The sequence below is a fragment of the Leyella lascolaii genome (assembly GCF_900079775.1).
Taxonomy (GTDB): Bacteria; Bacteroidota; Bacteroidia; order Bacteroidales; family Bacteroidaceae; genus Prevotella; species Prevotella lascolaii.
Genome location: NZ_LT556036.1, coordinates 187,007 through 302,349 on the forward strand (window position 1 = coordinate 187,007; position 115,343 = coordinate 302,349).

Sequence of the window (115,343 nt, forward strand, 5' to 3'; positions counted from 1 at the left end):
TCTCACATTTAGGACAGCGTACTCTCTTCATTATTTTTCTGTTATGCTTGTAATCCAGGCGTCTGAAAAGTCTATGTCGGTATTCAGCATGTTAAGAATTCTGTTGGCGTCTTTTCGTGTCGCGAATTTGTCATATATTACTTTGGAGCCGCTGGATGTGGTGTAAACTTCAGCTTTTTCAAATCCTTTCTTGTGCAGAAGCCTTACATAGGCTTCCGCGTTTTTCTTCGAAACCTTACTTGCAAGCACAATGCTGAAATAAGTGCTGCCAGTTTTGTTTGAATCCGAGATGGCTGTGGCTTTACAATCCTTTTTAATGCCGTCTGCACATTTTGCCGGTTCTTTTGCCGGTTTGAATTTCGGTGTGCCCAAAGTGATGTCTTTAGGCATTATGTTCAAAAGCATGTTTGTGTCTATCCTGCTTTTGGTTATGCCTGATGTGCTGTTTTCTCCTACGGGTGAGGGTATGAGGAAAAACAGCACGAAGATGATGCATGCGGCGGCAATTTCCTTTATTGACGCAATCGGGATATTCAGCGTTATGGTCTTTTCTTTTGAAATCTTTTTGCCTTTTTCTTCTGATTCAGGAGCAACCGCAATTGTCTTTATCTCGCTCTCTGCGTGGCTTATGCTGTCTTTGTGTCTTTTTTCAACAGTGTTTTTGTGACTGTTGCTGATAATGTCAGCCGAAAATGTACTCAGGCCATAGTAGTCCGGGGTAAGGATCCCTGCCTCGCATGGCTTGAAATCATAGCTGCCGTCATCTTGTATGTATATCACTCCAAGACCATACAACTCATACTCGCCATTCTTTGCGAGAATGCCTTTCAGCCGCGTCACGTCGTTCTCTATGCGCGTGAGTGCCTCCGGATAGCTTATATCGTATACCTCAACGTATGATTGAACAAGCAGCGAGTCGTTTATTTTCAGTTGAGGATTAAATCCGAGCGTTCTTAACGGGGGATAGAATGTCTTCGCGTCATGATCATATATAGAATCTATATGATGAGTCATGAAGCCTCCGAAATCCGGTACGATTACACAATCGTTGGTGAGTAATAGTTTTGTAATATGTCTTTCTAATTCAATCACGAGTGCAAATTTAAATAAAACGGATGACTTTTCCAACTAAATAATTCAAAAAAATCAGCTTGGTAATTAAATAGTATTTTTTGTTTTGGTAATCGGCATAAATGTATTATCTTTGCGTTTGTAGGACAGATATGTCCTTTTATTATGAAGATAATTTCATCATATTTTGAAGATAAAATATCTATATGGAATACATAAAAACCTGTATTGACGGAGTTTGGATTATCGAACCGAAAGTATTTAACGATGCCCGCGGATATTTCTTTGAGGCATGGAAGAAAGATGAGTTCGAGGAACATGTAGGAAAGGTTTCTTTCGTGCAGGATAATGAATCCAAATCAAGTTATGGCGTATTGCGCGGCCTTCATTATCAGAAAGGAGACTTCTCACAGGCGAAGCTGGTGCGCGTAATAAAAGGACGGGTGGTGGATGTCGCTGTGGACATACGTAAATCGTCTGCCACATTCGGAAAATATGTCATGGTGGAGCTAAGCGGGGAAAACAAACGCCAGCTGTTTATTCCGCGCGGTTTCGCGCATGGCTTTCTTGTGCTTAGCGATGAGGCTGTTTTCACATATAAGGTTGACAACGTATATGCTCCTCAGCATGAGGCGAGCATAAGATGGAATGACGAAACCATAGATATAAAATGGCCTATAGACATTAATGATATAAAGACGAGCGAGAAGGACCTTAACGGCAAGTCGCTTGGCGAGGCTGATTTGTTCGACTGATGCAAATTAGTTTGTAAGAAGACCACTGATTAGTGATTGTATGATGAGACATTATGCATTATCCGCTTTTATTCTAATATGTGTCTCGTTTCTGTGTGGCTGTTCAAAGGGCAAGAAGACAGAGACGGTCGAGGAAGATGCCTTGGCAAAAAAAGAATTGCAGGGCATCTGGATAAATGAGGACGATGAGGACGTTGCCTTCAGAATAAAAGGTGACACCGTTTATTTCCCCGACACAATCAGTGTACCTGTATATTTCCGAATAGAAAGAGACTCGTTTGTCCTGTATGGGGCAAACAAGACAAAATATCCCGTAATCAAAAGGACACCTCATCTCTTCGAGTTTGTCAGTCAGAACGGCGAGCATATGAGGCTTGTCAAAAGCAGCGATTCCAGTTATCTCAAACTGTTTAATAAGACATCGATAGTCTCCGTCAACCAGAACAGGCTGATAAAAAAGGATACTGTCGTATATTATAATGATAAGAAGTATCATTGTTATGTTCAGATAAACCCCACAACATACAAGGTTCCAAAGGCGGCATACAACGACGATGGGGTGGAGGTGTACACCAACTACTATGACAACATAATCCATTTCAGCCTTTTCTGTGGTGCCGAAAGGGTTTATTCAAGCAACATAACAAAGGATGATTTCTCTGCGCAGGTGTCATCCCAATATCTCAGGCAGTCTGTCTTCAGCGATATGGTGTATTACAAGATTGACGATGAGGGCGTGCATTATTTCGCAGTGCTGGGAATACCCAATTCTTCAAGCAGCTTTATGGTTGAGATGATATTCTCGTTCGACGGTAAGCTTATAAAGCGTATAAAGGGCGATTAGAATCTGTTCATTGACATCACTGACTTGGCGTAATCGTGTCAGTTTATCACAATCTGTCTGTATCCCACAAGCCTGTCTGTCCTGTCTCCGGCTGCCCTGTAATACACCAGACACTGGTATTTGTTTTCGGTATAGCAGAAATTGCCTTCGCTTTGAAGTGGCTTGAGACTGCCGTCGTCTGTTCTTATAAGATATTGATATGAGTAATATCCCTGTTTAAGCATAATCACATTTTCGTATAATCCGCTTTCCGGGTTATAGCTCATGCGGTATTCCGGTGTGAGACTGCCGTTTGTCCATACACCGTTTATAAATATGTCGTTGTCGGTAGTTGCTGTTTTAAGAGCAAAGTGGACATATACATATTCTGACATGCAGTCGTTCTCTATGTTGTCACTGTTTCTTATGTAGAAAGCTCCGTTTGCGTCTTCATCATACACATAGCTGTTGCGCGGCTCGTCAGTCCACACATAGGCGTGATAATCCCTGCCGTCCCACTTCACTGACTCAAGTCCCATGGTTGTGTGCGAAACGTCGAGTGTCTCAAATTTCCTGTATTCGTTTCCTCCGTCAAATATCAGCTGTCTGTTGTGAGTCCATTGCAGACCGTCTGGCATGATGTATTGCGGCTCGGCATTTACAACGGCATTGTCCCATCTTCCGTTCTGCATGACCACAGTCTTTATTTCCTGTCCGGGATTGTTCACTTTAAGTCCTGCATAGTTTATCTTCATTCCTATCTGCTGATGCGCCCCGTTCGTGTCAATATCGGTATTGGTGGTCGCTTCCAGTTGTATGCCTGCACGTTGCTCTGCTACCATGAAGCATGCTGTGGCTACCTCCTCAGACGTGTTGTCGTCATATATTGTCACGCGATAGTTGCCGCTCATTTTGATGTTGCATCTTTCATTCGGTATCCTCAGTCTGTAATGTGTATAAAGGACATTGGTGTTTAGTGATTTCCTGACATCGTCGATGGTATTCCCGTCTGTGAATCCTTCACAGTAATCGCTTGTGAACAGTGCGTCAGATGTTGTCCAGTCAGCTTCGCAGTGCTCAATCCTGTAGGCATACCTGTGATATTCATGCGTCATGTCGTCAAACGAAATGGTGATGGGTTCGTCAACTCCGAGTATCATTACCGGTGGCGACAGCCAGTCGTCTCCGGCTACAACCTGCAGTGAGGCTATCCTGTCCGACTTTATTTCGTTGTTCTGTCCGTTAGCTGTCAGTGTGCAAACAGACAGCATTACGGCAGCCATAAGATTGCGTGTATTTGTTATCATCTTTATATGTTTTACAGATCTACGGAAACTCGGAAATTTATCTGCCTGCCGGTCAGATAGTTAGGCACGGCATATTGCTGGTTTGTTACGTCAGTAATCCAGTAATAAGAGTTCACGTTGTTTATTCCGAAAAGATTCAGACATTCCAGTCCGAGCCACACATTCTTGAAGAACCGCCCGTTCTGCCTGTTCTCGTTGTTAACCAGACGGTAGTTCAGTCCGATGTCCGCGCGTTTGTATGCCGGAGCCCTGAATACGTTGCTCTCAAGCTCCTGATGCGGTGCCGAGAACGGGAGACCGTCGGCATAGGCAAGTTTGAGAAACATTCTCCACCTCTCTGTTCCAGGGAAATAGTCCGTGAAGTAAAGGCTCACGGCATATCTCTGGTCTGTTGGCAGAGGTATGTTCTTCCCGTTCAGTTTCATGTTTGTGTCCATGAGTGACAGGCTTATCCACGAGTCGTATCCCGGAACGAACTCTCCGTAAAGCTTCATGTCGAGTCCGGCGGCATGTCCGCTGCACTCGTTATTTCCGTAATAGACAACCTTCACATTGTTTACACTGTAAGGCACAAGGTCGCTCAAAGCCTTATAGTAAGCCTCAGCGGTGAATTTGTATGGACGCTTGCTTATTTTGAAACGATAGTCCATGCCTGCTATGAAGTGTATGGAACGCTGGCTTTTTGTCTTTTTGTTGAGTGTGGCGTATGTCACTCCGTCAATTGCTGTTGTGTCACGTATTTCCTTATAGAAAGGTGCCTGATAGTAAAGACCGGTGGCGAATCTCATCGTTACGTTATGGTTGAAGGCAGGTATGACTCCGAGCGACATCCTCGGACTCACCGTTGTCTCACCGTTGAAGCTCCAGTGACTGAGCCTTACTCCATAGTTAAGGGTAAAAAGCGTATGCTCTCCCGGACTTGTGAATCTGTAAGTGTCCTGGGCGTAAGCCTCAATGCGGTTGGCTTTCAGTGTGTTCCGCGCACGCATTGAGTATATCATGTGGAGGCTTTCGCCGGTGTGGGGTATGCTGTATCCGCTCGAGTCCCGCATTTCATATTCAACCGAATTCTCTTTTATACGCTCGCTTTTGAATGTTAAAGCCGTCTCTATGGTATGCTTTTTGGTTTTTGTCTTCAGCAGAAGCTTCACGCTCTGCACGTTTGCCTTCATGTAGTTTCGGGCATGCTGGAAGTAGGTTCCCACTCCAAGGTTCTCGCTCGTCTCTGTCTGTGTGAGCCAGTACTGCCCTTGTATGTCATAAGTTTCCTGTTCTTTTGTGTGGAATGCCGAGGCGATGAGCGACAGAGATGTGTTTTTCCCGAAATTGCGCGTTATGTCGAGAGAACCGAAATAAGTGCGGAATACGTCCTTCTCCTGCCCGTCGAAGTATACTCTGAACGATTTCACGTCTTCCATAGTGCCGAAACTTGTCTCGCGGTCTTCAGGATAGAAGTTGTAGTGATTGTCTGATATGTTACCCAGAAAACTTATTCTCCACCTGTCGTTGGGCGTATAGTTGAGGAACGCCTGATAGTCGATGAAGTTCGGGCGGTATTCTCCTTTTGTGTCCATTGTGCCCAACAGATATTGGGTTGTCTTATATCTTATGCCGTTGCTTATCGAGAATTTTTTGTTCCCATAGCCCACATATGCGCTCGCTCCGAGCAGACTTGCCGTGGCGGATGCTTCCAGCTTTTTTGGAAATCTGTATGTAATGTCAAGTGCCGACGACATCTTGTCGCCATATTTGGCTTCGAATCCTCCGGTGGAGAAGCCTATTTTCTCAACCATGTCAGGATTGATGATAGACAATCCTTCCTGCTGTCCGCTTCTTACCAGCAGAGGACGGTATATCTCTATATTGTTGATATATACGCTGTTCTCGTCGAACGACCCTCCGCGCACGTTATATTGTGAGGACAGCTCATTGTGTGTTGACACTCCTGCCTGTCCCTGTATGAGTTCCTCTACGGCATTTCCTGTTGTTGAAGGCATGTGCCGGAGGTCTTCTTTGTTGATGTCCTGTGTCTGTCCGGTCTGTTGTTTTGTTCCCGTCACAACAACGTCCGAGAGCACGTTGTTGCTGTAGAGTACAACCTGAAGGGTCTGCTTGCCGCGCGGGTTGCGCAGCACACGTGTCTTTGTCTTGTATCCTACCATCGAGAAACGTACGACTACCGAGTCGGCGGACTGCAAGGTCATGCTGAATTCGCCTTTTAGCGATGTCATCGTTACCTTGCCCTGTTGGAGGCACGACACAGACGCAAGCTCGATAGGGTTCATCTGTTCGTCGGTCACCCTTCCTTGGAGAACAAACGATTGGGAATGAGCCGCAACGGCGCAAAGCAGCAGTATATATATAAAGAGTACTGTCTTTTTCATATTGAATATAACGTTCTTCTTCCGTCATTATTGTATATTACGGCTAATATGTTTTATTTACGGCTTTGGAGCGGGTAAGTGTCGCTTTAGCGCAATGGCTGTAAACTGTTTTCCGGCAGGTCGTTACGCCATACAACCTGCGTTTTGTGATTACCGCGTATTGTGCCGGCATGCGTGCACTGTCCTTCTTACGGCTACATTGTCTTGTATGATAATAACATGCAGGGATGCTTTCGCGTTAAGCTTTTTAACTTAAAAAGAACCCCTGTTTAACATATGTAGACAAGCCGCTTCTGTAATGCGATACGCCGGAAAAAGTCGTGTCAGGATGTCGTTAAGGTTCTTGCAGACAGCTGTCCTTGCATGTGGATTCGGCGGAAGAGGCTTTATCGCGCTCCCGTAAAGGCATTCTGACTCTACGGAACAGTGCGTTACGCAGTACGGAACAGTATCTTTCGCCCGACGGAAAAGCCCGTTTCGGAGAGCGGATGAAACATGATTATGCCGTCGTTTTGCGCAAATGACTGATATACATACGGTTGTCTGACATCTCCATTTTCGGCGTATTTTGATTCAAAACCGATGTCGTCGCAGAATAATCCGAATATGATGACATATGCGCAGGCATGTGGCTGATTATGATTGATTATATTCAATTAAGCTGACTCTTGTTGTTCCCCTGTTAATGCCGTGTCTTGTTGTCGGTCATCAGCGGCTCTTCAACCAAACTCGGTCGTCAGACTTCATTCCTATCTCATGCTGCTGCCGGATATGGTGCCTTACGTTTTAGTAAAAGACCTCGTGCATGCTGCGTAGGGAAAAAGGGGAGACAAGGCGGTCGCAGCAGAGCGAAGGAGGAATGGGCAACCGTCATTCAATGGTAAATCTGCGACAAGTGTTCCAGCCTCCGATTCGGGTTGAAGGTTTCAGAATGTTATAATATATTTACAGCATCTTTCATACCGTAATCTTTCCATCCTATTTTTTGGCTGTAAAATATATTTTTTTTACCTTTGCAGCCATATATTAAATTACAAAAAAGAAGACATGGTAAAGAAGTTCACAGAGCATAACGGGCTCAATTTGACGGCAACTAATGACGAGGTGCTGGCAGAGTGGAATAAGAAAGATATTTTCCATAAATCGATAGACGAACGTGAGGGATGTCCTCAGTTTGTTTTCTTTGAGGGTCCGCCTTCGGCAAACGGTCACCCGGGAATCCATCATGTCCTTGCAAGAAGCATAAAAGATACATTCAACAGATATAAGACGATGAAGGGCTTCCAGGTTCATCGTAAGGCAGGATGGGACACACACGGACTTCCTGTGGAACTTGGAGTGGAGAAGGAACTCGGAATCACAAAGGCGGATATAGACAACAAGGATTCCGAAAAGTACATCTCCGTGCGCGACTATAACAACAAGTGCCGCGAGAACGTGATGAAATTCACGGCGGAGTGGCGCTCGCTCACGGAGAAAATGGGATATTTCGTCGATCTCGACAATCCTTACATCACATACGACAACAAATATATCGAGACGTTGTGGTGGCTGCTTAAGCAACTCTACAACAAAGACCTGTTGTACAAAGGATACACAATACAGCCTTACAGCCCTGCCGCAGGAACCGGACTCAGCTCTCATGAGCTTAACCAGCCTGGGTGTTACAGGGACGTGAAGGACACCACTGTTACGGCACAGTTTAAGATAAAGAATCCGCGTCAGGAGATGACCGGATGGGGAGAGGCTTATTTCCTTGCATGGACAACAACCCCATGGACGCTTGCGGCAAACTCCGCTCTTTGCGTGGGACCTAAAATCAATTATGTGGCAGTGCGCACCTACAATCCTTACACGGGTGAGGCTGAGACGGTGGTGCTTGCCGAGGAAAGGCTTTCGGCTTACTTCAGCGAGGCTGGTCGTGATGCCGACCTTGAGTCATACAGTAAGGGTGACAAGGTTATTCCGTGGAAAGTCGTGGGACGTTATCTCGGTCCTGAACTCGTCGGGATGGAGTATGAGCAGCTCCTTCCGTTCATATCTCCGCTGACCGGTGGCGCTTTCCGTGTGATTTCCGGTGATTATGTTACTACCGAAGACGGTACGGGCATTGTGCATATCGCTCCGAACTTCGGTGCCGACGACGCATTCGTGGCAAAGAAAGCGGGTGTGCCGCCAATTGTCGTGGTTGACAAGAAGGGACAGGAACGTCCTGTTGTCGACCTGCAAGGCAAATATTTCCTTACGGAGGAGCTTGATGAGAAGTTCGTTGCGGAGCACGTCAATGTGGAGTTGTGGAACGAGTATGCGGGCAGGTATGTGAAGAACGCTTATGACGAGACACTGACAGATAAGGACGAGACGCTTGATGTGTCAATCTGTATGGACCTTAAAGCATCCAACAAAGCATTCAAGATAGAAAAGCATGTGCACAATTATCCGCACTGCTGGCGTACCGACAAGCCTATACTTTACTATCCGCTTGACAGCTGGTTCATCCGTTCTACAGCAAAGAAGGACAGAATGGTGGAGCTGAACCGGACAATCAACTGGCAGCCTGAGTCTACCGGTACAGGACGGTTCGGCAACTGGCTCGAGAATCTTAACGACTGGAACCTGTCCCGCAGCCGCTTTTGGGGCACTCCGCTGCCGATATGGCGCGATGAGGATGGAAACGAGATATGCATCGGTTCGGTGCACGAGCTGTATGATGAGATAGAAAAGAGCGTGGCGGCAGGGTTCATGCAGTCCAACACATTGAAGGACCTCGGATTCGTGCCGGATGATTACAGTAAGGAGAATTATGACCGCATAGACCTTCACCGTCCGTTTGTCGATGAGATTACGCTTGTCAGCAAGGCGGGCAAACCCATGAAACGTGAGTCCGACCTCATCGATGTGTGGTTTGACAGCGGTTCCATGCCTTACGCACAGATTCATTATCCGTTTGAGAACAGGGATAAGATTGACGACCGTACGGCATTCCCTGCCGACTTCATCAACGAGGGTGTGGACCAGACACGTGGCTGGTTCTTTACGCTTCATGCCATCGCCACCATGGTGTTCGACAGTGTGGCATTCAAGAATGTCATATCCACCGGACTTGTGCTCGACGCTAAAGGCAACAAGATGAGCAAGCATGTGGGCAATGTTACGGATCCTTTTGAGATGATCGGGAAGTACGGAGCCGATGCGGTGAGATTCTACATGATGACGAACTCGGAGCCGTGGGATAACCTGAAGTTCAATCCTGAGGGAGTGGACGAGGTGCGCCGTAAGTTCTTCGGAACATTATACAACACATATTCCTTCTTCGCTCTGTATGCCAATGTGGACGGATTCGATTATAGCGAAGAGGACGTGAAGATGGAGGAAAGACCGGAGATAGACCGCTGGATACTCTCCGTGCTTCATTCCCTTATAAGAGATGTGGACGCGGAAATGAACGGGTATAATCCGACAAAGGCTGGACGCCTTATTGAGTCGTTTGTGAACAACGACCTGAGCAACTGGTATGTGCGCCTTAACAGGAAACGCTTCTGGGGTAAGGAAATGAGTGCTGACAAGCTGAGCGCTTATCAGACGCTGTATACATGTCTTGAGGTGGTTGCCAAACTGCTCGCTCCGTTTGCGCCGTTCTATGCGGACCAGCTGTTCATGGACCTGATAAGCGTGACCGGAAAAGAACATGTCGAGTCGGTACACCTCTCTGACTATCCTGTTGCTGACGATAAACTCATCGACAAAGAGCTGGAAGCAAGAATGAGTATGGCTCAGAAGATTACTTCCATGATTCTCGCTTTGCGCCGCAAGGTGAACATTAAGGTGCGCCAGCCGCTGCAGGCTATCATGATTCCGGCTGTCGACGCAGAGCAGAAAAGACACATCGAGGCTGTCGAGACACTTATATTGAACGAGGTGAATGTTAAGAGTCTCAAGTTTGTGGAGGGCTCGGATGTCCTAGTAAAGAAAGTGAAGTGCAACTTCCGCACTATGGGCAAGAAGTTCGGCAGACTTATGAAGGGCATCGCCGCACAGATTGATGCGCTCACCCAAGCTCAAATCTCTGATTTTGAACGCAACGGATATGTTGACCTGAATGTGGAGGACGCCAATGTGAAAGTGGAGCTTGCGGATGTGGAGATAATAAGTGAGGACATTCCGGGATGGCTCGTTTCAAATGAAGGCAATCTCACTGTGGCGTTGGAAATAGAACTTACGGAGGAACTGAGAAGAGAAGGCATTGCCCGTGAGCTGGTCAACAGAATACAGAATATGCGTAAGGACAATGCTTATGAGATAACTGACAGAATCAATGTCGTGGTGTCACCGGACGGAAAGACGGACGCTGCCATATCTCAGTATGCTGATTACATCAAGAGCCAGATATTGGCAGACAGCATTGAGATAGCCGACAATGATGGCGTATGCGTTGACTTTGATGATTATAAATTGAATATCAAGATAGAAAAAAATCAAAACTAAGTTGGACTGAAACCTATTCTAAATTTTAAAACTATTGATTTATGGCAGAAAAGACACGTTATACGGACAGTGAACTTGAGGAGTTCCGCGAGATTATAAATGAGAAGTTGCGTCTTGCCCGTCGCGATCAGAGTGCTATGATGAGACAGCTTATGAACGCTGACGGCAACGATGTGGATGATACGTCGCCTACATATAAGGCGCTTGAAGAAGGCAGTGCGTCTCAGTCTAAGGAGGATCTGGTGCAGATGGCGAACCGTCAGCAGAAATTCATACAGGGACTTGAGGCTGCCTTGGTAAGGATAGAAAACAAGACTTACGGTATAGATCGTATAACAGGAGAATTGATACCCAAGGAGCGTTTGCGCGCTGTTCCGCATGCAACACTCAGTGTGGCATCAAAGAACGCTCGTAAGAAATGAAAAGAAAGAGTGTTTTTCTTTCTGACGGACGATTATCCGTATTGCTTATTGCCGTGATTTTGATTATCGACCAGATAATCAAGGTCACGGTAAAGACTAACATGTGTCTGGGTGAGTCAATTCGGGTCACAGACTGGTTTTTTATTGAGTTCATCGAGAACAACGGTATGGCATATGGCATCACGTTCTTCAACAAACTGGTATTGAGTCTGTTCCGTATAGCCCTGATAGGTGTCATAGCTTATTACATATGCAAGCTGGTGAGACGGGAGCATTCTACAGGATACGTCGTTTGCCTTTCGGTGATTCTCGCCGGTGCTGCGGGAAATATATTCGACTCGATGTTTTACGGTTTGATATTCGAAGCGTCGACACCGTTCGATGTGGCTGGGCTAGTGCCATTCGGTAGCGGTTATGCGTCATTCCTGCATGGAAAGGTGGTTGATATGTTCTATTTCCCCCTCATAGTGACTACATGGCCCGACTGGATGCCGTTCTGGGGAGGCAGGGAATTCATATTCTTCTCTCCTGTTTTCAATTTTGCTGACGCATGCATAAGTGTGGGTGCCGTTGTGTTGTTTATTTTCTACCGTAAAGAACTGGAAAGTATAAATGAAGTGCTGTTGCATTCTCGCAAGGCAGACTCCGGAAATCCGGACAGGGATGTCACCGAAGAATGACAGGCAAAAAAGTGTGAATATGAAAAACCGTCTGACGTTTCGTCTTGCAAAATGGCAAGTGTCTCTCATGCTGATTATGGTTTGCGTTTTGTCATGCAAACCTTCTGTCGACAGAGATTATATCCAGCCGGATGATATGGAGGATATTCTTTATGAATATCATCTTGCGGAAGAGATTGTCAGACAGAACGGCGGCGACACGCTGACAATGCGTTCGTTTAGGGCAAACATACTGAAAAAGTATGGTGTTACGCAGATGGAACTGGACAGTTCTCTGCTTTATTATAGCAGACATACGAAGTTACTGCATGATATATACAAGCATCTTGCCGAGCGATTTACGAATGAGGCTGCGGCACAAGGGGCGTCGGTAAGTGAGATTAGCAAGTTCGGCAATCTCTCATCAAGTAATGACACGACTGATATATGGAACCGTAGAAGGATGCTGGTGCTTTATCCGCAGGAGGCGTCAAATGTTTATATGTATAAAATCAAGGCTGATACGGCTTTCTATAAAGGTGATAAGATTATCCTTGATTTTGATACCCGGTTTATATATCAGGACGGAATGAGGAATGCGGTGGCGGTTTTGGCACTGAAATTCAATAATGACAGCGTCGCCTCGCGCACAATAAACATAACTTCTACATCGCGTTATCATTTGCAGGTTGAAGATACAGAAAATCTCGGTATAAAGGAAATAACCGGGTATTTCCTCGTAAATGACAACGACAGGGCAGCGTCCTCATCTACAACTCTCAGATTGTTGGTGTTGTATAATATACGTATGGTAAGGATGCATCAGCCGAAACTGCCGCCGGTACAGAAGAATGATACTGTAAGAGTGGGCAAGGTGGATTCTGTTCCGGTAGTTAGGACAGGGTCACATTCTGAAAGTCAGGTGAAATCGGTGGCTCCAAAACGTTTCGAAAGAACTGTGGTAAGACCTTTGGATGAGAAAATGCTGCCGGCAGAAATGACGAAAAGGAAATAGTAATGAATGAAAAAAGACGGTTTGCCGCTAATCGTGTCATCTTCGGAAATACTACGATTGTAAATGGTGTCGTGGAGGTTGAAGGACATAATGTTGTCGGTTTATATGAATTTAAGAAGGAACCGGCTCGCACTGAATGGGTAGGAGGAACAATCGTCGTGGTCAATACGGATGGCACGCTTGTAGCTTATAAGGATAATAAAATATTAAACAGCGAGTATTAAAATTAAATTTCAAGTAATATGTTAAGTGTAAACGAATTGGAGGAACGTCTTATAGATCTTGCTTTTGCAGAAGACATAGGTGACGGAGATCATACCACATTGTGTTGCATACCGGAAGATGCGATGGGTAAATCGCATCTTCTTATAAAGGAGAACGGTATCCTGGCTGGTGTCGAGGTGGCAAAAAAGGTGTTTGACAGGTTTGATTCTACAATGTCGGTCGAGGTGCTTATCAATGACGGTGAACCCGTAAAAGCCGGTGATATAGCTATGGTTGTGAGCGGAAAAGTGCGTTCGCTGTTGCAGACGGAGCGTCTCATGCTTAATATAATGCAGCGTATGAGCGGCATTGCGACAATGACCAATAAATATGTGAAACGTATAGAAGGCACCAAAACACATATTCTTGACACGCGCAAGACAACGCCCGGAATGCGTATCCTCGAAAAGCAGGCTGTTTTGATAGGCGGAGGCATGAATCATAGAATAGGATTGTTTGATATGATTTTGCTGAAGGATAATCACATTGATTTTGCCGGGGGCATAGAAAACGCCATTAACCGTTGTCATGAATATCTGAAGAAAAAGAACCTTGACCTCAAAATCGAGATAGAGGTACGTTCTTTCGACGAGCTGGATAAGGTTCTTTCTCACGGCGGAGTTGACAGGATTATGTTGGATAATTTTTCTGTAGAAGATACTAAAAAGGCTGTTCAGATAATAAACGGACGCTATGAAACTGAATCGAGTGGAGGTATCACTTATGACACGATACGCGATTATGCGGAGTGCGGGGTTGACTTCATTTCGGTCGGAGCACTTACTCATTCGGTCAAAGGTCTGGACATGAGCTTTAAAGCCTGCTGATGTTTATCGGTATATTACTATCAATCATAAGCTTTTTACCGCCGGTGAATTATGAGATGTCATTTGCGGGGAACTTTGGTGAGCCGCGTGCTCATCATTTTCACGGCGGTATAGACATAAAAACAGAACGTGTTGAGAATAAGCCGGTGTTCTCGGTGGGGTCCGGATACGTGTCAAGGGTTGTGATAGGCAAGTATGGCTATGGAAAGGCTGTCTATGTAAAGCATCCCGAGGGATACACCAGCATGTTCTGTCATTTGAATGCTTTCTGTCCGAAGATTGAGAATATCGTAAGAGAGAGACAGCGTGCGAGCAAGAATTACAATGTGGACATTGCTTTGGCTCCATACGAATGTCCTGTGGCAAAAGGACAGGTTATTGCGATAAGTGGAAATACCGGCTCAAGCACTGCACCGCACATACATATGGAAATGTATGAGTCTGAAAGCGGTGACATGATGGATCCGCTCATGTTTTTCGGTAAATATATAAAAGACACCACACCACCGTTGGCGCACGGAATTATGGTCTATCCTCAGGCGGGGGGTGGGGTGTTCTGCGGCTCGACAAGAAAGCAGAGCTTTTCATTGTCTGCTTTAAACATCGCCGGCAAATACACGGCATGGGGTAAAATAGGTTTCGGCATATGGGCGAATGATTATATGGATAACACATATAACAGATTGGGAGTCCGTAAAACACAACTGATTGTCGACGGCAGGCTTGTCTTTGAAAGTGATGTAGCCAGGATTCCGGGTCGTATGACACGTGTGATGGATTATTGTGGCGACTATGAACATTTTATAAAAACCGGTACATGGTATATGAAGTCATTCGTGGAACCGGGAAATCACCTGCCTATATATAATACGGACGCCAATAAAGGATATGTTGTCTTTGATGAAGAGAGGGATTATCACATAACTTACGTCCTGACGGATGCCAGTGGAAACAATACCAAGTATAATTTCACAGTGGAAGGAAAGGCTGAAAGAAATCCTTTTGCAGTGTCTCCTCCAAGGCATACAAACTTATTCCGTCGTGTTTTATGGGACAGACTGACATGTATTTCCCTTCCCAATGTACAATTGACAGTAAAACCCAACTCATTGACTCAGGACAGGATAATATCTCCAACAATATACAGACAGCCGGAGAAATTGTCAGACAGATATTCTTTCAACAGCGTTTCATTACCGCTTGTCAGATATGCCAGAATATCTATTAAATGTAATAAATATGTAAAAGACACATCCAAGTTGTATATTTCTAACAGTTATGGCGTGTCACGATATTGTGGCGGAATGTACAAGAAAGGCTGGCTGACAGGTTATATACGTGATATAGGAGACACTTATGAAATAAAGTATGATGATAAGCCACCGGTAATAGAGCCTTTGAAAACGGGCTTGGGAGCGTCATCTCATTATCTGAGGTCCAGCATTTATGACGATGGCAGTGGACTGAAGCAATGTTACGGATATATTGACAACAGACAATTGGTTTTGGATGGAGTCTCGAGAAAAGGTGTCTACACGTGTGATTTAAGAAAGTACTTGAATAAAAACGGAACATTACACAGGCTTGAAGTCATCGCTATAGATAATAAAAACAATAAGGAAACATATACGGCACATATAAAATATTAGGACTATGAGAAGATATGCAGTTTTATTAATGTTGATTATAAGTGCATCGGCAGCTTTCGGTTGCACAAGTTTTATTGTAGGTAAGAAAGCAAGTACTGATGGTTCGGTAATCTGTACGTATAATGCCGATGACTATGGTATGTTTATAGGATTATGTCATTATCCTGCCGCGAAGCACGCAAAAGGAGAGATGCGTAAGATATTTGATTGGGACACGAAGGAATATCATGGAGAGATACCTGAGGCGGAAGAGACCTATAATGTCATTGGAAACATAAATGAATATCAGGTCACCATTGCTGAAACCACGTACGGAGGACGTGCGGAGATGGTTGACACAACGGGAATCCTTGATTACGGTTCTTTGATATACGTGGCATTGCAGCGTAGCAAGACAGCAAGAGAAGCCATACATGTCATGACAACTCTTGTGAATAAATACGGATATTGCTCGGAAGGTGAGACGTTTACCATTTGCGACCCTAACGAAGCGTGGATAATGGAGATGATGGGAATGGGTCCGGGTTCCAAGAAAGCCGTATGGGTAGCGCTTCGGGTGCCGGACAACGCAATATGCGCGCATGCCAATCAAAGCCGTATCGGTAAGTTTGATATGAACGACAAGGAGAATGTCTTATATTCAAAGGATGTGATAAAATACGCAAGGAAACAAGGATGGTTCACCGGTCGGGATGAGGATTTCTCATGGAAGATGGCGTATGCCAAGCCCGATTTTCAGGGAAGACGTTTTTGCGAGGCGCGCGTATGGAGCTTTTTCAGACATTTCAATGACGGTTTCGACAGATACTTGCCGTGGGCAATGGGAGTTGATCCGGATGCTGAGGATATGCCATTATGGATTGTCCCCAACAGAAAAGTCAGCGTACAGGATATCGAAAGATGTATGAGAGACCACTACGAAGGCACTCCGCTGGCGATAGACTCGACGGACATAGGCGGAGGAATATGGCAGATGCCATACAGACCGACTCCGTTAACATATACAGTTGATGGCAATACATATTTTAATGAACGCCCTATAAGTACGCAGCAAAGTGGTTTTTCATTTGTATCACAGATGAGGTCGTGGCTGCCACGTGAGATTGGAGGAGTGCTGTGGTTCGGTAACGATGATGCGAATATGATAGCCTACACTCCAATATATTGCGGTAACAAAGTCCAGCCGGAATGTTATAACACTCCGGGAGCGGATGCTGTCACTTTCTCCGATAGGAATGCGTTCTGGGTATGCAATTGGGTCAGCAACATGATTTATCCCAGATACAGTATGATGTTCCCTTCATTAAAAGAGGTGAGAGACAGTCTGGAAGCTGATTATTTTGACAATCAGAGAACCGTTGAAGCCAAGGCGATGGAATTGTATGGTTCCGACAAGAATGCTGCGATAGAATATCTTAATAAATACAGTAATGATAAAGCGCAGGAGATGTTGGCAAGATGGAAGTCTCTTGCAATATATCTGATTGTAAAATATAATGACATGGCTCTAAAGCCTGAGGAAAACGGAGTATTCAAAAGAACAAAGACGGGCAATGGCGAAAGAGTCGTGCGTCCCGGATTCCCGGAAAGTTATGCAAGAGAATTAGTTAAGGCAACGGGAGACAAGTATAAGTTGCCGGAATGAATATCGGCAGGTAAGGAAAAATTCCACAATTTTTCTTTACCTGTTTTTAATCATATTGAATGTGCGCGGTCTTTTTCTGAGTATATCAATAATTTTTATTATATTTGCAATATTAAATGTTTTATTCTGCTTCCGTGGTTAATATTATAGTAACAGATGGGAATATTCGGACTCTTTAATAAGAAAAAGAAGGACATATTGAATGATGGTCTTGAGAAGACCAAGTTCAGTGTGTTCGATAAGTTGGCGAGAGCAATAACGGGAAAGTCAACAATTGACGATGATGTGCTTGACAATCTGGAGGAGGTTCTTATAACTTCAGACATTGGCGTTGACACGACATTAAAGATAATACATCGTATTGAGGAGCGTGTGGCACGCGACAAATATGTCTCCACTTCGGAATTGAACGAGATTCTAAGAAGCGAGATCACTAATCTGTTGACAGAAAACAACAGTGGAGACAATGACGATTGGGACTTGCCTCAGGACCACAAGCCGTATGTCATACTGGTTGTAGGAGTGAACGGAGTGGGCAAGACCACCACAATCGGTAAATTGGCTTATCAGTTCAAAAAGGCGGGGAAGAAGGTTTATATAGGTGCCGCCGACACTTTCAGGGCTGCTGCCGTGGAGCAGATTTGCATTTGGGGCGAGCGTGTCGGAGTGCCGGTCATCAAGCAGCAGATGGGTTCCGATCCAGCTTCTGTGGCGTTTGACACCCTTTCCTCGGCAAAGGCAAACGGAGCTGATGTCGTTCTGATTGATACTGCGGGACGCCTTCACAATAAGATTGGTCTGATGAATGAGCTGAAGAAAATAAAAGATGTCATGAAGAAGGTGTTGCCCGAAGCGCCTGACGAGGTGCTGCTCGTGTTGGACGGAAGCACCGGACAAAACGCGTTTGAGCAGGCAAAACAGTTTTCTTCAGTGACTCCAATCAGCTCACTTGCAATAACCAAGCTTGACGGCACTGCCAAGGGAGGTGTTGTGATAGGAATCAGTGACCAGCTGAAGGTTCCAGTCAAATACATCGGATTAGGTGAGTCGATGGACGCTCTTCAGTTATTTAACAAACGACAGTTCGTAGATTCACTTTTTAACAGGCAATGAGAAAAGGTCAGATTGATTTTATTACGATGGGCTGCTCAAAGAATCTTGTAGACAGCGAGATTCTCATGAGGCAGTTTGAAGCCAATGGTTATCATTGCACACACGATTCCGAGAAGATAGAAGGCGAGATAGTTGTAATCAATACCTGCGGGTTTATCGAGGATGCGAAGCAGGAAAGCATCGACACAATATTAGAACTCGTCAAAGCCAAGGAAGAAGGGAGAATACGGAAGCTGTTTGTCATGGGATGTCTTTCGCAGAGATATAAGAAGGAACTGGAAGAGGAAATACCTCAGGTAGATAAATATTATGGCAAGTTCAATTACAGACAGCTGCTGACAGACCTTGGTAAGAGCGAGGTCGCAACCTGTTCCGGACAGCGTCATCTCACCACTCCTTCACATTACGCATACCTTAAAATAAGTGAGGGTTGTGACCGGAGATGTGCTTATTGCGCCATTCCTTTAATCACGGGACGTCATGTAAGCAGACCGGAGGAAGATATCTTGCAGGAGGTCAGAACGCTTGTAGCCGAAGGAGTGAAGGAGTTTCAGATTATAGCTCAGGAACTCACATATTACGGTGTTGATATAGATGGGAAGCAGCACATTGCCGATCTCATACGCAAAATGTCAGACATAGAGGGCGTGGAATGGATAAGGTTGCATTACGCATACCCGAACAAGTTTCCAAAAGAGTTGCTCACAGTCATGAATGAAAGGAAAAACGTATGCAAATATCTTGACATCGCGCTTCAGCATATATCTGATAACATGCTTTCCCGAATGCATAGGAACGTGACAAAAAGCGAAACCATGGACCTCATTTCCGAGATAAGAAAGAGCGTTCCCGGCATTTATCTGCGTACGACACTTATGGTCGGATTCCCAGGTGAGACCGAAAAAGATTTTCAGGAGCTTATGGATTTCGTCAGATGGGCGAGATTCGAGAGGATGGGAGCGTTTGCATATTCAGAGGAAGAGGGGACATACAGTGCCTTGCATTATAAGGACGACGTCCCTTCTGACGTAAAGCAACAGCGTCTTGACGCTCTTATGGCTTTGCAGCAGGACATAAGTGCGGAGATGGAAGCTGAGAAGATAGGCAGCTCTGTGCGTGTGATAGTCGACAGAAAAGAACAGGACTATTACATAGGACGTTCGGAATTCAGTTCACCGGAGGTCGATCCTGAGATTCTTATCAAATCAGACGAAAATCTGAAAATAGGTTCTTTCTATAATGTCAGAATAACAGACAGCAGTGAGTTCGATTTATATGGAGAGGTAATTTAGCAACTTCTTACGCAATGAATAATAAGGAATATATATACGAATTGTCCCAGCGGTGCGGATATACACAGGAAAATACCCAGAAATATGTACGCAGCGTGATTGAGGTGATGGCTTCCAGATTTGATGAGGGAGAAAATGTGTCGGTTCCTAATTTCGGTACTTTTGAGCTGAAAAATCGTATGGAGCGTATCGTTGTGAACCCTTCTACCGGTCAGAGAATGATGGTTCCACCAAAGATAGTATTAAATTTTAAGCCTGTAGCGTCAATAAAAGAAAAACTAAGAAAATCAGAAAATGAATAAAATATCAGAACTGTCTTCTGTTCTTGTTGCGAAATACGGACTTTCTCAAAAGGAAGCCGACGCCTTTGTCGTGCAGATGTTTGACGTCATTAACTCCGGTCTGCAGAGTAGTGACAAGCAAGTCAAGGTGAAAGGACTCGGCACGTTTAAGATTCAGAGTGTCAATGCGCGTGAGAGTATTGATGTAAATACCGGTGAACGTATAGTTATAGAGGGACGTAACAAGATTTCGTTCACACCGGAAACTTCGCTTAAGAACAGAGTCAACCTTCCGTTTTCACAGTTTGAGACTGTGATAATCAACGACGGGGTTGATTTTTCTGATATTGAAAACAATGATGACAGTGACAACGCGGAGGTGAGTGACGGTGTTGACAATGATGAGAACGGCATCGCGGATGAGAGTTCCGTCCTGCCTGAAGAGAGCCGGACAAAGGATGAGGATGCGGAAGCTCCTTCTGATATAACGTCGGACACGGGAGACGATAATAATGCACTTGATGAAAGTCCGGTCGTTTCTGTCGGACAGGACGTTGAAGAACCGGAGCATCACGACGAAAGCGAAAAGACTCCGGATGAGACCGATTCTTACGAAGATGACATCCCTTCCGTTCCTGATGTTTCCCGGAATGAAGCGCAAGTAGCTGCGCACGATGTGCAGCCGCAGACAAGCGTAGAACACTGCCACGCTTCAGGCAGGAGCAATAAAATCATTATCTCATTGTTGGCTTTCATAGTACTGTTGTGCGGATTGGGCATATACGGTATGTTTTATTACCAGAATAAGCTGTCGCATTGTGAGGACCGGATATTGGAACTGGAAATTGTGATAGATAATTTTCAGGAAAAAGTAAAGAAGGAAAACGTGCCTTCAGCCGACAGCAATAAACATCTTGTGACACACGACAGCATTGACCGTAAAGCAAACGAATCTGTTAAGGACAGTGTTGCAAGGAAACAAAGCGTGCCGGACGATAGCAATGAAATCAATCCGGACAAATACAACAAAGACCCGAGGATAAGAACAGGAGCTTACAGGATAGTAGGCATTGCCAAGATCATTACCCTGAAAGAGGACAGGTCGTTGTCGTATATAAGTAAAAGATATCTCGGTCCTGGAATGGAATGCTACGTAGAGGCGGTCAATGAAGGCAAAACATTTAAAAAAGGAGAGACGGTTAATATCCCGAAATTGAAATTAAAGAAAATCAGAAAGAATTGAGGTCTGTCTTTGATAAGCTGATTGCGGTACCGCGTTTCTTCTCTGTGACTTTACAAACTTCAGTCGTCCGTTATACCGGCAGTCTTGGAATGACGTCAGACCAAAACTGATTGTTCTGATGTCCTATCGTAATCGGTCTATGACTCGGGGCTTATGTATCATTACGAACAGGTAATTATGCCCCATCCGTATACTGCCATGCCGTCATGCTCATTTATTTCCTGTCTTGCCGAAGCCTTAGCGGGACACATCTGGAAAAACATGGAGGCAAAATGGCGAGAGCTATGCGGATGGGATGTGAACATCTGACAAACAGGTGCAAAAAACAGTTTATACAGTCTGATGACCGATTACAGACAAATGGGATATGCTCTCTGTACGTCTGATTCGGCATTCCATAATCTCCTGTTCATAAATAACGGGCAGTAAAAAATCTTTACATTTTTATTTTGTAAAACAGAAACGGTGTAAGGATTTAGACACGTTTCCACGCACGTTACCTCCTTTCCGCAAACGGTCCTAACCCGTATATTCCCCTGTAGCTACCTTAATTGTTACCCCGTTTTTGCTCTTTTCATGCATTGTTTCAGACATTCCGTACTCTTGCTAAGTCCGTCCTATATTCCGGTTATGCCCGTTTTGTAATCCAGAACGGGCTTTATCGCATCGTCATATGGGCTTTCCTGCAAGTCGGAAAAGCCTTTTCCGTAAGTCAGACAAGTGCATATGACGATGCCGTTTGTGCTTCGTGTTGATATTCAACAGCTTATGCATGGTTGTCAAAACTGGCGTGTACGCATGCGGTTCGTTTGCTGAAATATTTTACGGGAATCTCAGCGACTTGACGTTGTCTTTATTTTCACCATTACTCAACTTATCGTACGAATATCGGTTTCTGTTCATGCATATTGTTCCAGCCTTAATGCAATGCCTGATGTTTGGCTTTTTCATAGAACGTTTCATAACCTGTCTGGGTTGAAAACCTCAATTATGACACCGGAAGAAATATTGTGACCGTCTGTAACGCTGTTGTAAAACAATTGTCGTAATGCTTTAATTTATTTGTTTTTCTTTAGTAATTGTTCAGGAATACCTTTGCATCCGTAAATCAATTTATTAAAAATTATATGGAAAAGGTTAAAAGATTGTTGTTTATCGCGGCTTTGTTCGGTGCCGGTTGTATAGGTGTCACGGCTGCAAACGATGTCAGTGAACTTGCTGTGGTGGGAAGTGTGACCGGACGTATAACAGATGCGGAACACCGTGTACTGCCCGGAGCCACCATCATGATTGAGGAACTGCATACCGGAGTCACAAGCGACATGAACGGTTTTTACAAATTGCCCAACCTTAAACCGGGAACATATGAAGTGAAAATATCATATGTGGGATTCCAGCCCATAGTCGCAAAGATTGTGATAGAAGGCAACAAGTCAAAGGAAAGCAACTTTGTCCTTACCGAAGGCATCGCCTTGCAGGAGGTGGTTGTCGACGGCGCGTTTTCCGGTCAGCGTCGTGCTATGCAGATGCAGAAGAACAGTATGGGTATAACAAATATTGTATCGGCTGATCAGGTGGGTAAGTTCCCCGATTCGAACATAGGCGACGCGCTTAAACGCATAAACGGAATAAACGTACAGTATGACCAGGGAGAGGCGCGTTTCGGTCAGGTGCGTGGAACGAGTGCGGACCTCACGTCTGTCACCGTCAACGGAAACAGACTTCCTTCGGCTGAGGGCGACACACGTAACGTGCAGCTCGACCTCATTCCTTCAGATATGGTTCAGACCATAGAGGTGAACAAGGTGGTGACAGCGGATATGGACGGAGATGCCATCGGAGGCGCTATAAATCTTGTGACAAAGAACACTCCGTCGCGCCGTGTGCTTAATTTCACCGTCGGAACAGGCCATACATGGATAAGCGACAAGCAGCAGTGGAACCTCGGAGCCACATGGGGCGACCGCTTCTTCAACGACAGGCTGGGTGTGATGGCGTCCGCCTCGTATCAGTATGCGCCCGGAGGCTCTGACAATACGGAGTTTGAGTATGAGATGGGAGATGATGGTGTGGAGCTCAAGGAGGCTCAGGCACGCCAGTACTATGTCACCCGCGAGCGTCAGAGCTATTCGCTTGCTCTCGACTATAAGTTCAATCCGTTGAACAAGATTTCTTTCAAGGGTATATACAACCGCCGTAACGACTGGGAGAACCGTTACCGCATAAGTTACAAGAAGCTCAACTCTTCCGCCTCAAAGCAGTCTGTCGTGCTTGAGACAAAGGCAGGAGCCTACGATACGAAGAACGCGCGTCTGGAGCGTCAGCAGACTATGGACTTCACGCTTGACGGTGAGCATTACATCGGCAATCTCAAAATAGACTGGGCGGGAAGCTACTCTCGTGCCACAGAAGAGCGTCCCAATGAGCGTTATGCCTCATTCGAGTATGAGGGAATTGACTTCGGTTCGGGCTTCAAGGATGTGTTCGGACGCCAGCCCTACTGTACTGTTCCTCTGCCAGATCTGGATGATGACGGCTGGAGCATAGACGAACTGACCAATCAGGATGAGGATATTGTGGAGAATGAATATAAGGCACGCCTCAATTTCGAGCTGCCTCTTGTAAGCGGACTCTATGGAAACAAACTGAAGTTCGGAGCAAAATATACAAGCAAGGACAAAAAACGTGACGTCAGCTTTTATGAATATGACGAGGAACTGCTCGGAAACTGGCGCACACAGACTTATCCGCAGATACGCAGCGGGTTCATGCCTGGCGAGTTCTATCCGCTCCATACTCCTTTCATCAGAAAAGAATTCCTCGGCGGAATAGCTTTTGACAAGTCTTATGGTGAGGAGGTTCTTGAGGAAGAGGCAGGCAACTACAAAGTGAAAGAGTCAATACTCGCCGGATATATACGCTTCGACCAGAAACTCGGCAAGAACTTCGACGCTACCGTAGGACTGCGTGTGGAGCGCACGTCCCTGCGCACAAACGGTTTCAACTATGAGGCTGGTGAGAACGAAGTGATTGGTGCTGACGGCCAGCCGGTTATCGACGAGGACGGTGAGGTGGAAATGGAAGAGTTTGAGAAACTCACGCCTACAGGTGAATACAAGCATGATTATACGGACTTGTTGCCAAGCCTTCTCCTGAAATATAAACTGGGAGACAGCGGAAACATCCGTGCTTCGTTCACGAAGACACTCTCACGCCCCAAATATTCGGCTCTCATAGCCAACAAGAGTTTCAATCTGGTTGACCAGGAGGCTACTATAGGCGATCCTGACACCAAGCCGACAACATCTCTCAATTATGATCTTTCTGCCGACTACTACTTCAAGAGCGTAGGTCTTGTCAGTCTCGGACTGTTCTATAAGGACGTGCACAACGTGAATGTGGAGACACTCGGATATTACACAGGTGCGGAGCTCGGTCTCGCGGGCAATAACGAGACATTCGAGGTTACACAGAACATGAATGCGTATGACGCGAGAATATTCGGCGTTGAGGCTGCATGGCAGCGCGATTTCGGATTTATCGCACCTTCGCTGAAATGTCTCGGTCTCTATGCCAACTACACATACACCCACAGCTCCACAAGGAACTATAACGAACGGCTTGGAATAAAGGATGGCGACGATGTGAAGATGGCGGGCTCTCCGGAACATACAGCCAACGCTTCCCTATACTATGAGAAATCAGGAGTGAACGTGCGTCTGTCCTACAACTTCGCATCCAGCTTCATAGACCAGATGAATACCGGTGACCGTGCGCTCGACCGCTATTATGACAGTGTGAGCTATATGGACCTCAACGCAAGCTATACATGGGGCAAGAAAACCAAGTTCACGGTTTATGCGGAGGCAAACAATCTGCTTAACCAGCCGCTCCGTTACTATCAGGGAGAGAAAGACCGCACAATGCAGGTTGAATATTATGGTGTGAAAGTGAATGCCGGCATAAAGATAAACCTTTAATACATAGTGCTTTGAGTTTCCGCCGTCCGCGTGACATGCGCCAAACGGCGGGAACTTGACGTGTGTATCGGAATATTGTATAAAACAGATAAAAATATGAAAAGTAGTATGACAGATTTCAGAAAAGGGCTGCATACAGTGTTTGCAGCCGTGATATTATCATTCTTAGGGTGTCTGGCAGTATATGCGCAGACTCCCGCCGACTGGGAAAAACTAAAAGGAGACGTCGTGTTGTATATGGCTAACGACCTTGGAAGAAACGGATATTATGACCAGAAACCCATAGCCGAGCTTATGGGTGTCATGGCAGAGACACTCGGACCTGAGTGCGTGATTGCGGCAGGCGATGTACATCATTTTGAGGGTGTGGCTTCCGTAGACGACCCTTTATGGATGACAAACTACGAGCAGATATATTCCCATCCTGAGCTCATGCTTGCGTGGTATCCTATATTGGGAAACCATGAGTATCGTGGCAATACACAGGCTGTGCTGGATTATGGAAAGGTGAGCCGCAGATGGGAGATGGGAGGACGCTATTACACCCGCACTTTCAATGAGGACGGAACGACTCTCCGCATCGTATTTGTCGACACTACGCCGCTTATTTCGAAATACCGCGAGGAAAGCGACAAATATCCGGACGCGTGCAAGCAGGACAATGACGGACAGTTGAAATGGCTTGACGCCACACTCAGTCAGGCGAAAGAAGACTGGGTGATAGTTGTCGGCCATCATCCGATATATGCCGAGACGCCAAAGGATGATGTTGAGCGGACTGATTTGCAACGTACTCTTCTTCCGATACTTAAGAAATATAATAACGTATCACTGTATGCATGCGGTCACATACATAATTTCCAACATATAAAGATGAAGGGAGACAGCATAGATTACGTTGTCAATTCAGCAGGTTCGCTTGCCCGTAGCGTGAAACCTGTTGAAGGTACGGTGTTCTGTTCGTCCGAACCGGGCTTTTCTGTAATATCCGCTACAAAGAAATCATTGAGAATGTATATGATAGACAAGACCGGAAAAGTGCTGCACACAATCACAAAGACAAAATAAGCGCACATATATTTGTAACCGATAATGTATGCGCCTCCGCAGGAAAACAGACTGCCTGCGGAGGCGTTGGCGTTTAATCTGTACATATGCGGCTGCAATGGGTATGTCCATTATAGGTTAAGGACATTTATGGGGTCAGTAGATTTTTAGTGGGGATAGGCATACAGTTTAGCAATACGGAATAAGAAAAACTTCTTGTCAACAACTCCCCTGAGATTCGCTCTGAAGAGTTTGATTTTAGCGTTGAATGATTCAGCGAGCGCATTTGATGAACGGTTGTTGTAGAAGTTGAGGATTTCATCATAATGCTCATAGAAGGTGGCTGCGATAACATCAAATGAGTGGANAAACCTTTGGACTCAAAGTGCGCGTCATTGCCTAGTTCCGGATTCATCTTCTCGTCCAGGCTGATGTGTATCTCTCCGGTGGTTTGCTCAATGCCAACTATCGAAAAGTAATCCAATATCTGTGTGGGCAGTACGATACCGGCCAACATATTCAAATAATCTTTTTCCATACTGCAAAGTAAAGGACTTTTCGATTTTCTTACAAATTTATCCCCACTAAATTTCTACTGACCCCATTTATGGGATTATAAAGATAAAAAAATAACCCGTTGTGTTGGCTATTCTCACATATAATCACTATCTTTGTAGATATATAAAAGAACGCTAAAAACATAACTTATTTAATTATGGAAAATAATACAGAACTGGTTGCTTTGTGCACGGACAAGGCAAAACAATGGTTGTCGCCTTCTTTTGACGAAGGCACCCGCAAGTCTGTTCAGGCTATGCTTGACAACAGTGACAAGACAGAGTTGATAGAGTGTTTCTACAAAGATCTGGAATTCGGTACCGGCGGACTCCGCGGTATAATGGGAGCAGGCAGTAACAGAATGAACATTTACACAGTGGGAATGGCTACACAGGGCTTTGCAAATTATCTGAAAAAGAATTTTGCCGGACGCAGTTCTGTTTCTGTAGTCGTGTGCCACGACTGCCGTAACAACAGCCGCCTGTTTGCCGAGACAGTAGCTGACATCTTCTCCGCAAACGGCATCAAGGTCTATCTTTTCGACGACATGCGTCCTACACCGGAATGTTCTTTCGCAATACGCCATCTCGGATGTCAGGCTGGTGTGAACATAACAGCTTCGCACAATCCGCGTGAGTATAACGGATATAAGGCATATTGGGAGGACGGAGCACAGGTGTTGTCTCCGCATGATGTCGGTATAATAGATGAGGTGAACAAGGTTAAGGTTGACGATGTGAAGTTTACTGGAGACAAGTCGCTCATCCAGATTATCGGTGAAGAGGTGGACAATGCTTACCTCGAGCAGGTTCAGACGGTCTCTATCGACCCGGAGGTAATCAAACGTCAGAAGGACTTGAAGATTGTTTATACTCCGTTGCACGGCACAGGTATGATGCTTATTCCTCAAAGTCTGAAAAAGTGGGGATTTGAGAATGTTCACTGTGTCAAGGAACAGATGGTTAGAAGCGGCGATTTTCCTACAGTAAAGAGCCCGAACCCTGAAAACGGAGAAGCTCTTACGCTCGCTCTGAGAGACGCAAAGGAAATGGATGCGGACATAGTAATGGCAAGCGACCCTGACGCTGACCGTGTGGGCATGGCATGCAAGAATGACAAGGGTGAGTGGATTCTCATAAACGGAAACCAGACATGTCTCATTTTCCTTTATTATATAATAACAAACCGCATTAAGACAGGCAAGATGAAGCCGACCGACTTCATTGTCAAGACTATCGTGACAACCGAGACCATAAAGCAGATTGCCGACAAGCAGCATATCGAGATGAGAGACTGCTATACTGGTTTCAAGTGGATAGCACGTGAGATAGCACTGTCTGAGGGCAAGCAGCAGTATATCGGTGGCGGAGAGGAAAGCTACGGTTTCCTTGCCGAAGACTTCGTACGCGACAAGGATGCTGTGTCTGCCTGCTCTCTGTTGGCTGAGATATGTGCGTATGCAAAGGATCAGGGAAAGACGCTCTATGACCTGTTGATGGATATTTATATTGAATACGGTTTCTCAAAAGAGACCACTATCAATGTCGTTCGTCCCGGAAAGAGCGGAGCGGATGAGATTCAGGCTATGATGAGCAACTTCAGAAAGAATCCTCCTACAGAACTTGGCGGCAGCAAGGTGGTATTGGTGAAAGACTATCTTACCCTTGAGCAGAAAGACGCTGAGGGCAATGTTGAAAAGATAGACATGCCTGCAACAAGCAACGTATTGCAGTGGTTCTGTGAGGACAATACAAAAGTGAGTGTACGCCCGTCAGGAACTGAACCTAAGATAAAGTTCTACCTTGAGATAAAAGGCAACATGAAGTGTGCCGGATGCTATGAGCGTTGCGACAAGGAAAGTGCGGAAAAGGTTGAGGCTATAAAGAAGACCTTGGGACTTGACTGACGGTCTTGTCTGTTTATGGCTATAATCTCCATCCGGGTGAATGTCGTCAAGATACGTCCGGATGGAGATTTTTTTCATTGTGACAGTAATGTCTTGTCCGGATTCTGATTGCTTTCCGCTTTTTCCGGGGATGTGTCGGGGTGCAAAGGAAAACCATGTGAAACAGGATGACGGCAGATGTACGTAAGGAGGGCGGGGATGTGACAGACACATGCCCATATCTGTATATCGGTCTGATTCAGAATAGGTGATTATAGGGCATTTACCGGCATAAAAATCCATTGATTGCAAAAAAAATATTAACTTTGCACACGTATTAAACTAAAAAACAGAAAAGTATGAAAGCATTTGTATTTCCTGGTCAGGGCTCTCAGTTTGTAGGTATGGGAAAAGACCTGTATGATAACAACGAAAAGGCAAAAGAATTGTTTGAGAAAGCAAACGAGATTCTCGGATTCAGAATAACTGATATTATGTTTTCTGGTACGGATGCCGAGCTGACACAGACAAAGGTGACTCAGCCTGCAGTGTTCCTTCACAGCGTTATAAGTGCATTGTGCTTAGGTGAAGAGTTCGCTCCGTCAATGGTTGCAGGTCATTCACTTGGCGAATTCTCTGCTCTTGTGGCAGCAGGCGCGCTGAGCTTTGAGGATGGATTGAAGCTTGTCTACGCGCGTGCGACGGCAATGCAGAAGGCATGTGAGGCTGCTCCCGGAACCATGGCTGCCGTTATAGGCTTGCCTGACGAAAAGATAGAGGAAGTTTGCAAGGAATGCAGCACTCCCGGGAACATTGTCGTACCAGCCAACTACAATTGTCCGGGACAGCTGGTTATAAGCGGTAACGTAGATGCCATAAACCAGGCTTGTGAGAAGCTGAAGGCTGCCGGTGCAAAGCGCGCATTGCCTTTAAAGGTCGGAGGCGCATTCCACTCTCCGCTTATGCAGCCTGCCAAGGAGGAATTGCAGAAAGCCATAGAGGCTACTGAATTCTCTGCGCCGAAATGTCCTGTATATCAGAACGTGGACGGGAAACCGCATACCGATGCCTCAGAAATAAAGGCTAACCTTATAGCACAGCTTACAAGCAGTGTAAGATGGACTTCTTCTGTACAGAATATGATAGCTGACGGGGCTGATGATTTCACGGAGTGCGGTCCAGGCAAGGCTCTTCAGGGTATGATTGGGCGCATAGACAAAAACGTCGCAGCACACGGATTAATCTGAAATGAATAAGAAGATAATAATATATCAGATTTTCACACGACTTTTCGGCAACCGTAACACTACGTGCAAACGTAATGGTACGGTTGCCGAAAATGGTTGTGGGAAGATGAGTTTTTTCAGTGATAAAGTTCTGAGGCAGATAAAGGCGAAGGGCGTAACGCACATCTGGTATACGGGAGTAATACGTCATGCCTCGGCAACCGACTATTCCTCATTCGGAATACCGGTACAGCATCCTGCCATAGTTAAGGGTAAGGCAGGCTCGCCTTATGCCATAACAGACTATTACGATGTGGATCCTGATCTCGCGGATAAGGTTCCGGAAAGAATGAAAGAGTTTGAGGCTCTTGTCAAGCGTACTCACAGATATGGGTTGGGGGTTATAATGGATTTCGTGCCTAACCATGTGGCACGCCAGTATCGCTCCGTTTCAAAGCCTGATAACGTCAGGGATTTGGGTGAGGACGACGACAAGGCAATGGGGTTCAGTGCGGACAATAATTTTTATTACTGCGTAGATACACCGTTAGAACCACAGTTTGATGTCTCTAATGGAGGCGACAGATATGTGGAATGTCCTGCGAAGGCTACGGGTAACGACCGTTTTGACAATCATCCCGGTATCAATGACTGGTATGAGACCGTAAAACTGAATTATGGAATAGATTATTGTGATGCTGGAGGACGCTCTTTCCATTTTGACCCGATACCCGATACGTGGCACAAAATGACGGATATACTTATGTATTGGGCGTCGAAAGGCATAGACGGATTCCGCTGTGACATGGCTGAAATGGTGCCTGCCGAATTCTGGAAATGGGCTATCAGTAAACTGAAGGAAGCATATCCTGGAATTATTTTCATTGCCGAGGTTTACAATCCGTCAGAATACCGCAATTACATATTCTCTGGTTTTGACTATCTTTACGACAAAGTGGGTATGTACGACACTGTACGTGCCGTCATGCGGGGTGAGGCTCAGACAACTGCAATAAGCCATGCCTGGCAATGCGTTGACGACATAAACGGGCATATGCTGTACTTCCTGGAGAATCATGACGAGCAGCGCATTGCGAGTGATTTCTTTGCAGGAGATGCGAGAAAGGGCGTGCCGGCAGTGGCAGTCAATGCTCTCATGCAACGTAATCCGTTCATGCTTTATGCCGGTCAGGAATACGGAGAGCGCGGTATGGACAACGAAGGTTTCAGCGGTTGTGACGGACGTACCACGATATTTGATTATTGGACGGTGAGCACGCTTTATAAGGGCTATCAGCATCCGGAGGAACTCACAGACGAAGAGCGCAGATTGAATGATGAGTATACAAAGATATTGAATATCGCATCGCATGAGAAATCTGTAAGTATGGGTGAGTTCTTCGATCTTATGTATGTCAACCGGAACCTGACGCGACAATATGCGTTCATACGCAAGTACAAGAACGAGGTTCTGTTCATTGTTTCGAATTTCTCTGATGAGGATGCCAGCGTGTGTGTAAGCGTACCGGAGCATGCTTTCGGGTTTCTCGGCATCCCTGAGAAAACGTTTCATGCAACAGAGATGCTTACAGAAAGAGAACGCGTTCTTGATTTTTCAGCTAATCGCAATATTACGGACGATATACGTGCGTATGGCGTAAACATCTATAAATTTGTAATCTGATGGAAACTGACTCTGATTTTATATTGAATGAGCATAACAAGGATGAGTTCGCACCCGCGCATACAGCAGAGCATCTGTTGAACCAGACCATGATAAGAATGTTCGGATGCAAACGGTCTACAAATGCTCATGTGGAACGTAAGAAGAGCAAAATAACATATATATTGGAGCGAAAGCCTTCAAGGAAAGATGAGAAGGAGATAGAAAGACGTATGAATGAGCTTATAGGGGAAGACTTGCCTGTGAGATACAAGTACGTCACACGGCAGGACATTCCGGACGATGTGGAGCTGACAAATCTTCCTGATAATACTTCCGAAACAATACGTCTGGTTTATATAGGTGATTATGACGTTTGTCCGTGTATAGGCAAACATGTGCGCTCAACTGCTCAGATAGGACGTTTTGAACTTCTCGGCACAAATTGGGACGAACAGACACACGGTTTCAGAATACGGTATAAGGTCGTTCAATAGTCTGCATGCCCAGAATCGGAGGAACGATGCCGGTGATGATATGATGCTAAGTTAGTTATAAGCCTTATCTTATATACGATGCCGGATGGGCTATGTTGTGGCATGATATTTGCATGAATATAACAGCAAATTTAAAAACAGAACATTAAAAATAAATGATATGAAAAATGTACTTATCATTAGCGGTCACACCGACCTCTCGGCTTCAGTGGCAAACAAGACAATTCTTGACACCGTACACAAGGAATTGCCGGAGGCGGAGATTGTGAGGCTTGACAGTCTTTATCCTGATTACAAGATAAATGTGGAGGCTGAACAGCAGAGGCTGGTTAAGGCTGATATAATCGTACTTGAATTTCCCGTATTCTGGTACTCGGCTCCGTCAATTCTGGAACGTTGGATGGAGGAGACCTTCAAACACGGATTCTCACATGGCAGTAACGGAAATAAATTGAAAGGTAAAAAACTTGTTCTTTCGTTTACGACAGGCGCACCGGCATCAATGTACAGCCATGATGGGGCGATGGGGTATACAATAGATGATTTCCTTCCATGCTTCAAGGCGACATGCAATCTTTGTCAGATGGAGTTTGCCGGATATGTTTATACCGGAGGCGTAAGCTATGCCAACCGAACAACTCCGGAACTTATAGAACAGCAAAACAAAGTGTCGGTGGAGCATGCCAAGCGTCTTATAGAACTGATTAAGTCTCTTTGACTATTGTAACAGGAATGTTACAGACTCGCACAGAATCATATAAAGTGCCGTTCTTCAACACGTGGACGGCACTTATCTTTATCTGCCAACTTTTATTATAATCAATACTTCGGTAAAAATTTACCGCGCTAAAAGTTAAACATTTGAAGCCGGCTATCCGGTTTCACTATATAAAAGTTCATTGAAATACTGTCAATAACTATCGCTTGAGCAAGCTGTAAAAGGTCTAGAAAAGACTCTGAAAAATTGTCTAAAATATTGATAATTAGGCAATAAAAGTATTGCATAAGTCGCTGATTATTAGTAACTTAGAGTATTCCACCACTTTAAGTTATGACATCCTCAAACCTACTTATGCAATACCAATCCGAGTGCTTCGAGGCCCTCAAATCAGTATCAAAGGTAAGCAAACCTTTTGAGAAAGTGCTTATGGATACGCTAAAACTCTTCATGGCAATTCCTGGCAAGGTCAATTTCCTTCAGATGGGTCGGTATGGTGAGTTCTCCGAACAGACCTACCGTAACAACTTCGAGAACGAGGCTTTCGACTGGTTTGCCTTTAACGAGTATCTCGTCAGAAAGGTTCTCAATGGAAAGTTTCTGGCCATCGCCGTCGATCCTAGTTTTCTTCCCAAGTCCGGAAAGAAGACGCCTTGGATAGGACGTTTCTGGTCCGGAGTTGCTGGCGAGATGAAGCGCGGTCAGGAGATCTTCGGAGTCGGTGTCATTGACGTGGAAAACCACGATTGTATGACGCTGAGTGCTCCACAAACTCCCGACGCCAAGTCTCTTGAGGAGATGGACTACAACCTTGTCGAATGGTACTGTCAGAACCTGATTATCCTAAAGGAAAAACTCCAGAAGATATCACGCCTGGTAGTTGCCGACGCATTCTTCTCAAAAGAGACGTTCGTCAACCCTCTGCTCAAGGAAGGCTTCCACGTGATAAGCAGGTTCCGCAACGATGCGGTTCTGTTCTATCCGACCCTTCAGAAGCCAACCGGAAAGAGAGGTCATCCGAAGTGGTATGATGGAAAGGTTGACTTTGCTAATCTTGATCTCTCCAGATGTGAGGAGATTGAAGTTGACAAAGGCCGTCTAATCGGTCTGAAGGCTTATTCCAAGTCACTTAAACGCTCCATCAAGGTTGTCGTATGGTATCCTGATGAAGAGGATACGACAAAGTGGCAAATTTACTTCAGCACTGATGACTCAATGAGTACCAAGGATGTAATTGACTGCTATAGAACTCGTTTCCAGCTGGAGTTCTGTTTCAGAGATGCGAAGCACTATGCCGGTCTTAACGACTGCCAGTCAACCGACCTCAGAAAACTCGAGTTCCATAGGAACGCATCATTCGCTAGCATCAATATCGCCAAGGTCGCCTGCAAGGAACTGGGAATACCGTTCTCAATATCATCCTGCAAGTCGATCATCCATAACGCTTATATGCTCAATCGATTTATTTGCGTGTTCGGTCTGCAACCGGACTCACAAGTTATTGACAAACTTTTCAAAGAACTGGTTTTATTTACTGCCAGGGCCGCTTAGGGCCTGGAAAATTTAACGAACTATTGNTAGGAACGCATCATTCGCTAGCATCAATATCGCCAAGGTCGCCTGCAAGGAACTGGGAATACCGTTCTCAATATCATCCTGCAAGTCGATCATCCATAACGCTTATATGCTCAATCGATTTATTTGCGTGTTCGGTCTGCAACCGGACTCACAAGTTATTGACAAACTTTTCAAAGAACTGGTTTTATTTACTGCCAGGGCCGCTTAGGGCCTGGAAAATTTAACGAACTATTGATTATAATCGGAATGGTTTTATATTCATGAAGCATTGTATGCTGTTTGTGTCCCATGAGGCGCATCTGTCTACATTAATGTGAGAGGAAACTCGTAAATATTGCATTATTACTGAAGTTGTTGATTTGTCTGGGGAAAGATGAGTTAAGCCAAAAGTAAGCTTGCCTTGAAATCCTGATAGCAACCTCCGCTCTTCTTATATAAATCATACAGCATATGCAATAATAACACGGCTGTATGTAAACCTTTATACAAACGCTCGTTTTCCTTGTCAAAACGAGAACAAAATTTCTGTATGTCTATTTTTTTATTTTCCTTTGCAGGCAAACAAATATTTAAGAGTGTGGAGGAAAATCGCAGAAATACAGTTCTCACGATAACCGGTTCTGACAGTACAAGCGGAGCCGGTGTGCAGGCAGATATACAGACTATATCGGCTTTGGGAGGGTATGCCGTTTCCGTAATTACTTCCATAACAGTGCAGAACACAATCGGCATACAGGATTTCTATAACATTCCTCCTGAAGTGATTTCCGGACAGATAGAGGCAATTGTCAATGATGTTCAGCCGCAGGCGGTAAAGATTGGAATGATACGCAGTGCAGCCGCAGTGCAGAGTATAACGTGGTCGTTGAGAAAGTACAGACCACGGTATGTTATCTATGATCCGGTCATTATCTCAAGTTGCGGTGATGTACTGATGTCAGACGATACGGTTGATTGTATTAAAGAGAACCTGTTGCCATTATGCACACTTGTTACGATAAAGAAGAAAAGTGCCGAATATATAACAGGAAGGAAGCTTTCCTCGGCTTCGGATATGTTTGACGCCGCATGTGACATATTGAATTATGGTTGCCAGGCAGTGTTGCTTCAGCAGGGAACGTCAATGGCGGAGTACTCCATGGATATTCTTGTCAGGCGAGGGGAAGATTCTTGCAAATATGTGTCAACTCCGGATATGTACAATTCGTATGAGCGCCATGGAATGAGCAGTAATCTTTCGTCTGCAATTGCAACTTTCTATAGCAAAGGTAATGATTTGTATGACGCCGTGACAAAGGCATATAATTATGTGAATCAGTCTTTCCTGTCGCATACGGATTTGATAGGACGGGCGAGCGAGCTTTATAATGAGTTTGTGAATGAAGTGGCGGAACATTTCAAGTCAAACAGGGATGTGCGCTTTTATGCGGACAGTCTGAACGTGAGCAGCCGTTATCTGGCTCAGGTCACTAAGCGCATAGCAGGCAAAGCACCGAAGACCATCATAGATGATTATCTGTGTCATGAAGCGGAACTGTTGTTGTCGTCATCCGACAAAACTGTGCAGGAGATAGCATACGGGTTCAGTTTCAGCTCGCAGGCTCATTTTTCAAAATTCTTCAGAAAGATGACCGGAACTGCCCCAAGTGAATATAGAAGAACCAAACAGAATAAAACAAGTTATGAATAACGAAAGACAAAGTTTGAACAGAAATCTCGCTCAAATGTTGAAGGGTGGGGTGATAATGGATGTTACAACACCGGAACAGGCGAGAATCGCAGAGGAAGCGGGTGCTTGTGCGGTAATGGCACTTGAGCGTATTCCCGCAGACATACGCGCTGCAGGTGGAGTTTCACGTATGAGTGACCCTAAACTCATCAAGCAAATACAGAATGCCGTATCCATTCCTGTTATGGCAAAGTGTCGTATAGGACATTTTGCAGAGGCACAGATACTGCAGGCTCTGGAGATTGACTATATAGATGAAAGCGAGGTTCTGTCGCCGGCGGATGATTTATATCATATAGATAAAAACAAGTTTGATGTTCCGTTTGTGTGTGGAGCGAAAAATTTAGGCGAGGCTTTGCGTCGTATTTCTGAAGGAGCAACGATGATAAGGACAAAGGGAGAACCCGGAACGGGTGATGTGGTGCAGGCTGTAAGACATATGAGACTTATTCAGAAGGAAATACGCACACTTGTATCTATGCGTGATGACGAATTGTTTGAGTCTGCCAAACAGCTTCAGGTGGCTTACGAACTTGTGCGTTATGTCCATGATAATGGTAAGTTACCTGTGGTTAATTTTGCTGCAGGAGGTATCGCCACACCTGCAGACGCATCGCTGATGATGCAGTTGGGAGCGGAAGGAGTGTTTGTCGGCTCCGGTATCTTCAAGAGTGGAAATCCTTCAAAGCGCGCTTCTGCAATAGTAAAGGCAGTTACCAATTATGATAATCCGGAAATACTCGCAGAGCTTTCCGAAGATTTGGGCGAGGCGATGGTCGGTATAAACGAGGATGAGATAAACTTGCTGATGGCGGAGCGCGAAAAGTGATTAATATGAGAATAGCGGTATTGGCACTTCAGGGAGCATTCATCGAGCACGAGCGTATGATGCGTAGATTTGGATGTGACGTGTTTGAAATAAGAAAATTATCTGATTGGAATCAGCCCAAAGACGGACTTATCATTCCCGGGGGAGAAAGTACGGTCCAGGCAAAATTGCTTAATGAACTTGGATTGTCTGTTCCTATAAGGAACGCCATAATCTCAGGTTTGCCTGTTATGGGAACATGTGCCGGACTCATATTGCTTGCAGAACAAGTGGAAAACGGCAATTCATCAATGGGACTTTCCACCATGTCGATAGAAGTCTGCCGCAACGCATATGGCAGACAACTTGGAAGTTTCTACGTAAAAAGTAGTATGAAAGATGTGGGAGAGGATTTTCCAATGGTATTCATCCGTGCTCCGTACATAAAGAGAGTATATGGAAACGCGCGCGTCATGGCAGAGCGCGACGGTCGGATTGTCGCGGCAAGACAGGAGAACCAGCTTGTCACGTCTTTTCATCCTGAGTTAACTGAAGACAATCGTGTGCATCGTTACTTTCTTGATATGGTGAGAGAATATGGAGAATAAGAATATCATGATATAAATTGCTTCGTCTATAATAAAGCAAATGACCGTCTCTGTTTATTTTATTAAAGCAGAGGCGGCCGTTCGTTTTTTGTTTCAGAATGGTCATTCTTACTTAGTCTCTATCTCCTCCTTCATGTCTATGTACTGTTTTTTGTTGTCATAGAACTCGTATTGGAGGAATGAAAGCTTTTGTGATGGTATCACATGTACACCAAGTCCGTATTTCAATTGCCATTTACGTTTCATGGAGAATACTCCTTGGTTTATGTATGCAGCAACGTAAGGATGTACATGCAGATAGAATGTTTTCACCCCAATCTTGTTTACAAGGCTGTCAATTTTGCTTTCAAGCTGGTCGGTGAATAAAATACTTGATTTTATTTTTCCCTTTCCAAAGCATGTGGGACAGGTCTCCTCTACGTTTACATCCATTGCAGGACGCACTCTCTGGCGTGTTATCTGCATCAGACCGAATTTGCTTAGAGGCAGAATGTTGTGTTTCGCCCTGTCCTTCTGCATGTTCTTGCACATGCGCTCATACAGTAGTTGTCTGTCTTCTGCGAGGTTCATGTCTATGAAGTCGACAACGATTATTCCACCCATATCCCTCAGTCTAAGCTGTCTTGCCAGTTCGTCCGCCGCACCGAGATTGACGTCTAAAGCGTTTGCCTCCTGACCATTGTCAGAATGTGAGCGATTGCCGCTGTTCACATCCACAACATGCAAAGCTTCAGTATGCTCTATAATGAGATATGCTCCATGTTTATAGTTGACGGTCTTGCCAAAGCTTGACTTTATCTGTTTTGTGATATTGAAGTTGTCAAAAATAGGTACATTGCCTGTATACAGCTTTACTATTTTTGCTTTCTCGGGTGCTATGAGTGAAACATAATCCTTTACTTCGTGGAATACCGCCTCATCATTTACGTAAATATTCTCGTATGTAGGATTGAATAAATCACGTAGAAGAGCAACGGCTCTGCCTGTTTCTTCAAATACAAGTTGGGGACGTTTCTGCGTCTTCTGTATTTTAATGATGGCGTCTTCCCATCTTTTAGTCAGGATTTTCAGTTCCGCATCCAGTTCTGCTACACGCTTTCCTTCAGCAACTGTCCGTACTATCACGCCACAGTTTTTGGGTTTTATGCTGTTGATGAGTTGTTTGAGACGCGCTCGTTCTTCTCCGCTTTTTATTTTTGCTGAGACAGACACTTTGTCGCCAAATGGTATAAGTACAAGAAATCTTCCGGCAAAACTTATTTCTCCAGTCAGGCGCGGTCCTTTGGTTGAAATAGGTTCTTTTACGATTTGAACTAAAACTTCCTGCCCCTTGCGGAGAGTGTTTTGTATGCTTCCGTCCTTTTTCAGGTCCGGAAGTCTTGTTGCCTTACTGAATGGATATAATTTCTTTCTGTCGCTTTGTACCTGTTTGAGATATTTTTCGTATGAGTGAAACTGACTGCCTATATCAAGATAATGGAGAAATGCATCGCGTTCAAAACCAACATCTACAAAGCTGGCATTCAGTCCAGGCATCAGTTTCTTCACTTCCGCGATGTAGATGTTGCCGACAGCGTAAGAGACGGAACGTGGTTCGTTCTGATATTCTACGAGTCGTTTATCCTCGAGTAAAGCTATGGATATTTCTTTCTGCTGGACGTCAATTACAAGTTCGCTTGTCATTTCTTCTTTATACCTAACTTATAAATTGTATTTCGCAAAACAACAAAAATGTAGTATAATACAAAAGGGCGTGTCAAAAATCCTGAGCGGATGCATTGACGCGCCCTCATCTTGAACAAATTAATAAGAGCAATTGTTCTGAAATGTTTTTATTTGCTCTTATGTCTGTTCTTTCTTAATCTTTTTTTACGCTTATGCGTGGCCATCTTGTGTCCCTTTTTCTTCTTTCCGTTTGGCATAGCTTTAATTTTTATTTATTATTTATTGTAATGATGTTACATCAAATGGACTTTATGCGTTTCAACCCTTCATTTTGTCAACAAAGCATTTTGCTGGTTTGAAACTTGGCAGGTCGTGTGCTTCAATAATCATTGTTGTCTTTTTCAATATGTTTCTTGCCGTCTTGGCTGCTCTATGTTTGATAACAAAACTACCGAAGCCGCGCAGATAAACATTTTCCTTTTTTTCGAGAAGACTGTTTTTTATAGTCTCCATCAAGCTTTCAACTACAACAGCTACATCCTTTTTAGGAATACCGGTGCTGGTGGCAATCTTATTGATTATATCTGCTTTTGTCATTTGTGTTTATTTATGTGAATTTTTTTGTTTCTTTCTTTCGAAATGCAAAGATACGAGTTTTTTTGCGTTGAACAAATATATTATTGTTTTTTTTTGGATTAAATCGCATTGTCACAATAATCAACATCTTGTTTTTCAGACATTTATATGTACGTTGCGGACATTGTTCATAATGCGTGATTATTTTCTTGTTAAAAGACAGTCTTTTACTTTCTTTTTCTTAACTTTGCATGTCATTATGTATGATATAAAATAAATCAGATGTTATGAAACAGACAAAAATCGTCGCCTCTATAAGTGACAGGCGTTGCTCTCAGGATTTTATACGTAAGTTGTTTTTTGCCGGAATGAATGTGGTAAGAATGAATACAGCCCATGCCACACCGGACGGAATAAGGGAAATTGTGCGGAATGTGCGTGCCGTATCGTCTCATATAGCTTTGATGATAGATACAAAAGGACCGGAAGTCCGTACTACAGACGTAAAAGATCCTATACATTATAAAACCGGTGATGTCGTGAAGATTTTCGGACGTCCGGCTATGGACACCACGCACGACATTATAAATGTAAGTTATCAGGATTTCACAAGAGATATAAAAGTCGGTGACGACATCTTGTTTGACGACGGTGAAATCGACATGAAGGTCATTGAAAACACGGGACCTATGCTTGTGGCTCAAGTGCAGAATGACGGAGTGCTCGGTGCGCACAAGAGTGTGAACGTGCCGGGAGAACACATAAATCTTCCCGCAATAACAGAACGTGACTTTAACAACATATTGCTTGCTATAGAACTTGATATTGACTTTATCGCTCATTCCTTTGTAAGATCTGCCGATGACGTTCTCGCCATACAGAAAATTCTGGATGAGCACGGAAGTGATATAAAGATAATTTCGAAGATAGAGAACCAGGAGGGTGTTGACAATATAGATGATATTATCGATGTCTCTTATGGTGTCATGATAGCACGTGGCGATCTTGGAATCGAGGTTCCTCTTGAGAGGATTCCCGGAATACAGCGACAGATAATAAATAAATGTGTGGTTAAGAAAAAGCCGGTGATTGTAGCGACTCAGATGCTTCATACGATGATTAACAATCCACGGCCTACACGTGCCGAGGTGACGGACATCGCAAATGCCATATATTCGAATACCGACGCGCTGATGCTTAGCGGAGAAACGGCAAACGGCAAATATCCGTTGGAAGCTGTGAAGACGATGGCGGCAATAGCCGAGCAGGCTGAGCGTGACAGAGCAAACATAGAGGCATTCGAGGTGCCGATGAACGATAAGTGCACTCAACGGGAATTTCTCGCGCACTCAGCCATCGACGCAACCCGCAAACTCGGTGTGGCTGGAATTATTACTGACAGTGAGTCCGGCGAGACAGCACGTCATCTTGCCGCATTCCGTGGTCCGACACCAATCTTGGCAATATGTTATAAGGAAAAAACACAGAGATGGCTTAATCTTAGCTTCGGAGTCACGCCTATATATCAGAAAAAACATAATTCTCCGGAATATATGTTCATCGCCGCACTCAGAATGTTACGCCAGAAAGGTTATATCAATTTGGATGACAAAATAGCATATTTGAGTGGAAGTTTTGGTGAGAATGGCGGTACAACATTCCTTGAGATAAATAAAGTGGAACAAGTGTTCGACAAGTCTTACGAATTCCATTTGCCACAGCATGTGGATATAGAATAGCAAGCAAAGAGGGTGTGTCCAAATGAGCGATACACCCTCTTTAATTATAAACCGTCATATGTCAAATGATTTACATACATTTCTGTATGACATGTAGTTTACAAGTGCCTTACTAAAAGTGGAAAACATGTCTTTATACTAATTATAAAACTCTTTTCGTTTCGTAATCTTCTGATACACCACAATAAATTTTTGATAGGACTTTCATGTCCCACAAAGAACTACGAAAATCAGATTCGCTTAAATCCGAATATGGCATCAGGTTTCGTCCCTCTGTCGCATTTCTGCCCTCATCTTGTTACAAGTCATTTCTTTATATAATGCTCGACAGCTCTGATAATGGCAGGAAATAGTCTCCCGGAGAGCGGTACTAAATACGGATAAAGCATGATGATGCTTCCGTTCAAAGTGTTTTTAGTGTATTGTCATGCTCTACATATGTTGATTCGCAATGAGATTTAGGTTATGAAACTATATGGTCTTACATATGTTTTATGCTGTAATAGCACTAAATTCACCTGTAACCAAATATACATAAACGGTTATTGACAAAGATAATATTATATTCCTCCTGACTGGATGTAACGCGCCAGACTTATATCGTTCCGTTAAGTACACACGGTGTTTTGTCCATACGTGTTATCACGTGGCGATGACAAGAATCGGAAAACATGTGTTCTGATGACCACAATGCCAAAGCATAAGTCAGAATATAAAATGCGGTGACATAATATCCGGTAAGACTTGATGCGGTTATGCAATGAAAATCCTCTGGCATTACGGCTTACCGTGAAGTAAAAAATATTGACAAAAATTTTCAGCAAAGTAGAATTTATCATTTTATTTAAAAGCTGCCTTTCGTTGCATCCGACTGTACCGTTTTATGGATAAAATGATTCTATTGGCGGATTAAAGGCTTTTCACCCGATATTTTTATCTCCTCCTTGTTTTGTAATAGTACGTACTCTCTATCATGTTTTTTGTCTGAAAATCCTGTGTTTTGCTCTTTTTCAGAAACATCGTGTGCTGTTCTCTTTGCTCCGTACGCAAAATGCTGCTTCAGAAAAGGCTTTTTGATGCTCCCATATAGCCTTTATTGCACTCTCAAAAAGCCTTTTCCGTCACACGAAAAAGGCTTTTTTGTAATATACATATTTATTTTTGTAGTCATCAGACATGCAATATGCTGATGTACGATGTATTATGCTGGCGTGTCAGAAATTCGTTTATACGTATCCGGCTGATGTCTGTTCGCTTTTGCACGATTCTCAGCGACTTGACGTTATACGTAAATTCTATTTTGTTCTACTAAAATTACGTGAGTTATATGAATTATGTGTATCTGTAGATTACGTGAGTCCGATGAAATCACAATAAAGCCGGTGTTGTATCAAAATTTCATTTTACCATGTATACATGGGTTAATCACATCAGTATATCGTCTGATTTCAATAACTCGTCAAGTGTCAAACTCTTATGTGAACTCATGTATTTCTCAATCTTATTGACATATTTTGTGTCAAATACTTTTCTTCCAACAGCCTTATTAACCGCCCACATTATTTTTGATGTGTGAATTTCCCGGCTTTTTCTTGAATTGTCTTTAAGTAATTTATATGGATAAAGACTTAAAAGATAAAAACTCATGCAATCAGACACAATATATTCGCGAGACATGTATTTTCTCTGTTCTTGTGTATAAAATTTTCTGTAGAGAGGATAATCGGCTCCAAGATATTTGTCAAGAAATATGCCGATGGAACTGTCAACGACAATGATGCTTTGATTCAATGCTCCAATCTGAGAATAGACATAAGGCATTTTCATGTCAGGAATCAATTTTTTTAGTTTTCTGAACGACTTGGTAAGCTGTTTGTTGACATCATCCATGTCGGCGTATTGCAGTTCTACATCCGAAATGATTCTTTGCAGGATGGAGTCCTGATAATAATTCAAGAACTTGCTGTTTATCTCCGGATCGCTTATTTCTCCAAGTTGCAGAATGTCCTCTATCAGTATGCGTGTTTCTCTTGGATAGTCTGTATTCAATTGCTGTAGTGCGGCAAAATCTCCGGTAGTGAGATAACGCGTTTCTGTCAGATCATATCGCCTTACCTCAATACGCTCATTTGCATTTCTGTCATCATTCTGTTTCAATTTCAGTCCGCATGATACGAACAGAAACAGGATGGTGCATGATATAATATAGTATAGACTTTTCACCGATACAGATATGAAATTGCAATAAATATATGCAAATATACTAAAATTTATTTTACATACCAAATAAATTTCTAAAACAAGTTAAATTTTTAACAGTTTGTTTTATTTTGGTATGCTTTTTCTGAATAAAATGGCAAAAGTTCTTAAATATTTGGCATCATACTATATTTATGTCTGCCTTTAAAATAAAATTGCCACAACAATGATTTACCGTACAGACCTGCTATTTTTTTTACCCTCCGGTTTTTCTGAATGTCATTGCGCGCTTTCTTGAATTCCGGACGCCATTTGTTGAAGTCATGTCTGGCTTTGACAACAGCCTTGAACTCTGCATAGTTACGGTCGGCTATCAGCATCTTGAACGCAGCTACATAATCTAACACAAAGCGCATGAACATGACTTTACATAAGTCAGACCTGTCTGTATTCTTATACAGCATCGTCAGATTGTTCCTGAAATTAAGGTAGGTCTTCATCGGACTGCTCTTTGGCAGTGTACCACCGCCGACATGATATACATGGCTTGAAGGAACGCAATATATTTTACTTCCCGTTATCTGCATACGCCAGCATAAATCTATCTCTTCATTGTGTGCAAAAAAGCGTGGGTCAAAACCTCCTGCGCTCCAGAAGTCTCTGCTTCGGACCAGCATACATGCGCCTGTAGCCCAAAATATCTCGGCAATACTGTCGTATTGACCGTTGTCTTTCTCAACTTTGTCGAAAACACGGCCACGGCAGAACGGATAACCGTATTTATCTATGAATCCGCCGGCTGCTCCCGCATATTCGAACGAGTCACGATTGTACATGGACAATATTTTGGGCTGGCATGCGGAACATTCAGTATGAGAGTCCATGAATGAGACAAGAGGTTGCAGCCAGTTGGAGGTCACTTCCACATCACTGTTTATTAACATATAATATTCAGCCTCAATCTGGCTCAATGCCCTGTTGTAGCCTTCTGCGAAGCCGTAGTTTTTTTCGAGTATAATGGTTTGTACGTTTGGATATGTCGCCCTCAGATATTCGATAGAACCGTCCGACGAATTGTTGTCAGCAACAATGATTCCGGCATAATCCGGCGAACATGTAATGATGGAGGAAAGATATTTTTGCATCATTGCTTTCCCGTTCCAGTTCAATATTACAATAGCGACTTTCATAATATAATTGCTTTCAATGCCGTTTTTTTAATATTGAAGTTATCTAATCTGACATTTGTCAGTTGGTTGTCATACATTTCGTTGCTGTCTGAGGGGGAAAGCTCCACGCGAATATAGTTGCGTGTGAATCCATGCATGGCTTTTCCTTTTGCCGCTTTCTCGAACAATACTTCCGCATTTGTTCCAATATGCCTCTCATAAAACGCTTGTCTTTTAGTCTCACTAAGTTCCAACAGACGCCTGCATCGCTCTTTCTTTTCTTTTTCTGATACAGTGTAAGGAATTCTCAATGCCGATGTTCCCGGACGCTCGCTGTATGGAAATACATGAAGTTGTGTGATATCAAGGCTTTCAAGAAACTCGTAGCACTCCTCAAAATGTTCAGGGTGTTCGCCTCTGCAACCTACCATAACGTCCACTCCAATGAATGCATCCGGAATGAGTTGTCTTATAACCTTAATTTTGTGAGCGAACAGTTTTTTATCGTAGCGTCTGTGCATAAGGCGCAGCACTTCGTCTGAGCCGCTTTGCAGTGGGATATGGAAGTGTGGCATGAAAGCTCTGCTTTTTGAGCAGTATTCAATAAGCTTGTCATCTAAAAGGTCTGGTTCCATGCTACTGATTCTGAATCTTTTAATTCCCTCGATATTGTCGAGAGCTTTGACAAGATCGATGAAACTTTCATTTGTGGACTTTCCGAAATCGCCTATATTGACGCCGGTCAGAACAATCTCTTTGCCTCCAGCTTCAGCAACATTACGGGCTTGCATGACAAGTGAGGCGATATCAGGATTACGTGAGAATCCTCTTGCGTAAGGAATTGTGCAATATGTGCAGAAATAGTCGCATCCGTCCTGCACTTTAAGGAAATAGCGGGTGCGATTGCCTCTCGAACATGAGGGCGTAAATGTTTTTATATCCTTTGTGCTGACAGAAAAATAATTATGCAAGTTAGAGTCTTTAGACTGTGTGTTGACATTCAGACTTTGTTTCTTCGTCCATGCATCATTGAGAAAATCAATTAAAGAAGCTTTTTCATTCGCACCAAGTACTAAGTCCACTCCATCCATCTTACTGATTTTCTCCGGCTGCAGCTGTGCGTAGCATCCGGTTACAACGACGAGTGCGCCTGGGTTGTTCCGCACCATGCGGTTTATCGCCTGCCTGCATTTATGGTCTGCCACATCTGTCACGGAACATGTGTTTATCAGACATATGTCAGCGGCTTCCCCTGTTTCTGCCTGTCTGACCCCCATGTCACTCAACATTTGTGCAAATGTTGATGTTTCAGAAAAATTCAATTTGCAACCAAGAGTATAATATGTCGCTATTTTATCTTGAAAAACAGAACTGTCAATCATTTGTATTAATCATTTGTATTAGTTCGACAAATCGTGTGTATCTGCAAACTATTGGAATTAGCGAGAAACGTTGTGGCTTTATAGTGTTATGATATATAAATAATCACAAACTTCAATCGCTATGTTTTTATCCGAGACAAAGTTAAGCAATTATTCTGTATTATTAGCTTGTTTGAGAAGAATTTAAGCTTGGTGATTGGAAAAACAAATATTGCATTATATACGAGGAATATGAATCTTGTATATTTTCAGTGTCGTGAAAATGCCATCAGTAAATTGTTGTCTCTGTCATTTCATTTTTACGGATTGAGTTGTCTGCTTTATCGTAGTTCTTTTACGCAGACAATGCTCTTACGTGTTTTATATTGAATTATTGGAGTAATATAATCAGTGGGTGTAGAATATCGTCCTCCCTTTTTTCTATCTGATGTTAATTACATCGTTTGCTTATGAGCCAGTTTGCCCTGATATGAGCCCGAAGATATCATTTCTTTTATAAGACGGTTTGTGAACACGTAATTTTTTATATCCCATTTCGGCGCAATCAATAGTTCTTTGGGCGACTGGCTTACAAAGCGTTCTAAGATAAGGTCTTTGTTTAGATGTTGGATATATTCGGATATTAACTGAATGTATTCGTCCACGCTGTACAGATGAAACGGTTTTTCCATGTATTCTCTTGCAAGTCTTGTACCTTTGATTATCTGCATCTGATGTATTTTCAGAATGTCCAGTCCGCATTCTGATATTATAGGTGCCTGTCTGAGGCTTTCCTTTTGGTCTTCACCGGGCAATCCTATTATTATATGCCCTCCGGTGATAATGCCTCTTTCTTTTGTTTGTTTTATTGCCTTTTTGCACGTTTCAAACGTATGCCCTCTGTTTATGCGTCGCAATGTGTCATCATTCGCGCTTTCTACTCCGTATTCAACGATGACGAAGTGGTTTTTGTTCAGACCCGCCAGATAGTCAAGTTTCTCTTCATCCACACAGTCGGGACGCGTTCCGATAACAAGTCCGACAACATCTTCTACGGAAAGTGCCTCCTCATATCTTTGTCTCAGTTCCTCAACGGTTCCGTATGTGTTTGTGAAAGATTGGAAATATGCCAGATATTTCATGTCAGGATATTTGCGTGAGAAAAAAGCCTTTCCCTCTTCAATCTGTTCTCTTATTGGCTTGTTCCTGTTGCAATATGATGGGCTGAAAGTGCGGTTGTCACAGTAGGTGCATCCGTGGACAGACAGTCGTCCGTCTCTGTTGGGACATGTGAATCCTGCGTCAACTGATATTTTCTGAACACGGAACGGAAACATCTTTCTTATCCAATTCCCGAAGTCGTTGTATGGAAGTGTTTTCATTAAATATCTTTTAATACAATGTATAATGCAAAAGTAAGAAAAAAAAACTATCTTTGCATTAGTTTATCTTTTGAAAATACTATAATGAAAAAATTATTGACAATCTGTGTTACATTGTTTATGGCTGTTACGAATATGGCGGCATTGGAGAAAATAACCATTAGTGATATAACTGGCGGTAAGTTTGCAGCCAAGACAATCAGCGGCATTGATCCTATTGACGGTACGGATATGTATGTAAGGATAAGTGACGATAAAAAGCAGATACTGAAGTGTTCTTTTCGCACAGGGAAGACCGAGGAAATCCTTTTTGACGTAAACAACACCATGGGAGAGAAAATAAAAGAATTTGACGGCTATATTATGTCTCCTGACGGAAAGCGTATGCTTATTCAGACTCAGACAGAACGTATATACCGCCGTTCTTTTAAGGCGGTATACTACATATACACAATCAGCAGTCATAAGTTGGAAAAACTTTCTGACGGCGGACCGCAGCAGATTCCGACATGGTCTCCAGACGGTATGCAGGTCGCTTTTGTACGCGACAATAATATACATCTTGTCAAACTTCTGTATGATAATGCTGAGAGCGAAGTTACAAAGGATGGAAAGAAAAATGAAATCATAAACGGAATCCCTGATTGGGTTAATGAGGAGGAATTCGGATTGTCACGCTCATTGGTTTTCAATGCAGACGGTTCTATGATATGTTGGATAAAGTATGATGAGACAAAAGTCAGAAATTATTCTCTTCAGTATTTTAAGGGCAGCAATCCTACATTTGGTGAATATGAGGATTATCCCGGTGATTACACTTACAAATATCCGAAGGCCGGACATGATAATTCCATCGTAAGCGTATGGAGCTATGAGATAAAGACCCACAAAACCCGCAAGCTGCAGGTTCCGGTTTCTGAAGACAGTTACATACCGCGTATAAAGATGACTTCAGACGCTCAGAAAATCATAGTATATACTCTCAACCGCCATCAGGATGAGTTGTGCCTTTATGCGGTGAATCCGAGAAGTACGGTATCGCAGCTTATCATAAAGGAAAATGTTCCGAAATATGTGAAAGAAGAGGCCATCGAGGGAACGATAATCGGTAAGAGCACGATTCTGCTTCCGAGTGATCGCGATGGTTATATGCACATATATATATATGGTATGAACGGACAGCTCGTTCGTAAGGTTGGTGATGGGAATCATGACATTACTGCCATTTATGGATACGATGAGTCTACCGGAGACGTGTATTATCAGTCTGCTGCATTAAATGCGCATGACCGTCAGGTATATGTGGCGCATAAAAATGGAAAAACTGAACGGCTTACGGAACAGGAAGGATGGAATAGTGCTATTTTCTCGGCAGATTTTAAATATTTCATAAATACGTGGAGTGACTATAACACTCCGTATGTATATACTGTGAGAAATAATTCCGGCAAGATACTATCTACTATTCTTGATAACCATGAGTTGAAACAGACCATACAGCAATACGGATTCACGAAAAAGGAGACGTTCTCTTTTACAACCTCGGAAGGGGTGAAACTCGACGGATGGATGGTTAAGCCGGCTGATTTCGATGCCTCGCGTAAATATCCGGTCGTTATGTTCCAGTACAGTGGCCCCGGCAGTCAGCAGGTTGTCAATTCATGGAATGCCGGATCTATGGGGCAGGGTGGTGCGTTCGATTATTATCTTGCCTCAGAGGGATTTGTTGTTGTCTGTGTAGATGGACGAGGTACCGGAGGCCGTGGTTCTGAGTTTGAGAAAAGTGTTTATTTGCGCCTTGGTGATTTAGAGTCCAAAGATCAGGTTGAAACAGCCTTATATCTGTCCACACTGCCTTATGTTGACAAAGATAATATAGGTATATGGGGATGGAGTTATGGAGGATTCAATACTCTGATGAGTATGAGTGAAGGTCGTCATGTGTTCAAGGCAGGAGTGGCTGTAGCGGCTCCTACAAACTGGAAGTATTACGACACGGTTTATACCGAGCGTTATATGCGTACACCAAAAGAGAACGCGGCAGGCTATGCGATAAATCCTATAGAACGTGCCGACAAACTTAATGGAGCACTGCTTCTGTGTCATGGTTTATCTGATGACAATGTTCATCCACAGAATGTATTTGAATACAGTGAGGCTCTTGTGCAGGCAGATAAGGATTTCAAGGAAAATTTCTATGTAAATCGTAATCATAGCATTTACGGTGGAAACACCCGCAATCACCTTATGCGCCAGATATCGCAGTTCTTCATAGATAATCTCAAAAAGTGACGGGTTGTATTATAATTAATGTGATCAACTATATCAGCAACCGCATATTTTATATAAATATTATGAAAACATAAAATATGCGGTTGCAATATAAGCATAATTATAAGCTATCATAATATCTATACCCGTTGGCGGAATTAAATGAAGTAAAGATTATGCTTGAAAAGTTGCGCATATCTCTGATTTTTATTAACTTAGTGTTGCTCAAATCATTAAGTTTAAATCATCGTATGCACAACTTATACACAAAATTCGTCAGAATACTTGAGATATGCAAGCAATTTTCCAATAATCTCGTTAATGACCAAGGAAATATTGTCCGCTGTGGTCCGGTTCCAAAGTTCTCGNCGATATTTTCTCAATTGTCTGACCAGTTTCTAATCATCAGGAACTATGCTAAAATAACGAACGGTTTGTTTGCCAGAATCATTGGCAAAATTAGTGCGCTGACCGTATCACAATACGCCAACTATATTAATAACAAACCTATTGGCAGAATTAAGTACGCACTAAATTAATTCCGCCAACGGGTTATCTATTATTTCATATAAACAGGTAGTGTTTGCCATAGCCGGAATGAGTAACCAACTGTTTGTTTCTACTTACATGCTTCAGTAGCCAGATAGAACAAGTTTGGAAAAATTCTTATTATGTCAATTAAAGGAGTAAATCATTCACATATAAGATGGACTGAAAAGGAAGTATTAAAACATTAATTCCATTTTCAGTCCATTTTACAATTACAGTTTCCAGCCGGAAATGCTTTCTTGAATATTCCATAAATGAGCGTACAGCCCTTCATTTCGGACAAGGTCATCATGTGTGCCTTCTTCCTTTATCCGTCCGTTGTCCAAGACAATAATCTGGTCGGCATCCTTGATAGTTTTAAGCCTGTGGGCAATGGCGATAACGGTACGTCCCTTGATTAACGAATCGATTGCTTTTTGCACTTCTACTTCATTTTCGGGGTCAAGTGAGGCGGTTGCTTCGTCAAGCAGAATGATTGGCGCATCTTTTAGAATAGCACGGGCTATGGATACGCGTTGCTTTTCTCCGCCCGAAAGGGTACACCCCCCTTCGCCTACCAAGGTGTCATATCCTTTGGGCAACCGCATGATGAAGTCATGGCAACAGGCTTTTTTAGCTGCGGCTATAATTTCTTCTTCCGTCGCGTCAGTTTTACCAAAGCGGATATTATTGCGTATGGTGTCCTGAAACAGATAAACATCCTGAAATACCATAGAGATGTGGCTCATCAGACTTTCTGGATTTATCTCATTCATCGGAACACCATTGAAAAAGATACATCCTTTCTGTGGGTCGTAGAAACGGGCGCAAAGCTTCATCACCGTACTTTTCCCGCTTCCCGAAGGTCCGACAAGAGCCGTCAAGGAGTTTTTCGGGAGCGTAATGTTTATATCATGCAACACTTCCTTGTCTTGATAGGCAAACGATACGTGTTCAAACCGGATGTCGCCCGCTGCCGGGGATTGCTGTTCTCCTTTCATCTCCGGCTCGTTCATCAAGGAAAGGATGCGTCCACCGGCAATGGAAAAATAGCGGAACTCGGTAAAGTTTGTCAGTGCGGAAGTCAGCGGGTCGAACACACGAGAACCGACTACAAGGAATAGCACGAATACAAGGATTGAAAGTTGCCCTCCCAACAGAAGGTAAGTTCCACATAGCACCATCATTGTCAGCCCGGCACGTACTAAAGTGATGCTCAACAAGACGAATGGGCCTAACAAGGCCTCCTGACGGATGCAAGCACGGCGAAGTTCCTCAAAAGCATCGCGCAACCTGACAAAGCGGTCACCTATCAGATTGTACGCTTTCATTACACGAATACCCTGTAAGTATTCTTCCAACCGATTTCCAGCATTTATTTTTGCTTGAATTTGCCTGCCGCTTAACTTCCGCTGTGCCTTTTTGCTTGCCCACAGAACGAGCAAGGCAAGCGGCAAGGCGGCAAACATACTGACCGCCATCCTCCAATCTATCCATACAAGCGAAGCAAAAGCCAGTACGGGCATGACTATGGCACCCATAAGTTGGGGCAGGTGATGCGAAATTCCGGTTTCTGCCATCATGAAGTCCGTAACAAGCATAGACGACAAATCACCCGGATCACGTTTCGACAAAAAGCCCAACGATAGTTTCCGCAAGTGCTCCGCCAGCGACAAACGCCCGGAAGCACTCATTTCGTATGCTCCTCTAAAATTGGCTCGGTAGGATGCCCGTTCTGCCAAAGCCATGACCAGCATATAAACAGCCATAATGCCGAATATCCACCACAGGCGGGTCGTGTCAAGCGGCTGTCCGCTCCCGTCAAATGCACTGAAAATGATACGTATCGCTTCTATAGAAAGACAAAACGGTACTATATTCACTAAGTTGGCAAGCATGGTGTAACCCACCGGCTTGTAAAGTCTTTCCGTGTGACCTATTGTAATATTCTTTATTGCATTCATGTCTTATTTTATTTATATGCTATAATATGTATTTCTTCCTTTTTACGGATTGTTCTGATGGATGAAAATCCGGCTTCATGCAACCGCTCTTCCAATTCTGCCGGAGTATAGACAACCATACCGTCTATCCGTTCCGTCCACATTTTTCCAAGTTCGGGGTCGCTCGCTTCTAGACTAATAAGGAAACAACCTCCTTCTCGGAGAACACGCGCCACTTCAGACAACGCTATGTTTACAGGCGACCAAAAATAGACCGTTTCAAAAGCCGTGATAGCATTAAAGAATCCATCCTCATAAGGTAATGAACAAACATTCCCTTGTTGTATGAAACATCTTTTATTCAAGTCTTTTTCGTTGTACTTTTGGGCGAATGAGACACTTTCTTCTGACAGGTCTATGCCGTAGATATTTCCTTTTGGACATAAATTCAATAAACGTTTCAAATTCGCACCACCGCCACAGCCTATATCAAGAACATTCCAATTCGGCTGCCATTCCACGTGCTTCATGCCACGATTAGCTAAAGATGCATGAAAACAATTCATTCCTCGCAAAATCATCCGTCCCCAAAATCCTTGCGGACAACTTGTGTTTTGCAAGACCTTGTTTAAGAAATTCTTCTTTCTCATATTGCTTTTAGTTTTTGTTCAATGTCCAATGGTATGCGCTCGTATAGGCATCCCACATATTTTTATATACACCCTCCGTCACGGACAGCTGTTCATGTTTTCCGCATTGCACAATGCGTCCTTCTTTCATGACGACAATCTGATGTGCGGAGATGATGGAAGAAAGGCGATGGGCAATCACAATGACCGTTTTGTCCTTTATCAGTGACTGCAAAGCCATCTGCATTTTATGCTCATTTTCAGGGTCAGCGAAGGCAGTGGCTTCGTCCAGCACCAGTATCGGAGCATTCTTCAATAAGGCGCGAGCCACACATATCCGTTGGGCTTCACCGCCGGACAGGAATACACCTTTATCGCCTATCCTTGTTTCGTAGCCTTGCGGCAAACGCTCTATGAAATCGTGGCATTGGGCAGCTTTCGCAGCGGCTATTACCTTTTCTTTTGTAGCATCTGGAGAACCTACGGCAATGTTCTCATATAATGTGTCGTAAAAAAGGAAAGTGTCTTGAAATACAAATGAAACCATGTCCATCAGTTTTGCCGCATCTATCTGACGAATGTCAATACCTCCTATACAAATTTCCCCTTGCTCCACATCCCAGAACCGGGGTATTAGGTTGGCAACCGTTGATTTTCCGCTTCCTGAAGGACCGACAAGGGCGGTTATCTTTCCTTGTGGAGCTTTGAAGCTGACATCACGCAAGGCTTCCGTTCGTGTTCCCTGTTCCGTGTTTTCGTAGAAGAATGACACATGGCGAAACTCTACATCGTAAGCGGCAGGCACTTGCGGATGTTCCGGCTCCAGCACAGGTTTCTTTTCAAGTATGCGGTCGATACGGTTTACACCTTCATCGATGTCGCGCGTATTACCTCCCAAGAATGTCAGTTTATAAACGGGGGAAGCCATACCCGGTCCCATGATAATGAAGAACAGCCATACTACCGCCAATGACAAGGATTGCGGACTGGCTTGCATCAGCAAGATGCCCATAGGAAGAATAAACGTTACCATCGAATTGAGCAAGACGGTAAAGGCAATCATCCCGTTCTGGTAGGTGTCACAGCATTTCAAGGCGAATGTCTTGTATGCCTGAATCTCGGCATTGAACTGACGGAACGAACGGACGCTTTGCCCGAATATCTTGACGACGGGCATTCCCCGTACATACTGCACGGCGGACGCGCTCATTTTTTCCTGCGCATCGTAATAGATGGCCATGAACTCCCTTGCCCTTTTTCCCATGAAATTGGAAAATTGCAGGAATAAGCTAAGTACCACAACGGCCAGGCACACGACTGTCAGCCACACATCCAGCGAGAAAAAGATGACCAGCATTACCACTACCGTTGCCATTACATTGACCAAATCTGGAATGGTATGGGCGATGAAGCCCTCTATTTTCTCGATATTCTGGTCCATTGTTTTCTTGATGGCTCCCGTAGAGGTATTGTTCAAATATCCCAAAGGTAGTTTGCCGATATGCTCGGACAGACGGACACGCAACCCATACAAGATACGGAATGCAGCCACATGTGAGGACATCAGGGCGGCATAGAGCAATATCAATCCGCCAACAAGCCCTCCAAATGCAATCCATCCCCAACGCATCATGTCCGTTCCGTCCAAAGCGGAAAGATTGGAGCCATTCGACAGCAACTCTTTCAAAATTTCATAAACTGCCCAATAAGGCACAAGCATACACACCGCGCTGCCAGCCGACAGCAGACCTGCTAATATAAGCAGACCTTTCCTTTGTCCCGCTATCTCGAACAGACGGGACAAACCTTTTTTCTTTTTTGACTTTTCCATTGTTATTACGCTATTTTGATGTGATTTTATATCCGAGCAATGAACTGAATTTGTAGCAGAGCCAAGGGATGCGCCCCAATATCTGCCCGAAGAAGAATCCCCAGCGTGAACGGAAGAACTTCATATAGTTAGCCTGTTCAATGAGCTTTAAAGACGGCTCCCATTGTTCCACCACATACCCGTTGCTTATGCCGGAACGGATTTGAGCCTCGTGTTTGCGGAGCGAATCGGGCTTCACACCATGTCGGCTCATTATCGTGCCGCACACGTCAAACCACAATTCACCTCCCCCGAAACGGTTTGCCACGTGATGCAGGAAGGATTTTACTTGCTTCTCGTAGAAGTACATCAGTACCCCCTCCACGATGAAGATAAATTCTGCTTCGGGGTGTTTCCGGCGCAGGTCATCCATCCAGTCGGTCTCCAACAAAGACGCTTCAATATAGACATTGTCCGGCTGTTCGGGTATCAATTCCCGGCGTAGAGCAATGACCTCAGGCAAATCTAAATCATAAAAGACTGCTTTCTGACTTCCGATACGCTGGAAACGGGTATCCAGTCCACATCCCACATTGACCACGACCGGATGCGAATGTGCTTTAATAAATCGGCGCACAGCGCAGTCAAAATACCATCCACGCACCACGCATCCCACTTCGCTCAACTTTGCCCCGTCGAACTGGGAATAATCGTATTCCAAACTGTCCGCCAGCCATTCCGCAGCCTTGTCATATAGAATGGGATTATTCCGGCGACTTTCTTTGGCTCTCATGTATAGCGGAATAAGCAATGTTTCCGCTACAATACTCTTAAACACGTATTTCTGTCTCATATTTTTGGAGTGTTTAATAGTGAACGATATTCAGAATTGTTCATAAAAAAAGGAGGAAACCTCCGTGAAGATTTCCTCCTTACCAACCGTTCTGATGCGGTTGAATGTTCGTATGTACGTTGTCTGTATCTCATATCTTGATAATAGCCCTCCAACCTTGGATTTCAAACAGGATATAATCGTGCAAAATAGCCTCCATCTCTTGCCGGGGTACGGAATGCATCAATAGCTCCTCGAACATCGTGAACATCCATACCGTATGCAAATGAATGATAAAATCGGACACAGCCGTATTGATTTCGGGATGTTTCCGCTGCATGGACGCGAACCACGCCTTAACCAATTCCGTGGAACGGTCGGTATAATTCTCACGGAAGCGTTCCAATGAAGAACCTTGCGCACGGAACAACAGTATTTCCATTAGCGAACGGTGTTTGTCTATAAGCGAAACATATTCATCAATGCAGGATTTCAGGTATTTTTCCGACCGCATAATCATAATATCTTCGCCCCGTATGCCGTGGTGTTCTTGCAGCATGGCTTCCAAAGCGCACAAAACAGGACGGACCACTTCATGGAATAATTCATCTTTGCTTGTGAAGTAGTTATAGATATTCCCGACACCAACCCCAGCTAACTCCGCTATTTCGCGCATTGAAGTTTTGGAATAGCCTTTCTTCTCGAATTGCTGCCTGGCAATCGTCAATATCCGACCCCGTATGTCCTCTTTCAGCACTTGCATTTATAATGAACAATGTTTCTGATTTTGTTTCTGCAAATGTACGGGGCTTAAATTTATCCGGCAATACCTAATTTTAGGGATTTTACAATATCCAATATATACTTTGGACTTTATTTTATGTAAGCATAAATAAGAAGTAGAATAGTGTAAAATATAAAAAAGGACATCATAATTTTCGTCCAAAAACTTGATAGTCAAATACCTTCATTCTTTTGAAGGTGTTTGGCTAACTTTTTACCATGTTCCTCCAAGAGTTTTTTCTCTGTCTTGATGTGATTGGCAGAACATTGGTTCATCTTAGCAAGTTCACTGTTATCAACCTTAGCACGGATGACGGTGTTTCGTTCCGCCTTGACAATGGCGTTGCTGATAACGTCCACAATGTTGTCGGCACTTTCCTTGGCTGCTTCCAGAGCCTTGAAGGCCGCCCGTTCCCGTTGGACGGTGTGCTTTAGGCTGCCGTGTATGCCGTGCAGTTCTTCTTTCAGGGCTTGGATTTCATTCAGCAGATTGCGAAGTCCAACTATTTGACAGTTGACTTCTTGAAGCAGTCCGTCAAGCTCCTGCATATCCTGTTTCAACTCCTCTTCGGGTGTATAATTGGCAAGCCGCTCACGCAGGGCGGCAGTATCGGGTTGTTTCATTATCGTAGCTGTTTTTAATTCGTTGTCATTTACGTTTTATTCCTGATTTCTTCTGTATGCCGAGCCTGTGTGAAGCCTCACGCGCACAACGGCGGGCAAATTCAATCTCGTCTTCCTCCGGGTCGTGCCCCCATTTGAGGTCGGACTGTGAGCCACCTCCACCGCCGCCTGATGTCACCTCGTAAGATGACGCTATAAGGGTGAAGTAGTCCATCGCCAAGTTCTGCAAGTCTTTCCTGTTGATCAGTTCCTGGTAATCGAACTCGTCGTTGAAATAGTCAAGCACCTTGCCGGGTAGATAGCGTTTGTAGGCCTTGCCGTTATGCTCAAACTCCGTGGGCAGACTGTTCGGCTTATAGTCCGTGTAGTCTTCGTAAACCGGGTTGCTCTGCCGTATAACGGGCTGTGACTTCTGTTTTGCGGTATTGGGTACGGTAGGTTTCGGGGTCGGTGTGGCGGTCGGTTTGGGTGTCGGGCTTGCTTGTTTGGTTTTCTGTTTATCCTGTTCGGGATGCAGATTCTCCCATGTCTGCTTGATGCGTGATGCGGTCAGGTTGCGCCCCTTTCCGAGTTCCGATGCCTTGAACCTTGTGTTGCCCTTGCAAAGCACATAGCCGCGTATCATGTCCTTTTTGTCCTTGCGCAGATGCAGTTCGTAGCCTTTGGCGGCAAGCTGCTTTTTATAACCGTCCCATGACCATTCGTCCAGTTCACGCAGGGCTTCCATGCAGTCGGCACTGACTTGAGGGATGTTCCGCTCGTGTATGTGCATGGCGGTAGTCCAACCCCTTTGGCGTGCGACCTTTTCAGCCGCCCGTTGTGCGCGGAGGTGGATGGCGTGGTCGTTGTTGATGTTCCCGTCCTCGTCCACCCGGCAGACGATGGCATGTAGGTGCGGTATGCCGCTCTTGGATTCCTCGTGCAGCCAGACGCTGGACTTGCTGCCCGATACGTTGGTGTGTGGGGAAACGACCTTGCCGTCCTTGTCACGTATCTCTTGGCTGTCGAAAGCCGCCGCAAAGTCATTCCACAGTTGCCGCCAGTCGTCCACCGTGAAATTTTCGGTATGCTCCATCGCCGGGCTAATCTCCATGCGGATGACATTGTTCTTGATGTTGGGGTGGTTCATGGTAGCGAACTTCATTTCCGTCCAGATACCCGTAGCGTCCATACCCTGCGGCATGAAGTTGTCGCAGATGCGCGTTATCTTTTCGGGATGCTTCTTGTTCCTCGATTCCCCCGACGCATAGAGCATCGCCCTTATGCCGTGGGCTACCGCCTTTGCGTTGGCTATCATGCGCCGTCCTCCTTAGCTTCTTGGTTTGTTGCCCCTGCCGGATAGCTGTTCGCCGTCTGCGTGGACTGCAGGAAGTCGGCGACATGGTTCGTGACATGGGCCACTTTCTCGTACCATTCAAGCATGGTCTCTTCGTGCCGGAAAAGGAGTAGCTTCTCGTTGTCGGTCAGTCCGTGCAGGGCGTTGGCGAAGTTCACCATGTCCGTGCGGCAGGCCGCAAGCTGACGCAAACCGTCCAGTTCCCTGTCGGAAAGCCTTTGCAGTGGCTTGTAGCCGAGTACCCTTGCCCGGATGAAATCACTGCGTGTCATGCCGCACCGGCTAGCGGTCTCTTTGATTTGCGAAAGCTCCTGTTCCGTGACCTTGGTGACAACCACCTTGTCGCGCCTTATAACGAGCTTCTTTTGCTCATGCTCCTGACTGGAGGTATCTTCGTATTCCATATATAACAGATGTCTTTGAAAAGTCGTGAAACGGTTTCTAAAAGAGGGATGATGCGAGCCTGCGAGTGGCAAGGACAACAGTCTGCCGGACTGTTGCGAGGGCGTCGGGGTATTACTGTCCGAAGACGGTAATACCTCGGCATACCTCGCAACTGAACGCTACCGCTCCATGTCAATCCATCCGTCCGCTTGCCACAGCCAAAACAGACTGGTGCCAGTGGAGTGCCGGATAATTGAACAAAGGGAAATGTTTTTTGCATCCTGTTTCTGTCAGCTTTTATTCTTCCCTTTATTTTCTGAATGAAGGGTTGTCGAATACAATCTTGTCCACCATCTCGTTCAGCCTGTCAGCAATCCTGTCGCCGTACAACTTGCGTATCTGCTGCGGTACGAGGTTGGTGGTTATGAACGAGAAGCCACGGTTCTCGTATCTTCTTGCAAGCAGGTCAGTCAGCGGCCTGTGCATGTTGCCGAACTCCTGCACCTCCACAGGCTCTATGCCCATGTCATCGATGCCGAGCATCTCCATATCACACAGCCGCAGGAACTCGGTATAGCTGTTCCGACACAGATGGGCAATATGAACGGCATTCACGATCGGCATACCATACACAGTCCTGTGGTAGTTGTCCGGTATCCTGATTACATTGAGCAGGTTCTGGAACGCCCTCATCACGGTGGTCTTGCCGTTGCCGCATAAGCCGCACAGCATCACCCCGCACCGTCTGCCGGAGGTAAGGCTCGCAGCAAGGTTCCTGACTTGTGAGTCTACCGCGTCAGGATAAAGAAATGTGCCTCCGAAACGGCTCACTTCGCCTGCGATGGCACATTTAAGCAGTTTCGCAGCCGTCTCTTCATCGAAAGGCAGTCTAAAACGCTCCTTCGTAGTCCTCGGCTGACACAGCCGTGACATCAGAGTCTCTATAAGTTGGGGATTTCCGTTTTGTTCCATATCGGGTTGTATTCAGACGTTTGATAATCCAATGGTAAAAATGGCTTCGGCAATCGCTCTCGTCCCGCTGCGCGTTTCCGCCGATTCTTTGCTCGTCAAAGAAGTCACGGATATTCCCGTGTAGCCTGTATCTGTCAATAATCCAGTTTTCTCTTTTCGCCAGCACTTCGATAATCTTGTCCTGCCAAACCGTATCGGCAAGCAGGAGTGACTCAAGCTCATCCAGTGATTTATGTCCATCTTCCCGCGCGTGTTGAGAGTTGATAATATCTTCGTCTTTATCTTTTATATTAGAATGGGGCAACTGTACGGTCAACTCATGGGTCAACTGTCGGGTAACCTGATGCGGCAACTGCCGGAACGGCTGTATGGTCAAGGAATATAGCGCAGGAGTGTGGATTCCTGTACCAACCTGACAATCTATCAGCCCACGTTCTTTGAGATGCTGCCGTGCCTTGCTGATATTCTGTTTGGTGGTCGAGAGCCGCACGCAGAGGATGGCTGTATGGCAGGCAAACGGCATGTTCCAGCGTAGGCGGTTTGCCTCATACAGGAGGTAATGATAAAGTGCTACCTCCGTAGGGTTGAAAGGGCTGCGCTCCGCTTCTGCCCAAAACCGGTTAATGTAGTCGTATATGCCCGCCATGACTTACCGCTTCGAACGGTTGATGATGTACTTCTGTGCCTGTTGGTCGAGTTCCGCATGCGATGCCACGCGTACATTCTTCATCCATGCCTCCAGTTCGGCTTTGTCAAAGAAGCACAGTTTGCCGTTGGGCTTGTAGTAAGGTATGACGCGTCGCATCATCAGCCTGTGAAGATAACTCACTTTGATTCCGATAAATTTCGCGACCTCGGCCGTCGAGATTAATTGGTTCGTCTGTTCCATATTTCTGTCGTTTTTGATGTGATTTCTTAGGCTGTGAAAGCCGTCGTTCCGATAAGGAAGACGGTGCAAAGTAAGCCATCGGAAATCACACGACAAAGGCTGTTAATCTGCTGTAAAACAGATGGAAAGCCAAGTGGAAAACTTTTAAAAGCACGGCTGTAAAACAACAGCAAACAGACGAAAACAGGGAATAGAAAAAACAGATGTTAAGCGAGATGAGTCGCCTGAAACGATAAAGCGGTTAAATTTTGATATTTCTCTCCCAACTACGATATGCATCGGTATTGCGGATATTATCGTCGGCTTCCGCCACTTTCTTAAAAATGGAAATTATAACATCCTCTTTGTCGGCTTTGGAACCTCTGCTGTTCTTTACATCCAACAACTGGCGCATATTGTTCAAATGCCAATAGTCGCCAAAAATTTTCCACTGGCGGCTGATGTTGCAGATTGCTGCTATGCTGTCCGCGATGAAAGCCATCAGTGTGGCATTGCATCCATCATGCGGACGGTATTCTGCATCAAGAAAGCCTTCGTGACGCAAGGCTTCCATAAATATCATAGTTCTGTCTCCTTTCAGGGCATCCGGGAAATCCGGTGGAAAGGAAAACCGACATGCTGTCTCTGGTTCTGTGGTCGATTGAGACTTGCCAGAGGAACCGCTGCCGGACGGTGAAGAAGCCTTTTTAGATTTGCGCTCCGACAATTGCTCGATTTTCTTGCGATACTCCATATAGACAGCCATCGGAACAATGAAGATAACGAGCGAGATTACCACGAACATGACGACGGTAATAGCATCCGTCTCAAGCCGTGCGACCGCTACCCGTCCGGCAAGGACAGATATGAGTAGCCACACTGCTCCCGGCAGCAGGATGTTCACATTGAAATCATCTGGCAATCTTCACATACTCTATATTATTATATCCGTTCAGGTATTGGCAAACTCCATGTCGATAAGGCTGATGGCATCTTCCTTTTTCTTGTTGATGATTTTGGCGTATATCTGGGTGGTCTTCACATCCGAATGGCCGAGTAGCTTGCATACGGTATAAAGGTCAGCACCGAGTGTCAGCAACATTGTGGCAAAGGTGTGGCGGGGAAAATGGAACAGAACCCACAAAGCAGCCGTTGGTAAACAAGTAACGATAAAACGTAACCCGTTTGAAATGAGCGGTTTTTCATTATTCTGCCAAATGTTGGAAACGCAACGGAGTGCGGAATATTGCACCATTTCAGTTACCAAGCCGTTAGCTGTCAGTTACCGAAGCAAGGACAGGTAACGCCCGGAAAATGAAATTGTTGTACGCCCGTGCCGATTGCGCTGATACGCACCGTTCTGCAAATCAATGGACGCTTACTCATAAGTTAATTTTGCAACAAAAACAGTAAGCGTATGAAAGTAGAAAAATTCAAGGTGCTGCTCTACCTGAAAAGGAGCGGAACGGACAAGTCGGGCAAAGCCCCGATAATGGGTCGTATCACAGTGAACCGTACGATGGCGCAGTTCGGATGCAAGCTGTCGTGCAGGCCGGATTTGTGGAACGCGCGAGAAAGCCGTCTGGACGGCAAGAGCCGTGAGGCGGTGGAAACCAACGCAAAACTGGACAAGCTGCTGCTTGCGGTCAATGCGGCGTTCGACATGCTGGTGGAGCGCGGACAGGACTTTGACGCCACGGCGGTCAAGGACTTGTTTCAGGGAAGCATGGACACGCAGATGACATTGCTGAGAATGACCGACCGCATCTGCGAGGACTTGAAGGCGCGTATCGGCATTGACCGCGCCAAAGGAACGTACCCCGGCTATTACTACATGAGAAAGACGCTGGGCGAGTTCATCCCGTGGCAGTTCAAGACGAAGGACATTGCTTTCGGACAGCTTACCGAACAGTTCATACATGATTACCAAAACTATGTAATGGACGTGAAAGGATATGCCGTGGACACGGTGCGCCACTATCTTGCCATCCTGAAAAAGGTATGCCGCATAGCCTACAAGGAAGGATATGCCGAAAAATGCCATTTCGCCAATTTCACCCTGCCGCAAAAGACAGAGCGGACACCGAGGGCGTTGAGCCGCGAGGACTTCGAGAAAATCCGTGATGTGGAGATACCCGCATGGCGCACCACACACATACTCGTCCGCGACCTTTTCCTGTTTGCCTGCTATACGGGAACCGCCTATGCGGATGTGGTGAGCGTCACCCGTGAGAACCTCTACACGGACGACGATGGGAGCCTCTGGCTGAAATATCGCCGCAAGAAGAACGAGCTTCGAGCAAGCGTGAAGTTGCTGCCCGAAGCACTCGCCCTAATAGAGAAATACCATGACGACAACCGCCCGACGCTGTTCCCGATAATATACCATCCAAACCTCCGCCGACACATGAAATCGCTCGCCGTTCTTGCAGGGGTGAGCAGTACCTTGTGCTATCATCAGGCACGTCACTCGTTCGCCTCGCTGATTACGCTGGAGGCCGGAGTGCCGATTGAAACCATCAGCCGGATGCTGGGCCATTCCGACATCCAGACCACGCAGGTCTATGCCCGTGTCACCCCGAAGAAGCTATTTGAGGACATGGACAAATACATCGAAGCGACCAAAGACTTGAAACTTGTTTTGTAACCAATTAAAATCAGCAATTTAAAAACAATACATCTATGCGCAGTACATTTTCCATATTACCGTATATCAACCGAAGCAAAGTGAAAGCTGACGGCACGACCGCCGTCCTGTGCCGCATCACCATAGACGGCAAGAGTTCCACGATGGCAACGGGCATCTATTGCAGGCCGGAGGACTGGAACAACAAGACGGGCGTAATCCGCACCGTCAGAGAGAACAACCGCTTGCAGGAGTTCCGCAAATCCGTTGAGCTTGCCTATGAGGACTCGTTGAAGAAACAGAACGTGGTGAGCGCCGAACTGCTGAAAAACACATTGGCGAAAAGAGCAGTTATCCCCACCAAGCTGTTACAGATGGGCGAAAGGGAACGTGAGCGGCTGCTTGCCCGTTCAAAGGAGATAAACTCCACGTCCACCTACCGCCATTCGGGATATTACCAGAAATACCTGAAAGACTACCTAACCTCATTAGGCAAGGAGGACATCGACTTCACCGACATCACGGAGGACTTCGGCAGTTCCTACAAGGCGTTCATGAAGCGCAACAAGAATTTCAGCGCACAGCAAATCAACAAGTGCCTCTGCTGGCTGAGCAAGCTGGTGTACCTTGCCGTGGACTATGAGATACTCCGTGCCAACCCGTTGGAGGACATGGAATACGAGAAGAAGCCCGCACCGAAGCACAGGCACATCAGCCGTGCCGAATTGAAAACCATCCTCGAAACACCCATGCTTGACCCCTTGCAGGAACTGGGCCGGAGGGCATTCCTGTTTTTGAGCTTCACAAATGTTGCACTGAATGAAATATGGCTGTAAATCAAGAAGTTGTCATCAATCAAAAAGAGGATAGGTAATGGTTTAGAAACCACCGAGGTTCACCATTCTGCTCAATTCCAATAATCAATCAACTGATGCAAAGGTAGCAAATAAAATCAAAACAGCTGTATAAAATGATGGATTTTTTGTCATTAAATGTATTCTGTTGACTTTACCTTGTGCAATCCACAATAGCTATTTTATTCAAAAAAGTATGATTACTAATGGCAGATAAAATAAAATGATTAAATTTGCAACTGATTTTATTTTAGGAAAAATGTACGCAAGCCGTAAGTATACATACATTGATTTGTTCGCAGGAACATCTGCTCTTTCAGAGGGGTTCTTACGATGTGGTTTTGTGCCGGTTGCCCATGTAGAAATGAATCCAGATGCTTGCTATACTATTAAAACACGATTAGCTTATCATTATCTTAAAGAAAATGGTGGGTATTTAAATTATACAAAGTATCTCAAACACGAAATAACCAGAAACGAACTCTACAAATTACTTCCTAAAGATTTAATCTCATCGGTAATCAATAAAGAAATTTCCGATGAAACGATAGAAACAATTTTTTCTTATATAGATTGTGTCTTAAAACGACAACGTAGGAAAAGAGTCGATTTTATTGTCGGAGGTCCTCCTTGTCAAGCATTTTCTATGCTAAATCGCCATAATGCAAGTATTGCAGACGACAAGCGTTGTTTATTATATTTGCAATATGGCAAGTTCTTGGCTAAATATAAACCGATGGGATTTGTATTTGAAAATGTATTGGGACTTTTGAGTTCAAAGAAAAATCATTTTGAGAATATAAAGAGTCATTTTAGGAAACTTGGATATAAAACTTATTTAGCTATTCTGAACGCATCAGATTATGGTGTAATGCAGAATCGAAAAAGGGTAATTATATTTGGTTGGAGAAAATCGTCTGATCGCGGATGTCCTATAATTCAAAAAGTTCAAAATGATTGGACGTGCAAAGATATATTCTCAGATCTTCCATCAATCTATGCTGGAGAAAGTTCGTCTGAATATCGTTCCGAACCGTCTGATTATCTTCGCAGATTTAATCTTCGTAATGATTCTGATATTCTTACACTACATACAGCACGCCCAATCAACCATATGGACATTAAGAAATACCGTATGGCAGTTAAAATGTGGTTGAATAATGGCGTTAGAATTAAAAACTCTGATTTCCCAGACGAAATCAGGACTATAAATAATACAACATCCTTTTTGGATAGATTCAAAGTAGTAGATTTAAATGGGAAATGTCATACTGTGGTTGCACATATTTCTAAAGACGGTCATTACTATATCTACCCTTCTACAAATACCATTAGATCTATTTCAGTACGTGAGGCTGCAAGAATACAATCATTTCCTGATGATTTTTTCTTTGAGGGTTCACGTTCATCCGTATTTAAACAAATTGGTAATGCTGTGCCTCCATTGATGGCTTATGCCATTGCCAAAGCAATTTTAAAATCATTATGTCCGAAAACAATATAATAAAAGCTCCATTTAAGCCAAGAGCCAGAATGCTACTGCAACTCGGTGATCAACTCATAAAAAATGAAAGTATTGCACTTGTTGAGCTAGTGAAAAATGCTTATGACGCAGATGCCTCTAAGGTGACCATCGTCATGTCTAATATTCATAATATAGAAACAGGTGAAATTATCATTAAAGATGATGGTTGGGGGATGGACTTGGATACAATACTCAATTGTTGGTTGGAACCGGGAAGTGATTCCAAATCTCAAATTGTGGCAAAAGGCAAACGTTCTCCCAAAGGAAGACTTCCAATTGGGGAAAAAGGAATCGGACGTTTTGGTGTCCACAAATTAGGTCATGAAATCGAATTAGTGACGAAAACGTCTACTGGTAAAGAATATGCTGTAAGAATAGATTGGAATCAATTTTTACAATCCAAATACCTAAATGATGTGCCTGTTGTCGTCATAGAACGAGATGTGCCCGAAAATTTTATAGACAGTAGTCATGGTACAATCATCAAAATAACGCATCTAAATAAATCTTGGACAAGAGGAGAAGTACGTGGAATAAAGAGAGCTATAAACTTATTAAGCAGTCCCTTTGAATCTGATGATAGTTTTGAGACTGTTTTAATTTGCAACGGCCATAATGATTGGGTAGAAGGGATGATAGATTGGAAAGATATTAAGAGATATGCAATCTATCATTTTAAAGCAACATTGGAGAACAATGGAATCACATCTTTTTATTATGATTTTACGCCTTGGGATACAATGCCTAAATTATCTTCCTACTCCATAGAATGGAATAATCATTTATCCGAAAATGAATCAAACATTAAAAAGAAACTTATAAATAATTTCAAGTATTTTATCAATAGTGATGGAGATTTTTCTCTCAATGAAAATGGGATTGAAATTGGGCCTGTAAAATTTGAGGGCTATATCTTTGACAGGGATGCTTTTGTCTTAAAATTAGGTCTTTCTGATAAACAAGGATTGAAAGAATATCTTGATACGAATGGAGGGGTAAGGGTATATCGTGACGGCCTTCGTGTTTACGATTATGGTGAAGTTGGGAATGATTGGCTAAACCTAGATATTCGTCGAGTAAATCAGCCTGGGAAAAAACTTAGTAATAACATTATTCTTGGAGCTATTTCTTTGGATAGGGCTTCAAGTAAAAGTCTTATTGAAAAAACAAACAGAGAAGGATTTGTTGAAAACAAAGCATATCATTTGTTTAAAGACGCTATACTTCATGTTATAAATATTGTCGAAACTTTAAGATTTGAAGACAAAAGTAGAATCCGTGCTATTTATGGTCCAACATCTAAATCTGAACCTGTGCTTCAAGTAATTGGAGATCTCAAAAAATTTGTCGATGACAAAATCAAAGAAACTCCGATAAAGACTCGCATTAATAAGTACCTTTTGAAAATAGAGGAAGATTACAAATTAGTATGCGACAATTTGTTGAAGGCCGCAGGTGCCGGACTTAACATGAGCGTCATCGTACACGAAGTTGAGAAAATTATAGCCGAAGTTTCACTTGTCCTAAAATCAGAGAAAGCATCAGCTCGCGCTATCAATCTTGTTGAACATTTATCATCTCTGATAGATGGCTATGCTGATATTATTAGAAAATCAGATCGAAAAACAGAAAACATAGTCCATGTAATAGATAATGCTCTTTTCAATACAGAATATCGTTTGAAAGCTCATGACATTGAAGTTGAACGTCAATATAAAAATTTCTCAGGAACAAAAAAGGTGAAGATTTCTAGAAGTCTTTTTGTTGGGGCAATAATGAATATTATTGATAATTCAATATATTGGTTAGAACAATCTAAGTGTGAACACAAGAAATTCTATGTAGGCATTACAGAAGATGATAAATTTTTAAATATTATCTTTGCAGACAATGGTGTTGGTTTTCTTTTGCCGACGGACACTGTAACAGAACCATTTGTTTCAGCAAAGCCAGATGGAATCGGATTAGGACTTCACATCGCAAATGAAATTCTTGTTGCTCAAAAAGGAACATTGAAATTTCCAGAATTTGATGATGTTTCAATTCCTTTAGATTATAAAAATGGTGCTATTATTGTTTTCTGCCTAAAAAAATAGAATAATGAACATATTACCAATAAACGGAAGAATAGTAATTATAGATAATAGTATTGAACAAGCTCTGCCATTAATGAAAGAGTTTGGAAAATCACGTTTGTCATATTCATATTACGATGGTACACCTGAAAATCTTCCTCAAGAGGGTTCAAATATTGATGTTCGTATCGTTTTCTTGGATATTAATCTGATTGACGATTCTGTCCATCCTATACAGCAATTATATTCAATGGTGTATGCTGTAATGAATAGGTTAATCGGTCAGAGAAATTTCCCGTATATGCTTATATGCTGGAGTAGAAATACTGATGAATATAATCAAATTATCGAACGGCTTAATCATGATTTAGAAAATCGAAAACCCATATGTTCGATTCCTTTACAGAAATCAGACTATTTTACATTGGAAGGAAAACCGACAGAGGAATTTGAAGAAAGAATAGAAAAATTGTTTGAACGGATTTCAAACGCATTAAAGCCCCATACATCATTTTGTAATTTATTGCTTTGGGAGAATCATATTCATAGTGCGATTAATCATGCTCTTGAAGATGGCCTTTCTTGTATTAATGATAAAGATTGGGATGAAACGGCGAACTGGATCTTCACAAAATGGGGGAAAGCTTATTCTGGTAAAAACTTTGAAAATTTATCTGACCCTGATAAATTAAGAGCAGCATTCCATACATTGAATCTATTTTTACATGAAACAATAGAAGAAGAAGTAAGTTCCGATACTGACGAAGATTTAAGTTTTACTTCAGATTTTGAAAATAGAGATATCAAAACTTCGCATTTTAATGAGCGATTAATCTTTACCTTTTGTCAAACTCATCCCAAAGAACCTGGAAGAATAGTGATAACATCTGAAAAATATTCTGATTTTAAGGATATTTTATGCTTTTGCTTTACTCCGAATACAGATTTTATTCCGGAATTAGATAAAAAAGAAATTGAAAGTAGTAAGAATCCTACCAAATCTTTAGATAAATACTATTCAACTATAAGAAAAAATATAAGAAAAGATTGGGATATTTTCAAACTGGTAATAAATGCCCCCTGCGATTATGCGCAAAAGAAAGTAAAAATGAGTAAAGCTATTCCTGGAATATTTGTCAAATCAGAATTCCGAAAATGGTTTGACAGTTCTAGCGATGCACTTTTTATATCTCCAAGCTTCTACTATAGACTAAAGGAAGCCGATTATTTCTTCATTTTGGATTTTAGATATTTAACCTCTGAGAAAGAGGATGTAGGCAATAGTAATATCAAACTAAAGCAGGTTGTTTTGGCAGAAATTCTTTCTAAATTATCAAGACACATAAACCGTCAAGGATTACTAACAATTGAATAAATTATGGCAGATGTGATGACACATGAACAGCGGAGCCGTTGCATGGCGGCTATTAAGAGTAAGGGCACTAAACCGGAAATGGAGGTAAGGCGTTTTTTGTTCTCGAAAGGGTTGCGCTATCGTGTCAACAATCACAAATTACCAGGATCGCCGGACATTGTACTGAAAAAATATAGAACTGTTATTTTTATTGACGGGTGCTTCTGGCATGGGCATAAAGGATGCAAGTATTATCGATTACCGAAAACCAATATTGATTTTTGGCGACATAAGATAGTTATGAACATTGCCCGTGATTACGCTAACAACGTGGATTTGCAACTGGCAGGTTGGCGTTTAATTCGTATTTGGGAATGTGAGATTAAAACAATGGTTAAGAGAAATATTACATTGGAAGCATTATATCTTGATATTGTCAGTACAACGACTGAATATAATCAACAAAACGCTAATACCAATATAGCAGCAGAACCAAATGCATCTTATGATAATCAAATTCAAGTTTAATGTTTATAGTTACAAATATAGACATAAATAGTAGTTTTCAGATTTCATTGAAAGCAACAAATTAAGAATTTTGATTGCTTTAATGATAGCTTGGCATGGTGAAAATTGGTATAATTTATTGGTCCAATCTTTATACTATATCTTTTATATCAGTTTCATCGTTCTTTCAATAAATGAGATTTCTTTATCAGTTAGGTAATATTTGGCATAGAGTTGTTGGTCTATTTCAGAAATAGATTTGCTCCAATCAATATCACTATTGTCTGAGAAATCTTGTATCGGAACAAATGAGTAAACATCACGACTTGCTCCTTGGTCTTGTTTGCGAATGCCTATCATAAATCGGACGAATTTTGTTTTCAAATACTTGTCACAATTAAGTGTTTCTTCATACGAATTGAAAGGATATATTTGCACAAATGTTTCAGTGCAAATTTCATAAGGATGCCCTATGATGGTCGTAACGATGTTATCTTCTATACGACCAGAACCAAAATTACGTGGAATGAAAATTTTGTAATCAATAATCCCATTGGTCTTGGGTAAAGGGTAATCTTTGGGAATATACCGTTTAACCCTATGTTGTTTCTCGTCTAATCCAAAGATAGTAACATCTCCATTTTGTTTTGTTTCCTTAATTTTAGGAAATCCATATTTTTCTGGAATCTTAAAAAAGTCTCCCCGTAAGCCATACGGTTTCATACTTGAAACAAGACTAGAAAATGTTTGAAAATGCAAAGACGCTACCTTTTGTTTTATATTGACCATACGTGAATCTCTGATGAAAATAGTTTCACCTTTCTCTTTTAAAAATCTTACGGAATGTATGTTTTCTGTTTCTGTATGAGTGAAAATGCTACATTCTCCATTCCATGTTCTATCCCATAAAAAATAACATATACCTCCTTTTATTTCGACATTCGGGAAGCACACTTTTCCATTTAAATAATCGTGCAATAAGGAAATTTGTTTATCACATAACATAGATTCTCTAAAATCATCGAGTCCTTTTCCTCCTGAATACCAACGAGCTGGCATAATCATTGATATATAAGTAGGACTTATTGCTTTTGCAATATCAACGAATTTATTATATATTGGAGTTGCACTGGCTTGTGCCCCTCCATCCATAACCTGATATGGCGGATTGCCTACTATTGCATTGAATTTCATATTGTCGTCATCATTAGCTTTCCAGAACGAGCGTCCCTTTGCCATCTTCTCTATGAAGTTCTGGGGCTTGTTCTTGATTTGGTTGATTAAATTCTCAAAGTAACGTGTGTTCACTTTCGCTTTGCGGAATCCTGCAAGCGTCCGTTTAGTAATATTTTTTGCCATCGGCGTCTTGCATACCACGAAAATGTTTTCGGCAACGGTCTTGTCCCACACCGCCTGCTGTTCTTCAAGCGTTTCGGCAGAAATGGTGCTGTCTTTCAGCCGGGAGCGGTAAATGCCATAAGCCATGTAAAGCGGATACAATCCCGACTTGGAATTGATTTCAAGGATGCGACTATTAGGAGTAAACACTTCTTCCGTCACCTTGCCGTGGGCAATAAAGCGCGGTTCGTTAAGAGTATTTTCGCAATCCTTGTCATAGAAGCAATAACCGCCTAAACAATCGCCCAAGTGCATATTCACCACGCGCCACGGGGTAAGTACTGTTTCCTTGTCGGGATTGCGGAACGTGCTGAATATGTCCGTGATGCGTCCGATGCGCTCCTCCACGCTCAGCTTGTCAGCCGCTTTCGCCATCGCACGGATACGCTTGCCTGCGGCGCGGAAGATGTCCGGGTCGTAGTATTTCTTGAAAGCGTTGAACTTCTGCTTGCTCACCCCTTTGGGCATGAACTCCTCCCATGAGCGCGGGTCTATCTTCTCTGCGAAGTTGTCAATGGTGATTTCCTCGTCCTCATCGTCCAGTTCCGCACCGTAGATGAGCAAGGGCATGCGGATGGAGATGCCACGGAGAATGGAGATAGCCGCCTCGCGGTTCTTCGTTTTCTTTTTCAGTTCCTCTAATTTGCGCTTCTCCTCCTCGGTCAGTTCCTTCTTGGATTTCTTCTCCAGCTTCTCCTTTTCCTCGTATTCTTCGCCTGTCAGCCCTTGGTTGTTGATATCCACCTGATTGGTCTTGGGCATAGCCTTGGTCTGACCGATGATTTTCTTCAGGTCGTCAAACTCCTTCAATTCCAAATCGTCCAGCTTCAATAACTCGTCATTGTATAGGCTGTTGTCCTCGAATCCGTTGCGCACCACACGCTCCACATAGACCTTCTTCAACTGCTCCAGCATACGCGGCACGTCAAACTTGTCCATGCGCGAGCCTTCGATGGAAATGACCGGGCAGAAGTTGAGGAAGTCGCCCATCGTCTTGCGGTCGTCCTGCGAGGTCTTGCCAACCTTGGCGGAAATCTTCGCAGTCTCGGCAAGCACTTTCAACGTGCGGTCGGGCGCAAAGTCTAACACGTAGCACTGCTCCTTCACCCGCCCGTTGATGGTGGCAGGTGTCTGCACGCGGAAGATGGTCTGCATATAGCTGGAAGCAGCCGTGTTGTATGAACCTGATAGCATGAACACGGCTGTCCACGCCGGAACGCTCACGCCCGTGGTCAGGCGTCCGCAGGACAGGGTGATGGTGCGTGTCGCGTCCGGGTCTTTTCCGATAGCCTCATTTACCATCTCAAGCGCACCACGGTTTTCCTCGTCCTCGTCGCCGTCACCTGCTACGTTTACGATGTGGAAATGCTGGAACACTGGATGTCGTTGCAACAATGTGCTCAATGCCCTTGCCTCCTTTACGCCAGGCACCATCCACAGCGTATGGCGGAACACATTGCGGTATTCCTCGCTGGCGAAAGGATAACAACTTTCCTTGTCCTCCTTGGTAAGCAGGTTGAGGAAAGCGGAAACGTCACGTTCATGGACAAAGTCGCCTTCCTTGTCCACACGAAAAAACTCGCGGAAATTGAAAGCCACGTCCTCATCGACAAACTCTTTCAGCAAACGTCCGAGGTCGTAAGTGTAGATGTTCATGGCTGGCAGTGTCGCATACGGGTTGGGGTCGCCGAAGTGGGTCTTGTCCCATTCCAGTTTGGCACGCTGCTCCATCACGTAGTCCCATGTGTAGATTTCGTTCTCCTTGAAATCGTCTAAGAGATTGAACGGCGTACCAGACAACCGTAAAACTTTTGTATCCTCTTTGACCAACTCAGCTATCACCGCCTTGCCAAGTTCGGTCTGCGTTCCCTCGTGCGCCTCGTCCACGATAACCAAGTCCCAAGGCGTGGCGAACACCTCATTGTTCTTGTCGAAGTTGCCGCCGACAAGTTCAGAGCCGCGCAAGTCCTGCATGGAGGCGAAATAGACATAATGCAGTCCGTCAGTCTTTGCCCTGCGCTCAAGGTTTTTGTGGCTTTCCCCGTTGTTCTTCGAGCCGTATGCGAAGTCGTTGCGGTCATAGAATATCTTTCCGAAGTCCTCAAACCATCCGCTGTCCACCACGGGGCGGTGGGTCAGGATGAGCGTCCGACGGAAATTCATGTCCTTGACCACCTGTAGGGCGGAAAGGGTCTTGCCGAAGCGCATCTTGGCGTTCCATAGCATCTGGTTGCCTTTCCTGAACTGCCTTTCCGTCTTCTCAATGGCTTTCCTTTGTTCGGGGCGGAACACGATGGGGCTGCGCCCGTGCGCCACCTCTGTCGGTGACAGGGATTCCTTGCCCTCCTTGACGGCTGCAATGGCACGTTTTACCACATCGAGCGTCGTTACAAACCACTCGTTAGCCTTGTTCTCCTTGTCAAACACCTTCCTCTTCACGCCAGAACGCTCCAGCACGGCATGTATCTCCTTGTCGTTGAACGAGCGCAAGCCGCCACGGTTGTACAGCGTCAGTTCGGTATGCAACAAGTCGTAGCGTATGCCTGCGGTCTGTGTATATTGGTTGATGCGCTTCCTTGCCGCCTCGTTCAGCGGCTTGCTGTTCGTTGCCAGTCCGATGACGCTCTCATCGTCACAGGTAGCCTCGCCTATCTTCAGGCAACCTTCGTGCTCGGCATCGTTGATGCGGAACACGTATACCAGCTTCAGTTTAAGGGAAGAAAAATATTTCATAGACATTCATTTTAGGAGGTCGATGTATCGGATTCGCTTGCCTTTATGCCCGGTCTGCGGGTCTTTGGCACGCCAGTCCTTTATGAGGCAGTAAGTGCCGTTGTGCCTGTAAATGTTGTCCGTCTTGCATCCCTCGCAAGGTGTGACGACTTTCGTATTCTCACCGAAAAGCGACATCTCTGTATGTACCTTGTCGTGGCAACTGTCCGGCACGACGCCTTTCAGCCCGTCCATCTGCCATACGTTCCAAGATATGATGTAGGCGATGTAGTTGACTGACTTCGCCAACGGGTCTTTGCCGAATTTGGTACGGTAGTATTCTATAAAGGAGGCAAGCATGGACTCGTGGGCAATGAGCAAACAGTCGCCCTGCCATTCGTAGGCATATATGTTCTTGTAGGCTTCCTGCGCGGCTTCCAACCATTCGCCGGAAGTTTCGGTGTTCTCGCTGACCACGCGCAGTTTGCGGTCAAGCAGTCCGATACGGTCGGTAAGTGGAATGACCGCGCCTGTGGTGGCGTCATAGCGGCAGACGATATAGGGCGCTTCGCCGCAGGTGATTTCAAGACGTGTGTCACGGACATAATCCTTCCATGTCTTTCCTTCGGGGAAAGAGATTCTTTCAGGATTCGTTTTCCAACCGTGTGTACCGTCCTCTGACGTGTATTCCGTATTGAACACGTCTTTCCTGCCGAACCACGCCTCGTCAATGAGGTTGTTCTGCGCGTTGCACACCCACGCAGGAGTGAACACCTCTGCCATGTCACGGACACGCGCCGACTGGGTGTCCTTGTGCTTCAGGACACGGGGCATGATGACCTGACCGTTGTCACCCGTAATGAGTTCGGGCAATATCGGGTCATGGTAGCCATACCCTTTGCCAAGGTGTTCATAGTTGGAAGTCGCCCAGAATATGTTGCACACGGCATCGCCCCTGCTCGTCGTATGGTCTTTTAGCAGAGTGGACAGCAATCCGGGGGAAACCTGCAAGATGCTGTTCTCCAATATGTCGGCTGTTTCAGGCATGTTGATACACTCATGTTAAAGTGTATCTCCTGTCGGGAGAGCATAATGTCTGATAATCAGGTTGTTTATTTATCACTTGTAAAACAACAGCCGTTTCAATGCTGCTTTAATGCTTGTCTGACGCATTTTTATGGAGTGCAAATTGCCCGTTTTTCACAAAAATGTGTAATTTTGCATTCGATAGTGTATCTCCCGACAGAAGCACCCCCCCCCCATTATTCCCAAACAACTTCCGATTACAAGTCTTTCAGAATAAGCAAGTTCGCTTTGTCTATCACCGAACCGTCCAATGACGCGAGGTATATGCGCGTGGTTTCCTCCGAATCGTGCCCCATGCCCTCGCTGATGACTGAAATGGGAATGTTCTTGCTCTTGGCGATACTTGCCCAAGAGTGCCTGCTCACGTACATGGTAAGCTGTGCGGCAATGCCACACAGCTGGGCAATCTCTTTCAGGTACTTGTTGATGCGGAACAGCGTGCTTTTGTATTGGCTGCGCAGTTTCTTGGAAGGCAGTTTCAGGATAGGGAGCAGGTAATCACCGGAACATCCTGCGGCATATTTCGCCACGGTTTCCTCCATGCAGCTTTCCCACCTGATGTGGAGTTGTTGTCCGGTCTTGTGTCTCCGGTAACTCAATATGCCGTTCTTCAAGTCCGACTTCTTCAAATAAGCCATGTCAATGAACGACATTCCACGGGTGTAAAACGAAAAGAGGAACATATCCCTTGCCTGTTCCCAATGCGGCTTTCCCGTCAGGTCAAGTTCCTTGATGCGCCGGATGTCCTTCAGGGATATGGCGCGTTTCACGGTCTTGTCCATTCCCGTATAGACATGCCTGAAGGGATGTTTCTGTACGGTCAACCCCTTTTCCACGGCACGGTTGTAGGTGGCGCGCAGGATACGCATATAGAAAGATATGGTATTCAGGGATGCGTCATTTGTTTTCAGCCATGCCTCGTATTCCATTATCAAGTCCTCATCCATATCGTCAAACTGTATATCCTTGTTCCGCCTGAAACGCATGAAACTGGACAAAGCAGACGCATAGGTTTCCGATGTGCGTTCCCTGCTCAGGCGTTTCAGTTGCCCGATGACGGAATCCATGAAATTGAAGAACGATTGCAGGCTTGTCTGTTTTCGATAACCGTCCACAATGGCATCTGCCGAACAGGCACCTTTGAGTGTCAGGTCGCGGATGATGTTCTCCAGCCGTAGTACGTCACGGCTGATGTGTTTCTGAATCATACGAAGGTGGTGCTTCCTGTCCGCATCAGCCCATGAAGGAATTGTTACGGACGATGTTCCGGCGTTCCACTCGCTTTCATGTACATGCAGGTCTGCCGTAATTTGGCGGACCGCGTGGTTGTGTATCACCTGATAATATATGCTGCCTTCCCTGCCGTCTGTGGCGGAAGGATGGAATTTCACTTTTACCGATGCCATTCACCTTACTTTTGGTTATTGTTATTCGTCATTTGTGTCACTTTCAACTTCTCCTGTATCAGACTGTCCGACAAGGTCTTTAATCCTTTGTCGTAGCCGTCAGCCTCTTGCCGTATCCATTCGATGGCTTCCTCGTTGCGGTGGATGTCGAACACGTCATTCAGCCAAAGGATATGCTTCGCATTACATCCTCCCCATGAACGGATGACACGGAACTTCAAGGCATCGTCCGCATACTGACGCTTGGATTTCCATAGCTCGATGTTTCCCCAGATGGAAAGGCTGCATACGATGCCCATGCCGACCAAAAGAGAAAACACTTTGCTTGACCGGATGTCAAAGCTATGGCGGTGGATATGTTCCTGTGGCTCGATATATCGTTCTTCCGAACTTCGGGCAAACATCTCTTTTAAATCACGTAACAGATGCAGAATCCTGTTCGATGCGTAAACCTCCGCTTCCGCAAATTTGGTCAGCATGGCTTTGGTCTGTGCCTGATGCTCTTTTGCGGAACTGTCAAACAGCTCCTTTACGGCTGTCAAATCCACCGCTGGAGGCAGTCCGCTTGCTTGGTCATTTGCTACTTTTGAAGCGTTCTCCAATTTCCCGTTGATACCTTTGAGGTCGTTCTTGATGCCCTCAAAGAGCGCATATACTTCGTTATTGTCCATATTTAGAATCTTATTTTACGTTGTTTCTTTTTCTTATTCCTGCGTTTTAATTCTTCCTCGAAACGGTTTTCCTCATCCAGTCCGTCCGTGTTGTCCGGTATGAAAAGACCTATCGAACCGCTGTATAAATCATCGCTGCCACTTGATTCAGGTTGAAACGAGGGCAGTTCTTCATGACGCGAGAGTGGTTGCATTTCCATTCGCTCTGTGCGCCTGTTACGTTCCAATGCAGCGTCTATTTTGGAATAGCTGAACCGCCTGTCAATCTTGGAACCGCTGAACGAATAGCCGTTCATGGTGAATACCACACCCTGCACCTCGCCAGACTTGCCTTTGTATTTGAACCGCATATCCACGCCTTGTTTCTCCAAATTAGCGGCTAATTGCCGCCAGTTGCCGCACCTTGAAACCTCCGATTTAAGGATGGAATAAAGCCCGTACTTGGTCTTGTCCGGCTCTTTCAGGCGGTGTTGTTTCACCTGTTCCTTGCCGCTGGCGAGATAAAGGCTGTACTTCCTTATAATCTCCTTGCAGATGCGTGCGCTGCGTATCCGCTCGTTGCGGTCACTGATTGTCCTGCCATTATTGGCGATTCGGTTGAACGCTATATGCACATGCGGATGCTCCTTGTCGAAGTGGCGCACGATGAGAACCTGCGTGTCGGTTATCCCCATTTCCTTCAGGTATTCCAACGCCATTCCAGCCATTGCGCGGTCGGTCAGGCGGTGTTCATCCTCCTTATGGAAAGCCAACGAGATGTGTCCGACGGGCTTCGTAACCTTTGGATTCATCCTTGATTGTGCCTCAAAGCTCATGGCTATCGTGTCCTTGTCCTCGGCAAACAGACCGTCACAGACAAGGATTTTAGTGTCCTTTTCCTTTTCAAGGATGTAGTTTACCACACCCTTGAAACTGCTTCCTTTTACGATTTTAGCTATCATATCCGGCTGTCATAAGAGGATTAAATTCAGCAGTTCTTCAATCCGTGCCACGAGTATGCGGCACTCCATCCTCACCGTGACGAAGCCCGCGGCGTTCGCCTTGTGCGCAAGTTGGTTCAGGTTGTTCGCCATGCCGCAGAGCTTGCGGACATAATCCGTATGTTCCGGCGTAAGCCGTTCCTTCACCTGCCCGTCCCTCATGCAACGGCGCAGGAACTCCCCGGCGGATATGCCCGCGCTCCGTGCCTTGCCTTTCAGCGTGTAGTAGTCCGATGTCGCCATCTTCACCGTTAGACGGTATTTCAGCTTGTCTGCCGCTCCTTTCTTGGGGCGGCCTCCCTTATTACTGTTGCCAGTTTTCCGTTTCTGTTCCATTGATTCCTAATGATTAAAGTGTGCATACATAATAGACCAACGGGATGTAGCTTCCACGGAGTTCATGAGTGGGAACAGGCGGTTTCGGTATGCCCGAAACACAAACTTGCTCCCCTCAAAACTTCGTTGGATAGGCTCAGGGTAACTCTGAATTGAACCCAGTCAATCCACTTCTTAATTCTCAGAGTTTACGCCATGCCTCGATGTCCTCCCCGTAGGTGGCAAGGTGCTGCCGGGCGATGTTCTCCACCAGTCCAGACACGCTAATCCGCCGTTCGCCGAACATACGAACGATGCGGTCAAGGGCATCACGCGTGCTTCTGCTTAGGAATATGGGCTTGCGGTCTTCGATGGACGGAACAGGGAGGAAGGCTTCCTTGTACTCCTCCAACGATGCCCGTCGCTGCTTGCCGCTGATGCGGCGTACCACCTGCGGAGTTCCGTCCGCCTGTTCCGATACGACTTCATCTGTTTTTTCCTGCACAGCCCCACTTGCCTGTTCCTGCGTGTCGGCAGGCTGTGGTTCGGGTTTCTGAGTTTCCATACTCGGCTTGTTGCCTAAAAAATCCTGCAATGCTGCATCCATACTTTGGCTGCTTAAATTCTTCTTCATACTTGTTTGAATTTAGTGTTTAACAATGTTGGTCATTGTGCGCGCATTTGACCGATTATCGGTTGCAAAGGAAACGCCTGTATTGCAGGCTGTCAAACAAATGGATTGGCTGTGGCAACAATGTACGGTTTTGCACTTTACACATTGCCGGAACGGTTCGTGCTGCATCGTTTTGCCATAGTGCAAGACTTGAACATTGGGATCTTTAAGGGCTTAATTGGAATGGTTGGAACAGATTTAAGGACATGGCTTGGCGTGAAACAGATGAAGTCCCTTTCAAGGAGTATATAGGAACCCGAAGAACGCCACAGGCTACCACACCGGCGCCAAATGCTGCCACGCAGGTGCAAAGCAGTCGGATTATGCCGGACTTAGCTTTTCTTTGCATCACGGATGCTTGGAACAGACGTTACGGGTTCGGCGGATAACGCCACTCCCGACCACCTGCTGCCACAAGCTGCCACCTCATTGCAATTCCATTGTTCCATGCGAACAACGGATTTACTTTACAGGCAAAATGAATTATTAACACTAAAATCAGTATAAGACATGGATGTAGTAATTATTTCGAAAGAAAAGTACGAAGAAATGGTCAGCAAGCTCAACCGCCTGTCCGACCGGGTGAATGAAATCCTTCGCAAGAGGGAAGGGAAACGGCTCAGCCGTTGGATGGATAACCAAGAGGTCTGCCAACAGTTGCGCATCAGTCCGCGAACCTTGCAGACGCTCCGCGACAACGGCACGCTGGCTTACTCGCAAATCGGACATAAGATTTTCTACAAGCCGGAGGACGTGCAGCGCATCGTCCGGCTCGTGGAGGACAGGCGTAAGGATGCAGCCTATCGTGGCTGTAGCATCTAATCAGACAATCGAAAGTACAACCACTAAATCCACTGTAAATTATGAACGACTTGATTCTTGCCGACTGTGAACTGGAGGTCGGCTTCATCGGACAACTGGATGCCTTGCTTGAAGGCATCGAAAGAATGGATGCGAGTCATAAGGCTTCGCCAAGTAACGAACAGTTCCTGACGGACAAGGAAGTGTCGGCATGGCTCAAGGTGAGCCGCCGCACCTTGCAGGACTACCGCAACAACGGGATGATTGCCTATTACCAGTTGGGCGGTAAAATCCTATACAAGGAATCGGACATCGAAAAGATGGTGATGAGCGGCTATCGGAACGCATACCGCTTGGGTACGTGATTAGACACATGCAAAAACAGAGAAAGCCGATGGTCGGGCAGTTCTCCTGCCGCCATCGGCTTTCTCTATACAAGAAGGTTGTTTCGCGTCATTCTAACACGTGCATCGTGGATAGGTATCGGATAGCGAAAAGAACAAATGGATGGAATTTCCTCTATTGAAAGAACAGAGTTTGTCCATGATGAACCGCCGGAAAGCCATACATTCCTTAGTGCGTAGTTTGAAGGCTATAGCTATTATCATTTCAAGACTATACACATCGTAGTTTATCCCGTTGTCTTGCCGGATGTACCGCTTCGTTTCGCTTTCCAACAATTCGCCATTCTTGTATATGGCATGGACAACCTTGCGGATGTCACAGCCGAACACATTGAACGCGTCGGACATTTCCTGCTGCGTCATCCAAACGGGAGCGGTCGGCATAGTGACCACCCCGTTTTCAGTGATTGTGATTATTCCTCTTTCCATACTTGCATCATTTTTCATTGTCTAAATTACGTTTACATTCCTTTTTCCAACCGCTGTAATTGCCGCACTTGAATACACGTGAGGGCATCCCGTCATCAGGCAGGGAGAACTTGCCCTTAGTGGTTTCGGACAATACAGCCAAGTCACGGCTCACCTTCTGGTTGGTGATTTCCGCATAGATTTGCGTGGTGCGGATGGAGGAATGTCCCATCATCTTGCTGATGCTTTCTATCGGCACGCCGTTGTTCAGGCAAATCAGGGTTGCGAAGGAGTGACGGCTTTGATAGTAGGTAAGGTGGCAGTCCAAGCCACATTGTTCGGCTATCATTTTCAGGCTGCGGTTGAGGTTTCCGGTGATTGGCACATAAAACAGTTTGCCGTCCTTGCCTTCCCCGCGATACTTCTCAATGATGCGCAAGGGTATGTCCAACAATTTGATATGGCACTCCGCCTTGGTCTTCTGACGTGCGATGTGAATCCACTTGCTACCATCTTCCTTCGTGACGATGTTGTCCTCCGTCAAATTCGCCAAATCCGCCCTCCCGAGTCCGTGAAAGTCGAAAAGACGAACAGGTCCCTCGTGTGGCAAAGCCTGTATGTGGGCAGCTTGGCTTTCAACAGCTTCTCAAACTGTTCGCCTGTCAGGTAGCGGTGGTTCACCGGAACCTTCTCTATCTTGTGTCCCGCGAAAGGGTCGCGTTTGAGGATATGCTTCTTCAAGGCGAGCCGCGTCATCTTGTGCAGCAGGATGAGGTAGTCGTTATATGCCGACACTTTCAATCTCAGCACGGTGGAAAGGTAAAACGTGAAGTCAGTCATGAAGCGCATGGTCAGCGAGCGCAACGGAATGTCCTCCATGTTGTACTTGTACTTCATGAAATTGTGGATGTGCTTGCGTGTGGTCAGATAGCGGACATAGCTGTGCCATGTCCTGTCGATGCCAACACGTTTGGCGTATTCCTCATTATGTTCGTCCATCAGTGCAAGCAGGGTTTCCTTCACCTGCGACTTGCCCGTCACGGCGTTCTTGATGATTTCAGCAGAAACGAAACCGTAACTGTCCACATTCTCCTTGTAGGCGGCACGGGCTTTGGCTTCCAGTGCGGACAGGGTATCGTTCAGCCTGACCAGCTCCTTTTTCTTCTCGCTGTCAAAGCTTTCCTTGCGCCCGTCAGTGGAAGCCCTGCCCGTGTCGGCATCCCAATACGCAGGCTCGACTTCCACCCCTGTGGAATACTGGCTGACCTTGCCGTCAAGGGTAATACGTCCCATGACAGGACATTTGCCGTTCTTCTTCACCTTCTGTCGGTTGATGTAAAATAATAGTTTGAACGTGCTGCGCATGGCTTATCCCTCCATCATTTGTTTGACAATAGCCCTTTGTTTCCAACTTGGATTGACCTTGCGTCGGGTGTTGTCCTTGCGCATCGTGGAAGGGGATGCATCAATCCCGAACAAGGAAAACTTGCCGCCGATGGCTTCATTCAGCCTGTCCACATCACGGTCAATCTTGTCCTGCGTGACTTTCGCGTACCGTTGTGTGGTCTTTATATGCTTGTGCCCCATGATTTTGCTTACCATTTCGATAGGTATGCCTTGTGAAAGACATATTATGCTGCCGAATGTATGACGTGCCTGATGAAATGAAATCGGACGGTTGATGCCGCACATCACCGACATCTTTTTGAGGTGGCGGTTCATGCTCTCTTTCGTAAGCATGGGCAGCAGTTTCCCGTTTGCATCCATGCCCCTATATTTCTCCAAGATGGCGAGCGGTATCTCCATCAGCCTTACACATTCGGGCGTTCTGGTCTTCTGCCGTTCGGTATGAATCCACAGGCTTCCGTCCTCGGCTTTTACAAGGTTCTTCTCCGTCAAGGCCCTCATGTCGCAGTAACAAATGACCGTCCAACACGAGAACAGGAACATGTCCCTCGTGAAATTGCGGTTGGGCGTATCGTAGGTCATATTTGCAAACTTGCCCAGTTCCTCTTCCGTAAGGTACATCTGCTTGAACTCCGGCTTTTGCGGTCTGTAGCCTTTGAACGGGCTGAACGGGATAATGCCACGGAACACGGCAAGCATCATCACGCTTTTCAGGCGGTTTACATGTCCGAGTATGGTCTTGGGCATAAACCGCTTGACGGTGCGCATGTACATGTCGAAATCCTCGATGAAATTCTCGTCCATCTGTTTGACAGGCATGTCGGAAAGATGATACTTGTCTTTCAGGAAGGTGGCGAGGTGGGGGTAAGTGTTCGTGTAATGGTAATAGCTGGTTGCGGAACGGTTTACGCCCACGCGCAAGGCATAGTCGCTGTTGTGCTCCTAAAACAGCTTCATGATGGTGTCCTGAGATTCCGCCAGTCCTTGGTAGGCGTTCTTCACTTCCTCAGCCGAAACAACCTCCTTGATGTCTTTCAGTTCATTGAAACGCTGGCGCAACAGCAACAGCGTGCGTTCAATCTCCCGGTTTGCCATGACCGCCATCCGGCTCTTGCCCGTACACCGTTGGGCAGTGGCGTTCCACAGCCTTACATCCACCTTGAACTTGCATGAGAACTGTGCGATAGAATTGTTCTTTCCCCTGACGGCTATCCTGCCCATGAGGGGCGACCGTCCGTCCTTGTCCTGTCCGCTGCGCTTGATGTAGAGCAGCACTTTCATTTCTGTCTTCATTGCCATAACTTTTTTGGTTGCAATATTAGTGATACATTGCCGACTGACAGAATTGGAAACGGGGCAGAACGGCGCAAACGGAACGGACGCTGTTAAATCTGCGGATTTGAAGCCCCTGCCGCACGTATAATGCTTGTCTACAAGCATTAGGAACGCTGTTTTTCAGGCTTCAGGCAGGTTGCGGAACAGGTAATGACTTGGTAGCGGAAACCTTGCATTATCCTGCCTTCCCTTGCTGTTTGGCTGTAATGGCAGACAACTGCAAAATGTTGTTTTACAACGTATTGCGCTTGATTCTCTTTGTTCCTATCTCCCTTGCTTTGATGCTTCTTTCTTCGTTCACCGGTCTGGCGTATGTGGACATCATGTTGCTCCATCCGCACCATATCGGCAGGACGGCGGACGGCAGGCGTTACATCCGCATCAACCGGAAGAAGACCAACGTGGAGGCGTTCATCCCCTTGCACCCGATAGCGGAACAGTTACTCGACCTCTACAACACCACGGACGACACCAGGCCCGTGTTCCCGCTTACAAGCCGTGACGAGATGTGGTTCGAGATACATGGACTGGGCGTGGCGATAGGGCGGAAGGAAAACTTGTCCTACCATCAAAGCAGACACTCCTTCGGAACTTTTTTGATTTCGGAGGGAATACCAATAGAGAGCATCGCCAAGATGATGGGGCACTCCGGCATAAAAACCACTCAACGGTATGCGGAAGTAACGGACAAGAAGATTTCAAAGGACATGGACAATCTGATGGCTTTCAGACGTGCCTACGGAACAGGTGCGTCAAGGGAAAAGAAAACAAAGGACATCTTAACGGATAAGGAGGAATGACAATGGAACGTGGAATTATCACAATCACTGAAAACGGAACGGTCACGATGCCGACTGTTCCCGTCTGGATGACACAACAGGAAATGTCCGATGCGTTCAATGTATTCGGATGCGACATCCGCAGGGCTGTACATGCCATTTACATCTACAAGAATATGGAACTGTTTGAAAGCGATACCATGCGCTACATCAGGCAAGACAACGGGATAAGCTACGATGTGTACAGCCTTGAAATGGTGATTACCATCGCCTTCCGACTGCGGACTAAGGAATGTATGGCTTTCAGGCGGTTTGTCATGGGCAGGCTGACCATGAACAACAGACAGCCTGTCAACATTTTCTTTTCGCTCTCCCCATATAATGGCCGGAGAGTGAACAATTAGAAAAGGTGAAAAGAAAAGAGCCGACAACGGGCAGGGAAAATAAATCCTCCGTTGTCGGCTTCTTCTTATTATAGGATGGCAGATTATGTACCGACACGCCTGAACGCCTCCCGGTAATTGGCGGCAAGCATCCTCTCAATGTCCGATTCTTTGTACAGGATTTTGCCGCCCAGCTGGTAATAGGACACCACCCCGTTGTTTCGGTAGTCCTGCAAGGTACGGCGGCTCACTTTCAGCCGTTCCGAAACCTCCCTGTCCGTCAGGAAGCGTTCGCCGCCCAATGTCGGACGGCTGTTTGCCACAAAGTTCTCGATGCCGTCCAGAAGACGGTCAAGCGTGTCGCCGAATTGGGCGACCAGCGCATGGTTCTTGGTTATCATTTCACTCATTGTCACGTTGGATTTAGTGGTAAGACAATAATAATCAGACGGTTCTGACCGTCCGTTTGCCCTCAATTAGTTTTACGATGCTCAGCACATCCTCCGGCTTGTAAAACACCTTGTGGTTAATCTGCGAATAGGCCAGCGTGCCGTTGTCGCGTAGCGTCTGCAACGTGCGCGGACTGATGTTCAACTGCTGGCAGACTTCCTGGTTGTCCATCCAGCGGTTTAATGACTTGCCGCCCTGCTTGGCAAGTAGGGCATCCACACGTTCCGTGAAACGGCTGAACTTCGCCGCCATTTCCTCGAATGCCTCTTTCTGAATAATCAAAATTTCCATTGTCGATACTGCTTTTAATGTTGATACTTGGTTTTTGCCTGCAAAGTAAATCGGTATTCTCAGTAATGAGATGGATATGCGATTAGGTGGCAGCTTGTGGCATTTTGCTGTCCCAATCTTTCATACTCTGGGAATATCGTTTTGCATGGCAACGCAAAGTAAAGACAAGGTTGGCAAAAGCCAATCACCTTGTGCATGCGTGGAAGCATTTGGCACCGATATGGAAGCCTGTGGCGTTATTATATGAAGTGACACTGCAAAATGGTTGCAAAAGCTAAATTGTAAATAAAGCTATTTCATTCGTGACCTTATCCTGCTTAAACTTGTCTGCGTAATGCCAAGATACGAGGCTATGCTGCCCAATGGCAGCCGTTGCAAGAGTTCCGGATCCATCTCAACCAGTTGCCTGTAACGCTCTGAGGCGATAGCTGAGAGCATGGAGATTAATCGTTGTTCAGTCTCCAAAAGTTCCATTTCCGCATACCGTCGTCCCCAATTAGCAATATGCAAATCTTCCAAAAACAATTCCTGCAATTTCTTCCTTTTCAAGACATACAGAACAGAATCCTCCATCAGTTCCATTGTCTCATACCCAGCCTCGTCGTTTACATATCCTTTCATAGAAACAATGGTAGCACCTTCCTTGCCTATCCAAAACGTAATTTCTTTTCCGTCAACATAAGTAAAAGCCCTGACAATACCCTGTTTAATGAAAAATATATCTTTCTCTACCTTGTTTATTTCCAATATATGAAATCCTTTAGGCAATGTAATCTCTGACATACAACGATGCAATTTGTCTAAAGACTTTTCAGGCAGAGGGTATCTTAAACTTAAAATCTGTTCCAGTTTCATACTCCATCAACACTTATCATCCTGCGAAGGTAACAAAAAGATGCGTCATAAATCAGGAAGCATGTCTCTTTTTGTCAAATGCGAAATCATTTTTTGCCAAATGTAAAAAGGTTTAGTGTAAGATGTACCTACTTTTGCATCAAACTTTAACACGGAATAATATGGAACATGATTTTTTGGAGATTATTAAGACGCGACGCAGTTGTCGTAAATTTCAGGACAGACAAATTTCTCGCGTGGAATTGGATGCCGTACTTGAAGCAGGAACTTACGCACCTTCAGCAGGAGGGCGCCAAAGTGCGTTTATCGTAGCTGTGCAGAATAAAGAGCAGTGCAAAAAACTGGCTGCAATGAATGCGGCAGTAATTGGATCCAAATCAAATCCTTTTTACGATGCTCCCACTTATGTATTGGTTTTTGCTCCCTCAAATGCTCATACTGCTATCGAGGATGGAACTTGTGTGCTTGAAAATATGATGCTTGCAGCTCATGCCTTGAACTTGGGAAGCTGTTGGATTCATAGAGAGAAAGAAATGTTCATCACGGATGAAGGGAAAGAGATGATAAGGTCATGGGAGCTGCCTGACGGACTGATGGGCATCGGTGCTTTGGCGTTGGGCTATCCTGATGGCAAACCAGCGCCTGCCGTCACACGAAAAGAAGGGTATTACCGTATAATTAGATAAAAATGTCACACGATTTACTTAAGGCGATTTTTTATGAATTGGATTATCTTATTATTGGCCGGACTCTTTGAAGTAAGCCTGACTTTTTGTTTGGGGAAGACTCGGACCGCATCCGGTTTTGAGTTCTATCTTTGGGGCGGAGGTTTTCTTGTCTCCACAATATTAAGCATGACACTGCTTGCCAAGGCCGTACAAACGTTGTCGTTAGGCACAGCTTATGCCATTTGGACGGGTATCGGGGCGGTAGGTACGGTCCTGATAGGCATTTTTGTCTTTAAGGAGCCGGCCACACCTATACGGCTTTTCTTCTTGTTCACGCTGATAGCGTCTTTGATAGGTTTGAAGATTGTTTCTTACTGAAAGGGGAATACATGAAATATGAATTGAAAGCCAACCAGGGTATTCCGGCTTCATTGCTGGTCATGCTTTCCATTGCAACCGGATTTTCAGTCGCCAACTGTTACTATAACCAGCCCTTGTTGGGCAGTATAGCCACAGATTTTAAAATAAATGATTTATCCGCCAATGCGGTAGCGACCTTAACGCAAGTCGGCTATATGCTTGGTCTGCTGTTTGTCATTCCATTGGGAGACCTGCTTTCACGCCGTAAGTTGATATTAACCAACTACGTTCTTGCAGCCTGCTCTCTGCTGGCGATTGGTACGGCACAGGACATCCGTATCGTATGGGTGGCATCGCTGATAACCGGAGCGACGTCTGTCATGCCTCAGTTCTTCATACCGCTTGTGTCTTATCATTCAGCCCCAAGCCATAAGACGCGCAATGTAGGCATCATGCAGTCCTGTCTGTTGGTGGGAATTTTGGGCTCACGGATACTGAGTGGACTGATTGCCAATGCCTGGGGGTGGCGCATGGTGTATTTCATAGCGGCCGGACTGATGACGTATTGCTGGTTGATGATGTACAAAGTGCTTCCCGCATTGCCCGCACAGGCAAAAGAAACATACGGAAGGCTGATGAAGTCTCTATGGCATATTCTGCGGAAATATCCATACCTGCGCATTGCTTCCGCTCGGGCGGCATTGGCTTATGGCGCTTTCTTTGCCTTATGGAGTTGCCTTGCCTTCAAGATGAAGCAAGCCCCTTTTTTTGCCGGAGATGATATCATAGGGGCATTGGGATTTTGCGGATTGGCAGGAGCTGCTACTGTGGTATTCATCAGTAAATATATTTCTGTTTATGGAGCCAGACGTTTTTCTCTCATGGGTGGAGCCGTTATGCTGGTGGCTTGGCTGACAGCATGGTGGGGCGGCGACAGCTACGCAGGCATTATCATTGCCATTCTTCTGATTGATGCGGGAATGCAGAGCATTCATCTTGCCAATCAAACCAGTGTAGTAACGCTTGACGCTGAAGCCATCAACCGTGTAAACACGCTTTACATGACCATTTATTTTCTTGGCGGTTCTGTGGGAACGTTTGTAGCCGGCATCTGCTGGGAGCATTTTCAATGGACGGGAACAGCCATAGCGGGACTGACTTTCATTGCCTTGTCCTTGCTGGTCAGTTTTACATTTAAGGAAAGTAAGATATGAGCTCCAAACATCATATCCTATTTGACTTGGACGGCACGCTGACCGACTCATTCAAAGGTATAGTCCACAGTGTGCAATATGCCTTATCTCGCTATGGCATCGTTGAAAACGATTTGCATAAGTTAACCCCGTTCATTGGACCGCCATTGACCTATTCGTTCAGAGAATTTTATCATTTCTCCGATGCACAGGCGGACGAGGCGGTAAGATATTACTGTGAATATTTTTCCGAGAAAGGTTGGTGCGAGAACACAGCCTATCCCGGTATCCCGGAGATGTTGAAGACATTGTGTGAAGCAGGCAAGCATCTTTATGTGGCAACCTCCAAGCCCACGGAATTCGCCGTACGGATATTGGAACATTTTGGATTATCCGTTTTTTTCGATTATATTGGAGGAGCTTCTTTCGATCGTTCACGGGAAAGTAAGGTCGAAGTAATGCGTTATTTATGTCATCTGGCAAACATTACCGATATGGACAGTGCCATAATGGTGGGTGACCGCAAGTTCGATGTATCAGGTGCCCATGCTATCGGAATGGAATGTGTTGGTGTTCTCTATGGCTATGGCTCAGAAGCAGAATTATCATCGGTTCATGCTGACAGGCTGGTTTCTTCAGTAACAGAACTTACGTATGAACTTCTTGCCAAAGTGTAGCTATTTACATAAATTTACAGATTGTTATTAAGTGTTACAATTTAAAATTCTTGCAGGCTACGTTATCATGATGGCGGTCATCGGCAGCATGGCCGCCATTTTGGTGCATGAGCGCAAACGCATCAGGGAGATAGAAGCCGGCACGGAAACCATCCGGCAGGTGCGCCGTGACATAAGTGAGGCCCACCGTTGTATCACCCGGCTTGCCCTGTTGGGCGAGGGCGTCGTCGGCTGGGACGAAACGGACTACCGCCATTACCATGCCCAGCTCCTGAGCACCGACAGCCTGCTGCAAGCCATGAAACCGCTCTGCCGCGAATACGTGCGCCCGGCACAGATAGACACGCTCCGCTCCCTCCTGACGGACAAGGAAACCCATCTGCGGCACATCATGGAGGTGATGGAGCGGCAGGACGAGGCAAACAGCCTGCTGGTGAACCACCTGCCCGAAGTAGCCCGACGGGCTACACGTGTCCGCACCGTGAGGAAGAAGAAAAGCGGGCTGGCAGGCTTCTTCGGCGGCAAGAAGACCGTACAGGTGCTGCCATCCGCCGGGGAACTCCACGCCTTCAGCGACAGCCTGACCGCCCTGCAAAGGAAACAGGCGGCGGAGATGGAAGCATACGCCGACAGCCTGCGCATCCGCAACCGGACGCTGAACAGGGAACTGGGGCGGCTGATACGCGACCTCGACACGCAGGCACAGGCCGCATTCGACGCACGAGAACAGGACATATCGGAGGCGCAGGCACTGTCCGTTAGGCTGCTGACCGCCACCATCTCCGCCGCCATCGTACTGCTGTTCTTCTCCGGTCTTGCCATCCACTGGGAAATCAGGCGTAACGACCACGAACGGAAACAGCGTGAGCAACTCATCGGAAAGTTGCAGGAGAGCAATAACGCAAATGAAAAGCTAATCAAGTTGCGGCGCAACCTCATCCAAAACGTCACCCACGAACTGCGCACCCCGCTGACCGCCATCGGCGGCAACGCCGAACTGCTGCTGGACGACACGGAGGCTGACAGCCGCATACGCCATGCACACGCCATCCATGATGCCGCTGGACGCATGGCAGGGATGATAAACAGCCTGCTGGTGTATTTCCGTCTGGACCGCGACAAGGAAACACCCGTCATAAAGCCGTTCAAACTATGCTCCATTGCCGGAACATTGGAAACGGAGTTCGGGCTATTAGCAGCAAGCAAACATCTTGCCTTCACAGTGAAAAACCATGCGAACGAGATAGTGGGTGGTGACAAAAACCGCATCCTGAGTATCGGGAGCAACCTGCTCTCCAACGCCATCAAATTTACCAAAAACGGAAGTGTCACATTGACAACCGAATATACCAGCGGCATATTTACCTTGTCAGTGTCAGACACAGGCACGGGCATGACAAAGGAACAGCAACTGCGGATATTCGTCCCGTTCGAGCGGCTGGGCAACTCCGTGACGGAAGACGGTTTCGGGCTTGGGCTTGCCATCGTCAGCGACACGGTGAAACTGTTGAATGGAAGCATCACAGTGGAGAGCGAACCGGGCAAAGGAAGCCGCTTCAGCGTAAGTCTGCCACTGCCCAAAGCGGAGGAAACAACGGCCACCGAAAAGACAACTGTTAAGCATTCCACGCTTTCCGGCTGCTCCGTGCTGGCGATAGACAACAACGGGATGCTGCTGGACATGATGAAGGAAATGTACAGGCAAAGCGGCGTGAAGTGCGACACCTGCCAAAGAGTGGATGAACTTACAGACCGTATGCGCACAAAGGACTACGACCTGCTGGTAACCGACCTGAAGATGCCGGAGGTGAACGGCTACGGGGTGCTGGAACTGCTGCGCACGTCGGAAATCGGCAACTCGCAGACCATCCCCGTAGTGGCAGCCACCGCCGCAGGCTATGTGGAAGAAAAGGAACTGACAGAAAAATGATTTGCCGCCGTGCTGTACAAGCCTTATTCCATAGACGAACTGCTTGCAGTCACGGAACGCTGCATCAAGCCAAAGGGCACAAGCAATATAGACCTGTCGCCCCTGCTCGCTTTCGGCGACAAGCGGCGCACGCTGGAAAAGCTGGCGACCACGACACAATCCGACATGGATGAAGTGCGCAAGGCTGCGGAAGCCGGGGACATGGAGGCGTTGGACAGCTGGATACACCACCTCAGAAGCTCGTGGATGCTGATAAAGGCGGAACAGCCGTTGGCGGTATTGTATGACACAATCCACAAGGGAAAAATATCAGATAACGAAGTAAAGGCAGCCGTTGACGCCGTACTGGCACAAGGCAAACTGATTGTAGATTTGGCGAGAAAGGAGGCGGAACGATGGGACGGATAATCGTGATAGAGGACAATCCCGTATTCGCCGGTTATGTGTGCGGACTGCTGGAGAGCAAGGGATTCCAAAGCGTCAGCACCTCCACCTGCAACGGGGCAAGGAAACTGTTTTCCAAGATGCGGGAGGACGACATCGTGCTTGCCGACCTGCGACTGCCCGACGGAGACGGCATCGCCCTGCTGGAAGAACTGCGGAGACAGGGCATGAACAATCCCTACATCGTCATGACCGACTACGACGAAGTGCCCACCGCCGTCCGGTCGATGAAGTCGGGCGCGGAAGATTACATCCCGAAGCCGCTGATTGAAGCCAACCTTTTCCCGCTCCTGAAAATCTTGCAGAAAAGGACGGAGCGGCACGACGCACCGATTTACGAGCGGCAGAGCGCGACTTTCCGTGAGATAGACCGCAGGATAAGGCTGGTCGCCCCAACCAACATGAACGTATTGATATTAGGCGAAAGCGGAACAGGAAAGGAACACATTGCCGGGAAGATACACGCGAGGAGCAAACGGGCAGGCAAACCATTCGTGGCGGTGGACTGCGGCCTGCTTTCAAAGGAGCTTGCCGCCTCCGCCCTGTTCGGACATGAGAAAGGGGCGTTCACAGGAGCCGAAAGCAAGAAACAAGGTTTCTGGGAGGAAGCCGCCGGAGGCACGTTGTTCCTTGACGAGATAGGCAACCTGCCCATAGAAGTGCAGCAGATGCTGCTCCGTGCGTTGGAATCCAAAATGTACAGACCCACGGGCGGCAGCAAGGACAAACGGGCTGATGTGCGCATCATCGCCGCCACCAACGAAAATTTGCAGGTTGCCATAACTGAAAAGCGTTTCCGGGCTGACCTCTACCAACGGCTGAAAGAATACACCCTGCACATACCGCCGCTGCGCGAGTGCAAGGAGGACATCATACCGCTTGCGGAGTTCTTCCTACAACTTGCCAACGAGGAATTTGAAAAGCAAGTAAAAGGCTTTGACGCGGAGGTAAGAAAACGACTGCTTGCCTATACGTGGGGCGGCAACGTGAGAGAGCTGAAACGGGTCGTGCATTTGGCGGTGCTGCATACCGAGGGCGATACGGTCACGGCGGACATGTTGGAATTCGATGAAATGCCGCTGACGTCTGACGCTTCACTGGAAATGGACGATATGGAAAAGAAACAGATTATCCGTGCGCTGGAACAGGCGAAAGGCAACCGCAAATTGGCTGCGGCATTGCTCGGCATCGGACGTACCACGCTGTACAACAAGACAAGATTATACGGCATAAAGTACAAGAAATAGACCAAGAACACCACAAGGTTAGAACAGGTTGCCCGACTTCGGAGAGGCAACCCGGCGACAAGGCTTTCGGAGTAACCCGAAAGGTTTCGAGTAACTCGAAACATACCTTGCTGCTGCCACTTTTCGGCAGTAACCGAAAAGCCTTCGGGTAACTCGAAGAAGCTCAAACAACCAAGTAAAGTTATTGATAATAAGATATATACATGTGATTTCTGTTTTGAAGGGGCGAAAATAGGGGCGAAAGCATGCCTAAATCTGCATTTTATTTTGAAAAGAACGCTTGTGTATGACAAACTGGCATACCATATATTTCTTACCTTTGGAGGTTTCGGCAATACCATACTTTTGGATTATATTGGATTGCCCCTTTGCCCTTTCATAATACGAATGCCCGCTATGCCCCATTCCTTTCGTTTAGAGGCTTGTTTATGGCGTGGTGCGGCTTCTTATACCCTGTAATGAGAAACACCCGAAAATAAGCCTAAAATCATCGCTTGGCTTATGCGCTTTCTGACAAACGCTTTCTAAGGGTTCGTTACACTCACCCTTAGAAATGCGTATTGCGCTTTTTGCAATCACAAGAATACACTTTTATCAAACAAAGCAGTATTTTCTTTGCATCAATATATTGTCAGTATTATTATTGCTATTCCATACATTCTGTTTCGTTTATCCTTTATACAGGAATAAACAAGGTATATTATAGTAGTTACTTTTTCCTCTTATTATTATGTCCGTTCACTCCCCACAAGTTACGAAACAGAAAAGGTATGTCCATTTCCTCTTGCCTGCTTTTCAATATCAGGTGTCTTGCCACATCTTTTTTCAATGAACTGAATCCGTATTCCTCATGCGAGGCATATTTCTGTGCCACGCCATAGACTTCCTTTTTCGCCCGACTTCGTGCAGATTTTAGCCCTTTAGCGGTCTTGGACTTGCAAAGACTCAGATATTCCTCCAAAAAACACTTAAATCCCCGATACTCAATTCCTGTCGCAATTGCATATTCGTTTTTTGTCATGCGCTGCATATCAAATTTGATGGATGAAGAAAGGAAAAGATTGCTTATCTGCCACGTTCAAAATTCATAAAGGGTTGAAAAATTGATGATTAAATCACCAACCGTTTCAATATGTCCCATTTGATGGCTTTTGAACGAGTTATGGTCATACAGTTTAAACTCTATACGCAGAAAATGGTAACCTTTATCCTGCATTGCCTGCATAGCTTTTTCCTTGTGTTTTCCCCCTTTTGCTCCAATTTCTATCAACTTGTCATAAACAATCAATTTCTTGGATATTCCGAAGAAATAGACGGTTTCATTCTTTATATTATTACTTTTTTTTATGTTTCCATAGCCTGCAATCCTGGGGATTATCTGCGTCGGGGGGATTTTTACACGCACATTCTGTCCTATCTCACATTGGCTTATTCTCGCCCTGCCAAGTTCGGACATGGGGATAGATAAGTCTTTCGCCAGACATTCCATCGCTTTAATAAATGCGGAATAGGTCAAATCAAGCAACGTCCATTTATTGTAATACCACTTTCTTATGCTGCAACATATTGTCACGCTTTGGGTTTCTCTGTTCTGATAAACAAATAAAGAACTTGGATTTAATTTGCTATGGCTGGGCAATAAATACATACTTCCGTATTTGCCTTCGCCGATATACCGACACTTGTCAAAGTTCCCAGTAAATCCATCAAGCCTGAGCTTTATATTATCAGTCATTTGCTTTATTCTTTAGATTGTTGTAATATTCCTCTATGTCCTGCCTTCTGAACAAAACACTTTTTCTCCCCTTTTCCTTGACGCAAGGAAAACCGTCATAAGTCCTCATCCTGTATAAAGTGGAAGCGGAAATTTTAAGCATACTGCAAACATCCTTTGAAGTAAGCAGGTCTGATTGGACTTTTTCTTCCTTTGGTGCTTTCTTGCCCTCCTTTACTGCATATTCGGTTATTTGACGTTGTACCTCAAACAATTTTTCCGTCATTTTCAAAATGACTCTCATATAGGATTTCTGTCTTTTAAGCAGCTCTTGAATTTCTATGACTTCTTTTACCATGATATTTTTGTTTTATAAATTCAATGCAAATATAATCACAAAATCGAAAAACAACAAAAAAGAGGAATATCTTTTTTGGTATTCCTCAAAAAGGCGTTCTCTTGCCTGTGTTAAATAATCACATCTTTTGCCTTACCACGGATATTCATTTTCGTTCGCATTATGCGTATTCTTTCGGTAAGAATTGGCATCTTCGTTTTGCGGGTAAATTTGTTCTTCTCTTTTCATATCCTCCAAGACTTTACGGGTCAATTCTTCGTCTTTCTTCTTTTCTACGGATATGATTATTGAAAGCGTGACAATAATCGTTGTTGGTATCAGAAATACAGCCCATAAGACTTTCGACAACGTATCACTTTCCTTGTACTCTCCTTGATTGATAGTCCGTGAGCAAGCCAAGAATAATAGTCCGAAGATACCATAGAAGCATGATAGGAAAAACCAATTCCAAGCATTCCTGCCACGTCTCGTAGCCAATACAGCGGAAAGTATAGCCCACAACAGATTAAACACTGCGAACAGCAGCCAAACCAATGTCAGACTTAAACCGCCCAAACCTAATAACGCTAAAATACCTTTAATAACTTCCATATTCCATGAATTATAAATTTCTATTTACTTTTCTGGGTTTCCGTCCACTTGCTTATGTGATACCAACCTTTTAGTTTATTATTCTGTATAGTGGTATCACAGTGAAAAACATTCTTGCTACGTAGATATTCCCATTCATCATCACTTAATTCCGTACGATTCCAATCCGCTTCCTCTGGGTTGAAGTAGTCGTTCAGGTCAACCTTTACATACGATGTGCTTTTTATCACTCTTTTGGTTTCGTAAAAGTAAGTATTACTAATAACAATGGAATCATGCATTTTCCCATTCTTGAAATATGAGCTTTTATAATAGCTTTGATGTGGCCCTGAAATCAAACCTGACGGATTATTCTTTGATTTAGATGCTTTTATTGAGTGTGTTTTTGCTGTTGCTTTTTCCTCTTTCTGCATTTTCTGATGTATATAATCATCATATTTCTTTGGCTCAACAATACCGTTCCAAATAGGTGAATTATCCTCAAAAACAAACTTTGCTTTTATTCGTGGCGGTGTTTTATCCAAGTCCTTTATCTGGCTATCATGAACATAACTGAATTCAAGTGTTTTTAATAAACCGCTATCCCAAGCCGCATCAGTCTTGGAATGTAGTATTTTACTGCCTTCATCCACAATCTCATCGTCTATTATAAACTGGTATTTACGGAAATGTCATTATTGATAGGTTGTCCTGATATGTTTCGGAATTTGAGCTCTATTTGGGGGTGCCAATAAGCTACAAGAAACCAATCCCATTTTGCATCAATGTCAACAGATACAATTTCTACAAAGTCAGAAATCTTTTTAGGTTTAGATGGTTGTTGGCAACCAAATAAAATCATACTGAGCACAGCAAGGACAAAAAGGTTTGCTGTAGATATACATAACAGTTTCTTTTTCATTGTTTGGCGATTTCTACAAGTTCCCTTACGGCAGCGAAAAGGAAGTGAAATTTTGATTTGCAAAGAAGCGGGCTGTCGTCCACTTCTCGTAAGGTATCGCCAAACACCTGCACACAAATAGACGAACAACCCGCCTATGGCGAGCTATCCGTACCAAAGTGTGCTTCCTTTAGAGTAATTTGGCGATTTCTACGAGAAAGGCACTTCTTAGTTATTTCCACAAAAACATCCCAAAGGACATTGCAAAGATAACAAGACTTTTTGTCTTTGTGTGCATATTTGTTGATAAATCTATTGTCAATCAAAAGTTTTTATTTCTTTCGCCGTATTTATGGCAATTGACAAGTCGTATTTCAAATACCGTTGCGTCATATTTATGCTTTTATGCCCCAGAAATTTTGATATTTTATAAATATCCGTCCCATCCTGCACCAATAGGGTTGCAAAGGTGTGTCTTGCAACATGGAGTATAAAGTAAAAAGCAAGAGCTAACAAGATTGAACAGATAAATTGTAACGTGTTGGAAATAAGCAGATATTCATCATTTTGCTTAAAGTCGAAAAAGCAATGAAGTGCAGAATATTGAGCGGTTTCAGTTACCAAAACGTTAGCTGTCCAGTTACCTGAACAATATAGGTAACGGTGAGCAAATCAAGTAATCTGAGACCGGATATTTTCTCGCTGATTTGCAATGTTTTGCATATCAAAGAACGCTTATAAGAATTGTAGTTTTACGACAAAAAATGTAAGCGTATGAAGATTGAAAAATTCAAGGTGTTGCTTTACCTTAAAAGAAGCGGAACAGACAAGAACGGTAAAACTCCGATCATGGGTAGAATTACGGTAAATCGTAGTGTAGCGCAATTCAGTTGTAAACTGAATTGCAGTGAGAAACTTTGGAATCCGAGGGAAAGCCGGTTGAACGGTAAAAGTAAGGAAGCGGTGGAAACCAATGCCAAAATAGACAGGCTGCTTGTTTCCATACACAAAGCATTTGATACCCTTGCAGAACGGAAAACCGATTTTGATGCAGTTTCAGTAAAAAATCTGTTTCAAGGAGGAATGGACAGCCGCATGACTCTGCTCAAACTTTTTGACCGCCACATAGAAGAAGTCAAATCTCTTGTCGGTGTGGAATATTCATTACGAACGATACCCAATTACATTTATACGCGTCAACGACTTGCCGAATTCATATCCAGCCGTTATAAGGTTTCCGATCTTGCTTTCGGACAGTTGAACGAGCAGTTCATAAGGGAGTTTCAGGAATATGTGGTCATAAAGTGTGGACTAAGTATTGAAACCGTACGCCATTATCTGGCTTTACTTAAACGGGTCTGTCGTATAGCCTTTAAGGAAGGACATTCGGACAAGTACCATTTTGAACATTACACTTTGCCAAAGAAGCTGGAGAAGCCACCGAGAGCATTGAGCCGTGAGGATTTTGAAAAACTCCGTGATTTGGAAATAGAGGAACATCGCTGGTCGCATATTACTACCAGAGACCTTTTTCTTTTCGCCTGTTATACCGGAACATCTTATATTGATGTAGTGTCCATAACCGAAACAAACCTTGTAAAGGATGACAGCGGAGCTTTATGGCTGAAATACCAGCGAGGAAAGAACGGAAAATTATGCCGTGTCAAACTGCTTCCAGAAGCAATAGAGCTTATCGAAAAATACCGCAGCAAATCACGAAAGACACTGTTTCCACATATAGAACACGGTGCATTGATGTGGAACTTGTCCAGTCTGAAGGTTATGGCCGGAATAGACGGTCCGCTTACCTATCATATGGGACGGCACTCGTTTTCGACTCTGATCACACTCGAAAACGGTGTACCGATAGAAACGGTCAGCAGAATGCTGGGGCATTCAGACATTTCTACTACCCAGATTTATGCGCGGGTGACTCCGAAGAAACTTTTTGAAGACATGGATAAATATATAGAGGCTACCAAAGACTTGAAACTTGTACTCTGATAATAGTATCACTAATAAAATAAATTATATGATTATGCGCAGCACATTTTCAATATTACCATACATAAACCGCAATAAAGTAAAGGCAGACGGTACTACATCCGTCATGTGCCGAATTTCCATAGACGGCAAGAGCAGTGTATTTTCCACAGGGATATATTGCCGTCCCGAGGACTGGAATACCGAAAAGGGGGAAATCAGGGAGCAAAGAGCGAACAACCGTTTGATTGAACTCCGCAACAAGTTGGAACAGACTTATGAAAAGTATTTGAAAACAAAAGGTGTTGTCAGTGCAGAACTACTTAAAAATGAGATTACACAGGCCAATACAGTGCCGGAATACCTTCTTCAGGCCGGAGAAGAGGAACGTGAACGGCTCAGAGTCCGTTCAGTTGAAATCCGGTCTACCTCCAGTTACAGGCAGTCTAAAAGTACACAGGCTTACCTACGCGAATATCTGCTCACACTAAAAATGACGGATATAGCATTTGAGGACATTACGGAAGATTTCGGTTATGGTTTCAAACAGTTTGTCAAGTCAAAAGGCTGCAAGGCTTCTCATATAAATCATTGTATGACGTGGCTGAACAGGCTGATTTATATAGCTGTTGACCGGGAAATTTTACGCTTCAATCCGATAGCTGATGTTCCTTACGAAAAGAAGGAAGCCCCCAAGCTGAACCATATCAGCCGGAGCCAGCTGCAACTGATTATGGAACGTCCGATGCCCAACAAATGGCAGGAACTCACACGGCGTGTCTTTATCTTCTCTGCCTTCACTTCATTAGCATACGTGGATATGAAGGAACTTTATCCCCATCATATCGGCAAGACTGCTGAAGGAAGGCGTTATATCCGCATTAACCGCAAAAAAACCGGAGTTGAATCCTTTATACCACTTCATCCGGTTGCCGAGCAGATATTGGAACTTTATAATACCACGGATGATACGAAACCGGTATTTCCTCTTCCTAATCGGGATATGCTCTGGTATGCCGTAAATGAGATAGGGGTACTGGCAGGAGTCAAAGGAACACTCAGCCATCATCAGGCACGACATACGTTCGGAACCTTGCTCCTTTCTGCCGGTGTTCCGATAGAAAGTATCAGTAAAATGATGGGGCATACAAATATCAAGACAACTCAGGTATATGCCAGGGTTACTGATGATAAGATCTCAGAAGATATGGACAAACTAATGGAGAAAAGAAAGAGCAGCAGTCAAACCGATAAAAAACAGACCAGTATATGAAAAGAGAACCAATAACAATCAATGAAAGTGGAAATATTATTATACAAACGATCAATCCTTCTGAAATTTGGATGAACGAGCCGGAACTGATTTCTTTCTTTAACGTAATTGCACCAACTTTCAGGGCTGCAGTACGGACTATATATAAGAAAGGCATATTAAATCCGGGAATAGTAGAAAAACGAATCAAACAGAAAGACGGTTGTTACGAGATTTTTTATAATGTGGAAATGATTTTTGCGCTAACCTTCCTGTTAGATACTTATCCGGCAGACCGACTGCGGAAATATCTGATAGCAAAAGCTATAAAAGGAAGTACAGGTTCTTTGGTATGTATTATCGGCAAAAATCATTCTTATCTGAAATGTTAGATTCCTGTCTTAAAAAGCAATAGCCGACAGCAGGCAGATAATTCCAGCCTGTCTGTCGGCTATTGTTATACACGCAAACTAGATGCGGTTTACTTTGTAGGCTTCCCGATAATTCTCCTGAAGCATTTTCTCAATATCACTCTCCCTGTAAAGGATTTTACCACCCAACTGGTAGTAAGATATTCTCCCTTCATTACGATAATCCTGAAGCGTACGTCTGCTCAGTTTCAATTGTGCCGACACTTCCTTGTCGGTCAGATAGCGTTCGCCGCCCAGCACGGGACGGTTCCCGACCGCCAGATTCTCAATCCCGACCAACATACGGTCAAGACTTCCCATGATACGGTGTACCCATTCTCTGCTGTCTGTTCTCAGTTCACTCATGTTATTATGGATTTAGTGGTTATTGTTTAACTGTTATATGTTACGTCCTCTGTAAAGAGCCTCTTTTCTTCTGTCCTCAACTTTCTTGACGATACCCTGCACATCTTCCGGCTTGTAGAATATCTTGTGATTGATTTGAGAAAAAGGCAGGGTACCGTTATCACGGAGTGTCTGCAGGGTACGGGGTGAAATGTTCAGATACCGGCATACGTCCTGATTGTCCATCCACTTGTGCAGCGTCCTGTCGTTCTCCCGGTTGCAAATTTCCATGACCCGATGCTCAAAGTATTCAAACTTACGCACCAATTCCTCAAACAGTTGTTTTTCTATTCCTACAAATTCCATATCGTTTCCTTTTTTGTTGATTGATGTTTATTCTTTTTTTCGTTGTTTGCAACAAAGAAAAGCCATATATTCTGAAAGGCAATGGTTTCCGCTTAACTGGCAGCATGTGGCGCTGATTATCCTAGTTATGAGGCCACATTCATATCCTTTTCTGCAAATATCCCTATATTCAGGGACTCCATCCAATAATGAATTGCAGAATAAAGGATCTATGAACCTGATTCAATAAAAGTCTATAGCAATGGATAAGGAATGGTTTATTTCCCTGTAACCTTACTTCATTACTTTTCCAAGCCATTGATTAGATAAGGAAGCAAAGAAGTGTTTTTTTAATGATTCACAGACATGAATATTTACTACAGTACGACAATACGACATTAAGTCAGCAAATATTCAAGTCAATAAATCAGTAACTGTTTAACTCCCCGGTTCATTGTTTCTTCAAACAGGAAAAATACCGCATTCCACACCGATTGCCCCGCATGCAAACTGCAACAGGCCACATTGTTGTCACATCCCGACCAACTGTTTGACTATTGGAAACTTATATTCTTTTTTTGCCAGACAATTCATTCCGAGATATATCGGAACATGGCAAACAAAATGAGAAGATAAATGATGAACAGAAACGGAAAAACAGGTCTGTCCCCTCCATAAAATGATACCGACAACGGTATTATTTCTCCCCAATTTATAGGGAGCATATTCAGAGACGCTCAAAATAGCGGGATTCTGGTTTTTAGTGGGGCAAGTTTGTGTTTCGGGCAGACCGAAACCGCTTGCTCCCACTACAGGAAGCAGCGAGAGACTCATCCCGCAGGTCTAATCAGTACATTCATTTTATACAATAGTCAACAGATGGAAAAGAAACAGAATACAGAAAGAAACAACAAGGGCGGCCGTCCTCCCAAGAGTACGACCGACAAACTGAAATACCGTGTTACCGTGAAACTGGCGACACCGGATTACTATACACTGAAAAGCAGGGCAAGAAGCGCAGGCATATCGGCAAGCGAATACCTGAGAGAATGTTTCCGTAAGGGATATGTCCGGCAAAGACTTACAGCGGAACATTCCGACTATATCCGTAAGCTATGCGGTATGGCGAACAATCTGAACCAGCTGGCTCATAAGGCAAATGCCGGAGGATACGATACGGCAAAGCTGGAATGCCGTGTACAGGTGGCAAGAATCGAAGAACTGCTGAACCATATCCTGCTATGATTGCGAAGATTGTAAAGGGAAGCGGATTCCGTGAGGTTACCGGCTATATCATTGACAGTAAAAAGGATGCCAGGATTATCGCACATGCCGGCTTGTTTATTGAGGATGTTGACACAATAACAAAGGCTTTCGAAGCACAGGCCGGAATGAATCCGAAAGTATCCAGACCGGTCGGACACATTGCACTGGGATTTTCCAAAGAGGATGAAAGCAGGCTGACCAGCCGGATTATGGCAGAAATAGCTTTGGAATACATGGGACGGATGGGCATAAGGAACACACAGTTCTTTATAGCCAGACATTTCGACAAGGAGCATCCTCATATACATATCGCCTACAACCGGATAGACAATGATGGCAGGACCATATCCGACAAAAACGAGCGGTTACGGAGTGCACGTATCTGCAAGGAACTGACCTTGAAATATGGTCTTCACATGGCCAAAGGTAAGGATCATGTCAAGACTGAACGCTTAAGGGAGCCGGACAAGACAAAGTATGAACTTTACAGTCTGCTTAAAACGGAAGTCAGAAAGGCCGGAAACTGGAAGGAACTGATTGCCGGATTAAGCGAAAAGGGAGTGGATGTACGGTTCAAATACAAGGGGAAATCCGATGAAGTACAGGGTATCGTGTTCATCATGAACGGCTATTCCTTCAGCGGCTCCAAGATAGACAGACAGTTCAGCTATACCAAGATAGATGCCGCATTAAAGACACCGTCATATTCGGAAACAGAAAGACAGGAAGCTGTTCAGAGTGAACAGGCATATCAGCTGGAATCGCATGACAATGAATTATACAGCGGTTCTTTAGGTCTGTTCACACCGAACCCGCAACCGGAACAACCTGAAGGTTATCCGGACGATTATCTGAGAAAGAAGAAAAAGAAAAAACAACGTAAAATAAGATGGTAAAGTATGGAAAAAGACAATGTATATGTTTTGTTTGAAGAAATCAAGAACAAGATTGAGATGATAAACGGGAAGCTGGAACAGAAGACCGGAACACCAGTTGGCGGACAGGCAGAAGAAGTGAATCCGACATGCATTAGGCATATTCACCGGCATAGTTTTGACATCAGGTCAAGTAAAGCATTTTCTCTTTTGGTTGGAATGGGACTGGTATGCAGCCTGTCCTTATGGGGAAATATCAGACTTTGGCAGTCCAACCGGCAATATGCAGACGATGCCCTGAAGTTCCGTGCCATCCGTTCCTGGAGTGGGTGTACTCCGGAAGATATTCTCTGGCTGAACAAGGTTTTCGATATTCATCGCGACGAGAAGGCCATCGAATGGGTCAGAAAACAGGCTGACGGGTACGAGAGCAAGCTGAAAGCTGTTTCAGACAGCCTGATGCAGGAGAAACTTAAGTTACAGGTAGAATCTGAATCCGATTGATATGGCCAGTGTTAAAGTAAAATTCAGACCTTCCACCATAGAAGGAAAGGAAGGTACCATCTATTATCAGATTATCCAGAGCCGTGTAATCCGTCAGTTAAAGACGTATTACCGGATATTTACGGATGAATGGAACGAAGCTGGAAGCTGTATCATTGTCGGTAGTTCGGAGCGAAGCAATCTGCTCCTTTCCTTACAGGAACGCATGGAATGGGACCTGAAGCGGCTGGACATGATTATCCGACAACTGGATAACCGGAAAGCCGGATATACGGCAGATGATATTGTCGCTTCTTTTCAAAGCAATACAGAGGGACAGTCGTTTTTCAACTTCATGCAAGGCATCATAGCCCGTCTCAAACAGATGGGCAAGATACGCACGGCTGAAAATTATTCCTGCACCCTGAAAAGTTTCATGCAGTTCAGAGGGGACAGGGATGTTCTGCTGTCCGAAATCGATTCGGACCTGATGCAGCTTTATGAAGCCTACCTTCATGGAAAAGGTGCCGTACGGAATACCAGTTCATTCTATATGCGTATCCTTCGGGCGGTATATAACCGTGCTCTGGAAAAGGGACTGATGGAACAGCGCAATCCTTTCAGGCATGTCTATACGGGAGTGGACAAGACCGTCAAGCGTGCCGTTCCCTTATCCGCCATCAAGCGTATGAAGAATCTGGATTTGTCTTTACAGCCTAATCTGGAATTTGCAAGGGACATGTTCCTGTTCAGCTTCTATACCCGTGGCATGTCGTTCATAGATATGGCTCACCTGAAAAAGAAAGATCTTCAGAACGGGTTTTTATCGTATCGCAGACGAAAGACTGGGCAGCAGCTGGTTATCAGGTGGGAAAAATGTATGCAGGAGATTGTCGGCAAATACCCGGAAGACAGCCTCAGTCCTTATCTTTTGCCGGTATTAAAATATCCTTTTAAGGATACGCACAAGCATTACAGGAATGTCATGTCCGGAATAAATCGGAACCTGAAAGAAATAGCCAGACTGGCCGATATATCCGTTCCTCTTAGCATGTACTGTGCGCGCCACAAATGGGTATAGCTTAAATTTTAGAATATATCTTATTGAAACACTGTAATATAACAAGAATAACAAAAATAAGAATAACAAATAGGTAACATTTTGATTGAAAATAATGTCTTATCAAGAGCAAGAAAGCTTGCCTATCAAGTGTACAAAGATAATGGCTTCAACTTGATTTTTTGCCTTCCAAAAGAAAAAGTTTTAGCTGTTGATGGTGAGGTTTCCGTGGGGGTATCGGGAGTCCTTGTTGGCCGATTGACTAAGATTCTCTAACTATGCTTGATTACGCAAGCTGAAGTTTAAAAAGTAAGTTTAGAGTATTCTTGTATATGTACTACAAGGAACGGAGTAAACCTCTTGCTGCATTTCTTCCGCGATGAACAGTAGTTCCAATAATAAGTTTAATGGCATCTTGTATATATACTACCAAGGAACAGAGTAAACCTCTTGCTGCATTTCTTCCGCGATGAACAGTAGTTCCAATAATAAGTTTAATGGCATCTTGTATATATACTACAAGGAACAGAGTAAACCTCTTGCTGCATTACTTCTACGATGAACAACAGTCCTAATAAATAGGTTTAATCACATCTTGTATATATAGTACAAGGAATGGACTAAATCACTTTGTTTGTTGCACCAGCTTTTCTTTTTTGGAAGGCAAAAGAATTGTTTAGACTTTAACTCTAATGACTTCGCTGAGATTTATAGAGTCCTTTTACGGTCAACACGGTCAACTAAAAACGGATTCTCAATAAATGCAGAAGGATGAGCATGACCAAGAAAAACTATTTGATCATGCCAACAAACCTCACATCAATTCTAACCTGTCATTCTCTTTTAAAAATAGTGATTAATGCTGTTTCCCAATAATAAGAGATATTTCACTATTAAATAAAGAGTTACTATTGAGATTAGGTCTCATCTCTCTTAATTGGTTCCTATGATTAAAAATAAACATTCTATAGTGTTGAGAATCGTTTGACACTAATTTGTTCAAAATTAATGCAAGTTCGTTCATAGCAGGCCATCTATTATAGTTTAGAGATAGATTTATGAGAAATGATATTAACTGCTGATTAACAGCAATATCTAAGTTGATATCCACTATGCATTTTGCAAATTTAACAAATTGGTCAATGTCGCTAAATTGAATGTAATCAGAAGGATTGCTAATACATTCAATAAAATGAGAAGTCAGGCTATTTATGTAATCTTTTTTATGTGTTAACATTGTAGTTAAATCTTCTTTGTCTAACTGACTCAAGGATTTTCCCCATTCCACAGACTCTTTTGACAAAGAAATTAAATGTTTATATAACTCTTCATTAAATACCTGAGAACCTTTTTTATATTTTGATTTTATGTCTTTTATTGATTTAGGAAGTTTATCAATTGCTTCAATAGTTTCTTTATATCTTATAAGTTCGTCTATTATAGGAGCAACAGAAGAATATCTTTCTTCGGGATTATCACTGGTCGCCTTTTCTACAATGGCAGCAATTTGAGGAGAAACTCGATTTACTCTTATATTACTGACATCACTCCCTTGACTAAATAAAAAATAGATAGTTTTCCCTAACATATAAATATCTCCTTGAATAGTACCTTCTTTAAATCCTCCACTTGAATATTCAGGTGGCATATACCCTTGTGTTCCAGCTATTAAAGACGTAGATGTAAGAGTTGTACTATCTCGTTCCGAGAAACGAGACAAGCCGAAATCTGCTATTTTGACAATATCATCCTTTATAAGGATATTCTGAGGCTTAATATCTCTATGTCTTACATTATTTTTATGCAAATAGTCGATGCCTTCACACATTTGAATAGTCAATATTAATTTTTTATATTCATCTGACGAAGATGCAATATCCACAAAAGACTTACCACATGAAGGCATAACATAATATGGACAGTCTTCATCATAATGTTCTTCTAAAACTTCAATTATGTAGATATGCTTTAATTCTCGTAATATGCGCATTTCTCTGAGGAATAATTTTTTCTGTTCCTCATTTGCACCTTCCTTAAGTCGTTTTATCACAAATCTAATTGGAGCACCATCAATCGCTACGCGGTATACTTCCGACATACCACCATGCATGATATCTGTAATTACATATTTATCAATGCGTTCACCTACTTCCATAAGTATGCTATTATATTTTTAGTGACTACCTAAAAATTTCACTGTCAGAATTCATTTCTTAGTTGTTGCAAAACTAACAAATTATTCGAGACTATATGTCTATATTTTTACTTTAATTATTTCATTCAGGTTCGTGGAATACCGGTCGGACTTATGTTCGCATTTCAGGTGCCAGCGTTTGTCCGTTCCTTGAACTGCCACTTTTACGGTATTGAAACCATTCCTTCGGTTGATGGCATCAATGGCTACTGAAAGACGAGCTTGCTTTGCCCGGTCGATTGAATCAAAAAGGATGGCCTGCACTGCTGTATCAGGGCTGATATTCCACACGATGACACCGGCTTTCTTATAGTGATACCTGCCATCCTCACGCCATTCAGATCGGAGAGCTTGCACGGCTGCTGCCACTAACTCCAACTGGTCGTTGGTGGGCATGGGCAATGAAACAGTGTGGTTGATGGTATGGTTTGGCACATCGTTGCGGAAACGGCTGGTGTATGCAAAAACTGTCAGTTGGCTGCAACGGCTCTTTTGCTCCCGCAGTTTGCGGACGCATGAAGCAGCAAAGTTGGCTACCGCTTCTTCCACCACTCTCAACTCCGACAAACCATTGTCGGGGAAACTACGGCTGGTACAGATGCTTTGCTTTTCGGGCAGTTCGCTGATGTCAATACAATTTTCACCACGGAGTTCCTTCCATGTCCTTGTGCCTGTCACGGTAAGCAAACGCCTTACCCGGCTTTCACTCCACTGCGTGAAATCCCATGCTGTCTTGACCCCATAATACTCTAACTTTTTTGCCGAACGTCTGCCTATGCCCCATACATCGGCGATGTCAAAACCTTGCAATGCCTTGATGCGCTTTTCTTCGGTATCAATCAAGCAGCCCCCCCGTAACCTTTGTATTTCTTTCCATACCTGCTTGCCACTTTTGCCAAGGTCTTAGTCGGAGCTATGCCAAGAGTCACCGGGATGCCAGTACCCTTGCCAATGGTATGCACGATGCGCTTGCCGTAGTCACGCAAGGTTTCTCCGCTGCCCATGCCAGTAAGGTCAATAAAAGCTTCATCGATGGAATACTGCGTTAATTCGGGCGTGAACTCCGAGAGCAACATCATCACCCTGCGGCTCATGTCACCATAAAGTGTGTAATTGGAACTGAACACGGCAACCTTTTCGCGCTCCAGCATTTTTTTTGACTTGGTAGAACGGAGTGCCCATTTCTATGCCCAACGCCTTTGCCTCGTTGCTGCGGGCAATGATGCAACCGTCATTGTTAGACAGCACCACCACGGGCAGTGTGCGCAAACCCGGGTTGAACACCCGTTCGCACGAGCAATAGAAGTTGTTGCAATCCACCAGACCGAACATGGCTCATTTCCTCCGGTATTGGCGTTTGATGTTGTAGGTCAATACGCCCCATACGATGAAATTGTTTTCCTCCGTCACCTTGATGGGCGGGTAATCCTTGTTGGCAGGCATCAGCCACAGGCAACCGGCGTGCGGGTCGAATTTCACCCGTTTCAATGTAAACTCCCCATCAATGTAGGCTACCACGATATCACCCTCCTGCGGGTCGATGGCCTTGTCAATCACCAACAGATCGCCGTCGTCGATGCCGCAGTCCTTCATCGAATCACCTACGGCACGGGCATAGAACGTGGTGGCGGGATGACGCACCAATTCGCGGTTCAGGTCAATGCTCTCTGTCATGTAATCCTGGGCCGGCGAAGGAAATCCTGCACGGATGCCACCATCGGCAAAGTCCAACGGCAGTTCGCTGCTCAGGTCGGCCGAATAAAGGATGAGCCTTACCCCGTTCTCCTTTTCTATTCCGTGTTCATTGATAACTGTCTTATCTGAATCTTCCATTTCCTGTTTTCTTGTTGCATTACCATTCGGTTTGCAAAATTACCATTTTTATGCACTTGATGTCCTTATTTTACGAGTTTCCGCACTTTTACGCCGGTTTATCTCCTTTTGCCGGCTTGCCTTTCGCCAAATGCGACCGGGCCTCTTTCCCGATAAGTGGCCATGCACTTAGCCTCCTTCGTATCTTGGACTTGGGTTGATGGGCATCCTTCCTTCATTTCTTCACCGCAGCTTCGGAACAGTACACGCACAGCCGTTCTGTCCACATTTCCTATTCGTCAGTCTTGTCATCGGGCATATCCTCTCCAATGGTAGAGCGGCCTTTTTCTGGCAATATTGGTATCGCTTCCACCCTTGCGGCTTCCACAATGAAAGCGGTGGTTGGAATCGTTGTTTCATCCTTGGCCCGTTGCATAGCCATCGGAACGGGCTTGTTTCTTTTGGCAGGCAGATTATTGGCATCCTTCACCACGACCTGTGACTGAATTTCCGTGTTGCTTCTTGCATGGCCGTGCGTTTACCGAAGCCACAATATTTTTCCATGATGCAAAGATATAATGCAGCACCGTCGTGGACGGTTACGGGACACTGTCGTTCTGACCAATGGCGTGCCTCGGAAATCTTCCGACATTTTCCGCCCCGCATAAAATGTTGCGTATTTGCCGTGCCGCCCTTGGTGCTGCCCTATGCCTGCAATATCTTCTTGCATCCGTAAAAATTAATTGTTCAACTTCTAAAAACTTACAGTCATGAAGCAAGTAGAAAATTCTTTCGTCATCACAGGTTTTGTAGCAAAGGACGCTGAAATCCGCACGTTCACCAACAACGATGTAGCCCGTTTCCCGATGGCAATCGGCCGCAAGGAAACCAAGGACAACGCCACCAACCGCGTGTCCGCCTTCATCAACGTGGAAGCCTGGCGCAAGAGCGGCAGCGCATCGTTCGAGTTGCTGAAAAAAGGTACGCTGCTCACCATCGAGGGCTATTTGAAGCCCGAAGAGTGGACCGACAAGAACGGTACCAAGCAGAACGGCATCAAGTTCGTGGCCAAGAAGTTCTACGAAGCGGTGGAGAAGCCGGAGAAGGCCGAGAAGCCCCAACCCAAGACCCGCGCCAAGAAACTGAAGGAGGCAGCATAGACCTCTTCCATCTCCGGAAAGAGCGGCTTCGGCCGCTTTTTTTGTGCTCAATGCACTTGGTGACTTGTCCCTCTTAAAAATGACCTGCCGCCTGTTCTACCATTACCAGCCTTGTTATACCGGCTATTTCTTATCCCGCCTTCTGCCGAAACCGTTTGGTTTTACTGATGCAAAGGTCGGCCATTGCGCCTGATGGCGGCGGCTTGAAGTGGATTTCTTGCAAATTCTTCCTCCTTGCGGAGCGTAATTGGCAACAAAAGCCGCCGCATGAGGCTTTCCCGATAGCCGAGCCGCCGCATCGATAAAACCCCAAATCGGTCACGGCAAGAAGAACCGATGACAGGGGAAGTTTAACATCAAATAAATACGCTAATATGTACGATTACGACAACAGAGAAGAATTTGAGGATTACGGCAAGCATTGCTGGTTGTTGACCCCGTGGAAAGGCTACCGTTCGGCAACCATAGTCGGACAGACCGACAAGGGCTATATCGTCCAAGTGAGCAGCGGAGCGGAGATAGTGGTTTATCCCGACGAGATAGAGATTGACTAACCCCAAAGCATACCCATATGGAAAAGACAACCGAAAAGATACCGACATGGAGCCTGTGCTACCTTGTCAATGGCGATGCAAGCGGACTGACAGAGGAAGAAATACAAACTATCGACCGCTGGTATAAAGGTATAGGCGTACAAGTAGTTTCACCCGTCATGGACGATGAATGCGGCACGCAACCCTATTTCTCACATTACCCGGCTTTCGGCTTGCCGACAGAGGTAGTGGACTGCGACATCTATTATATCCAACCCATCAAACAATGACAACTATGAAAGGAACTGAACATTTCAAACAGGCCATCAAGAGCTATTTGGACGGAAGAGCCAAGACGGACGAACTCTTTGCAGTGGCTTATGCCAAGGAAAACAAGAACTTGGACGATTGCATCACGTTCATACTCAACCAAGTCAAAGCAATGGCCAATGAGGGCTGTGTCGGCATGGCTGACGATGACGTGTATTCGCTCGCTTGTCATTTTTATGACGAGGACATAACGGACATAGGCAAGCCAGTCAACTGCAAGGTGATAGTCAACAACCGTATTGAACAGACTGAGGAAGAGAAAGCCGAGGCACGGCAGAGGGCTATCAGCCAATACCAAGCCGAGGAACTGCGCAAGATGCAGCAACGCAAGAGCAAGTCGGCGGCAAAACCACAGGAGGCCAAACAAACAGAACCTAACTTATTCGGTTTTTGACGATGAAACCACGCAACAAATTCGAGAAAGCGGTGCTTGCCCAAAGCGACAAGCTCCACCCTTTGTCAAAGACGCAACTTTCGTGGGCGTTCCGTGAGTGTGTCAGTCACTTCGCACACCGATTGCCCAAGGGTCGGACAACCTGCATGGACTGCGGCCATGAATGGGTAAAGAAAAAAGCGACAGAGCATTGTGTCTGTCCGAAATGCCACGCAAAACTGAAGGTCAAGAATACCCTTGTCCGCAAAGTGAAGCAGAAGAGCTATTTCACCGTGCTTGCCAAGTGTGGGGAGTATCAGACCTTGCGAATGTTTCTGCTTGTGGTGGAAATGGAGAAAGGCTGCAAGGCTCACCCTTACGCCTTGGAAATCGGGCAATATTGGTGGAACGACAAAGGCAAGCAAACGCTTGTAGCCATTCAGCGCATATTGGGTCGGTATTTGGATAGTTTCTCCTTTATTTCTCCAATGGCAATTCGAGAAAATAAAAAAGATGTATTCCGACATCTTGCAACTTTTGACACCTATCCAAAGTACACTGCCATTGATACGCTGAAAAGGAATGGCTTTGACGGCAACCTGCATGACGTGGCACCGGCGAGGCTCATCACTGCTTTGCTCACTGACCCGAAAGCGGAAACCTTGATGAAAGCCGGACAATATGACTTGTTGCGCCATTGCCTGCACTCATCAACTCGCCTGGACGATTACTGGCCGTCTGTGAAAATCTGCCTGCGGAATGGCTATACCATTACTGACGGCTCAATGTGGTGCGATACTATTGACCTGTTGAAACGTATGGGCAAGGACATCCGATGTCCGAAATATGTTTGTCCTGCCGACTTGAAAGCCGAACACGACAAGTTGGTGGAACAGCGCAACCGCAAGGAAGAACGTGAACGTCTGGCGTTGCGTCGAAAGGAAGCCGCCCAATATGAAAAAGGCTACCTGTCGCAGAAAGGCAAGTTCTTCGGCATCCTCATTACGGACGGGACACTGAACGTCAGAGTGTTGGAGAGCGTAGCCGAGATAGCGGAAGAGGGTACGCTGATGCACCACTGTGTATATGCCAACGCCTACTACCGCAAGGAGAACTCGCTGATATTGTCGGCTACCATCGGGAACAAACGCATTGAAACGGTCGAGGTGGACTTGAAGAAACTTTGCGTGGTGCAGAGCCGTGGCGTGTGCAACCAAAACACAGAATACCACGACCGTATTGTCAACCTTGTAAACAGCAATATGAACTTGATTAGGCAGCGGATAAGGACTTAATTTTAATCGCCATCAGACAAGGCACATATTGGGTACAGTACAATACCCGGTGTGCCTTGCTTTCCCTGCTGTTTTCCTGTTGTACCATTACATTACACTTATAGACCGCACCAACCATTTATATATACAATCAAGCATGTTGGGTGGGCATCCGCCCTTTGACTAAATAAATCATAGTTTTCCGTCTTTCTGCTTTTGAGACAGACCTATAGAAAAAGTTTCATTTTATGATGTATCGCCTATTTAGATAATCCATCCATTGATTAAGGTTGGGGATTTTCGTGACGTTAAGGCATTCTTGCATCATGTGAAACAAATCCTCGTAAGTAAGATGTCTGAATGTTTCCTGCCCTGATGGCGTCAACATGGACTCATATTCTGACCATATTCCTGAGAAATGCACATTGCCTTTCGGATAGATAGTCAGGCTCGTAAATTCAGACAATATATCGTCACACAAGCCCAGCACCATTGATGCCCCAAGTATATGGTTACGCCATATCTGGCGATATTGATTGGCTACCACATGGTGTGTCATCCCTTCTGCATCTTCAAACGGCACATCTCCAATATGTTTCTCCTTGAACCAGCCACAATCAGTGCTCGGCTTTCTGTAATTGTCTGCTAAATGGATGCCTGCCTCATTGTGGGTTTCATTCCATTCTTTCGTCCCACGCTTTATAGGATATTCCTTTTCGGTATATTTCACCTCAATGCCTATCCCGCCTTTCTGCCCGGACTTGTTGTCGTATTCCACGAAAACATCGAATGAAGTTCCGTCGTGCAAACCTCCAGGATTGTATTCAATCAATATCTTGCCTATGCCCGCTATCTTATTCTTGCCCAATATCCTGTTGAATAACATGGCCGCGCCATCCAAGTCATACCGCATCGGGTAAAACAAGTTATAAGGAATATGTTCGCTCCGCAATAGGTTCGTGACCATCTGCCCTTTCGATGGGAACTCCATTTGGTTGATGATTTCAGTGATTTCATGGCGGAAACCGCTGAAGAATATGCGGTAGTCACCGTTTTCATCCACGGCATCTTTCCATGTAAGCGAACTCCTTACATCTATTCTATACTCCTTGCCGTTACGTTTCATGAAACGAATAGGAAATCTGTCTGCGGGAACATTGATTTCGTGGTCGTTCACTTTGAAATCTATCTGGTGCTGGCGGGCTGCGTCTTTAAACTCCTGATGTGTCATTGCATAATGAATTATTTCTGCAAAAATAATATTTTCTGCTGATATACATACATTTATATTTAACACTTCCTTCCTCTTATAACCATCTTCGATGCCGGCGGCTTGCCTTATATCATAGGAAAGAAGGATTGTGCCGCAAGCCATGCCGCTGTAAACGGCGGCGAGGCTTCCGCGTCATGGGCAAACGTGAACACGCCCTTTCCCTGTCGGCGTACACGTCCGCTGATAGGGAAAGGGCAAGTTCCCTTTTTGTTTGCCCGGCAATCCGTCTTTGTCTTTTGGCAAGCCTTTCCTGTTATATCCCCCTTTTATGGCCATGCCGAACCTTTTTTAATGCCCATATATTCATATTTGATACTTCCCCTACTTTGTTGAGAAACACGGCAGGGGATTTTTCTGTTTGCCAAAACAAAGTCTTTGTTGGCAGTCTAAACCGTCGGGCAGACAAGCTGCCCTATACCAATTATATATAGGTGCATAGTTGCAACCATACCTGCGGTTTCTGCCACTTGTATATCTCCCTGCTTTTATGGACTTGTGCCATTTTCCTTTTATAACAAGCATATCCGGCTCCCCGACCCAGAATAATCAGCGGAAGCCAGTCCTTACGCACCTCTGTCCATTGGTCAGACCCACACAAGGAGGGCAGACGGATGCACGTTGTCCTTGGCTGGCACACAGGAACTTCAGCCTTGCTGAAACAACCTCGTATGCCTGTCCACTGCCAACAAGCGTCCTCTTTTGTCTGCCCGGCAGGCGATTGTTTGACCCACCCGAAGCCGGAATACTGTTATAGTCCAGTTTTATCAACGATTCCCTTTATACAACGCTCCACCTTTTATACCGGTCTGATGCCTCTGTACTTCCTGAGCCAGCTTCGGGTTATTTCCCTGCAAAACTAACAGGCCGTGTCCAAGCCTTGAAAATCCGGCAAGCCACCACGGGTGGTTGCGGAAATCTTCCTTTCTGTTGCACGGAAAGCGTATTTCCACCACCGGATTTGCCGGTTGTCCTTTGCCCGTTGACGAGGCAGAAAAATAACCCCGATGCTGGCTTGTAAAGGAGCCGAAGGCAGGGGAAGAAGTCAAACCCTCAAAAACAATGGCGATGGACAAGAACATAACAGGACAGGCAAACAAAGTAATGGTGTGGCTGATGAAATACTATCCGGTACGCATCAAGAATGTGGGCGAGCAGCAAAAGGCTGACCGGCAGACCATTTGGGATTTCAAGGACGGACGGGCATACGAGCAAGTAGCCCAAATGACTGCCAGACACCTGCAAGAACTTTTCGGCAGTCGGATTACAAGCATCGTGTTTTCGTGTGTGCCAGCGTCCACGGCAGAGAAGAACGAACTGCGATACAAGCGTTTCTCGGAAAGGGTGTGCGAACTCACCCACGCCATCAACGGCTATCCCCATATGCAAGTGTCGGCAGGGCGGTTGGCAGTCCATGAACACCGAAAGGACGAAACTGGGGCACGGACGGCACAAATGGCAGACTATGACACTGATTTCTTCAAGGGTAAGGATGTGTTGCTCTTTGACGACATCATCACTAAAGGCATATCCTACGCCACTACAGCCGACAATTTGGAAGCGTGTGGCGCAAACGTGTTGGGCGGTTTATTCTTGGCAAAGACATTCTACAAGGTAAGATGATGATACGGACAGACACTACAAAGACGGCTGCATTCACAGGACACCGTTTTATCCGCTACAGCGACAGGCAACTGTTGAGAACCAATCTTGAAAGGGCTATCATGGATTGCTACCATTCGGGCATCCGCCACTTCCTTTGCGGCATGGCGACAGGTTTTGACATGCTTGCGGCTGAAACACTGTTGGCGATGAAAGCCGACTATTCCGACATCCGGCTGACAGCCGTCATCCCTTTCCGTGGGCAACCCGGCAAGTTCAACCCGGCGGACAAAGAGCGGTATCATTTCATTCTTGACAAGGCTGACAATGTGGTATGCCTGAGCGAAACTTACTTTGACGGCTGCTTTCTTCGGCGTAACGACTATATGTTGAACCATGCCAGCCACATCATCGCCTACTACAATGGCGAGCCGAAAGGCGGCACGTTCTACACTTGCCGCAGGGCGGAGCGCATGAAATTGAAGAAAACCAACTTATACTAACCCATTTAACCATACAAACGTATGATTACAAAGAAAATTGAATTTAGCGGTGTGGAATACCCATGCCGCATAGTGAAAGACAACCAAGGCGAGTATCTGATTATAGGCTGCACAGCCCTGCTTGACGCTTTGCAGCCCGGCAGTTCCGAGGACTGGAACGAGGGCTTTGCCAGTGAGGAAGCATCGGACATCTACGATGAGATTTTTTTCTTCACCGATGAACACGCCCTTGCCTTGCCCGACAAAGAGCTGGTAGAAGAGCTAAGGAGGGATAATCCCGAATGGTTCTGACAAAGAAAATCCATGTGGGAGG

Annotated in this window: 105 protein-coding genes and 9 pseudogenes (1 of these 114 cut by a window edge); 62 read left to right on the forward strand and 52 right to left on the reverse strand. The window is 44.9% G+C overall.

Annotated elements, in window-relative coordinates; genetic code table 11:
* On the reverse strand, positions 1–31 hold the 5' end (the start) of the coding sequence (locus BN4609_RS03945; RefSeq protein ID WP_021994494.1) for an FHA domain-containing protein. It extends 503 nt beyond the left edge of the window; the window shows 31 of its 534 coding nt (coding positions 1–31); it begins with the start codon at positions 29–31; its stop codon lies off the left edge, out of view.
* Positions 31–1,092, reverse strand: a complete 1,062-nt coding sequence (locus tag BN4609_RS03950; RefSeq protein WP_068855371.1) for an HU domain-containing protein — start codon at positions 1,090–1,092, stop codon at positions 31–33. The genes BN4609_RS03945 and BN4609_RS03950 overlap by 1 nt, the downstream gene beginning before the upstream one ends.
* Before the next feature lie 185 nt (positions 1,093–1,277).
* On the opposite strand from BN4609_RS03950, the gene rfbC reads away from it, so the two are divergent.
* Both rfbC and BN4609_RS03960 read left to right on the forward strand, forming a co-directional pair.
* Positions 1,278–1,826 carry a dTDP-4-dehydrorhamnose 3,5-epimerase gene (gene rfbC / locus BN4609_RS03955; RefSeq protein WP_021994496.1) on the forward strand — a complete coding sequence of 183 codons (549 nt, stop codon included), beginning with the start codon at positions 1,278–1,280 and terminating at the stop codon, positions 1,824–1,826.
* Positions 1,827–1,968: 142 nt separating this feature from the next.
* Positions 1,969–2,670 (forward strand): DUF4738 domain-containing protein, encoded by a 702-nt coding sequence (locus tag BN4609_RS03960; protein WP_241033183.1) that lies wholly within the window; start codon positions 1,969–1,971, stop codon positions 2,668–2,670.
* A 38-nt stretch (positions 2,671–2,708) separates the two neighbouring features.
* On the opposite strand, the gene BN4609_RS03965 is transcribed toward BN4609_RS03960, so the two are convergent.
* Entirely contained in the window at positions 2,709–3,932 is a 1,224-nt protein-coding gene (locus BN4609_RS03965) for a type IX secretion system plug protein (RefSeq protein WP_084791374.1), read from the reverse strand.
* 35 nt (positions 3,933–3,967) lie between these two features.
* Positions 3,968–6,340 carry a TonB-dependent receptor gene (locus tag BN4609_RS03970; protein WP_021994499.1) on the reverse strand — a complete coding sequence of 791 codons (2,373 nt, stop codon included), beginning with the start codon at positions 6,338–6,340 and terminating at the stop codon, positions 3,968–3,970.
* Between the two features lie 1,047 nt (positions 6,341–7,387).
* Here BN4609_RS03970 and ileS point away from each other — a divergent pair.
* The 15 genes and pseudogenes from ileS (at position 7,388) to BN4609_RS04040 (ending at position 26,283) form a co-directional block, all read left to right on the forward strand.
* Entirely contained in the window at positions 7,388–10,825 is a 3,438-nt protein-coding gene (gene ileS, locus BN4609_RS03975) for an isoleucine--tRNA ligase (protein ID WP_068855374.1), read from the forward strand.
* A 41-nt stretch (positions 10,826–10,866) separates the two neighbouring features.
* Positions 10,867–11,247 carry a TraR/DksA family transcriptional regulator gene (locus tag BN4609_RS03980; RefSeq protein ID WP_021994501.1) on the forward strand — a complete coding sequence of 127 codons (381 nt, stop codon included), beginning with the start codon at positions 10,867–10,869 and terminating at the stop codon, positions 11,245–11,247.
* Complete coding sequence (locus tag BN4609_RS03985; RefSeq protein ID WP_068855375.1) at positions 11,244–11,927, forward strand: lipoprotein signal peptidase; 684 nt, start codon at positions 11,244–11,246, stop codon at positions 11,925–11,927. Before BN4609_RS03980 ends, BN4609_RS03985 begins: the two co-directional genes overlap by 4 nt.
* A gap of 19 nt (positions 11,928–11,946) precedes the next feature.
* A complete protein-coding gene (locus BN4609_RS03990) occupies positions 11,947–12,921 on the forward strand; it encodes a DUF4296 domain-containing protein (RefSeq protein WP_164071566.1) in 975 nt (324 codons plus the stop codon).
* Between the two features lie 2 nt (positions 12,922–12,923).
* Positions 12,924–13,145 (forward strand): hypothetical protein, encoded by a 222-nt coding sequence (locus tag BN4609_RS03995; RefSeq protein ID WP_084791347.1) that lies wholly within the window; start codon positions 12,924–12,926, stop codon positions 13,143–13,145.
* A gap of 18 nt (positions 13,146–13,163) precedes the next feature.
* A complete protein-coding gene (gene nadC, locus BN4609_RS04000) occupies positions 13,164–14,012 on the forward strand; it encodes a carboxylating nicotinate-nucleotide diphosphorylase (protein WP_068855377.1) in 849 nt (282 codons plus the stop codon).
* Positions 14,013–14,068: 56 nt separating this feature from the next.
* A pseudogene (locus tag BN4609_RS17225) lies at positions 14,069–14,299 on the forward strand (M23 family metallopeptidase); the annotation flags it as partial.
* 72 nt (positions 14,300–14,371) lie between these two features.
* On the forward strand, positions 14,372–15,661 hold the full coding sequence (locus tag BN4609_RS04005; RefSeq protein WP_241033184.1) for a M23 family metallopeptidase: 1,290 nt from the start codon (positions 14,372–14,374) through the stop codon (positions 15,659–15,661).
* 4 nt (positions 15,662–15,665) lie between these two features.
* Positions 15,666–17,306, forward strand: a complete 1,641-nt coding sequence (locus BN4609_RS04010; RefSeq protein ID WP_068855379.1) for a dipeptidase — start codon at positions 15,666–15,668, stop codon at positions 17,304–17,306.
* Positions 17,307–17,462: 156 nt separating this feature from the next.
* The gene (gene ftsY / locus BN4609_RS04015; RefSeq protein WP_021994508.1) at positions 17,463–18,419 is read left to right on the forward strand and encodes a signal recognition particle-docking protein FtsY; all 957 of its coding nucleotides are present in this window, start codon (positions 17,463–17,465) and stop codon (positions 18,417–18,419) included.
* On the forward strand, positions 18,416–19,711 hold the full coding sequence (gene rimO / locus BN4609_RS04020) for a 30S ribosomal protein S12 methylthiotransferase RimO (RefSeq protein WP_068855380.1): 1,296 nt from the start codon (positions 18,416–18,418) through the stop codon (positions 19,709–19,711). The genes ftsY and rimO overlap by 4 nt, the downstream gene beginning before the upstream one ends.
* A 14-nt stretch (positions 19,712–19,725) precedes the next feature.
* Positions 19,726–20,013, forward strand: coding sequence for an HU family DNA-binding protein (locus BN4609_RS04025; RefSeq protein WP_021994510.1), 288 nt, complete (start codon positions 19,726–19,728; stop codon positions 20,011–20,013).
* On the forward strand, positions 20,006–21,235 hold the full coding sequence (locus tag BN4609_RS04030; protein WP_068855381.1) for an HU family DNA-binding protein: 1,230 nt from the start codon (positions 20,006–20,008) through the stop codon (positions 21,233–21,235). Before BN4609_RS04025 ends, BN4609_RS04030 begins: the two co-directional genes overlap by 8 nt.
* 1,127 nt (positions 21,236–22,362) lie before the next feature.
* Positions 22,363–25,215, forward strand: coding sequence for a TonB-dependent receptor (locus BN4609_RS04035; RefSeq protein WP_068855382.1), 2,853 nt, complete (start codon positions 22,363–22,365; stop codon positions 25,213–25,215).
* 96 nt (positions 25,216–25,311) lie between these two features.
* A complete protein-coding gene (locus BN4609_RS04040; RefSeq protein WP_084791349.1) occupies positions 25,312–26,283 on the forward strand; it encodes a metallophosphoesterase in 972 nt (323 codons plus the stop codon).
* Between the two features lie 146 nt (positions 26,284–26,429).
* On the opposite strand, the pseudogene BN4609_RS15605 reads toward BN4609_RS04040, so the two are convergent.
* Positions 26,430–26,627, reverse strand: a pseudogene (locus BN4609_RS15605) (transposase); the annotation flags it as partial.
* A 350-nt stretch (positions 26,628–26,977) separates the two neighbouring features.
* On the opposite strand from BN4609_RS15605, the gene BN4609_RS04050 reads away from it, so the two are divergent.
* The 9 genes and pseudogenes from BN4609_RS04050 (at position 26,978) to pdxT (ending at position 37,532) form a co-directional block, all read left to right on the forward strand.
* Complete coding sequence (locus tag BN4609_RS04050; protein ID WP_068855384.1) at positions 26,978–28,726, forward strand: phospho-sugar mutase; 1,749 nt, start codon at positions 26,978–26,980, stop codon at positions 28,724–28,726.
* Positions 28,727–29,064: 338 nt separating this feature from the next.
* The gene (gene fabD / locus BN4609_RS04055) at positions 29,065–29,952 is read left to right on the forward strand and encodes an ACP S-malonyltransferase (RefSeq protein ID WP_021994517.1); all 888 of its coding nucleotides are present in this window, start codon (positions 29,065–29,067) and stop codon (positions 29,950–29,952) included.
* A 1-nt stretch (position 29,953) separates the two neighbouring features.
* Positions 29,954–32,091 (forward strand): annotated as a pseudogene (locus tag BN4609_RS04060) (alpha-amylase family glycosyl hydrolase).
* A gap of 160 nt (positions 32,092–32,251) precedes the next feature.
* Entirely contained in the window at positions 32,252–32,809 is a 558-nt protein-coding gene (locus tag BN4609_RS04070) for an NAD(P)H-dependent oxidoreductase (protein WP_068855387.1), read from the forward strand.
* A gap of 333 nt (positions 32,810–33,142) precedes the next feature.
* On the forward strand, positions 33,143–34,360 hold the full coding sequence (locus BN4609_RS04075; RefSeq protein WP_008778838.1) for a transposase: 1,218 nt from the start codon (positions 33,143–33,145) through the stop codon (positions 34,358–34,360).
* 31 nt (positions 34,361–34,391) lie between these two features.
* Positions 34,392–34,595 (forward strand): annotated as a pseudogene (locus tag BN4609_RS17105) (transposase); the annotation flags it as partial.
* A gap of 321 nt (positions 34,596–34,916) precedes the next feature.
* The gene (thiD, locus tag BN4609_RS04080; RefSeq protein ID WP_084791351.1) at positions 34,917–36,077 is read left to right on the forward strand and encodes a bifunctional hydroxymethylpyrimidine kinase/phosphomethylpyrimidine kinase; all 1,161 of its coding nucleotides are present in this window, start codon (positions 34,917–34,919) and stop codon (positions 36,075–36,077) included.
* Positions 36,070–36,945: a pyridoxal 5'-phosphate synthase lyase subunit PdxS gene (pdxS, locus tag BN4609_RS04085; RefSeq protein ID WP_068855389.1), complete on the forward strand. Its 876-nt coding sequence runs from the start codon at positions 36,070–36,072 to the stop codon at positions 36,943–36,945. The genes thiD and pdxS overlap by 8 nt, the downstream gene beginning before the upstream one ends.
* A gap of 5 nt (positions 36,946–36,950) precedes the next feature.
* Positions 36,951–37,532: a pyridoxal 5'-phosphate synthase glutaminase subunit PdxT gene (gene pdxT, locus BN4609_RS04090; protein ID WP_068855390.1), complete on the forward strand. Its 582-nt coding sequence runs from the start codon at positions 36,951–36,953 to the stop codon at positions 37,530–37,532.
* A gap of 108 nt (positions 37,533–37,640) precedes the next feature.
* On the opposite strand, the gene BN4609_RS04095 is transcribed toward pdxT, so the two are convergent.
* Complete coding sequence (locus tag BN4609_RS04095; RefSeq protein ID WP_021994524.1) at positions 37,641–39,215, reverse strand: Rne/Rng family ribonuclease; 1,575 nt, start codon at positions 39,213–39,215, stop codon at positions 37,641–37,643.
* 300 nt (positions 39,216–39,515) lie between these two features.
* Positions 39,516–39,794 carry an HU family DNA-binding protein gene (locus BN4609_RS04100; RefSeq protein ID WP_068855391.1) on the reverse strand — a complete coding sequence of 93 codons (279 nt, stop codon included), beginning with the start codon at positions 39,792–39,794 and terminating at the stop codon, positions 39,516–39,518.
* 266 nt (positions 39,795–40,060) lie between these two features.
* On the opposite strand from BN4609_RS04100, the gene pyk reads away from it, so the two are divergent.
* Positions 40,061–41,512: a pyruvate kinase gene (gene pyk, locus BN4609_RS04105; protein ID WP_068855392.1), complete on the forward strand. Its 1,452-nt coding sequence runs from the start codon at positions 40,061–40,063 to the stop codon at positions 41,510–41,512.
* 1,425 nt (positions 41,513–42,937) lie between these two features.
* On the opposite strand, the gene BN4609_RS04110 is transcribed toward pyk, so the two are convergent.
* The 4 genes from BN4609_RS04110 to mnmL form a co-directional block, all read right to left on the reverse strand.
* Positions 42,938–43,735: a gliding motility protein GldB-related protein gene (locus tag BN4609_RS04110; RefSeq protein ID WP_084791375.1), complete on the reverse strand. Its 798-nt coding sequence runs from the start codon at positions 43,733–43,735 to the stop codon at positions 42,938–42,940.
* A gap of 143 nt (positions 43,736–43,878) precedes the next feature.
* Complete coding sequence (locus BN4609_RS04115) at positions 43,879–44,901, reverse strand: glycosyltransferase family 2 protein (protein WP_068855393.1); 1,023 nt, start codon at positions 44,899–44,901, stop codon at positions 43,879–43,881.
* Positions 44,898–46,262, reverse strand: a complete 1,365-nt coding sequence (gene mtaB, locus BN4609_RS04120; protein WP_068855394.1) for a tRNA (N(6)-L-threonylcarbamoyladenosine(37)-C(2))-methylthiotransferase MtaB — start codon at positions 46,260–46,262, stop codon at positions 44,898–44,900. Before mtaB ends, BN4609_RS04115 begins: the two co-directional genes overlap by 4 nt.
* A 434-nt stretch (positions 46,263–46,696) precedes the next feature.
* Positions 46,697–47,623 (reverse strand): tRNA modification radical SAM protein MnmL/YtqA, encoded by a 927-nt coding sequence (gene mnmL / locus BN4609_RS04125; RefSeq protein ID WP_106390508.1) that lies wholly within the window; start codon positions 47,621–47,623, stop codon positions 46,697–46,699.
* A gap of 84 nt (positions 47,624–47,707) precedes the next feature.
* Between mnmL and BN4609_RS04130 the strand changes: the two genes are divergently transcribed.
* Both BN4609_RS04130 and BN4609_RS16885 read left to right on the forward strand, forming a co-directional pair.
* Positions 47,708–49,915 (forward strand): S9 family peptidase, encoded by a 2,208-nt coding sequence (locus BN4609_RS04130; protein WP_068855396.1) that lies wholly within the window; start codon positions 47,708–47,710, stop codon positions 49,913–49,915.
* A 350-nt stretch (positions 49,916–50,265) separates the two neighbouring features.
* Positions 50,266–50,433, forward strand: a pseudogene (locus BN4609_RS16885) (IS982 family transposase); the annotation flags it as partial.
* 222 nt (positions 50,434–50,655) lie between these two features.
* Here BN4609_RS16885 and BN4609_RS04140 read toward each other — a convergent pair.
* The 13 genes and pseudogenes from BN4609_RS04140 to BN4609_RS16890 all read right to left on the reverse strand — a co-directional run.
* Complete coding sequence (locus BN4609_RS04140) at positions 50,656–52,386, reverse strand: ABC transporter ATP-binding protein (protein ID WP_068855397.1); 1,731 nt, start codon at positions 52,384–52,386, stop codon at positions 50,656–50,658.
* A gap of 8 nt (positions 52,387–52,394) precedes the next feature.
* Positions 52,395–53,015: a class I SAM-dependent methyltransferase gene (locus tag BN4609_RS04145; protein ID WP_021846492.1), complete on the reverse strand. Its 621-nt coding sequence runs from the start codon at positions 53,013–53,015 to the stop codon at positions 52,395–52,397.
* A 7-nt stretch (positions 53,016–53,022) separates the two neighbouring features.
* Positions 53,023–54,825: an ABC transporter ATP-binding protein gene (locus tag BN4609_RS04150; protein ID WP_068855398.1), complete on the reverse strand. Its 1,803-nt coding sequence runs from the start codon at positions 54,823–54,825 to the stop codon at positions 53,023–53,025.
* A gap of 10 nt (positions 54,826–54,835) precedes the next feature.
* Positions 54,836–55,657 (reverse strand): class I SAM-dependent methyltransferase, encoded by an 822-nt coding sequence (locus tag BN4609_RS04155; protein ID WP_068855399.1) that lies wholly within the window; start codon positions 55,655–55,657, stop codon positions 54,836–54,838.
* A gap of 130 nt (positions 55,658–55,787) precedes the next feature.
* Positions 55,788–56,399 carry a TetR/AcrR family transcriptional regulator gene (locus tag BN4609_RS04160; protein WP_068855400.1) on the reverse strand — a complete coding sequence of 204 codons (612 nt, stop codon included), beginning with the start codon at positions 56,397–56,399 and terminating at the stop codon, positions 55,788–55,790.
* A 194-nt stretch (positions 56,400–56,593) separates the two neighbouring features.
* Positions 56,594–57,043, reverse strand: a complete 450-nt coding sequence (locus BN4609_RS04165; RefSeq protein WP_241033185.1) for a hypothetical protein — start codon at positions 57,041–57,043, stop codon at positions 56,594–56,596.
* A gap of 25 nt (positions 57,044–57,068) precedes the next feature.
* The gene (locus BN4609_RS04170) at positions 57,069–58,340 is read right to left on the reverse strand and encodes a relaxase (protein ID WP_068855401.1); all 1,272 of its coding nucleotides are present in this window, start codon (positions 58,338–58,340) and stop codon (positions 57,069–57,071) included.
* Positions 58,337–58,783 carry a plasmid mobilization protein gene (locus BN4609_RS04175; protein WP_206196536.1) on the reverse strand — a complete coding sequence of 149 codons (447 nt, stop codon included), beginning with the start codon at positions 58,781–58,783 and terminating at the stop codon, positions 58,337–58,339. Before BN4609_RS04175 ends, BN4609_RS04170 begins: the two co-directional genes overlap by 4 nt.
* Before the next feature lie 289 nt (positions 58,784–59,072).
* On the reverse strand, positions 59,073–59,735 hold the full coding sequence (locus BN4609_RS04180; RefSeq protein ID WP_083380898.1) for a P-loop NTPase family protein: 663 nt from the start codon (positions 59,733–59,735) through the stop codon (positions 59,073–59,075).
* Positions 59,653–60,381: a hypothetical protein gene (locus tag BN4609_RS04185; protein WP_068855403.1), complete on the reverse strand. Its 729-nt coding sequence runs from the start codon at positions 60,379–60,381 to the stop codon at positions 59,653–59,655. The genes BN4609_RS04180 and BN4609_RS04185 overlap by 83 nt, the downstream gene beginning before the upstream one ends.
* Positions 60,382–60,384: 3 nt before the next feature.
* Positions 60,385–60,624, reverse strand: a complete 240-nt coding sequence (locus tag BN4609_RS04190) for a helix-turn-helix transcriptional regulator (protein ID WP_068855404.1) — start codon at positions 60,622–60,624, stop codon at positions 60,385–60,387.
* 241 nt (positions 60,625–60,865) lie between these two features.
* Entirely contained in the window at positions 60,866–61,507 is a 642-nt protein-coding gene (locus tag BN4609_RS04195; protein WP_164071569.1) for a hypothetical protein, read from the reverse strand.
* A gap of 48 nt (positions 61,508–61,555) precedes the next feature.
* Positions 61,556–61,735 (reverse strand): annotated as a pseudogene (locus tag BN4609_RS16890) (tyrosine-type recombinase/integrase); the annotation flags it as partial.
* Positions 61,736–62,020: 285 nt separating this feature from the next.
* Between BN4609_RS16890 and BN4609_RS04205 the strand changes: the two are divergent.
* The 6 genes and pseudogenes from BN4609_RS04205 (at position 62,021) to BN4609_RS04230 (ending at position 69,565) form a co-directional block, all read left to right on the forward strand.
* On the forward strand, positions 62,021–63,250 hold the full coding sequence (locus BN4609_RS04205; RefSeq protein ID WP_068855407.1) for a site-specific integrase: 1,230 nt from the start codon (positions 62,021–62,023) through the stop codon (positions 63,248–63,250).
* 35 nt (positions 63,251–63,285) lie between these two features.
* Positions 63,286–64,062 (forward strand): annotated as a pseudogene (locus BN4609_RS04210) (phage integrase SAM-like domain-containing protein); the annotation flags it as partial.
* Positions 64,063–64,306: 244 nt separating this feature from the next.
* The gene (locus BN4609_RS04215) at positions 64,307–65,587 is read left to right on the forward strand and encodes a DNA cytosine methyltransferase (protein WP_241033187.1); all 1,281 of its coding nucleotides are present in this window, start codon (positions 64,307–64,309) and stop codon (positions 65,585–65,587) included.
* Entirely contained in the window at positions 65,569–67,704 is a 2,136-nt protein-coding gene (locus tag BN4609_RS04220) for an ATP-binding protein (protein WP_068855408.1), read from the forward strand. The genes BN4609_RS04215 and BN4609_RS04220 overlap by 19 nt, the downstream gene beginning before the upstream one ends.
* Positions 67,705–67,708: 4 nt before the next feature.
* Positions 67,709–69,058 (forward strand): hypothetical protein, encoded by a 1,350-nt coding sequence (locus BN4609_RS04225; RefSeq protein WP_068855409.1) that lies wholly within the window; start codon positions 67,709–67,711, stop codon positions 69,056–69,058.
* Positions 69,059–69,061: 3 nt separating this feature from the next.
* Positions 69,062–69,565 carry a very short patch repair endonuclease gene (locus tag BN4609_RS04230; RefSeq protein ID WP_084791353.1) on the forward strand — a complete coding sequence of 168 codons (504 nt, stop codon included), beginning with the start codon at positions 69,062–69,064 and terminating at the stop codon, positions 69,563–69,565.
* Positions 69,566–69,709: 144 nt separating this feature from the next.
* Here BN4609_RS04230 and BN4609_RS04235 read toward each other — a convergent pair whose 3' ends face one another.
* The 7 genes from BN4609_RS04235 to BN4609_RS04265 form a co-directional block, all read right to left on the reverse strand.
* Positions 69,710–73,675, reverse strand: a complete 3,966-nt coding sequence (locus tag BN4609_RS04235) for an Eco57I restriction-modification methylase domain-containing protein (protein ID WP_068855634.1) — start codon at positions 73,673–73,675, stop codon at positions 69,710–69,712.
* Positions 73,676–73,681: 6 nt separating this feature from the next.
* The gene (locus BN4609_RS04240) at positions 73,682–74,701 is read right to left on the reverse strand and encodes a restriction endonuclease subunit M (protein ID WP_068855411.1); all 1,020 of its coding nucleotides are present in this window, start codon (positions 74,699–74,701) and stop codon (positions 73,682–73,684) included.
* A 236-nt stretch (positions 74,702–74,937) separates the two neighbouring features.
* Positions 74,938–76,146 carry a site-specific integrase gene (locus BN4609_RS04245; protein ID WP_068855412.1) on the reverse strand — a complete coding sequence of 403 codons (1,209 nt, stop codon included), beginning with the start codon at positions 76,144–76,146 and terminating at the stop codon, positions 74,938–74,940.
* Between the two features lie 5 nt (positions 76,147–76,151).
* Positions 76,152–76,817 (reverse strand): hypothetical protein, encoded by a 666-nt coding sequence (locus BN4609_RS04250; protein ID WP_068855413.1) that lies wholly within the window; start codon positions 76,815–76,817, stop codon positions 76,152–76,154.
* Positions 76,818–76,819: 2 nt separating this feature from the next.
* On the reverse strand, positions 76,820–77,758 hold the full coding sequence (locus BN4609_RS04255; RefSeq protein ID WP_068855414.1) for a relaxase/mobilization nuclease domain-containing protein: 939 nt from the start codon (positions 77,756–77,758) through the stop codon (positions 76,820–76,822).
* Between the two features lie 9 nt (positions 77,759–77,767).
* Positions 77,768–78,133 carry a plasmid mobilization protein gene (locus tag BN4609_RS04260; protein WP_068855415.1) on the reverse strand — a complete coding sequence of 122 codons (366 nt, stop codon included), beginning with the start codon at positions 78,131–78,133 and terminating at the stop codon, positions 77,768–77,770.
* A 181-nt stretch (positions 78,134–78,314) separates the two neighbouring features.
* The gene (locus BN4609_RS04265; RefSeq protein WP_068855416.1) at positions 78,315–78,746 is read right to left on the reverse strand and encodes a DUF3408 domain-containing protein; all 432 of its coding nucleotides are present in this window, start codon (positions 78,744–78,746) and stop codon (positions 78,315–78,317) included.
* A gap of 549 nt (positions 78,747–79,295) precedes the next feature.
* On the opposite strand from BN4609_RS04265, the gene BN4609_RS04270 reads away from it, so the two are divergent.
* Both BN4609_RS04270 and BN4609_RS04275 read left to right on the forward strand, forming a co-directional pair.
* Positions 79,296–79,607: a helix-turn-helix domain-containing protein gene (locus BN4609_RS04270; RefSeq protein ID WP_068855417.1), complete on the forward strand. Its 312-nt coding sequence runs from the start codon at positions 79,296–79,298 to the stop codon at positions 79,605–79,607.
* A gap of 41 nt (positions 79,608–79,648) precedes the next feature.
* A complete protein-coding gene (locus BN4609_RS04275; protein ID WP_068855418.1) occupies positions 79,649–79,951 on the forward strand; it encodes a helix-turn-helix domain-containing protein in 303 nt (100 codons plus the stop codon).
* A gap of 93 nt (positions 79,952–80,044) precedes the next feature.
* On the opposite strand, the gene BN4609_RS04280 is transcribed toward BN4609_RS04275, so the two are convergent.
* Genes BN4609_RS04280 through BN4609_RS16905 form a run of 5 tightly spaced genes read right to left on the reverse strand, consistent with a single transcriptional unit; the run spans position 80,045 to position 83,098 of the window.
* On the reverse strand, positions 80,045–80,419 hold the full coding sequence (locus tag BN4609_RS04280; RefSeq protein ID WP_068855635.1) for a virulence RhuM family protein: 375 nt from the start codon (positions 80,417–80,419) through the stop codon (positions 80,045–80,047).
* A 7-nt stretch (positions 80,420–80,426) separates the two neighbouring features.
* Positions 80,427–80,951, reverse strand: a complete 525-nt coding sequence (locus BN4609_RS16895) for a site-specific integrase (RefSeq protein WP_241033188.1) — start codon at positions 80,949–80,951, stop codon at positions 80,427–80,429.
* On the reverse strand, positions 80,939–81,763 hold the full coding sequence (locus BN4609_RS16900; protein WP_241033189.1) for a phage integrase SAM-like domain and Arm DNA-binding domain-containing protein: 825 nt from the start codon (positions 81,761–81,763) through the stop codon (positions 80,939–80,941). Before BN4609_RS16900 ends, BN4609_RS16895 begins: the two co-directional genes overlap by 13 nt.
* A 3-nt stretch (positions 81,764–81,766) precedes the next feature.
* Positions 81,767–82,720 carry a site-specific integrase gene (locus tag BN4609_RS04290; protein ID WP_241033190.1) on the reverse strand — a complete coding sequence of 318 codons (954 nt, stop codon included), beginning with the start codon at positions 82,718–82,720 and terminating at the stop codon, positions 81,767–81,769.
* A gap of 27 nt (positions 82,721–82,747) precedes the next feature.
* Positions 82,748–83,098 (reverse strand): Arm DNA-binding domain-containing protein, encoded by a 351-nt coding sequence (locus BN4609_RS16905; RefSeq protein WP_241033191.1) that lies wholly within the window; start codon positions 83,096–83,098, stop codon positions 82,748–82,750.
* Positions 83,099–83,424: 326 nt separating this feature from the next.
* Here BN4609_RS16905 and BN4609_RS04295 point away from each other — a divergent pair.
* Together BN4609_RS04295 and BN4609_RS04300 are read left to right on the forward strand one after the other, a co-directional pair.
* A pseudogene (locus BN4609_RS04295) lies at positions 83,425–83,940 on the forward strand (site-specific integrase); the annotation flags it as partial.
* 2 nt (positions 83,941–83,942) lie between these two features.
* Positions 83,943–84,323 (forward strand): virulence RhuM family protein, encoded by a 381-nt coding sequence (locus tag BN4609_RS04300; protein ID WP_068855636.1) that lies wholly within the window; start codon positions 83,943–83,945, stop codon positions 84,321–84,323.
* Positions 84,324–84,406: 83 nt separating this feature from the next.
* Here the strand turns inward: BN4609_RS04300 and BN4609_RS04305 are convergent, their stop codons facing one another.
* The 3 genes from BN4609_RS04305 to BN4609_RS04315 form a co-directional block, all read right to left on the reverse strand.
* Positions 84,407–84,712: a helix-turn-helix domain-containing protein gene (locus BN4609_RS04305; RefSeq protein ID WP_068855419.1), complete on the reverse strand. Its 306-nt coding sequence runs from the start codon at positions 84,710–84,712 to the stop codon at positions 84,407–84,409.
* A 34-nt stretch (positions 84,713–84,746) separates the two neighbouring features.
* On the reverse strand, positions 84,747–85,043 hold the full coding sequence (locus BN4609_RS04310) for a helix-turn-helix domain-containing protein (RefSeq protein WP_068855420.1): 297 nt from the start codon (positions 85,041–85,043) through the stop codon (positions 84,747–84,749).
* Between the two features lie 291 nt (positions 85,044–85,334).
* Positions 85,335–85,898: a Crp/Fnr family transcriptional regulator gene (locus tag BN4609_RS04315; protein WP_068855421.1), complete on the reverse strand. Its 564-nt coding sequence runs from the start codon at positions 85,896–85,898 to the stop codon at positions 85,335–85,337.
* 161 nt (positions 85,899–86,059) lie between these two features.
* Between BN4609_RS04315 and BN4609_RS04320 the strand changes: the two genes are divergently transcribed.
* Genes BN4609_RS04320 through BN4609_RS04345 form a run of 7 tightly spaced genes read left to right on the forward strand, consistent with a single transcriptional unit; the run spans position 86,060 to position 92,417 of the window.
* Entirely contained in the window at positions 86,060–86,584 is a 525-nt protein-coding gene (locus BN4609_RS04320; protein ID WP_068855637.1) for a nitroreductase family protein, read from the forward strand.
* A 33-nt stretch (positions 86,585–86,617) separates the two neighbouring features.
* Positions 86,618–86,944 (forward strand): DMT family transporter, encoded by a 327-nt coding sequence (locus BN4609_RS04325; RefSeq protein ID WP_068855422.1) that lies wholly within the window; start codon positions 86,618–86,620, stop codon positions 86,942–86,944.
* 11 nt (positions 86,945–86,955) lie between these two features.
* Complete coding sequence (locus BN4609_RS04330; RefSeq protein WP_068855423.1) at positions 86,956–88,140, forward strand: MFS transporter; 1,185 nt, start codon at positions 86,956–86,958, stop codon at positions 88,138–88,140.
* Positions 88,137–88,796, forward strand: coding sequence for an HAD hydrolase-like protein (locus tag BN4609_RS04335; RefSeq protein ID WP_068855424.1), 660 nt, complete (start codon positions 88,137–88,139; stop codon positions 88,794–88,796). The genes BN4609_RS04330 and BN4609_RS04335 overlap by 4 nt, the downstream gene beginning before the upstream one ends.
* Before the next feature lie 31 nt (positions 88,797–88,827).
* On the forward strand, positions 88,828–90,726 hold the full coding sequence (locus BN4609_RS04340) for a hybrid sensor histidine kinase/response regulator (RefSeq protein WP_241033192.1): 1,899 nt from the start codon (positions 88,828–88,830) through the stop codon (positions 90,724–90,726).
* A 9-nt stretch (positions 90,727–90,735) separates the two neighbouring features.
* Positions 90,736–91,134, forward strand: coding sequence for a hypothetical protein (locus BN4609_RS16910; RefSeq protein ID WP_241033193.1), 399 nt, complete (start codon positions 90,736–90,738; stop codon positions 91,132–91,134).
* On the forward strand, positions 91,122–92,417 hold the full coding sequence (locus tag BN4609_RS04345) for a sigma-54-dependent transcriptional regulator (RefSeq protein WP_068855425.1): 1,296 nt from the start codon (positions 91,122–91,124) through the stop codon (positions 92,415–92,417). The genes BN4609_RS16910 and BN4609_RS04345 overlap by 13 nt, the downstream gene beginning before the upstream one ends.
* A 1,078-nt stretch (positions 92,418–93,495) precedes the next feature.
* Here the strand turns inward: BN4609_RS04345 and BN4609_RS04355 are convergent.
* The 6 genes from BN4609_RS04355 to BN4609_RS17110 form a co-directional block, all read right to left on the reverse strand.
* Positions 93,496–94,152, reverse strand: a complete 657-nt coding sequence (locus tag BN4609_RS04355) for a hypothetical protein (RefSeq protein ID WP_068855427.1) — start codon at positions 94,150–94,152, stop codon at positions 93,496–93,498.
* The gene (locus BN4609_RS04360; protein ID WP_068855428.1) at positions 94,145–94,489 is read right to left on the reverse strand and encodes a helix-turn-helix transcriptional regulator; all 345 of its coding nucleotides are present in this window, start codon (positions 94,487–94,489) and stop codon (positions 94,145–94,147) included. Before BN4609_RS04360 ends, BN4609_RS04355 begins: the two co-directional genes overlap by 8 nt.
* 132 nt (positions 94,490–94,621) lie before the next feature.
* The gene (locus BN4609_RS16725; protein WP_068855429.1) at positions 94,622–95,080 is read right to left on the reverse strand and encodes a hypothetical protein; all 459 of its coding nucleotides are present in this window, start codon (positions 95,078–95,080) and stop codon (positions 94,622–94,624) included.
* A 20-nt stretch (positions 95,081–95,100) separates the two neighbouring features.
* Positions 95,101–95,712: a hypothetical protein gene (locus BN4609_RS04370; RefSeq protein ID WP_068855430.1), complete on the reverse strand. Its 612-nt coding sequence runs from the start codon at positions 95,710–95,712 to the stop codon at positions 95,101–95,103.
* 14 nt (positions 95,713–95,726) lie between these two features.
* Positions 95,727–95,981 (reverse strand): hypothetical protein, encoded by a 255-nt coding sequence (locus BN4609_RS04375; protein WP_068855431.1) that lies wholly within the window; start codon positions 95,979–95,981, stop codon positions 95,727–95,729.
* 297 nt (positions 95,982–96,278) lie between these two features.
* Entirely contained in the window at positions 96,279–96,584 is a 306-nt protein-coding gene (locus BN4609_RS17110) for a tyrosine-type recombinase/integrase (protein WP_068855432.1), read from the reverse strand.
* A gap of 150 nt (positions 96,585–96,734) precedes the next feature.
* Here BN4609_RS17110 and BN4609_RS04385 point away from each other — a divergent pair, with 150 nt between their 5' ends.
* From BN4609_RS04385 to BN4609_RS04395, 3 genes are read left to right on the forward strand one after another with little or no spacing between them, the layout of a single operon-like run.
* Positions 96,735–97,964 (forward strand): site-specific integrase, encoded by a 1,230-nt coding sequence (locus BN4609_RS04385; RefSeq protein WP_068855433.1) that lies wholly within the window; start codon positions 96,735–96,737, stop codon positions 97,962–97,964.
* A 34-nt stretch (positions 97,965–97,998) separates the two neighbouring features.
* The gene (locus BN4609_RS04390; RefSeq protein ID WP_068855638.1) at positions 97,999–99,216 is read left to right on the forward strand and encodes a site-specific integrase; all 1,218 of its coding nucleotides are present in this window, start codon (positions 97,999–98,001) and stop codon (positions 99,214–99,216) included.
* Positions 99,213–99,587 (forward strand): hypothetical protein, encoded by a 375-nt coding sequence (locus BN4609_RS04395; protein WP_068855434.1) that lies wholly within the window; start codon positions 99,213–99,215, stop codon positions 99,585–99,587. Before BN4609_RS04390 ends, BN4609_RS04395 begins: the two co-directional genes overlap by 4 nt.
* A 78-nt stretch (positions 99,588–99,665) precedes the next feature.
* On the opposite strand, the gene BN4609_RS04400 is transcribed toward BN4609_RS04395, so the two are convergent.
* Together BN4609_RS04400 and BN4609_RS04405 are read right to left on the reverse strand one after the other, a co-directional pair.
* Entirely contained in the window at positions 99,666–99,971 is a 306-nt protein-coding gene (locus BN4609_RS04400) for a helix-turn-helix domain-containing protein (RefSeq protein ID WP_068855435.1), read from the reverse strand.
* Between the two features lie 33 nt (positions 99,972–100,004).
* Entirely contained in the window at positions 100,005–100,316 is a 312-nt protein-coding gene (locus BN4609_RS04405) for a helix-turn-helix domain-containing protein (protein WP_009319098.1), read from the reverse strand.
* A gap of 858 nt (positions 100,317–101,174) precedes the next feature.
* Here BN4609_RS04405 and BN4609_RS04410 point away from each other — a divergent pair.
* From BN4609_RS04410 to BN4609_RS16415, 5 genes are all read left to right on the forward strand, one after another.
* Positions 101,175–101,540 carry a MobC family plasmid mobilization relaxosome protein gene (locus BN4609_RS04410; RefSeq protein ID WP_068855436.1) on the forward strand — a complete coding sequence of 122 codons (366 nt, stop codon included), beginning with the start codon at positions 101,175–101,177 and terminating at the stop codon, positions 101,538–101,540.
* The gene (locus BN4609_RS04415) at positions 101,537–102,457 is read left to right on the forward strand and encodes a relaxase/mobilization nuclease domain-containing protein (protein WP_068855437.1); all 921 of its coding nucleotides are present in this window, start codon (positions 101,537–101,539) and stop codon (positions 102,455–102,457) included. The genes BN4609_RS04410 and BN4609_RS04415 overlap by 4 nt, the downstream gene beginning before the upstream one ends.
* A gap of 3 nt (positions 102,458–102,460) precedes the next feature.
* Positions 102,461–102,940 carry a hypothetical protein gene (locus tag BN4609_RS04420; RefSeq protein ID WP_068855438.1) on the forward strand — a complete coding sequence of 160 codons (480 nt, stop codon included), beginning with the start codon at positions 102,461–102,463 and terminating at the stop codon, positions 102,938–102,940.
* A 1-nt stretch (position 102,941) separates the two neighbouring features.
* Positions 102,942–104,000 (forward strand): tyrosine-type recombinase/integrase, encoded by a 1,059-nt coding sequence (locus BN4609_RS04425; protein WP_241033194.1) that lies wholly within the window; start codon positions 102,942–102,944, stop codon positions 103,998–104,000.
* Between the two features lie 81 nt (positions 104,001–104,081).
* Complete coding sequence (locus BN4609_RS16415) at positions 104,082–104,255, forward strand: hypothetical protein (RefSeq protein ID WP_164071570.1); 174 nt, start codon at positions 104,082–104,084, stop codon at positions 104,253–104,255.
* A 580-nt stretch (positions 104,256–104,835) separates the two neighbouring features.
* Here BN4609_RS16415 and BN4609_RS04430 read toward each other — a convergent pair.
* The 4 genes and pseudogenes from BN4609_RS04430 to BN4609_RS04445 form a co-directional block, all read right to left on the reverse strand.
* Positions 104,836–106,134 carry a serine/threonine-protein kinase gene (locus BN4609_RS04430; RefSeq protein ID WP_068855439.1) on the reverse strand — a complete coding sequence of 433 codons (1,299 nt, stop codon included), beginning with the start codon at positions 106,132–106,134 and terminating at the stop codon, positions 104,836–104,838.
* Positions 106,135–106,233: 99 nt separating this feature from the next.
* Positions 106,234–107,505: pseudogene (locus BN4609_RS04435) on the reverse strand (Y-family DNA polymerase).
* Positions 107,506–107,508: 3 nt separating this feature from the next.
* Complete coding sequence (locus tag BN4609_RS04440; protein ID WP_068855440.1) at positions 107,509–108,006, reverse strand: LexA family protein; 498 nt, start codon at positions 108,004–108,006, stop codon at positions 107,509–107,511.
* A gap of 271 nt (positions 108,007–108,277) precedes the next feature.
* Positions 108,278–108,427 carry a hypothetical protein gene (locus BN4609_RS04445; RefSeq protein ID WP_164071571.1) on the reverse strand — a complete coding sequence of 50 codons (150 nt, stop codon included), beginning with the start codon at positions 108,425–108,427 and terminating at the stop codon, positions 108,278–108,280.
* A 328-nt stretch (positions 108,428–108,755) separates the two neighbouring features.
* On the opposite strand from BN4609_RS04445, the gene BN4609_RS04450 reads away from it, so the two are divergent.
* The 5 genes from BN4609_RS04450 (at position 108,756) to BN4609_RS04470 (ending at position 111,676) form a co-directional block, all read left to right on the forward strand.
* Positions 108,756–109,145: a single-stranded DNA-binding protein gene (locus BN4609_RS04450; protein ID WP_068855442.1), complete on the forward strand. Its 390-nt coding sequence runs from the start codon at positions 108,756–108,758 to the stop codon at positions 109,143–109,145.
* A 374-nt stretch (positions 109,146–109,519) separates the two neighbouring features.
* The gene (locus BN4609_RS04455; RefSeq protein WP_068855443.1) at positions 109,520–109,699 is read left to right on the forward strand and encodes a glyoxalase; all 180 of its coding nucleotides are present in this window, start codon (positions 109,520–109,522) and stop codon (positions 109,697–109,699) included.
* Between the two features lie 17 nt (positions 109,700–109,716).
* A complete protein-coding gene (locus tag BN4609_RS04460; RefSeq protein WP_068855444.1) occupies positions 109,717–109,968 on the forward strand; it encodes a DUF6926 domain-containing protein in 252 nt (83 codons plus the stop codon).
* A 5-nt stretch (positions 109,969–109,973) separates the two neighbouring features.
* Complete coding sequence (locus BN4609_RS04465) at positions 109,974–110,402, forward strand: PcfK-like family protein (RefSeq protein ID WP_068855445.1); 429 nt, start codon at positions 109,974–109,976, stop codon at positions 110,400–110,402.
* 2 nt (positions 110,403–110,404) lie between these two features.
* Positions 110,405–111,676 (forward strand): PcfJ domain-containing protein, encoded by a 1,272-nt coding sequence (locus BN4609_RS04470; RefSeq protein WP_068855446.1) that lies wholly within the window; start codon positions 110,405–110,407, stop codon positions 111,674–111,676.
* Between the two features lie 220 nt (positions 111,677–111,896).
* On the opposite strand, the gene BN4609_RS04475 is transcribed toward BN4609_RS04470, so the two are convergent.
* Positions 111,897–112,886: a PGN_0703 family putative restriction endonuclease gene (locus BN4609_RS04475; RefSeq protein ID WP_164071572.1), complete on the reverse strand. Its 990-nt coding sequence runs from the start codon at positions 112,884–112,886 to the stop codon at positions 111,897–111,899.
* Between the two features lie 1,101 nt (positions 112,887–113,987).
* Between BN4609_RS04475 and BN4609_RS04480 the strand changes: the two genes are divergently transcribed.
* Genes BN4609_RS04480 through BN4609_RS04490 form a run of 3 tightly spaced genes read left to right on the forward strand, consistent with a single transcriptional unit; the run spans position 113,988 to position 115,321 of the window.
* Positions 113,988–114,548 (forward strand): phosphoribosyltransferase, encoded by a 561-nt coding sequence (locus tag BN4609_RS04480; RefSeq protein ID WP_068855448.1) that lies wholly within the window; start codon positions 113,988–113,990, stop codon positions 114,546–114,548.
* A complete protein-coding gene (locus BN4609_RS04485; protein WP_394814673.1) occupies positions 114,545–115,030 on the forward strand; it encodes an SLOG family protein in 486 nt (161 codons plus the stop codon). Before BN4609_RS04480 ends, BN4609_RS04485 begins: the two co-directional genes overlap by 4 nt.
* A 21-nt stretch (positions 115,031–115,051) precedes the next feature.
* Positions 115,052–115,321: a hypothetical protein gene (locus tag BN4609_RS04490; RefSeq protein WP_068855449.1), complete on the forward strand. Its 270-nt coding sequence runs from the start codon at positions 115,052–115,054 to the stop codon at positions 115,319–115,321.
* The last annotated feature ends 22 nt before the right edge of the window (positions 115,322–115,343 follow it).

What these genes read in the sequence shown, in the direction of transcription:
- fabD (WP_021994517.1), top strand. Translation starts at nt 29,065, where the DNA reads ATGAAAGCATTTGTATTTCCTGGTCAGGGCTCTCAGTTTGTAGGTATG.
- BN4609_RS04150 (WP_068855398.1), bottom strand. Translation starts at nt 54,825, where the DNA reads ATGGAAAAGTCAAAAAAGAAAAAAGGTTTGTCCCGTCTGTTCGAGATA.
- BN4609_RS04215 (WP_241033187.1), top strand. Translation starts at nt 64,307, where the DNA reads ATGATTAAATTTGCAACTGATTTTATTTTAGGAAAAATGTACGCAAGC.
- BN4609_RS03990 (WP_164071566.1), top strand. Translation starts at nt 11,947, where the DNA reads ATGAAAAACCGTCTGACGTTTCGTCTTGCAAAATGGCAAGTGTCTCTC.
- BN4609_RS04165 (WP_241033185.1), bottom strand. Translation starts at nt 57,043, where the DNA reads ATGAAACAACCCGATACTGCCGCCCTGCGTGAGCGGCTTGCCAATTAT.
- BN4609_RS04235 (WP_068855634.1), bottom strand. Translation starts at nt 73,675, where the DNA reads ATGAAATATTTTTCTTCCCTTAAACTGAAGCTGGTATACGTGTTCCGC.
- BN4609_RS04375 (WP_068855431.1), bottom strand. Translation starts at nt 95,981, where the DNA reads ATGAAAAAGAAACTGTTATGTATATCTACAGCAAACCTTTTTGTCCTT.
- BN4609_RS04360 (WP_068855428.1), bottom strand. Translation starts at nt 94,489, where the DNA reads ATGGTAAAAGAAGTCATAGAAATTCAAGAGCTGCTTAAAAGACAGAAA.
- BN4609_RS04310 (WP_068855420.1), bottom strand. Translation starts at nt 85,043, where the DNA reads ATGGAAATTTTGATTATTCAGAAAGAGGCATTCGAGGAAATGGCGGCG.
- BN4609_RS04485 (WP_394814673.1), top strand. Translation starts at nt 114,545, where the DNA reads ATGATGATACGGACAGACACTACAAAGACGGCTGCATTCACAGGACAC.
- BN4609_RS04075 (WP_008778838.1), top strand. Translation starts at nt 33,143, where the DNA reads ATGACATCCTCAAACCTACTTATGCAATACCAATCCGAGTGCTTCGAG.
- BN4609_RS04395 (WP_068855434.1), top strand. Translation starts at nt 99,213, where the DNA reads ATGAAAAGAGAACCAATAACAATCAATGAAAGTGGAAATATTATTATA.
- pdxT (WP_068855390.1), top strand. Translation starts at nt 36,951, where the DNA reads ATGAGAATAGCGGTATTGGCACTTCAGGGAGCATTCATCGAGCACGAG.
- BN4609_RS04390 (WP_068855638.1), top strand. Translation starts at nt 97,999, where the DNA reads ATGCGCAGCACATTTTCAATATTACCATACATAAACCGCAATAAAGTA.
- mtaB (WP_068855394.1), bottom strand. Translation starts at nt 46,262, where the DNA reads ATGATTGACAGTTCTGTTTTTCAAGATAAAATAGCGACATATTATACT.
- BN4609_RS16900 (WP_241033189.1), bottom strand. Translation starts at nt 81,763, where the DNA reads ATGCGCAGCACGTTCAAACTATTATTTTACATCAACCGACAGAAGGTG.
- BN4609_RS04270 (WP_068855417.1), top strand. Translation starts at nt 79,296, where the DNA reads ATGGATGTAGTAATTATTTCGAAAGAAAAGTACGAAGAAATGGTCAGC.
- BN4609_RS04335 (WP_068855424.1), top strand. Translation starts at nt 88,137, where the DNA reads ATGAGCTCCAAACATCATATCCTATTTGACTTGGACGGCACGCTGACC.
- BN4609_RS04100 (WP_068855391.1), bottom strand. Translation starts at nt 39,794, where the DNA reads ATGACAAAAGCAGATATAATCAATAAGATTGCCACCAGCACCGGTATT.
- BN4609_RS04230 (WP_084791353.1), top strand. Translation starts at nt 69,062, where the DNA reads ATGGCAGATGTGATGACACATGAACAGCGGAGCCGTTGCATGGCGGCT.
- nadC (WP_068855377.1), top strand. Translation starts at nt 13,164, where the DNA reads ATGTTAAGTGTAAACGAATTGGAGGAACGTCTTATAGATCTTGCTTTT.
- BN4609_RS04130 (WP_068855396.1), top strand. Translation starts at nt 47,708, where the DNA reads ATGAAAAAATTATTGACAATCTGTGTTACATTGTTTATGGCTGTTACG.
- BN4609_RS04325 (WP_068855422.1), top strand. Translation starts at nt 86,618, where the DNA reads ATGAATTGGATTATCTTATTATTGGCCGGACTCTTTGAAGTAAGCCTG.
- BN4609_RS04140 (WP_068855397.1), bottom strand. Translation starts at nt 52,386, where the DNA reads ATGAATGCAATAAAGAATATTACAATAGGTCACACGGAAAGACTTTAC.
- BN4609_RS16905 (WP_241033191.1), bottom strand. Translation starts at nt 83,098, where the DNA reads ATGAAGACAGAAATGAAAGTGCTGCTCTACATCAAGCGCAGCGGACAG.
- BN4609_RS04280 (WP_068855635.1), bottom strand. Translation starts at nt 80,419, where the DNA reads ATGGAAAGAGGAATAATCACAATCACTGAAAACGGGGTGGTCACTATG.
- BN4609_RS04315 (WP_068855421.1), bottom strand. Translation starts at nt 85,898, where the DNA reads ATGAAACTGGAACAGATTTTAAGTTTAAGATACCCTCTGCCTGAAAAG.
- BN4609_RS04050 (WP_068855384.1), top strand. Translation starts at nt 26,978, where the DNA reads ATGGAAAATAATACAGAACTGGTTGCTTTGTGCACGGACAAGGCAAAA.
- BN4609_RS04420 (WP_068855438.1), top strand. Translation starts at nt 102,461, where the DNA reads ATGGAAAAAGACAATGTATATGTTTTGTTTGAAGAAATCAAGAACAAG.
- BN4609_RS04155 (WP_068855399.1), bottom strand. Translation starts at nt 55,657, where the DNA reads ATGAGACAGAAATACGTGTTTAAGAGTATTGTAGCGGAAACATTGCTT.
- BN4609_RS04425 (WP_241033194.1), top strand. Translation starts at nt 102,942, where the DNA reads ATGGCCAGTGTTAAAGTAAAATTCAGACCTTCCACCATAGAAGGAAAG.
- BN4609_RS04460 (WP_068855444.1), top strand. Translation starts at nt 109,717, where the DNA reads ATGGAAAAGACAACCGAAAAGATACCGACATGGAGCCTGTGCTACCTT.
- rimO (WP_068855380.1), top strand. Translation starts at nt 18,416, where the DNA reads ATGAGAAAAGGTCAGATTGATTTTATTACGATGGGCTGCTCAAAGAAT.
- BN4609_RS04095 (WP_021994524.1), bottom strand. Translation starts at nt 39,215, where the DNA reads ATGACAAGCGAACTTGTAATTGACGTCCAGCAGAAAGAAATATCCATA.
- BN4609_RS04225 (WP_068855409.1), top strand. Translation starts at nt 67,709, where the DNA reads ATGAACATATTACCAATAAACGGAAGAATAGTAATTATAGATAATAGT.
- BN4609_RS04450 (WP_068855442.1), top strand. Translation starts at nt 108,756, where the DNA reads ATGAAGCAAGTAGAAAATTCTTTCGTCATCACAGGTTTTGTAGCAAAG.
- BN4609_RS04035 (WP_068855382.1), top strand. Translation starts at nt 22,363, where the DNA reads ATGGAAAAGGTTAAAAGATTGTTGTTTATCGCGGCTTTGTTCGGTGCC.
- BN4609_RS04115 (WP_068855393.1), bottom strand. Translation starts at nt 44,901, where the DNA reads ATGAAAGTCGCTATTGTAATATTGAACTGGAACGGGAAAGCAATGATG.
- BN4609_RS03970 (WP_021994499.1), bottom strand. Translation starts at nt 6,340, where the DNA reads ATGAAAAAGACAGTACTCTTTATATATATACTGCTGCTTTGCGCCGTT.
- BN4609_RS04170 (WP_068855401.1), bottom strand. Translation starts at nt 58,340, where the DNA reads ATGATAGCCAACGCAAAGGCGGTAGCCCACGGCATAAGGGCGATGCTC.
- BN4609_RS04440 (WP_068855440.1), bottom strand. Translation starts at nt 108,006, where the DNA reads ATGGAAGATTCAGATAAGACAGTTATCAATGAACACGGAATAGAAAAG.
- BN4609_RS04490 (WP_068855449.1), top strand. Translation starts at nt 115,052, where the DNA reads ATGATTACAAAGAAAATTGAATTTAGCGGTGTGGAATACCCATGCCGC.
- BN4609_RS04205 (WP_068855407.1), top strand. Translation starts at nt 62,021, where the DNA reads ATGAAAGTAGAAAAATTCAAGGTGCTGCTCTACCTGAAAAGGAGCGGA.
- pdxS (WP_068855389.1), top strand. Translation starts at nt 36,070, where the DNA reads ATGAATAACGAAAGACAAAGTTTGAACAGAAATCTCGCTCAAATGTTG.
- BN4609_RS04445 (WP_164071571.1), bottom strand. Translation starts at nt 108,427, where the DNA reads ATGGCTATGCAACGGGCCAAGGATGAAACAACGATTCCAACCACCGCT.
- BN4609_RS04475 (WP_164071572.1), bottom strand. Translation starts at nt 112,886, where the DNA reads ATGACACATCAGGAGTTTAAAGACGCAGCCCGCCAGCACCAGATAGAT.
- BN4609_RS04405 (WP_009319098.1), bottom strand. Translation starts at nt 100,316, where the DNA reads ATGGAATTTGTAGGAATAGAAAAACAACTGTTTGAGGAATTGGTGCGT.
- BN4609_RS04070 (WP_068855387.1), top strand. Translation starts at nt 32,252, where the DNA reads ATGAAAAATGTACTTATCATTAGCGGTCACACCGACCTCTCGGCTTCA.
- thiD (WP_084791351.1), top strand. Translation starts at nt 34,917, where the DNA reads ATGTCTATTTTTTTATTTTCCTTTGCAGGCAAACAAATATTTAAGAGT.
- mnmL (WP_106390508.1), bottom strand. Translation starts at nt 47,623, where the DNA reads ATGAAAACACTTCCATACAACGACTTCGGGAATTGGATAAGAAAGATG.
- rfbC (WP_021994496.1), top strand. Translation starts at nt 1,278, where the DNA reads ATGGAATACATAAAAACCTGTATTGACGGAGTTTGGATTATCGAACCG.
- BN4609_RS04430 (WP_068855439.1), bottom strand. Translation starts at nt 106,134, where the DNA reads ATGGAAGTAGGTGAACGCATTGATAAATATGTAATTACAGATATCATG.
- BN4609_RS04250 (WP_068855413.1), bottom strand. Translation starts at nt 76,817, where the DNA reads ATGGACAATAACGAAGTATATGCGCTCTTTGAGGGCATCAAGAACGAC.
- BN4609_RS04305 (WP_068855419.1), bottom strand. Translation starts at nt 84,712, where the DNA reads ATGAGTGAAATGATAACCAAGAACCATGCGCTGGTCGCCCAATTCGGC.
- BN4609_RS03985 (WP_068855375.1), top strand. Translation starts at nt 11,244, where the DNA reads ATGAAAAGAAAGAGTGTTTTTCTTTCTGACGGACGATTATCCGTATTG.
- BN4609_RS04245 (WP_068855412.1), bottom strand. Translation starts at nt 76,146, where the DNA reads ATGGCATCGGTAAAAGTGAAATTCCATCCTTCCGCCACAGACGGCAGG.
- BN4609_RS04345 (WP_068855425.1), top strand. Translation starts at nt 91,122, where the DNA reads ATGGGACGGATAATCGTGATAGAGGACAATCCCGTATTCGCCGGTTAT.
- BN4609_RS04175 (WP_206196536.1), bottom strand. Translation starts at nt 58,783, where the DNA reads ATGGAATACGAAGATACCTCCAGTCAGGAGCATGAGCAAAAGAAGCTC.
- BN4609_RS04320 (WP_068855637.1), top strand. Translation starts at nt 86,060, where the DNA reads ATGGAACATGATTTTTTGGAGATTATTAAGACGCGACGCAGTTGTCGT.
- BN4609_RS04190 (WP_068855404.1), bottom strand. Translation starts at nt 60,624, where the DNA reads ATGGAACAGACGAACCAATTAATCTCGACGGCCGAGGTCGCGAAATTT.
- BN4609_RS04145 (WP_021846492.1), bottom strand. Translation starts at nt 53,015, where the DNA reads ATGAGAAAGAAGAATTTCTTAAACAAGGTCTTGCAAAACACAAGTTGT.
- BN4609_RS04180 (WP_083380898.1), bottom strand. Translation starts at nt 59,735, where the DNA reads ATGGAACAAAACGGAAATCCCCAACTTATAGAGACTCTGATGTCACGG.
- ileS (WP_068855374.1), top strand. Translation starts at nt 7,388, where the DNA reads ATGGTAAAGAAGTTCACAGAGCATAACGGGCTCAATTTGACGGCAACT.
- BN4609_RS04255 (WP_068855414.1), bottom strand. Translation starts at nt 77,758, where the DNA reads ATGATAGCTAAAATCGTAAAAGGAAGCAGTTTCAAGGGTGTGGTAAAC.
- BN4609_RS03980 (WP_021994501.1), top strand. Translation starts at nt 10,867, where the DNA reads ATGGCAGAAAAGACACGTTATACGGACAGTGAACTTGAGGAGTTCCGC.
- BN4609_RS04410 (WP_068855436.1), top strand. Translation starts at nt 101,175, where the DNA reads ATGGAAAAGAAACAGAATACAGAAAGAAACAACAAGGGCGGCCGTCCT.
- BN4609_RS04470 (WP_068855446.1), top strand. Translation starts at nt 110,405, where the DNA reads ATGAAACCACGCAACAAATTCGAGAAAGCGGTGCTTGCCCAAAGCGAC.
- BN4609_RS04220 (WP_068855408.1), top strand. Translation starts at nt 65,569, where the DNA reads ATGTCCGAAAACAATATAATAAAAGCTCCATTTAAGCCAAGAGCCAGA.
- BN4609_RS04385 (WP_068855433.1), top strand. Translation starts at nt 96,735, where the DNA reads ATGAAGATTGAAAAATTCAAGGTGTTGCTTTACCTTAAAAGAAGCGGA.
- BN4609_RS04415 (WP_068855437.1), top strand. Translation starts at nt 101,537, where the DNA reads ATGATTGCGAAGATTGTAAAGGGAAGCGGATTCCGTGAGGTTACCGGC.
- pyk (WP_068855392.1), top strand. Translation starts at nt 40,061, where the DNA reads ATGAAACAGACAAAAATCGTCGCCTCTATAAGTGACAGGCGTTGCTCT.
- BN4609_RS04160 (WP_068855400.1), bottom strand. Translation starts at nt 56,399, where the DNA reads ATGCAAGTGCTGAAAGAGGACATACGGGGTCGGATATTGACGATTGCC.
- BN4609_RS04185 (WP_068855403.1), bottom strand. Translation starts at nt 60,381, where the DNA reads ATGGCGGGCATATACGACTACATTAACCGGTTTTGGGCAGAAGCGGAG.
- BN4609_RS04400 (WP_068855435.1), bottom strand. Translation starts at nt 99,971, where the DNA reads ATGAGTGAACTGAGAACAGACAGCAGAGAATGGGTACACCGTATCATG.
- BN4609_RS04260 (WP_068855415.1), bottom strand. Translation starts at nt 78,133, where the DNA reads ATGGAACAGAAACGGAAAACTGGCAACAGTAATAAGGGAGGCCGCCCC.
- BN4609_RS04455 (WP_068855443.1), top strand. Translation starts at nt 109,520, where the DNA reads ATGTACGATTACGACAACAGAGAAGAATTTGAGGATTACGGCAAGCAT.
- BN4609_RS04025 (WP_021994510.1), top strand. Translation starts at nt 19,726, where the DNA reads ATGAATAATAAGGAATATATATACGAATTGTCCCAGCGGTGCGGATAT.
- BN4609_RS04330 (WP_068855423.1), top strand. Translation starts at nt 86,956, where the DNA reads ATGAAATATGAATTGAAAGCCAACCAGGGTATTCCGGCTTCATTGCTG.
- BN4609_RS04030 (WP_068855381.1), top strand. Translation starts at nt 20,006, where the DNA reads ATGAATAAAATATCAGAACTGTCTTCTGTTCTTGTTGCGAAATACGGA.
- BN4609_RS04275 (WP_068855418.1), top strand. Translation starts at nt 79,649, where the DNA reads ATGAACGACTTGATTCTTGCCGACTGTGAACTGGAGGTCGGCTTCATC.
- BN4609_RS04480 (WP_068855448.1), top strand. Translation starts at nt 113,988, where the DNA reads ATGGCGATGGACAAGAACATAACAGGACAGGCAAACAAAGTAATGGTG.
- BN4609_RS16725 (WP_068855429.1), bottom strand. Translation starts at nt 95,080, where the DNA reads ATGGAAGTTATTAAAGGTATTTTAGCGTTATTAGGTTTGGGCGGTTTA.
- BN4609_RS04465 (WP_068855445.1), top strand. Translation starts at nt 109,974, where the DNA reads ATGAAAGGAACTGAACATTTCAAACAGGCCATCAAGAGCTATTTGGAC.
- BN4609_RS04040 (WP_084791349.1), top strand. Translation starts at nt 25,312, where the DNA reads ATGAAAAGTAGTATGACAGATTTCAGAAAAGGGCTGCATACAGTGTTT.
- BN4609_RS04240 (WP_068855411.1), bottom strand. Translation starts at nt 74,701, where the DNA reads ATGCCTGAAACAGCCGACATATTGGAGAACAGCATCTTGCAGGTTTCC.
- BN4609_RS03995 (WP_084791347.1), top strand. Translation starts at nt 12,924, where the DNA reads ATGAATGAAAAAAGACGGTTTGCCGCTAATCGTGTCATCTTCGGAAAT.
- BN4609_RS04300 (WP_068855636.1), top strand. Translation starts at nt 83,943, where the DNA reads ATGGAACGTGGAATTATCACAATCACTGAAAACGGAACGGTCACGATG.
- BN4609_RS04010 (WP_068855379.1), top strand. Translation starts at nt 15,666, where the DNA reads ATGAGAAGATATGCAGTTTTATTAATGTTGATTATAAGTGCATCGGCA.
- BN4609_RS04265 (WP_068855416.1), bottom strand. Translation starts at nt 78,746, where the DNA reads ATGAAGAAGAATTTAAGCAGCCAAAGTATGGATGCAGCATTGCAGGAT.
- BN4609_RS03965 (WP_084791374.1), bottom strand. Translation starts at nt 3,932, where the DNA reads ATGGCTGCCGTAATGCTGTCTGTTTGCACACTGACAGCTAACGGACAG.
- BN4609_RS04355 (WP_068855427.1), bottom strand. Translation starts at nt 94,152, where the DNA reads ATGACTGATAATATAAAGCTCAGGCTTGATGGATTTACTGGGAACTTT.
- ftsY (WP_021994508.1), top strand. Translation starts at nt 17,463, where the DNA reads ATGGGAATATTCGGACTCTTTAATAAGAAAAAGAAGGACATATTGAAT.